The 115,343-nt window shown below is 47.4% G+C and carries 103 protein-coding genes, 3 pseudogenes and 1 other annotated feature (1 of these 107 running past the window's edge); of the genes and pseudogenes, 29 read left to right on the forward strand and 77 right to left on the reverse strand.

The window, feature by feature from the left end:
* Positions 1-475: 475 nt before the first annotated feature.
* The 3 genes and pseudogenes from HDCHBGLK_RS00010 to HDCHBGLK_RS00020 form a co-directional block, all read right to left on the reverse strand.
* Positions 476-793 carry a helix-turn-helix transcriptional regulator gene (locus HDCHBGLK_RS00010; protein ID WP_130574544.1) on the reverse strand — a complete coding sequence of 106 codons (318 nt, stop codon included), beginning with the start codon at positions 791-793 and terminating at the stop codon, positions 476-478.
* Positions 794-1,254: 461 nt separating this feature from the next.
* Positions 1,255-1,527, reverse strand: a pseudogene (locus tag HDCHBGLK_RS00015) (DEAD/DEAH box helicase family protein); the annotation flags it as partial.
* Between the two features lie 241 nt (positions 1,528-1,768).
* Positions 1,769-1,993 carry a hypothetical protein gene (locus tag HDCHBGLK_RS00020; RefSeq protein WP_039909332.1) on the reverse strand — a complete coding sequence of 75 codons (225 nt, stop codon included), beginning with the start codon at positions 1,991-1,993 and terminating at the stop codon, positions 1,769-1,771.
* A gap of 104 nt (positions 1,994-2,097) precedes the next feature.
* Here HDCHBGLK_RS00020 and HDCHBGLK_RS19885 point away from each other — a divergent pair.
* Positions 2,098-2,364, forward strand: a pseudogene (locus HDCHBGLK_RS19885) (helix-turn-helix domain-containing protein); the annotation flags it as partial.
* Between the two features lie 53 nt (positions 2,365-2,417).
* On the opposite strand, the gene HDCHBGLK_RS00030 reads toward HDCHBGLK_RS19885, so the two are convergent.
* The 18 genes from HDCHBGLK_RS00030 to HDCHBGLK_RS00110 all read right to left on the reverse strand — a co-directional run bounded on the left by HDCHBGLK_RS00030 (position 2,418) and on the right by HDCHBGLK_RS00110 (position 20,704).
* Entirely contained in the window at positions 2,418-2,804 is a 387-nt protein-coding gene (locus tag HDCHBGLK_RS00030) for an IS3 family transposase (protein WP_009249193.1), read from the reverse strand.
* A 180-nt stretch (positions 2,805-2,984) separates the two neighbouring features.
* Positions 2,985-3,314, reverse strand: coding sequence for a hypothetical protein (locus HDCHBGLK_RS00035; protein ID WP_004605395.1), 330 nt, complete (start codon positions 3,312-3,314; stop codon positions 2,985-2,987).
* A 3-nt stretch (positions 3,315-3,317) separates the two neighbouring features.
* The gene (locus tag HDCHBGLK_RS00040; protein ID WP_004605394.1) at positions 3,318-3,608 is read right to left on the reverse strand and encodes a hypothetical protein; all 291 of its coding nucleotides are present in this window, start codon (positions 3,606-3,608) and stop codon (positions 3,318-3,320) included.
* Between the two features lie 322 nt (positions 3,609-3,930).
* A complete protein-coding gene (locus HDCHBGLK_RS18705) occupies positions 3,931-4,089 on the reverse strand; it encodes a hypothetical protein (protein WP_009249194.1) in 159 nt (52 codons plus the stop codon).
* Between the two features lie 143 nt (positions 4,090-4,232).
* A complete protein-coding gene (locus HDCHBGLK_RS00045) occupies positions 4,233-5,327 on the reverse strand; it encodes a hypothetical protein (RefSeq protein WP_004605392.1) in 1,095 nt (364 codons plus the stop codon).
* Positions 5,328-5,590: 263 nt separating this feature from the next.
* Positions 5,591-6,340: a cyclase family protein gene (locus HDCHBGLK_RS00050; RefSeq protein WP_004605391.1), complete on the reverse strand. Its 750-nt coding sequence runs from the start codon at positions 6,338-6,340 to the stop codon at positions 5,591-5,593.
* Between the two features lie 72 nt (positions 6,341-6,412).
* Positions 6,413-7,762: an SPFH domain-containing protein gene (locus HDCHBGLK_RS00055; RefSeq protein WP_004605390.1), complete on the reverse strand. Its 1,350-nt coding sequence runs from the start codon at positions 7,760-7,762 to the stop codon at positions 6,413-6,415.
* Positions 7,763-7,779: 17 nt separating this feature from the next.
* Positions 7,780-8,706: a TPM domain-containing protein gene (locus tag HDCHBGLK_RS00060; protein WP_004605389.1), complete on the reverse strand. Its 927-nt coding sequence runs from the start codon at positions 8,704-8,706 to the stop codon at positions 7,780-7,782.
* Positions 8,707-8,725: 19 nt separating this feature from the next.
* Positions 8,726-9,829: a hypothetical protein gene (locus tag HDCHBGLK_RS00065; RefSeq protein ID WP_004605388.1), complete on the reverse strand. Its 1,104-nt coding sequence runs from the start codon at positions 9,827-9,829 to the stop codon at positions 8,726-8,728.
* Positions 9,830-10,115: 286 nt separating this feature from the next.
* Positions 10,116-11,870 (reverse strand): IS1182 family transposase, encoded by a 1,755-nt coding sequence (locus HDCHBGLK_RS00070; RefSeq protein WP_330578474.1) that lies wholly within the window; start codon positions 11,868-11,870, stop codon positions 10,116-10,118.
* Positions 11,871-12,019: 149 nt separating this feature from the next.
* Entirely contained in the window at positions 12,020-13,162 is a 1,143-nt protein-coding gene (gene ytvI, locus HDCHBGLK_RS00075) for a sporulation integral membrane protein YtvI (protein ID WP_004608358.1), read from the reverse strand.
* A 4-nt stretch (positions 13,163-13,166) separates the two neighbouring features.
* Complete coding sequence (yihA, locus tag HDCHBGLK_RS00080; RefSeq protein WP_004608357.1) at positions 13,167-13,769, reverse strand: ribosome biogenesis GTP-binding protein YihA/YsxC; 603 nt, start codon at positions 13,767-13,769, stop codon at positions 13,167-13,169.
* A gap of 14 nt (positions 13,770-13,783) precedes the next feature.
* On the reverse strand, positions 13,784-16,120 hold the full coding sequence (lon, locus tag HDCHBGLK_RS00085) for an endopeptidase La (protein WP_004608356.1): 2,337 nt from the start codon (positions 16,118-16,120) through the stop codon (positions 13,784-13,786).
* 64 nt (positions 16,121-16,184) lie between these two features.
* A complete protein-coding gene (gene clpX / locus HDCHBGLK_RS00090; RefSeq protein ID WP_004608355.1) occupies positions 16,185-17,444 on the reverse strand; it encodes an ATP-dependent Clp protease ATP-binding subunit ClpX in 1,260 nt (419 codons plus the stop codon).
* Between the two features lie 37 nt (positions 17,445-17,481).
* Complete coding sequence (clpP, locus tag HDCHBGLK_RS00095; protein ID WP_004608354.1) at positions 17,482-18,063, reverse strand: ATP-dependent Clp endopeptidase proteolytic subunit ClpP; 582 nt, start codon at positions 18,061-18,063, stop codon at positions 17,482-17,484.
* A gap of 36 nt (positions 18,064-18,099) precedes the next feature.
* A complete protein-coding gene (gene tig / locus HDCHBGLK_RS00100; protein ID WP_004608353.1) occupies positions 18,100-19,386 on the reverse strand; it encodes a trigger factor in 1,287 nt (428 codons plus the stop codon).
* Between the two features lie 102 nt (positions 19,387-19,488).
* A complete protein-coding gene (locus HDCHBGLK_RS00105; protein WP_004608352.1) occupies positions 19,489-20,163 on the reverse strand; it encodes a hypothetical protein in 675 nt (224 codons plus the stop codon).
* Positions 20,150-20,704, reverse strand: a complete 555-nt coding sequence (locus HDCHBGLK_RS00110) for a DJ-1 family glyoxalase III (protein WP_009249201.1) — start codon at positions 20,702-20,704, stop codon at positions 20,150-20,152. Before HDCHBGLK_RS00110 ends, HDCHBGLK_RS00105 begins: the two co-directional genes overlap by 14 nt.
* A 110-nt stretch (positions 20,705-20,814) precedes the next feature.
* On the opposite strand from HDCHBGLK_RS00110, the gene HDCHBGLK_RS00115 reads away from it, so the two are divergent.
* Together HDCHBGLK_RS00115 and HDCHBGLK_RS00120 are read left to right on the forward strand one after the other, a co-directional pair.
* On the forward strand, positions 20,815-21,258 hold the full coding sequence (locus HDCHBGLK_RS00115; protein WP_004608350.1) for a CYTH domain-containing protein: 444 nt from the start codon (positions 20,815-20,817) through the stop codon (positions 21,256-21,258).
* Positions 21,259-21,370: 112 nt separating this feature from the next.
* Positions 21,371-21,775 carry a helix-turn-helix domain-containing protein gene (locus tag HDCHBGLK_RS00120; RefSeq protein ID WP_004608349.1) on the forward strand — a complete coding sequence of 135 codons (405 nt, stop codon included), beginning with the start codon at positions 21,371-21,373 and terminating at the stop codon, positions 21,773-21,775.
* On the opposite strand, the gene HDCHBGLK_RS00125 is transcribed toward HDCHBGLK_RS00120, so the two are convergent.
* The 14 genes from HDCHBGLK_RS00125 to HDCHBGLK_RS00190 form a co-directional block, all read right to left on the reverse strand.
* Positions 21,772-22,980 carry an aspartate kinase gene (locus HDCHBGLK_RS00125; protein ID WP_004608348.1) on the reverse strand — a complete coding sequence of 403 codons (1,209 nt, stop codon included), beginning with the start codon at positions 22,978-22,980 and terminating at the stop codon, positions 21,772-21,774. The two genes, HDCHBGLK_RS00120 and HDCHBGLK_RS00125, sit on opposite strands and share 4 nt — an antisense overlap.
* Positions 22,974-24,185 carry a cofactor-independent phosphoglycerate mutase gene (locus tag HDCHBGLK_RS00130; RefSeq protein ID WP_004608347.1) on the reverse strand — a complete coding sequence of 404 codons (1,212 nt, stop codon included), beginning with the start codon at positions 24,183-24,185 and terminating at the stop codon, positions 22,974-22,976. The genes HDCHBGLK_RS00125 and HDCHBGLK_RS00130 overlap by 7 nt, the downstream gene beginning before the upstream one ends.
* A gap of 10 nt (positions 24,186-24,195) precedes the next feature.
* A complete protein-coding gene (locus HDCHBGLK_RS00135; RefSeq protein WP_004608346.1) occupies positions 24,196-25,428 on the reverse strand; it encodes a homoserine dehydrogenase in 1,233 nt (410 codons plus the stop codon).
* Positions 25,429-25,440: 12 nt separating this feature from the next.
* Positions 25,441-26,548, reverse strand: a protein-coding gene (prfB, locus tag HDCHBGLK_RS00140; protein ID WP_179951451.1) for a peptide chain release factor 2 whose coding sequence is annotated in 2 segments (ribosomal slippage) — positions 25,441-26,484 and positions 26,486-26,548 — 1,107 coding nt in all. Because the reading frame shifts where the segments join, the coding sequence is not laid out codon by codon here.
* Positions 26,549-26,569: 21 nt separating this feature from the next.
* The gene (gene secA / locus HDCHBGLK_RS00145) at positions 26,570-29,134 is read right to left on the reverse strand and encodes a preprotein translocase subunit SecA (RefSeq protein ID WP_004608344.1); all 2,565 of its coding nucleotides are present in this window, start codon (positions 29,132-29,134) and stop codon (positions 26,570-26,572) included.
* 125 nt (positions 29,135-29,259) lie between these two features.
* On the reverse strand, positions 29,260-30,027 hold the full coding sequence (gene hisA, locus HDCHBGLK_RS00150; protein ID WP_004608343.1) for a phosphoribosylformimino-5-aminoimidazole carboxamide ribotide isomerase: 768 nt from the start codon (positions 30,025-30,027) through the stop codon (positions 29,260-29,262).
* A gap of 8 nt (positions 30,028-30,035) precedes the next feature.
* A complete protein-coding gene (locus HDCHBGLK_RS00155; protein WP_004608342.1) occupies positions 30,036-31,268 on the reverse strand; it encodes a phenylacetate--CoA ligase family protein in 1,233 nt (410 codons plus the stop codon).
* Positions 31,269-31,280: 12 nt separating this feature from the next.
* A complete protein-coding gene (locus HDCHBGLK_RS00160) occupies positions 31,281-31,886 on the reverse strand; it encodes an indolepyruvate oxidoreductase subunit beta (RefSeq protein WP_174722022.1) in 606 nt (201 codons plus the stop codon).
* Positions 31,879-33,693: an indolepyruvate ferredoxin oxidoreductase subunit alpha gene (gene iorA, locus HDCHBGLK_RS00165; RefSeq protein WP_004608340.1), complete on the reverse strand. Its 1,815-nt coding sequence runs from the start codon at positions 33,691-33,693 to the stop codon at positions 31,879-31,881. Before iorA ends, HDCHBGLK_RS00160 begins: the two co-directional genes overlap by 8 nt.
* A gap of 161 nt (positions 33,694-33,854) precedes the next feature.
* Entirely contained in the window at positions 33,855-34,187 is a 333-nt protein-coding gene (locus HDCHBGLK_RS00170; protein WP_009249206.1) for a hypothetical protein, read from the reverse strand.
* A 130-nt stretch (positions 34,188-34,317) separates the two neighbouring features.
* The gene (locus HDCHBGLK_RS00175; RefSeq protein ID WP_004608338.1) at positions 34,318-36,270 is read right to left on the reverse strand and encodes a fructose-bisphosphatase class III; all 1,953 of its coding nucleotides are present in this window, start codon (positions 36,268-36,270) and stop codon (positions 34,318-34,320) included.
* Between the two features lie 42 nt (positions 36,271-36,312).
* Positions 36,313-37,071 (reverse strand): 4-hydroxy-tetrahydrodipicolinate reductase, encoded by a 759-nt coding sequence (gene dapB, locus HDCHBGLK_RS00180; protein ID WP_004608337.1) that lies wholly within the window; start codon positions 37,069-37,071, stop codon positions 36,313-36,315.
* A 109-nt stretch (positions 37,072-37,180) separates the two neighbouring features.
* Complete coding sequence (gene dapA / locus HDCHBGLK_RS00185) at positions 37,181-38,071, reverse strand: 4-hydroxy-tetrahydrodipicolinate synthase (RefSeq protein ID WP_009249208.1); 891 nt, start codon at positions 38,069-38,071, stop codon at positions 37,181-37,183.
* A 122-nt stretch (positions 38,072-38,193) separates the two neighbouring features.
* On the reverse strand, positions 38,194-38,823 hold the full coding sequence (locus HDCHBGLK_RS00190) for a single-stranded DNA-binding protein (protein WP_009249209.1): 630 nt from the start codon (positions 38,821-38,823) through the stop codon (positions 38,194-38,196).
* 156 nt (positions 38,824-38,979) lie between these two features.
* Here HDCHBGLK_RS00190 and typA point away from each other — a divergent pair, with 156 nt between their 5' ends.
* From typA to HDCHBGLK_RS00230, 8 genes are all read left to right on the forward strand, one after another.
* Positions 38,980-40,803, forward strand: coding sequence for a translational GTPase TypA (typA, locus tag HDCHBGLK_RS00195; protein WP_004608334.1), 1,824 nt, complete (start codon positions 38,980-38,982; stop codon positions 40,801-40,803).
* Entirely contained in the window at positions 40,803-41,696 is an 894-nt protein-coding gene (locus HDCHBGLK_RS00200; RefSeq protein WP_004608333.1) for a phosphatase PAP2 family protein, read from the forward strand. The genes typA and HDCHBGLK_RS00200 overlap by 1 nt, the downstream gene beginning before the upstream one ends.
* On the forward strand, positions 41,693-42,304 hold the full coding sequence (locus HDCHBGLK_RS00205) for a transporter associated domain-containing protein (protein WP_004608332.1): 612 nt from the start codon (positions 41,693-41,695) through the stop codon (positions 42,302-42,304). Before HDCHBGLK_RS00200 ends, HDCHBGLK_RS00205 begins: the two co-directional genes overlap by 4 nt.
* Positions 42,305-42,406: 102 nt before the next feature.
* A complete protein-coding gene (hpf, locus tag HDCHBGLK_RS00210) occupies positions 42,407-42,946 on the forward strand; it encodes a ribosome hibernation-promoting factor, HPF/YfiA family (protein ID WP_004608331.1) in 540 nt (179 codons plus the stop codon).
* Between the two features lie 246 nt (positions 42,947-43,192).
* Positions 43,193-43,891 (forward strand): DUF5058 family protein, encoded by a 699-nt coding sequence (locus HDCHBGLK_RS00215; protein WP_004608330.1) that lies wholly within the window; start codon positions 43,193-43,195, stop codon positions 43,889-43,891.
* Positions 43,892-43,902: 11 nt separating this feature from the next.
* Positions 43,903-44,610, forward strand: coding sequence for a hypothetical protein (locus tag HDCHBGLK_RS00220; protein WP_004608329.1), 708 nt, complete (start codon positions 43,903-43,905; stop codon positions 44,608-44,610).
* A gap of 12 nt (positions 44,611-44,622) precedes the next feature.
* Positions 44,623-45,990 carry an amidohydrolase gene (locus HDCHBGLK_RS00225; RefSeq protein WP_004608328.1) on the forward strand — a complete coding sequence of 456 codons (1,368 nt, stop codon included), beginning with the start codon at positions 44,623-44,625 and terminating at the stop codon, positions 45,988-45,990.
* Between the two features lie 121 nt (positions 45,991-46,111).
* Positions 46,112-47,743 (forward strand): PucR family transcriptional regulator, encoded by a 1,632-nt coding sequence (locus HDCHBGLK_RS00230; RefSeq protein WP_004608327.1) that lies wholly within the window; start codon positions 46,112-46,114, stop codon positions 47,741-47,743.
* A 51-nt stretch (positions 47,744-47,794) separates the two neighbouring features.
* On the opposite strand, the gene HDCHBGLK_RS00235 is transcribed toward HDCHBGLK_RS00230, so the two are convergent.
* Complete coding sequence (locus tag HDCHBGLK_RS00235; protein ID WP_004608326.1) at positions 47,795-48,454, reverse strand: YigZ family protein; 660 nt, start codon at positions 48,452-48,454, stop codon at positions 47,795-47,797.
* Between the two features lie 153 nt (positions 48,455-48,607).
* Here HDCHBGLK_RS00235 and HDCHBGLK_RS00240 point away from each other — a divergent pair, with 153 nt between their 5' ends.
* Positions 48,608-51,196 carry a transglycosylase domain-containing protein gene (locus tag HDCHBGLK_RS00240; protein WP_004608325.1) on the forward strand — a complete coding sequence of 863 codons (2,589 nt, stop codon included), beginning with the start codon at positions 48,608-48,610 and terminating at the stop codon, positions 51,194-51,196.
* Positions 51,197-51,298: 102 nt separating this feature from the next.
* Here HDCHBGLK_RS00240 and HDCHBGLK_RS00245 read toward each other — a convergent pair whose 3' ends face one another.
* From HDCHBGLK_RS00245 to ftsH, 4 genes are all read right to left on the reverse strand, one after another.
* On the reverse strand, positions 51,299-52,228 hold the full coding sequence (locus tag HDCHBGLK_RS00245) for an ROK family glucokinase (protein WP_004608324.1): 930 nt from the start codon (positions 52,226-52,228) through the stop codon (positions 51,299-51,301).
* 14 nt (positions 52,229-52,242) lie between these two features.
* Complete coding sequence (gene hprK / locus HDCHBGLK_RS00250) at positions 52,243-53,169, reverse strand: HPr(Ser) kinase/phosphatase (RefSeq protein WP_009249110.1); 927 nt, start codon at positions 53,167-53,169, stop codon at positions 52,243-52,245.
* A 57-nt stretch (positions 53,170-53,226) separates the two neighbouring features.
* Entirely contained in the window at positions 53,227-55,065 is a 1,839-nt protein-coding gene (gene uvrC / locus HDCHBGLK_RS00255; protein ID WP_004608322.1) for an excinuclease ABC subunit UvrC, read from the reverse strand.
* A 75-nt stretch (positions 55,066-55,140) separates the two neighbouring features.
* Positions 55,141-57,087, reverse strand: a complete 1,947-nt coding sequence (ftsH, locus tag HDCHBGLK_RS00260) for an ATP-dependent zinc metalloprotease FtsH (protein WP_004608321.1) — start codon at positions 57,085-57,087, stop codon at positions 55,141-55,143.
* A 168-nt stretch (positions 57,088-57,255) separates the two neighbouring features.
* On the opposite strand from ftsH, the gene HDCHBGLK_RS00265 reads away from it, so the two are divergent.
* Together HDCHBGLK_RS00265 and HDCHBGLK_RS00270 are read left to right on the forward strand one after the other, a co-directional pair.
* Positions 57,256-58,749, forward strand: a complete 1,494-nt coding sequence (locus HDCHBGLK_RS00265) for a DUF1846 domain-containing protein (protein WP_009249112.1) — start codon at positions 57,256-57,258, stop codon at positions 58,747-58,749.
* A gap of 55 nt (positions 58,750-58,804) precedes the next feature.
* The gene (locus HDCHBGLK_RS00270) at positions 58,805-60,448 is read left to right on the forward strand and encodes a CTP synthase (RefSeq protein WP_004608318.1); all 1,644 of its coding nucleotides are present in this window, start codon (positions 58,805-58,807) and stop codon (positions 60,446-60,448) included.
* A 96-nt stretch (positions 60,449-60,544) separates the two neighbouring features.
* Here HDCHBGLK_RS00270 and HDCHBGLK_RS00275 read toward each other — a convergent pair whose 3' ends face one another.
* From HDCHBGLK_RS00275 to HDCHBGLK_RS00305, 7 genes are all read right to left on the reverse strand, one after another.
* Positions 60,545-61,216, reverse strand: a complete 672-nt coding sequence (locus HDCHBGLK_RS00275; protein WP_004608316.1) for a YoaK family protein — start codon at positions 61,214-61,216, stop codon at positions 60,545-60,547.
* 1 nt (position 61,217) lies between these two features.
* Entirely contained in the window at positions 61,218-62,354 is a 1,137-nt protein-coding gene (gene glf / locus HDCHBGLK_RS00280; protein ID WP_004608315.1) for a UDP-galactopyranose mutase, read from the reverse strand.
* A 63-nt stretch (positions 62,355-62,417) separates the two neighbouring features.
* Positions 62,418-65,597 (reverse strand): AAA family ATPase, encoded by a 3,180-nt coding sequence (locus HDCHBGLK_RS00285; protein WP_004608314.1) that lies wholly within the window; start codon positions 65,595-65,597, stop codon positions 62,418-62,420.
* Positions 65,594-66,754: an exonuclease SbcCD subunit D gene (locus HDCHBGLK_RS00290; RefSeq protein WP_004608313.1), complete on the reverse strand. Its 1,161-nt coding sequence runs from the start codon at positions 66,752-66,754 to the stop codon at positions 65,594-65,596. The genes HDCHBGLK_RS00285 and HDCHBGLK_RS00290 overlap by 4 nt, the downstream gene beginning before the upstream one ends.
* 84 nt (positions 66,755-66,838) lie before the next feature.
* Positions 66,839-68,266: a phospholipase D family protein gene (locus HDCHBGLK_RS00295; RefSeq protein WP_004608312.1), complete on the reverse strand. Its 1,428-nt coding sequence runs from the start codon at positions 68,264-68,266 to the stop codon at positions 66,839-66,841.
* Entirely contained in the window at positions 68,263-68,841 is a 579-nt protein-coding gene (locus tag HDCHBGLK_RS00300) for a CDP-alcohol phosphatidyltransferase family protein (protein ID WP_004608311.1), read from the reverse strand. The genes HDCHBGLK_RS00295 and HDCHBGLK_RS00300 overlap by 4 nt, the downstream gene beginning before the upstream one ends.
* A 355-nt stretch (positions 68,842-69,196) precedes the next feature.
* Entirely contained in the window at positions 69,197-70,612 is a 1,416-nt protein-coding gene (locus tag HDCHBGLK_RS00305) for a C45 family autoproteolytic acyltransferase/hydolase (protein WP_233440718.1), read from the reverse strand.
* Positions 70,613-70,700: 88 nt separating this feature from the next.
* Here HDCHBGLK_RS00305 and HDCHBGLK_RS19890 point away from each other — a divergent pair.
* The 4 genes and pseudogenes from HDCHBGLK_RS19890 to HDCHBGLK_RS19895 all read left to right on the forward strand — a co-directional run.
* A pseudogene (locus HDCHBGLK_RS19890) lies at positions 70,701-70,802 on the forward strand (WCX domain-containing protein); the annotation flags it as partial.
* Between the two features lie 58 nt (positions 70,803-70,860).
* Positions 70,861-71,184 (forward strand): serine hydrolase domain-containing protein, encoded by a 324-nt coding sequence (locus tag HDCHBGLK_RS19590; protein WP_004608308.1) that lies wholly within the window; start codon positions 70,861-70,863, stop codon positions 71,182-71,184.
* 41 nt (positions 71,185-71,225) lie between these two features.
* Positions 71,226-71,687 (forward strand): serine hydrolase domain-containing protein, encoded by a 462-nt coding sequence (locus HDCHBGLK_RS19595; RefSeq protein WP_004608307.1) that lies wholly within the window; start codon positions 71,226-71,228, stop codon positions 71,685-71,687.
* Positions 71,688-71,730: 43 nt separating this feature from the next.
* Complete coding sequence (locus tag HDCHBGLK_RS19895) at positions 71,731-72,345, forward strand: sugar O-acetyltransferase (RefSeq protein ID WP_004608306.1); 615 nt, start codon at positions 71,731-71,733, stop codon at positions 72,343-72,345.
* A 125-nt stretch (positions 72,346-72,470) separates the two neighbouring features.
* Here the strand turns inward: HDCHBGLK_RS19895 and HDCHBGLK_RS00325 are convergent, their stop codons facing one another.
* The 6 genes from HDCHBGLK_RS00325 to leuS all read right to left on the reverse strand — a co-directional run bounded on the left by HDCHBGLK_RS00325 (position 72,471) and on the right by leuS (position 79,397).
* Positions 72,471-72,764, reverse strand: a complete 294-nt coding sequence (locus HDCHBGLK_RS00325; protein WP_004608305.1) for a hypothetical protein — start codon at positions 72,762-72,764, stop codon at positions 72,471-72,473.
* A 183-nt stretch (positions 72,765-72,947) separates the two neighbouring features.
* Complete coding sequence (locus HDCHBGLK_RS00330) at positions 72,948-73,190, reverse strand: hypothetical protein (RefSeq protein ID WP_004604852.1); 243 nt, start codon at positions 73,188-73,190, stop codon at positions 72,948-72,950.
* Positions 73,183-73,956: an ATP-binding protein gene (locus HDCHBGLK_RS00335; protein ID WP_004605482.1), complete on the reverse strand. Its 774-nt coding sequence runs from the start codon at positions 73,954-73,956 to the stop codon at positions 73,183-73,185. Before HDCHBGLK_RS00335 ends, HDCHBGLK_RS00330 begins: the two co-directional genes overlap by 8 nt.
* Positions 73,949-75,481 carry an IS21 family transposase gene (istA, locus tag HDCHBGLK_RS00340; RefSeq protein WP_004605483.1) on the reverse strand — a complete coding sequence of 511 codons (1,533 nt, stop codon included), beginning with the start codon at positions 75,479-75,481 and terminating at the stop codon, positions 73,949-73,951. The genes HDCHBGLK_RS00335 and istA overlap by 8 nt, the downstream gene beginning before the upstream one ends.
* Before the next feature lie 289 nt (positions 75,482-75,770).
* Complete coding sequence (locus tag HDCHBGLK_RS00345; protein WP_039910032.1) at positions 75,771-76,622, reverse strand: MerR family transcriptional regulator; 852 nt, start codon at positions 76,620-76,622, stop codon at positions 75,771-75,773.
* 345 nt (positions 76,623-76,967) lie between these two features.
* The gene (gene leuS / locus HDCHBGLK_RS00350) at positions 76,968-79,397 is read right to left on the reverse strand and encodes a leucine--tRNA ligase (protein WP_174722013.1); all 2,430 of its coding nucleotides are present in this window, start codon (positions 79,395-79,397) and stop codon (positions 76,968-76,970) included.
* A gap of 86 nt (positions 79,398-79,483) precedes the next feature.
* Positions 79,484-79,719: a binding site (T-box leader), on the reverse strand.
* A gap of 173 nt (positions 79,720-79,892) precedes the next feature.
* Here leuS and HDCHBGLK_RS00355 point away from each other — a divergent pair.
* Complete coding sequence (locus HDCHBGLK_RS00355) at positions 79,893-80,315, forward strand: hypothetical protein (RefSeq protein WP_004608300.1); 423 nt, start codon at positions 79,893-79,895, stop codon at positions 80,313-80,315.
* A 228-nt stretch (positions 80,316-80,543) separates the two neighbouring features.
* Positions 80,544-80,726: a hypothetical protein gene (locus HDCHBGLK_RS00360; RefSeq protein ID WP_004608298.1), complete on the forward strand. Its 183-nt coding sequence runs from the start codon at positions 80,544-80,546 to the stop codon at positions 80,724-80,726.
* On the opposite strand, the gene HDCHBGLK_RS00365 is transcribed toward HDCHBGLK_RS00360, so the two are convergent.
* The 5 genes from HDCHBGLK_RS00365 to HDCHBGLK_RS00385 form a co-directional block, all read right to left on the reverse strand.
* Positions 80,721-81,662, reverse strand: a complete 942-nt coding sequence (locus tag HDCHBGLK_RS00365) for an AEC family transporter (RefSeq protein ID WP_004608297.1) — start codon at positions 81,660-81,662, stop codon at positions 80,721-80,723. The genes HDCHBGLK_RS00360 and HDCHBGLK_RS00365 overlap by 6 nt on opposite strands.
* The gene (locus tag HDCHBGLK_RS00370; protein WP_039910030.1) at positions 81,662-83,290 is read right to left on the reverse strand and encodes a hypothetical protein; all 1,629 of its coding nucleotides are present in this window, start codon (positions 83,288-83,290) and stop codon (positions 81,662-81,664) included. The genes HDCHBGLK_RS00365 and HDCHBGLK_RS00370 overlap by 1 nt, the downstream gene beginning before the upstream one ends.
* Positions 83,291-83,298: 8 nt before the next feature.
* Positions 83,299-84,744: a TrkH family potassium uptake protein gene (locus HDCHBGLK_RS00375; RefSeq protein WP_004608295.1), complete on the reverse strand. Its 1,446-nt coding sequence runs from the start codon at positions 84,742-84,744 to the stop codon at positions 83,299-83,301.
* 18 nt (positions 84,745-84,762) lie between these two features.
* Positions 84,763-86,121 carry a Trk system potassium transporter TrkA gene (gene trkA / locus HDCHBGLK_RS00380; protein WP_004608294.1) on the reverse strand — a complete coding sequence of 453 codons (1,359 nt, stop codon included), beginning with the start codon at positions 86,119-86,121 and terminating at the stop codon, positions 84,763-84,765.
* A gap of 111 nt (positions 86,122-86,232) precedes the next feature.
* Positions 86,233-88,308 carry an elongation factor G gene (locus HDCHBGLK_RS00385; protein WP_009249127.1) on the reverse strand — a complete coding sequence of 692 codons (2,076 nt, stop codon included), beginning with the start codon at positions 88,306-88,308 and terminating at the stop codon, positions 86,233-86,235.
* A 207-nt stretch (positions 88,309-88,515) separates the two neighbouring features.
* Here HDCHBGLK_RS00385 and HDCHBGLK_RS00390 point away from each other — a divergent pair, with 207 nt between their 5' ends.
* Together HDCHBGLK_RS00390 and aroA are read left to right on the forward strand one after the other, a co-directional pair.
* The gene (locus HDCHBGLK_RS00390) at positions 88,516-89,610 is read left to right on the forward strand and encodes a prephenate dehydrogenase (RefSeq protein ID WP_004608292.1); all 1,095 of its coding nucleotides are present in this window, start codon (positions 88,516-88,518) and stop codon (positions 89,608-89,610) included.
* The gene (gene aroA / locus HDCHBGLK_RS00395) at positions 89,600-90,907 is read left to right on the forward strand and encodes a 3-phosphoshikimate 1-carboxyvinyltransferase (protein WP_004608291.1); all 1,308 of its coding nucleotides are present in this window, start codon (positions 89,600-89,602) and stop codon (positions 90,905-90,907) included. Before HDCHBGLK_RS00390 ends, aroA begins: the two co-directional genes overlap by 11 nt.
* A gap of 330 nt (positions 90,908-91,237) precedes the next feature.
* Here aroA and HDCHBGLK_RS00400 read toward each other — a convergent pair whose 3' ends face one another.
* The 9 genes from HDCHBGLK_RS00400 to HDCHBGLK_RS00440 all read right to left on the reverse strand — a co-directional run bounded on the left by HDCHBGLK_RS00400 (position 91,238) and on the right by HDCHBGLK_RS00440 (position 100,488).
* A complete protein-coding gene (locus HDCHBGLK_RS00400) occupies positions 91,238-92,410 on the reverse strand; it encodes a SpoIIE family protein phosphatase (RefSeq protein ID WP_039910027.1) in 1,173 nt (390 codons plus the stop codon).
* A 1-nt stretch (position 92,411) separates the two neighbouring features.
* Positions 92,412-94,124, reverse strand: coding sequence for a [Fe-Fe] hydrogenase large subunit C-terminal domain-containing protein (locus HDCHBGLK_RS00405; protein ID WP_039910025.1), 1,713 nt, complete (start codon positions 94,122-94,124; stop codon positions 92,412-92,414).
* Positions 94,115-94,366 (reverse strand): (2Fe-2S) ferredoxin domain-containing protein, encoded by a 252-nt coding sequence (locus HDCHBGLK_RS00410; protein WP_039910023.1) that lies wholly within the window; start codon positions 94,364-94,366, stop codon positions 94,115-94,117. Before HDCHBGLK_RS00410 ends, HDCHBGLK_RS00405 begins: the two co-directional genes overlap by 10 nt.
* A gap of 170 nt (positions 94,367-94,536) precedes the next feature.
* Positions 94,537-95,241, reverse strand: coding sequence for a helix-turn-helix domain-containing protein (locus HDCHBGLK_RS00415; protein WP_004608287.1), 705 nt, complete (start codon positions 95,239-95,241; stop codon positions 94,537-94,539).
* A gap of 226 nt (positions 95,242-95,467) precedes the next feature.
* Complete coding sequence (locus tag HDCHBGLK_RS00420; RefSeq protein WP_039910021.1) at positions 95,468-97,210, reverse strand: NADH-dependent [FeFe] hydrogenase, group A6; 1,743 nt, start codon at positions 97,208-97,210, stop codon at positions 95,468-95,470.
* Positions 97,211-97,225: 15 nt separating this feature from the next.
* The gene (gene nuoF, locus HDCHBGLK_RS00425) at positions 97,226-99,013 is read right to left on the reverse strand and encodes an NADH-quinone oxidoreductase subunit NuoF (RefSeq protein WP_004608285.1); all 1,788 of its coding nucleotides are present in this window, start codon (positions 99,011-99,013) and stop codon (positions 97,226-97,228) included.
* A 19-nt stretch (positions 99,014-99,032) separates the two neighbouring features.
* The gene (locus HDCHBGLK_RS00430) at positions 99,033-99,407 is read right to left on the reverse strand and encodes a (2Fe-2S) ferredoxin domain-containing protein (protein WP_009249133.1); all 375 of its coding nucleotides are present in this window, start codon (positions 99,405-99,407) and stop codon (positions 99,033-99,035) included.
* A 26-nt stretch (positions 99,408-99,433) separates the two neighbouring features.
* The gene (locus tag HDCHBGLK_RS00435) at positions 99,434-99,991 is read right to left on the reverse strand and encodes an ATP-binding protein (protein WP_004608283.1); all 558 of its coding nucleotides are present in this window, start codon (positions 99,989-99,991) and stop codon (positions 99,434-99,436) included.
* 2 nt (positions 99,992-99,993) lie between these two features.
* Positions 99,994-100,488 (reverse strand): NADH-quinone oxidoreductase subunit NuoE family protein, encoded by a 495-nt coding sequence (locus HDCHBGLK_RS00440; protein ID WP_004608282.1) that lies wholly within the window; start codon positions 100,486-100,488, stop codon positions 99,994-99,996.
* 280 nt (positions 100,489-100,768) lie between these two features.
* Between HDCHBGLK_RS00440 and HDCHBGLK_RS00445 the strand changes: the two genes are divergently transcribed.
* The 5 genes from HDCHBGLK_RS00445 to HDCHBGLK_RS00465 are packed head-to-tail and all read left to right on the forward strand — an operon-like array spanning position 100,769 to position 104,009.
* Positions 100,769-101,119 (forward strand): DRTGG domain-containing protein, encoded by a 351-nt coding sequence (locus HDCHBGLK_RS00445; protein WP_004608281.1) that lies wholly within the window; start codon positions 100,769-100,771, stop codon positions 101,117-101,119.
* Positions 101,119-101,541 carry an ATP-binding protein gene (locus tag HDCHBGLK_RS00450; RefSeq protein WP_004608280.1) on the forward strand — a complete coding sequence of 141 codons (423 nt, stop codon included), beginning with the start codon at positions 101,119-101,121 and terminating at the stop codon, positions 101,539-101,541. Before HDCHBGLK_RS00445 ends, HDCHBGLK_RS00450 begins: the two co-directional genes overlap by 1 nt.
* Positions 101,542-101,560: 19 nt before the next feature.
* The gene (locus HDCHBGLK_RS00455) at positions 101,561-102,934 is read left to right on the forward strand and encodes a [Fe-Fe] hydrogenase large subunit C-terminal domain-containing protein (RefSeq protein ID WP_009249135.1); all 1,374 of its coding nucleotides are present in this window, start codon (positions 101,561-101,563) and stop codon (positions 102,932-102,934) included.
* Positions 102,935-102,936: 2 nt separating this feature from the next.
* Positions 102,937-103,269, forward strand: coding sequence for a hypothetical protein (locus HDCHBGLK_RS00460; RefSeq protein ID WP_009249136.1), 333 nt, complete (start codon positions 102,937-102,939; stop codon positions 103,267-103,269).
* On the forward strand, positions 103,266-104,009 hold the full coding sequence (locus tag HDCHBGLK_RS00465; RefSeq protein ID WP_004608277.1) for a PHP domain-containing protein: 744 nt from the start codon (positions 103,266-103,268) through the stop codon (positions 104,007-104,009). Before HDCHBGLK_RS00460 ends, HDCHBGLK_RS00465 begins: the two co-directional genes overlap by 4 nt.
* On the opposite strand, the gene HDCHBGLK_RS00470 is transcribed toward HDCHBGLK_RS00465, so the two are convergent.
* The 8 genes from HDCHBGLK_RS00470 to HDCHBGLK_RS00505 all read right to left on the reverse strand — a co-directional run bounded on the left by HDCHBGLK_RS00470 (position 103,988) and on the right by HDCHBGLK_RS00505 (position 112,606).
* Positions 103,988-104,683: a response regulator gene (locus HDCHBGLK_RS00470; RefSeq protein WP_004608276.1), complete on the reverse strand. Its 696-nt coding sequence runs from the start codon at positions 104,681-104,683 to the stop codon at positions 103,988-103,990. The two genes, HDCHBGLK_RS00465 and HDCHBGLK_RS00470, sit on opposite strands and share 22 nt — an antisense overlap.
* Before the next feature lie 5 nt (positions 104,684-104,688).
* Complete coding sequence (locus HDCHBGLK_RS00475) at positions 104,689-106,113, reverse strand: sensor histidine kinase (protein WP_004608275.1); 1,425 nt, start codon at positions 106,111-106,113, stop codon at positions 104,689-104,691.
* A 17-nt stretch (positions 106,114-106,130) separates the two neighbouring features.
* A complete protein-coding gene (locus tag HDCHBGLK_RS00480; protein ID WP_004608274.1) occupies positions 106,131-106,784 on the reverse strand; it encodes a potassium channel family protein in 654 nt (217 codons plus the stop codon).
* 25 nt (positions 106,785-106,809) lie between these two features.
* Complete coding sequence (locus HDCHBGLK_RS00485) at positions 106,810-108,150, reverse strand: TrkH family potassium uptake protein (RefSeq protein WP_004608273.1); 1,341 nt, start codon at positions 108,148-108,150, stop codon at positions 106,810-106,812.
* Positions 108,147-108,626: a hypothetical protein gene (locus tag HDCHBGLK_RS00490; RefSeq protein WP_004608272.1), complete on the reverse strand. Its 480-nt coding sequence runs from the start codon at positions 108,624-108,626 to the stop codon at positions 108,147-108,149. Before HDCHBGLK_RS00490 ends, HDCHBGLK_RS00485 begins: the two co-directional genes overlap by 4 nt.
* Positions 108,627-108,742: 116 nt before the next feature.
* Entirely contained in the window at positions 108,743-109,720 is a 978-nt protein-coding gene (hemB, locus tag HDCHBGLK_RS00495) for a porphobilinogen synthase (protein ID WP_004608271.1), read from the reverse strand.
* Complete coding sequence (gene cobA / locus HDCHBGLK_RS19610; protein WP_004608270.1) at positions 109,717-112,128, reverse strand: uroporphyrinogen-III C-methyltransferase; 2,412 nt, start codon at positions 112,126-112,128, stop codon at positions 109,717-109,719. Before cobA ends, hemB begins: the two co-directional genes overlap by 4 nt.
* Positions 112,121-112,606: a precorrin-2 dehydrogenase/sirohydrochlorin ferrochelatase family protein gene (locus HDCHBGLK_RS00505; RefSeq protein WP_009249138.1), complete on the reverse strand. Its 486-nt coding sequence runs from the start codon at positions 112,604-112,606 to the stop codon at positions 112,121-112,123. Before HDCHBGLK_RS00505 ends, cobA begins: the two co-directional genes overlap by 8 nt.
* Before the next feature lie 110 nt (positions 112,607-112,716).
* Here HDCHBGLK_RS00505 and HDCHBGLK_RS00510 point away from each other — a divergent pair, with 110 nt between their 5' ends.
* Both HDCHBGLK_RS00510 and HDCHBGLK_RS00515 read left to right on the forward strand, forming a co-directional pair.
* Positions 112,717-113,184 (forward strand): NADH-quinone oxidoreductase subunit NuoE family protein, encoded by a 468-nt coding sequence (locus HDCHBGLK_RS00510; RefSeq protein WP_004608268.1) that lies wholly within the window; start codon positions 112,717-112,719, stop codon positions 113,182-113,184.
* A 104-nt stretch (positions 113,185-113,288) separates the two neighbouring features.
* Complete coding sequence (locus HDCHBGLK_RS00515) at positions 113,289-114,074, forward strand: sirohydrochlorin cobaltochelatase (RefSeq protein WP_004608267.1); 786 nt, start codon at positions 113,289-113,291, stop codon at positions 114,072-114,074.
* A gap of 9 nt (positions 114,075-114,083) precedes the next feature.
* Here the strand turns inward: HDCHBGLK_RS00515 and HDCHBGLK_RS00520 are convergent, their stop codons facing one another.
* Positions 114,084-114,905 (reverse strand): energy-coupling factor ABC transporter ATP-binding protein, encoded by an 822-nt coding sequence (locus HDCHBGLK_RS00520; RefSeq protein ID WP_004608266.1) that lies wholly within the window; start codon positions 114,903-114,905, stop codon positions 114,084-114,086.
* Between the two features lie 20 nt (positions 114,906-114,925).
* Positions 114,926-115,343, reverse strand: partial view of a cobalt ECF transporter T component CbiQ gene (cbiQ, locus tag HDCHBGLK_RS00525; protein ID WP_004608265.1) — the end only. The gene runs 485 nt beyond the window's last position; the window shows 418 of its 903 coding nt (coding positions 486-903); its start codon lies beyond the right edge, outside the window; it ends in the stop codon at positions 114,926-114,928.

Here is a 115,343-nt window from a genome sequence, read left to right on the forward strand (position 1 = left end):
TGTTTCATATGATGTACCTCCTCCCCTTTCATTATATCCATGAATCCCCAAATACAGATAATTATTTTCAATATTTCTAGGAAACTATCTACATACTTTCTTTGATAACCAACACTTCTTCCTCTGTTACACCTGAAATTTTATAAATCTCAGAAAGCAGATATTTATTCTGTAACATTACACGCACAACTTCTCTTCCTTTTAATTCTAAGCACATACAGCATACCATCAATATTCTCTGAATTAAACGTCACCATCTCAAATCTTATATTCCTGTTCCGATTTATTATCCAATTAAATATATACCGATCCCCATTAGTGCCAGTGCATAATCCACCCTCATTTGCTTTTCTCTCTGCTTGATTTCCTTGATTTGTACTGGTGACAAAGAAGAAGTATTAAAATCATATTCCTCCTGAAAATAGTGTTCAAATGATTCTTTATAATCAATGTTTGAAATAGCTACTCCTTTTTTCTAGGTATTCGTATTTTTCTTAATACGGATACGCTCAGCCATTTCTTCAATTTTAACCTTATCGGCATCTTCAAGACTTCCCTTCAAATACACCAAAGAATCTTCTTCTGTCGTTTCTTTAAAATATTCCTCTGTACTTTTGGGCACTAAATTACACACTTTATTAAAAAGTTCAAGTGCCGGAGTCTGTTTGCCATTTTCCAGCAAAGACAATGTTGATCTGTTAATCCCTAATTTTTCTGCAAATGCAGATTGTGAATCTGTTCCTCTTAATTCAATAAGATCCTTACAAAATTTTTCTCCATTAAATTCTTTCATGTTCTCTCCTAAATTATGTTTATAATTTAACAAACAGCATACCTTTCATCAATAACTCTGTCAAGTAATCTGGATTAGCTACATCTTTTGCTTTTAAAATATTTTTTCTCTTTATCATGAAAATCTATCTTTTTAACTTTGAAAAAAGCTTATTTCAAGAACTATATACTCTAAAAGAATTATATTTTTATACTATCCATGTCAATTTTTCTTTGTATAAATATACTCACTTCTTAAAATCAGCTCTTTTGACTCTAATTTTCAACAACGCATTCATGAAATGCCCCATCATTTATCTCTTATCCCCTCTGGAGAATACAAAAAAAGCAACCTCTATGTACGAATTAGGTCACCTGTCCGTCTATTTTCATCTAGTGATATTCTGTCCGTACAGTCCGCGCAAACAGCATAAAATCGTCCCAAAAAGCGTATAATTCCATTATTTTTCCAACTTGTCATTAGTAGGATACAAAATACTCCACTGCGTTGTTAGGGAACATCTCCTTGAATTCTCCGTACAACTGAGCAGCAAGTGTTTTATTGTGTGCGATAACGAGCGTCGGTTTTTGCAGTTCCTGAATCACGTTCGCCATCGTGAATGTCTTACCGGAACCCGTAACCCCTAGTAAAGTCTGGCATTGGTTGCCTTCCTTGAATCCTTTTACCAGTTCTGCGATAGCCTGCGGCTGATCTCCGGTAGGCTGATATGGGGCTTGTAATTTAAATTCTGGCATATTAAAACCTCCATTTGTGACTTTTGATACGTTCAATATCAGCCACATTTTAAAAACCATTCGTAATGAAATTCGTAACGAAAACTTAAAATCCCCGACTTATAAATCACTTTTACGAATTTTAGAAAGCAAAAGTCACAAAACCGATTTTCGGGGATTAAACATCATTAAATAACACTAAATCAAATATATAGGCAGAGTACCTCGCAAAACCTGCGGTTTTCCTCAGTCGCCTCGCTCGTCAGATGTCTGAAATAATATTTACCCATGCAAGCATGGCAAATATTTTCCAGCCGCCTGACTCTGCCTTAACGCACATTATATCAAACATCTTTCTAAAAGTATATATCCCAAAGCAAAGAAAAGTACAAATGTTCGATTTTTCATTTGTACTTTCCATATTTCCATATTCAACACTTAAATGCATTTTTAAATTCCAGTTGGCAAGAGTAAATTCCAGCGTCATGGAAGTTACTCTTGCACATATATTTGTCCTATTGCCCTTGATATTCATAACTCCGTATAATGTACTCGCAGCTGATTGCCTGCCTGTGCAGATCGGAGATAATTATGAATAATAAAGGCAATCAAAAACATTTAACATTTGAACAGCGTATTGATATCGAGAAAGGACTCACCGAGAATAAGAGTTTCGCAGAAATTGGAAGAATTATCGGAAAGGACCCCTCTACTATATCAAAAGAAATAAGACTTCATGCACATACAAAAGAACGTCCCGATGCAGGATATACAAACCCGCCGTGTATTCATCGTAAAACTTGTAAAATAGTTTGCCTTTGTGATGAACAGTGTGGTATTCTCTGTAAACTCTGCAGGTGGAATTGTCAAGAAAAGTGTAGTCGTATAAACTCACTAAATTCCATTTGCTCCTACGCTGCAAGAAGTGTCTCTTCCTGCAACAATCTATATACGGCCGGAGGATAACCTCCTGGATTAGCCGTATAGATTCTTTTTTGATTGTAATAAGTGAAGACATATCGGAAAATTATTGACTTCACGTTTTCTCTTTTCATCCTATATGTAGGTATTCGATAGAGTAATTCCTTTTTCAATGTGGCAAAGAAACTCTCCATCCGAGAGTTATCATAGCAGTGATCTACTCCACTTAAACTTTGATCAACGCCTGCCTTGGATAATGTTTCGCGGAAAGATTCACTTGTGTACTGGCTGCCTCTGTCAGAATGAAGAATACAGCCATCAAGCTGATATCTCTTCGTTACGGCATTAAAAGTATCTATACATAATTCTTTCTTCATGTTATCTCTCATAACAAGGGAAAGTATTTCACCATTATATCATTTTGGGATAATAACAACAAGAAAGTATTCCTATTTTATACTCTCCCATGAATTGAATTAACATATTGAGATATTAAAATAGCCGACTAGTTTTTTACATTTTCAAACCAATCAGCCATGTTAATTCTTACCACATTTTTACTTCTCTCCAGATAATTGCTGTGCTTCTCTTTCAAATACATGAGAGATGTCATAGAGTTCCGGAACATCAGAAATCGTACAAACACTTACACAATAATTCAACCACGGAATTTCTTTTGTCATTTGATAGATGACCGCCATTGCTTTTGCTTCTGACACTACTTCAATAGAATGGTAGCCTGATCCTTGAATATGTTCAAAACCATTCTTTTCAAAATATGTCCTCACATCATAATAAGCGTTATGCCAATCACCTTTCGGATAGTGTTCTTTCAGTGCCTCTGTATCTAAATCAAAATTGATACCTTTTCTCTGTGTACTATCCATTGATTAGTTCCTCATAAATTCTGTAATCAAATTTTCTTTTTCACTGCCATTATACCAAAAGCATTCCTGTAAATGCATTGAAATTCCTGCTGCACTTTTCAATGCGAATATAGCTGCCCAAAATCTTCCGTAGTCTTGCTTGCGTCCTCTATCAAGGTACACTCTACGTCCCGGCTGTCTATCTGCACAGTTCAAATCCTCTTTTTCAAAAATCTGGTCTGTCTGCTCACAAATTCTATCCATATCACTTTGTGTCAGCTTACTAGAATCAAATTTTATCTCTACTTTATACATTACATTCACCCTTTCAATTCACTGAAACGATAACTCATTTACTTCTTCTCTTATCATTCTAACATTAAACCTTTAAAAAATCATTTCTTTTTTCATATTCAAATTTTATTTACCCTTACACATTTATTATGCTTTATTATTGTGTGAAAGTAAACCTTTATTTCACCACAACAGCGGTGAGGAATAAATTTATTGGTTTCTTCACCAAATCCTTGATTTTTCAATTTCTAAACTTTATCCACATTCATATTGTTCGTATCGCCTGTTATTCACTTCGGATAAGCCCAGTAAACCAATTTTAGAAAAAATGCTTCTCCCGCTATCATATCAGAATATAAAAATAAAGTACAGAGCCAAATCGAATGTTTGTTCTGTACTTTATTTTTGTTGCCATTTGCTGTACTTCTGCTGTTCCAGTTCGTATGACAAATCCTCGTTCTGTTGCCTTTTTTCCAAGTTCAGTTCTGTTGTATTCTGTCATTAGAAACTCCTCCATTTATCAAACCGTACCTATTAGCAGGAATAACTAATTTCCATATACCATCATAGCGTCCACTTGTATCTTCCTTTGTTAAATATCTGTTACTCAACCCTATTTTTTCTTTACATAGTTCAAAAAACGCATCACTTAATCCTAATTTTTTCTGATATGGTAATAGCATAATCCAATTTTCTTTTTCTCTCCAGCGCCGACTGCCATTGCTCTTCTGTCAGAAAATCAGGGCGCCGCATATCTTCCAGCCCGTTCAAATCAAGTCTAAGTTCAGACTGAGCCAGACAGGCAGCCTCGAATAAAGTCATCTCAGTCTCTGTGGTCTGGGATACTACATCTGGATTGCTAGAAAAAGCATGATCATGATCGAAAAGCGGACAGTATCCGATAAGCCTTCCGCTTGCATTCTCCATTAAAAATCCCCAATTCTGCTCATGCCTGTCATTATTATTCAAAATGTAATCTGCAATCTGCATTTTTAAATAAGCCGTTCTGTCTATTTTTATTGCCTCTACATATGGATTCAAACCATAGGCTTCGCAAAATACACGAAATTCTTCAAAGGTCACCATGGCAATATCTTCGGTCGTAAACAGTCTGGAATTAACGATAACTTCTCCTACTCCCTCTATCCATTCCATTCTTTCTTTAGATAAGTAAGAATGAATCTCAGACTCTTCGGATCTTTTATATGGTATATGTTCAATATCTATCACATTTAAAATTTCATCTGCCGGAATCTCATACTTTCCAACTTTATGAAGATACAAGCCATCCGCCTGCCGGATCCAGCCTTTCGCGCTTGCCCCCAGCGTCGTTAATTCTGGAGTATGAATCGCATTTTTTATTTGCGCATCAGCCGTATAGGTAACATTTCTTCCTGATAAAGAAATCTCTGTGATAAATAAAGAAAACGGATTCTCAAACAAATTAACCTCTGCCCACTTCTTATCATCACCCTCTTGCAGGATCCAGTAAGAATCCTCTAGACTCAGTCCCCTGCATGCCTTGCATACAGCATATCGGTTCTTTTGAGACAGCCTTAAGCTGTTTAATATTTCTTTTGCATAACTTCTGCCAATCGAAAGCGTTCTGCCGGATGCCCATTCAACAAAATCCACCAGAGTGATCCTCTGTTTTCTGAGCGCAAACGGAAGACGTTCAAAATCTAAGATTTGGCATGCTCCATTTTCATCGATTTCCAGTAAAGGGCTATCTTTCAACATTAACCGCATCCGTTTTTCTCCATTCTCTCTTAATCCATATCTCCGATAGACAATTTCGGGAACAAATGTTCTTTTTCATTTTATCCTATTATATGGCTGGTGTCAATCACAAGAAAAGTCGCCCACCATAAATTTGATGTTCTCCATTGCGGTCATTTTCCCGCTATGCTAGAATGGATTTTACAAGTTTATTGCACATTCCCAAAACGCAAAACTACCAGTACCAAGGGGCTATTTCCATTCCTTTCCCAGGTTAAGCGATGCTACTTCGCAATTGCCCACATGCGGACCGGGAGCCCTGTGGCTCCTTCAATTGGAAGAAACGCTGCAAATACGATGGCGCCTGCCGGAGGCACCTGATCCAGATTGCACATGACCTCGACCTGCAATTTTCCCTTCCCCAGCAGGTATCTTTCGCATGCCAGATCCCCCGCCTTCTCTGCCAGAGCGGAGGCATCCGTATCCAGCGTCTCATGCCCGTTGGCCGCCGCATTCCTGACTTCATAGATATACTGCAGCGCTTCCATGGACCAGCCCGGGAAATGTTCCCCGCCATTCTCATCCACATTGGAGATCGCATCCATATCCGGCCACCGCTCGCTCCATCCTGTGCGCAGCGCTACAAACGCCCCATCCGGAATATCTCCATACGCTTCTTCATACGCCTTAATATCCTCCACGGTAACTGCATAGTGCACATCTTCCTTCACCTTCTCGGACACATCGATCACCACGAGAGGATATGCCATGTTCCGCACGGTATACTGCTCGCTGAGCGGCTCCCCCTTCACAAAGTGTCCCGGAAAATCAATATGTGTTCCAAACTGCCCCGGAAACTTGAAGGTCTGGATCAGGCATTCCAGTTCATTTCCCCAGTCATAGACCGTTTTCCCAAGTTCTACCGCGCCTTCCGGTATCCCCGCCCAATAGGGGCTGTGATTGTTCAGTGGATGTGATAATTCTATCCAGCGATACTTCTTCAATTCTTCCAACTTTTCCCATAATTCATACATAATCTGGTCCTCCTCTAATAAAATTCACAAAACTACTCTTCGTCTAAAAGACATTATACATTTTCAACTGTCTTAAATTATATCCCCATCATCAAATGGATCTCCACATTCCGGGCAGAACTTAGGCGGATTCTTCATATCTTTCGGTTCCCAGCCGCATTTATCGCAGCGGTATTGGGGAACTCCCGCCGGCTTCTTCGCTCCGCATTCTGTACAGAATTTTCCTTTGTTCACCACCCCGCAGGAACACGTCCAGCCCTCCTCAGGTATTGGCTTGGGCGCGCCGCATTCCTGGCAGAACTTTCCAGTATTTCCTGCCATGCCGCAGGCACAGATCCACCCATCCATCGCGGGGGTTCCGGGCTGATAAGCAGCTGCCTGAGGCCTGACATTCTGCGGTCCTTGCCCCGTCTGCTGCCCCATCTGGTAAAGATTCTGCGCATTCATGCCTCCCAGCGTTCCTGCCATTCCCATGCCCATGAAAGCCATGGCCGGACCTGCATTCTCATTCTTCGCCGCCGCCTGCATGGCCGCTGCCTGCGCCTGCGCCAGGTGGGCCGCTGCCATGGTCGGATCCTTCATCACCGCCGTCCGCTGCAGTTCCTTAATATATGCCTCATCCTCCTCGGATGCGGTCACGCTGTTCACGCCTATGGATACGATCTCAATTCCTCGGATGTCCTCCCATTTATCGGATAGGACTTCCTTCAGGGCATCTGCCAGTTCCATCGTATGGCCCGGCAGTGCGCTGTAGCGGACGCCCATCTCGGATATTTTGGCAAATGCGGGCTGGAGCGCTGTCAAAAGTTCGCTTTTGAGCTGGCTGTCCAGATCCTTTGTTGTAAATTCATCGTCCACATTGCCGCATACATTCTTATAGAATAGGATCGGATTGTTCAGCTGATAGGAATATTGTCCAAAACACCGGATGGCAATATCCATGTCCAGCCCGATATTATAGTCAACGACTCTGAATGGCACCGGATTCGGCGTGCCATACTTATTTCCCATCATTTCCTTTGTGTTAAAGAAATAGACCCTCTGGTCGTTTCCAGTCTCTCCGCCCATCGTAAAACGTTTCTTAAGGGTATTCCAGGAATCCAGAAGCCCTTTTCCGAAACCTCCGTAGAATATGGTAGGCTCTGTAGAACTATCCCAGATGAACTCGCCCGGCTCAGATGAAAATTCTACCACCTTGCCCTGTTCTACGATCATCATGCACTGCCCCTCGTTGACTGCAACGACAGAGCCATTGCTGATAATATTGTCGCTTCCCTTTTTATTGGAGCCCCTTCTAGTCGTACGTTTGACTCCCTTGGTCACGATCACTCCGTCCTCCAGGGAATCGCAATAGAAGTATTCCCTCCACTGGTCTGCCAGCACTCCTCCAACTGATCCTAATGCCGCTTTAATCAATCCCATATCTGTATCCTCCTGCTCTAAAATTTACCGCTGGCGCCGCCATGCATATTCCCATGCTTATCCTTATGCAGCGTTGTCCTGTTATGACTGCCATAATGCTGTCTGTTGTCCTGCTTTTGCTCGATCGGCTTCTTCGTGATGCTGCTGGTAAGAAATATATCCCTCTTGCGTATCTGGGTCGCAGCATCTCCTCTCTGGTAGTCCTGGGCATCTTTCTGCATATTTGCCGTCTTCATCCCGGACTTCAAGGATGCCATATAAAGTATGGTCAGAATCAGTCCGCAGACAAGTGCCGGTATGATATAATCCTCCGGGCCTTTCGGCTCCTTGGGCTTTGCGTCCGTTTCTTCCGCCTTTTCTTCTGCCTTTTCTTCCTCCTTGCTCTCTGCCTCTTTCTGCCCATCGGCAATAGCAGAAGCCAGGGCATTGCCAAGTTCATTTTCTTCTTTTTGTGGATTCAAATTACGCTCCAGCGTCTTGTCCAGTTCCTTCAAATAAGATTGAAACCCCTGATAGTACTGGTCAGAGGAAAAATATCCGGATGCCGCATGATCTCCCAATGCGGACAAGTCGTAATCGGAAAACATGGTCATGGCTGCACCGTTGGTGGAGATTGCCCATTCCCTGCTTCCCATATCCAGCAGAAACAGGATTCCGTCCTTGCCCTCTCCTATCCCATATCCTCTGTTCACATACTGCATGTCAGCCTCTGCCTGGGCTGTGCCTTCCTGCCTCCGATTCTCCGTCATCAGCACAATGTCTATCTGGTATTGCTGGGTCATCTCATCAATCTGGCTTGACAGCCGGGTCTCATCATAATCCGACAGTATCCCTGCATCATCTATGACTTTGGGCAGATCCGTCCCCTCGCTGGCTGCCACCGGAATGACGTTTGCAGCTAGCAGGCATAAGGCCGCCGCAATCAATCGTAATCTCTTCATCATCTTCTACCCTTTCCTACAATTATAAAAATAAACGGACAAGCATGATCAGCATGTAAACCGCAATACTGCTTCCAGCAAAGAAGCCCAAGGCATTCTTCCAGAATAGTCCCGAATCCACCGGCAGCTCGCCTACCAGCTTTCCCGTCTGCCCATTCATGGCAAACCGGTAAATCTTGTCTTTATATTCAACTTTCACCACCCAGACGGGCAGCAGCGCATAATGGACTGATCCATTGGTGCAGCCAATCTGTGAATTCTTCAGCATCAGGATGTCATATTCCTTCTTGTCAACGGACTGCTTTAAAATGTCCTGAAAACTGGTCTTAATCCTCTCCTGCGCCCTGCCGCGGCTCTCATCTTTGGAAACGTCATACTTGATCGCTTCATAGCCGGACAGGTATGCCTCGTCAAACGAAACGGCCTTTGACATGTCATATGGCTCGATAGATTCCATATAGGCGTCATCCATTTCCACAGATCCATCCACCGGCACATAGTCAAAACTTACGCGGCCTTCCCTGGATACCAGATAATAGTCTGTCTGTATGTATTCATACTGCTGGTCCTTCCATTTTTTGATCCTCTGTCCATTATAATTGATGGTTCCCTCTGCCTGACAGCTGAACAGCCAGAATGGGACATAGATTCCCGTGATCTCCTTGATCTTCTGGTCGCTTTGGAAGGATCTTGGAAGCAGGGCCTTCTTTTTGCAGAATCCCTTATATGCTTCTTTTGCGGCTTTCGCATCCAGTTGAAACGGCACGATAAGATCCGGCTTAAATCCCCCTGATACCTGTTTCGGAAGAATGACCGGGCTGTCGCAGTATGGGCACTTGGTTGCAGCCGTCGTCTCCCGGGCTTCAATCTCTCCGCCACAGGACGGGCATTTATATACCCTGCTTCCATCTTCCTTGACCACCCATTCACCTGTTCTTCCAAAGTCGGTGGTTCCCCAGTCGTAGGTGTCTTTTTTCTGCTCCGTGGACTCGACTACCTTTGCATATTCCTGGTAGGTCTCCATATCCATCTCGTTGTCGCAGTTCGGGCAATGAAGCTTCTGGGTGTCGCTGTTGAACACCAGGTTTCCGCCGCAGCAAGGACACTTATACTCTTTTACGCTCATGCTCTCTACCCCTTTACCTTTTGTATGCCTAATTATAGATAGTATATCATAGATTGTTTCTGTTTTGTATAACTGTCAGCATACAAAAAACATTTCCATTATTTTACAAAGGAAGGGGATGTCGGTTAATACCGATTTTTAAACTCTAAATCCTAAAATAAGAATCTCCCATAAAAATCAGTGTTTTTCATACTTGATATTCTTTGGGAGATTCTTATTGTTCTTTTTCTGTATATATTTTAGGGCGCAAAACACCCATAACTGCATTTTTGAACATGCACATTTTTTAAGCCGTCTTTTCCTCGGTTTTTCCTTCGAATTTTTTAATCTCTTCATGAAGAAAACGATGATATTTATTCATGTTCCGACCAATGGCATACAGCATGAATTCTTTATACACCTTCTCTGACGTTCGGTAGTTGAATCTTCGGAAACTATCATTTTCCTTGATATCTCCAAAATGTCCTTCTGTCTGGATGGAACGGATCTGACGATTTAGAATCCCTTTCTCACTTTGGATGTTTGCATGGGATTCCTCTTTCAATGTTTCCCATTGTTCATTGATCTTCATAACTTTGTTTTTCTCAGCATCTTTTTCTGCGTTATATTTATATAAGCATTTCGCTTTGTGTTCACAACCACTACAGTCTGCACATCCGTATACCTCAAAAGTCTGGGTATAACCCGGCTGTTTTTTGGTCTCTGTGCGGATATGATGCAATCCTCTTCCGTCATGACAAACATAATACCGTTCATCCTCAAATATCTGTGTTTTCATGTTGTAATATTTTCCAATATCTTCTCTGTAAGCGCGTGTTTTCCGTTTTTCATGATCCTGCAGCTTGATGTAACTGGATATCTTATTTTTCTTTAAATACAGAAGATTTTTCTCGCTACAATAACCGCTATCTGCGGTTACTTCTTCCAAAATCTCCCCAAATGCATTTTTATGCTTTTCTAAAACCGGAATCAGTGTGTTATAGTCTGTCCGGTCATTGCTTACATAAGCATGGACAATGAAATAATTCTCTACTGCGATCTGAACATTATATGCGGCTTTTAACTGTCCGTTCAGCATGTGATCTTCTTTCATTCTCATAAAGGTGGCTTCTAAATCTGTTTTGGAATAGCTGTTCCTGTCCTTTCCCATGATCTCAAAACATTCTTTGTATCCCATAAGGCGTTCGCCGCAGGTTTCTAATTCCTCATAAAGCTGCTGGAGCTCCGATTTCCTCTTCCCTTTTCCGTAAACAAACGCAATCTGTTCCTTCTCTGCGATCTGAGTCAGATTTTTCTGAAGTTTCAAAATCTCCAATGGGGAACAGTTGTCAATCTCGATGATCGTATTATTGGACAACTTTTTATGTTTTGTCAGTTTTCGCTTCCGGTTCTTTTCAATGACATCTCTTACCTTATCCATTCCTTCGATCACAAACATATGTGCATGGGGAATGTCATATTTTATGCCATACTCATTTTCATCTATCCATGCATTATACTTCTGATACAGTGAATCAATCATATCGAGTAAGCCTGCGAGATGATAATTGATCGTCCCTCTCCACACAAATGTATAGCGGTTTGCATTGGCCTCTATTTTTGTTCCATCAATAAAAAGGGATTTCAATGTGATCAGTCCTTCTTTTTGCAGGCGGCGGAGAAACTGGTAATTCAACTCATCCAATACATCTGCAGTCAGTCTTTTATTCTTGAACTCATAAAAAGCATCCCTTTTTGGTTTCTGACCTTTGGTAAGCCAGATAAATGCAAGGTCTCTTTCGCATAATTCCACAATACGGTCAACAGCTCTAATCCCACGCATGTTTGCGTAAGTAACTACGGCATACATCATAATTGGGTTATACCCGGTTCTTCCCTTATCTGAACAATTGGCCAACAAGCCAGAAAAATCTAATTCCTCCATCACTTTTTTCAGGGTATAGACTGGATCGTCGTCAGGTAAACACAATTCGAAGAAACTGAAGTTAATTTTCTGTTGCCCTAATTCAAAAAATTCGTTATAATACTTATTGTTTAGCATAGTTACATTATAACATGTAACGGAGAAGAGATGGTTGTCGTTAGCCATCTTTTTCTCTTTTATGGAAAAATTTCAGGGGCAGATGTGACCTGGTATGAGTCACATCTGCCCCTATTTGGAACTATCTATTTCCCGATAGCCCCTTCCTTTTATTCCCGCAGGCTTAAGATCCCTTCCATAAGAATCTTCACATCTTCCAAAATATAGTCGAATGCGCCTGCCTTATACAGATTTATTACGATCATCCCGATCGGGACCGCGAAGATCATTCCAAAAATACCGCCTGCCTTGTATCCAATATATAAGAACAGAAGGGTAGGAAGCGGCTGCATTCCCATGCTGTCCCCCACCAGTTTCGGCTGGATCAGCTGCCGTACCAGCTGGGTGACTCCATAGAGGATGATCAGGCCCACCGACATCCTGTAGTCTTTCACCAGAAGTTTATAAAGCGCCCACGGTATCAGCGCGGTTCCTGTCCCGAAAAAAGGGAGAAAATCCAGGAATGCGATGAGCAGCGCCAGTAAAAAATAGAAGTGTACCTTCAGAATTACAAAGCCAATCACCAGAATCAGGCATACGACCCCCATAATCTTAAATTGGGCTTTAAAATATCCGCCTACCGCAAACTTCAGATTGTCGATCACCATGCTCATGCGGCGCACTATCGGTTCCGGCGATACCTTCTTCGCCCACTCTATCACCTCATCCCTCTCCGCAATGAAGAAATAGGCTGAGATGAATGTAACGATAGTTGCTATCAGGACGGATGGAATCCGTTTTGCGACATTTCCGGCAGCCGCCACCGTAGGCTCGCTGATCCTTCCCATCCAGTCGCCCATAGTCTTATCCAGATTGCTGGTCATGGTATGCCATGCATCCTGAAGGCTCGCCGGAAGCACTTTGAACACGCCGTTTAAACTGCTTCCAATCTCTCCAAATCCGGACTCCAGGTCCTGATACATCTTTGGCATGTTCTGGATCAAAGATGCGATCTCTTTCCAGAGCTTACTTCCGATAAAATAGATCAGGATCCCGACTGCCCCTAATACTGCGATGATAATTAATGCGGAGCCCAGTTTCTTAACGATTTTAACACGCTTTTCCAGCCAATTGACGATTGGGCTGGCAATATAGGAGATAAACCATCCGATCACGAATGGCATAAAGAAGCCCAGCAGCCGAAAGCCTACATAGATGAACAGGATCGTCGCTATCAGGCTGAAAGTCAGGCTCACGATCACCTTCCAATAGGGACGGGTATCATGCAACTGTTCCTTAAAGTTCGTCTCCATATGGCTACTCCACCTCTTCTTTGCCCAGCAATTCCGTCTCTACAAACGCCCAGATATCGTCTTTTCCCTGCTTGGTCACAGAGGAAAATGGGAGGACCTTGGTTCCCCGAACAAGATTAAGCCCTTGCCTTACTGCCTTCAGATGCTTGTCAACCTGGCTTCTTTTAATCTTATCCAGCTTCGTAGCTATGATGATCGGATTGTACCCTTGTGCCACGATCCAGTCGTACATCATCTTGTCATTGGCAGAAGGATCATGGCGGATATCAATCAGCAGGAATACCGCTTTTAACTGGGCTGATCCGTGCAGATACCGTTCGATCAACTTCCCCCATTTTGCCTTCTCCTGTTCGGAAACCTTCGCGTATCCATACCCGGGAAGATCCACCAGATACAGTTCTTCATTGATATTGTAAAAATTGATGGTCTGGGTCTTTCCCGGCGTAGCCGATATCCTGGCATAGGACTTGCGGTTCATCAGCGCATTGATCAGTGATGACTTCCCTACATTTGATTTCCCCGCAAAAGCAATTTCCGGCAGCTGATTGTCCGGCAGCTGGCTGGTTAGCCCGCACACGGTTTCCAGATTTATATTTCTGATAATCATTCTATTTCCCTTTCCTATTCTGCCAAAGCGATTTTCAATACAGCATCCATATGGGATACTGGAATAATCTCCAGCCCCCTGGTAATCTCCGAAGAGATCTCCTCCACATCCGGCTCATTCTCCTGCGGAACGATCACCGTGCGGATGCCCGCGTTCTTTGCTGCCAGCAGTTTTTCCTTCAGTCCGCCGATAGGAAGCACGCGGCCTCTTAAGGTGATCTCCCCGGTCATGGCAACATCTGCCCGTACTTTTCTTCCGGTGATCGCCGACATCATGGCCGTAGCCATGGTGATTCCGGCAGATGGGCCGTCTTTCGGAACGGCACCCTCCGGTATATGGATATGTACGTCATGCTCCTTGAAGAAATTTTCCTCTATCTTATGCTCCCTGCTGACAGAGCGGATGTAACTGATGCCGGTCCTTGCGGATTCCTTCATCACATCTCCCAATTGCCCGGTCAGCAGGATCTCTCCCTCGCCTGGCATAACATTCACTTCAATCTGAAGCGTGTCCCCGCCTACGCTGGTCCACGCCAGCCCGCGGACGATCCCTATCTCATCCGCCTTATTGGCCATCTGGTAGATATACAGTTCCTTGCCAAGATAGAGATGGAGGTTGCGCTCGGTCACATGAACCGCCTTCTTCTTTGTCTCCAGGATCTCTCTGGCTGCCTTCCTGCAGATGTCCCCGATCTTACGCTCCAGCTGCCTGACTCCGGCTTCCTTCGTATAGTTGCGGGCCATCTTCCACAGCGCGTTCCGGCTTATGGTCAGCTGATCCGGCGCAAGGCCGTGCCGCTCCAGCTGCTTTGGTATCAGATGCTCGATGGCAATATGCATCTTCTCATTCTCCGTATAGCTGCTGACTTCGATGACTTCCATCCGGTCCAGAAGCGGACGCGGGATGGTCTGAAGCGTGTTAGCCGTGGTGACAAAAAGCACTTCGGAAAGATCCATCGGCACTTCCAGATAATGATCCCGGAACTTGCTGTTCTGCTCACTGTCCAGCACTTCCAAAAGCGCGGAGAAGGTGTCTCCTTTATAATCATTGCTCACCTTGTCAATCTCATCCAGCAGCATCAGAGGATTCTTGACACCCGCTTGCTTCAGCGCGCTGGCAATTCTTCCTGGCATGGCGCCCACATAGGTCTTCCTGTGCCCCCGGATCTCCGCCTCGTCCCGCACGCCTCCCAGGGAAATACGCACATAAGGCTTTTTCAGCGCCCTGGCCAAAGACTTGGCAATGGAAGTCTTACCGGTACCCGGAGGTCCGACCAGGCACAGGATGGGGGAATCTCCCTTTTTCGTCAGCGCCCTGACCGCCAGAAATTCCAGCACCCGTTCCTTGACTTTCTCCAGGCCATAGTGATCCTCGTCCAATACCTTCTTGGCATAGGCGATATCCTTGTGATCCCTGCATACTTTATCCCAGGGCATTTCCAGCATTGTCTCAATGTAAGTGCGGATCACTCCCACCTCCGCAGGACTGTTCATGGAGTTCTTAAACCGCTTGATCTCCTTGCCAAGCTTCTCCTTGACTTCCTTGGGGGCTTTTAAGGCATCTGCTTCCTGCTGGAATTCTTCCGCGTCTGAAAGCGTATTGTCATCTCCCAATTCCTCGCGGATCAGCTTCATCTCTTCTCGGAGAATGTACTCCCGCTGGTTCTTGTCCACTCGCTCCTTGACTTTCTTCTGAAGTTCTTCCTTTACATTGAGGATCTGTATCTCGCTCACCAGCTTATAAGCCAGAAGTTCATAGCGCCGCATCAGATCCGGCTCCTCCAGCAGCTGCTGGGCATCCGTATAGGAAAATGGCATGTTGGCGGCTATGACGTCTACCAGTTTTTTCAGTTCGTTGATATTTTCAATTTGAACCGCCAGTTCCTTGGACAGTTTCGGATCTTTTAAAAGATATTCCTTGAAAATGTCCTTCATCCCCCGGATCATGGCGTCCAGATTCATAGGATTCTTCTCAGCGCCCGTATCTTCAATGGATGTATCCGTATCTGGAATCACCGTTATATTTGCCCTCATATAAGGCTCTTCGAATTCCATCACATTGATGCAGGCCCTTGATTCTCCGGATATCAGCACCCGAAGCATTTTCTTAGGTAATTTGACTACCTGCCTGATGGCAGCGACGCAGCCGGTCTGGTACACATCCGTAACCCCCGGGCTCTCCGTCTCTACATCTTTTTGGGCTGTCAGGAATATCTTCTGGTCTCCCAGCATGGCTTCCTCTATTGCCTGGATAGACTTGGGCCTGCTTACGTCAAAATGACGCACCATCTCCGGCAATATGGACAGTCCTCTTAATGCTACCATAGGAAGGCTTAATGTTTCTCTGTTCATATACTATTCTCCCAGTTATAAAACTGGCGGGCACAAATGTCTTTCTTGCACCCGCCATACTATTTTATGCACTCTCAGATCTGACGGATGCGTGCTCGCATTCCGGTTCTCCGATTCCTTTTACAACATCTTCTGTAATTCGGCATGATTTTAAGGTCTCATCAGATGGAGCCTTGTACATGATATCCATCATGATATTCTCCATGATGGCTCGAAGCCCTCTTGCACCAGTCTTCCGCTTAAGGGAAGTCTCCGCAATCGCTTCCAGCGCTTTTTGATCAAAGATCAGATCCACGCCGTCTAGTTCCAACAGTTTCTGGTACTGCTTTACAATCGCGTTCTTTGGCTCTGACAGAATCTGCATCAGCGCTTTCTTATCCAACATCTCCAATGCGACCGTCACCGGCATACGGCCTACCAACTCAGGGATCAGTCCGAATTTCACCAGATCCTGAGGCAGTACCTGCGCAAGCAGCCTGTCTACATCATTCTCATGCTTCTTTGCAATATCGGCATTAAATCCAATGGATTTCTGGTCAATACGCTTTTCAACAATCTTATCGATACCTTCAAACGCTCCACCGCATATGAACAGGATGTTGGTCGTATCAATCTGGATCAGTTCCTGATGAGGATGCTTCCTTCCTCCCTGCGGAGGAACATTGGCAACCGTGCCCTCCACGATCTTAAGCAGGGCCTGCTGCACGCCTTCGCCGGAAACGTCCCTAGTAATCGAGGGATTCTCGGACTTTCTGGTTATCTTATCAATCTCATCAATATAGATGATGCCGTATTCCGCGCGCTCGATATCGCCGTCCGCAGCCTGGATGATCTTAAGAAGGATATTCTCCACATCTTCTCCTACATACCCTGCCTCCGTCAGCGCAGTCGCGTCTGCAATGGCAAACGGAACATTCAGGATCTTGGCCAGGGACTGGGCAAGCAGCGTCTTCCCGCAGCCAGTAGGCCCCAGCATCAGGATGTTGCTCTTATTCAGTTCTACCCCCATATCCTTCTGGGCCATAATCCGTTTATAATGATTATAGACAGCCACAGAGAGCACTTTCTTTGCCTCTTCCTGGCCGATCACATACTCATCCAGAAATTCTTTGATTTCTTCTGGCTTCAGGAGATTGATGTCAGCGAATGGATTCCAATGCCTTCCATCATCATATTCGAATTCCTCTTCTATAATCTCTGCGCAGACATCGATGCACTCGTCACAGATATAAGCCCCGTTGGGGCCTGCAATCAGTTTTCTCACTTGGTTCTGCGTCTTATTGCAGAACGAGCATCTCACCTGATCGTCGTTCTTTCCTACCATACTCTCACCTCATAATAATAAGGACCGATGCGCAAGACTAACGGCTCTTGATTACTTCGTCAATTAAACCATATGCTTTCGCTTCTTCCGCAGACATGAAATTATCCCTCTCTGTACCGATCCGGATAACGTCAAGCGGCTGTCCTGTATTCTCTGCTAATATCTGATTTAATTTTTGACGGGTCTTTAATATATGTTCAGCGGCAATCTGAATCTCCGTTGCCTGTCCCTGTGCGCCGCCTGATGGCTGATGGATCATGATCTCTGCATTCGGAAGAGCCAACCTCTTGCCTTTGGTTCCCCCTGCCAGCAGGAAAGATCCCATGCTTGCAGCCATTCCGATACAGATTGTCTCAATATCGCACTTGATATACTGCATGGTATCATAAATTGCCAGACCGGCTGTCACAGATCCTCCCGGGCTGTTGATATACAGATGGATATCCTTTTCCGGATCCTCTGCCTCAAGAAACAGCAGCTGTGCTACAATCACGCTTGCAGACACATCCGTCACTTCCTCGCCCAGAAAAATGATTCTGTCTTTTAATAATCTTGAATAGATGTCGTAGGAGCGCTCTCCGCGGCTTGTCTGTTCAATGACATAAGGTACTAAACTCATGTATATGCCTCCTAACTACATGTTACTTGTATAGACTTATTTTTCAACAGCATTCTCTATCAGGAAAGTTATGGCCTCCTGTACTGCCATATCTTCCTTCATCTGCTTCTTTTCATTCTCATCCATGAATTCTTTCAGTTTGTCTACTTCCATCTTATAACTTTCCGCCATCTTAGCCAGTTCTTCATCCAGTTTTTCGTCGCTGATCTCGATATTCTCTGCCTTTGCGATCGCTTCCAGCACAAGGCGGGTCTCAATGCGCTTGATCGCCTGCGGACGCAGTTCATCCATCATCTTGTCGGCAGTCATACCCGTAAACTGGAAGTACTGCTCCAGGGAAATGCCCTGCGACTGGATTCTCTGTGCGAAATCATCGGCCATCTGCATAACCTGAGTCTCGATCATCGGCTGAGGGATCTCATACTGCGCATTCTTGACTACAGCATCTACAGCCTGGTCTTCCTGCTTTCTCTTTCCTTCGGAAGCCTTCTGATCTTTAATCTTTGCCTTAATATCAGCCTTATATTCCTCTAATGTATCAAATTCAGAAACTTCTGCTGCGAATTCATCATCAATTTCCGGAAGTTCCTTTGCCTTAATCTCATGAATCGTGCATTTGAATACTGCTTCTTTGCCTTTCAGATCCTCGGCATGGTAATCTTCCGGGAAGGTAACCTTGACTTCCATCTCCTTCTCGGCCTCTGCGCCTACCAGCTGTTCCTCGAATCCAGGAATGAAAGAGCCTGATCCGATGGTCAGAGGATAGTTCTCCCCTTTCCCGCCTTCGAAGGCTACTCCGTCGACAAAGCCTTCGAAGTCCAGGATCACTTCGTCCCCATCCTGTACCGGACGGTCTGTTACGGTGATTGTCCTTGCATTCTTCTCTGCTTCTTCCTGAATCTTGGCATCCACTTCCTTCTGCGTCACGCGCGTAGATACCTTTTCTATCTCCAGTCCTTTATACTCGCCAAGTGTCACTTCCGGCTTTGTCGCAACATCGGCCGTGAAGATGAATGGCTTTCCTTTTTCGATCTGTACCACATTGATCTGCGGTCTTGATACGATGTCAAGTTCCGCTTCATCATAAGCTTCTGCATATGCCTTTGGAATCAATTCATTTGCAGCGTCATCATAAAAGATCTCTGCGCCATACATCTTCTCGATCATCTGGCGCGGAACCTTTCCTTTGCGGAAGCCTGGCAATGAAATCTTATTCTTTTGCTTCATATATGCACTCTGAAGCGCTTTCTCTAAATCATCGGCAGGAACTTCGATGGTAAGTTTTGCCATGTTTTTCTCTAACTTTTCTACCTGTAAACTCATTTACTATTTCCTCCTGTTTCTATCCCGCCCTTCGGTAGTCGAAAAGATGGGCATACTACATTACATTCACCTCAGAAGTATAACACAAACATCTGTAAATATCTAGCCTTGAATTTCATCTAAGCGAAGTATTTTTAAGACCAGGCTGTTCATATCATCCTCATCAACGGAATATTCATGATTCTTATCTGCCTGCACATGCAGGATGACCGTTTCTTCCTCTCCATATGCAGTGTCCTGATAGGCGGCGTCCAGCAGTTCGTAAGCATGGTTGACAATATCATTCAATACCTGCTGCGTCACCTCTTCCGTGGTTCCCTCATAGCCTCCCTCTTTGATCTTCTGGGTAATCTTGATGGAATCTTGCGAAAGAGACTGCTGGAAGTTAACGAATACATCCGAAGGCTGTATGGATACCGGCACTTCGTACTCCCTTTTTCCGGTTTTTTCCGCCTTTCCTACATCATAACGCATGGTAGCGAATATCTTGGACACCAGATCCGCAAACTGCGCCGTCTTGGTCTCGTTCATCTCAATCTCATTGGTGATATTGGCTGCCACAAAGTTATCGATGGACTGCTGATACTGACGCATCAGAGAATTTTCCGTGGCATCCTCCATGTAAGTCCTGGCCCTTGACGTATCACCCTGAAAAGTCAGATCCAGCAAAGCCTGCGTATATCCGGAGGCATCAAAATCCTTGCCGCAGCCCGTGACAAAGAGCGCCAGCATAAGAACCAGCGCCATAATCCGGAATATCTTTTTATATCTTTTCATACGCAATCATCTCGCCAATCTCTTTTGCCTTGTCGCTTCCCGCCAGTACCTCAATCAGCTTAAGGGCAAAATCGACTGCCGCGCCTGCACCTCGTCCGGTGATAACATTGTTATCCACCGTCACCGGAACCTTTGTAATGACCGCGCCCTGGATATCCTGCTCCACAGTAGGATGGCATGTGATACGCTTGCCCTTCAAAAGGCCAAGGTTCGCCAGCACCGTAGGACCCGCACAGATCGCGCCGATATACTTTCCTTCTTCAAAGAAGTCTTTTACGACCCTGCGCACGCCTGAGTGGGCATCCAGATTCAGCGTTCCCGGCATGCCGCCCGGAAGAACGATCATGTCTGACTCCACAAAATTCACCTCTTCAAACAGGTCTTCTGTCTGAACATTGATTCCATGCGCCCCATGGACCGTGTATTCTTCGGTAATCGAAACAGTATCTACATAGATCTGGGCTCTTCTGAGCAGATCTACCGCTGTCAAGGCTTCAATTTCTTCAAATCCGTCTGCTAAAATCACACTTACTTTTTTCATTGAAATCATCCTCCTTAATTTTACATATTAACACCGTTTACATTTTGTGTAAACTATATTATGATTGCTATAAATATGGTACGATTATCCAGACTGGAGGTTGGAAGCTTATGGAAATAGAACGCAAGTATCTTGTACCAATACTGCCCGACAAACTAGAGGATTACCCCTGCCGCGTCATAGAGCAGGGATATCTGAATACAGAACCCGTCATTCGTATCCGGCGGGATAACGACAAGTATGAAATCACTTACAAATCCAAAGGCTCCATGGCAAGGCAGGAATATAATCTCCCTTTGACCCGGGAAGCCTATTACCACCTTTTGCCCAAAATAGACGGACATCTGATTCAAAAGAAGCGTTACATGATCCCTCTTTCCGGCGGATTGACCGCTGAACTGGATATATTTGGCGGGCGGCTTGCGCATCTGGTCCTTCTGGAAGTTGAATTTCCTACGGAAGAAGATGCCAATACCTTTATCCCTCCCGCCTGGTTCGGGGAAGACGTAACCTTTTCCGGAAAGTTCCACAACAGTTATCTCAGCACGCTGTAAAAGCAACGATTTGTTTCTTTTTCTTAAAAAGAAACGTTTCGGTGCATAGATATCTATTTATTAGGTAAATTGCTATACTAACAAGTGAAATGACTTGTGGGGGTTAACGATTATGCCTAATATACAGCTGGCCAATAACTTAAGATATCTAAGAAAACAACATAATCTGACACAAACGACCTTAAGCAATATGCTGAACATTTCCAGACAGGCTTACTCTAACTATGAGACAAGCAAGCGTACCCCGGATCTGGATTCTCTGCTTCACCTGGCCGGATTTTACCACGTCAGTCTCAACGATCTTGTCCTTGGAAGCCTGAAAGACAAGCATGTCACCACGTCAGGCATATCCGAGGATACGATTCCCTATGCTCTCGCAACAGATAAAAAGACCGGCAATTCCATCTATCTCACGGATGAAGAAGTAGATATGATTCTAAATTTCCGCACCCTTTCCAACGAGAATAAACAGATTATTACCGGCTTTCTACATTCCAATTCCAAACATCCAGATTAATCAGCCAACGCAAATCCATCATGAACAGCTATCATGGCCTGCTCGATGTCATCCTCTGCAACCAGTACGGTAATCCGGATCTCGGAAGTAGAGATCATGTTGATGTTGACCCTTGAGTTGTACAGAGATTCAAACATCTTTGCCGCCACGCCAGGATTGCTCATCATTCCGGCGCCTACGATGGAAAGTTTTGCCACCTTCTCATTCCATGTAATATCCTGGATCGTAAGTCTCTTTTTATTTTCCTCCAGAATCCTGATCGCATTCTCCAGGTCATCGGATGCCACCGTAAAGGAGATGTCTTTCGTCCCTTCTCTTCCCACTGACTGAAGAATAATATCCACATTGATATTGTTGCCAGCAAGGGTATCAAAGATACGGAATGCGATTCCTGGCTTGTCTTCCACTCCTATGACTGAGATTCTGGCAGTATTCTTATCGGCCGCCACGCCTGTCACTAATAGTTTTTCCATTTCGCTTGCCTCCTTGACTACGGTTCCCTCTGAGCGGTTCAGGCTGGACCGTACCACTAATTCTACGTTATATTTCTTCGCCATTTCCACAGATCGGTTGTGAAGCACCTTTGCGCCAAGGCTAGCCAGTTCCAGCATCTCATCATAGGTTATCACGTCTATCTTCTTTGCATCCTTCACAATTCTTGGGTCTGCCGTATATACGCCGTCCACGTCTGTATAGATCTCGCATTTATCCGCGTGCAGCACCGCTGCCAGCGCTACCGCCGTCGTATCGGAGCCGCCCCTTCCAAGCGTCGTGATATCGTCATATTTATTAACGCCCTGGAAGCCCGTTACAATTACAATCTTCCTGGAATCCAGCTCGTGGAGGATCCTCTCCGTATCCACGCGCTTAAAACGCGCATTTCCGTAGCGGGATGTGGAATGCATCATTACCTGGAACGCATTCAGGGATACTGCCGGTACATCCAGAGCATGCATTGCCATTGCCATCAATGATACGGATACCTGCTCGCCTGTTGACAGAAGCATATCCATCTCCCTCTTTTTTGCCTTAGGATTGATGGCATTCGCCATTTCGATCAGATTGTCCGTCGTATCCCCCATGGCAGAAAGCACGACCACAATGTCATGTCCTGCCTTATAGTCCTCAATGCAGCGCTGGGCCACATTGAAGATTCTCTCCTTGTTGGCCACAGAACTGCCGCCAAATTTCTTTACTATTAACATATATCCTCCTGCAGCAAGTGCCCGATTAATTGATATCCGTCCGGCCAGTTCCTGCCGGTCGCGTAAGCCGTCTTCTCATTATACGCCTCTGGGCCTGCTTCTTCTTTCGTACTGTCATACAGAAGATAGGGAACCGGCTCCCCTGTATGGGTGCGTACTTTGATGGGCGTTGGATGATCTGGCAGAAGCAGAAGCCTGAATTCTTCTCCCGCCTTTCTAAGTCCATCCACTACGATGCCCAGTACTTTTTTATCTATATTTTCTATCGCGGTAATCTTATCCTTTACAATTCCCTGATGTCCCATCTCATCGGGCGCCTCCACGTGAATATACGCGAAGTCATAGCCGTCTTTTGTCAGGGCTGCGACTGCCGCCATGGCCTTCCCCTCGTAATTAGTATGCAGGCCTCCGTTGGCGCCTTCTACGATCACGCGGTCCATGCCTGCTCCCACCGCGATTCCTTTTAAAAGGTCAACCGCCGAGATCATCACGCCGCGCTTGCCGGTACGCTCCTCAAAGGATGTCAGCGCCGGCTTCTTTCCCGCGCCCCAGAACCAGGCGGAGTTGGCCGGATGTAGGCCCTCGCTTCTACGCTTTACATTGATCGGATGGTTTTCCAGGATGTCATAGCTTTTCTTCATCATGTCCCGGAGTACCTCGTTTTGCGGAAGGTAATCCCCGATTCTTTTTGCGAGAATATCATGAGGAGGCGTCAGTTCTACCACGTTCCCATTCTTCCAGATCAGAAGATGACGGTAACTGGTTCCGGCATAGAAACGGTAGCCTTCCCTCTCAAGTCCTTCTCTTAGGGCCTCCAGAAGGATCGCCGCATCCTCGGTACTGATCTCATCGGAACTGTGGTCGATGATCGTCCGGTCTTCATAGTCGCAGTCTTCCTCCGACAACGTCACGATGTTGCAGCGGAAAGACACGTCCGTCTCTTCCATATCTACGCCGATGCTCAGCGCTTCTAACGGAGAGCGTCCGGTATAATACACCTTTGGGTCATAGCCCATGACTGCAAGGTTGGCCGTATCGCTTCCCGGAGCCATTCCTTCCGGAACCATGGAGGCCATCCCCAATTCGGATACCTCCGAAAGGCAGTCCATCACAGGCGTCGCCGCTGCTTCCAGCGTCGTCCGCCCGTTCAGTTCCTCAAGAGGCCTTCCTGCCATCCCGTCGCTAAGCAATACCACATATTTCATAATCTCTCTCCTATTCCTTCTGGTCTTCGATACGTATCATATGTAAGATCTGATCCTTGTAGATGTTGGCGCGGGTATCATAATCGCCCTCCATCATGACGGGAGTCGTAAAGCCGAATTCTCCCTCCAGTCCGTCGGCCCTTATGATCTTGATATCCCCGAAGGAGTCCTGAAGCGCCGGAAGCATCTCCTGCGCATCGCCTTTCATTCGGATAAAGAATCTGCGCTTAGAGTCCGCCTTGTCTTCCAGGTGCAGCTTCTCCTGCTTCCACATGGTCATAATATTGCGGTTGAGATGCTTTGCGGCATCTACCACGTCCGCAACGACCGCGCTGGCAGTGGGAAGTTTTCCCGCGCCGCTTCCATAGAACATGGCATCGCCCAGAACATTGCCGTGTACGAATATGGAATTGAACACGCCATTAACATTATAAAGCGGATGCTCGGGATAGAGCATGCAAGGCGCCACGATCGCATGCAGACGGTTGCCTGCATATCTCTTGCTGGAAGCCAGCAGCTTGATGGCGGTACCCATAGCCTTGGCATACTTCATATCTTCCACCGTTATTTCTGTGATTCCTTCACAGTAGATATCTTCAAAGTCGACCTGCTGGCCGGATATCAGGGAGGACAGGATCGCAATCTTCCTGCAGGCATCATATCCTTCCACATCCGCCTCCGGATTGCGCTCTGCATAGCCGTTGGCCTGCGCCTCTTTGAGCACCGTATCGTAGTCAGCGCCTTCGTAGAACATCTTCGTCAGCATATAGTTGGTGGTTCCATTCAAGATGCCTGTAATCTCTTCAATCTCGTCAGCAGTGAGGGAAGAATTCAGCGGGCGGATGATCGGGATTCCGCCTCCCACGCTTGCTTCAAACAGGAAGTTGATATTGTTCTCTTCTGCGATGGAGAGCAGTTCCGCACCGTGCTTTGCAACCAGCGCCTTGTTGGACGTGGCCACGCTTTTTCCTGCCTGCAGGCATCTTTTAACAAATGTATAGGCCGGCTCGATGCCTCCCATTACTTCCACCACGATCTTAATCTCATCGTCATTGATAATCGTCTCAAAATCATGGACAATCTTTTCCTGTACCGGATCCTCAGGAAAATCCCTCAGATCAAGCACATACTTGATATTCAGTTCATCGCCGATCCTCTGGTTGATCCGGGCGCCATTCGTGTTTACGACTTCCACTACTCCGGAACCAACCGTTCCGTATCCCATAACTGCTATATTTACCATACGTTCCTCCCTTTAACTATTCACCGTCTGTTTCAAGTATGCATTTATAAACATGTCGATGCTGCCATCCATGACAGCGCCCACATTGCTGTTCTCCACATTGGTCCTATGGTCTTTTACCATAGTATATGGCTGCATTACATAAGAACGGATCTGGTTGCCGAATCCGATTTCCTTAACTTCGCCGCGGATGTCGGATACCTTCTCTGCCTGCTCCTGCTCCTTCATCAACTGAAGCTTTACTTTCAGCATCTGCATCGCTTTCTCTTTGTTGTGATGCTGCGAGCGCTCATTCTGGCATTGTACCACGATCCCGGTGGGAAGATGGGTGATGCGGATCGCGGAGGAAGTCTTATTCACATGCTGCCCTCCTGCCCCGCTGGCCCTGTAAGTATCAATTTTCAAATCATCATCTGCAATTTCAATGTCAATCTCATCCTCTATATCCGGCACCACATCACAAGATGCAAAAGATGTCTGCCGTTTGCCCGCCGCATTAAACGGCGAGATGCGTACCAGTCTGTGGACTCCCTTTTCCGACTTCAGATATCCATAGGCATTCTCTCCGTTCACCTCAAAGGTTACCGTCTTGATGCCCGCAATATCCCCGTCCAGATAGTCCAGCACCTGGATCGTGAATCCTTTCCGCTCTGCCCAGCGGCTGTACATCCGATACAGCATGCTGGCCCAGTCGCAGGATTCGGTTCCTCCTGCCCCGGCGTGTATCGTAACGATGGCATTGCATGCATCGTACTCGCCGGACAGCAGCGTCTGGATCCTGAGTTCCTCGTATGAGGTCTCAAATCCCCGGATCTCTTCTTCTATCTCGCGCGCCATAGAAGGGTCTTCATCCTCATATCCCATCTCGATCAGGAGATTGATGTCATCGTAGGAAGCATACAGATTCTGGATGGTCTCCACCAGTTCTTTGAGATGCTTCAGCTCCTTCATCAGTTTTTGGGATTCTTCCGGATTATCCCAGAAGCCCGGCTCTTCTACTTTGCGCTCTAATTCTTCAATCCTTCTTATCTTGCCAGATAAGTCAAAGTGAATCCCTCATTTCAGCGAGGGGTTCATCATAAGCATTCATGATGCTCTTAAACTGATCTAATTCAACCACTCAATCACCTCTTTCATCATTCTATTTGCGCCCGCAGCACTGTTTGTATTTCTTTCCGCTTCCGCATGGGCATGGATCATTGGGATAGATCTTTTTCTCTGTTCGCTTCTTAGGCGTATGGGCAGCGCTTTCATCCTTGTTGGTCCCGGTAACCTTGGCTACCTGCTCCCGTTCCACCTTCTGCTCGATCCTTACGTGAGCCAGCGTACGGATCGTGTCTTCCGAAATGCTCTTGGTCATCTGATCAAACATGTCATATCCGATCATCTTATACTCGACCTTCGGATCTCTCTGTCCATATGCCTGAAGGCCGATGCCCTGGCGTAATTGGTCCATATCATCGATATGATCCATCCATTTCGCATCAATGACTTTCAATAGGACTACACGCTCGATCTCACGCATATGCTCCGGCTCCGGAAATTCTGATTCCTTCGCCTCATAAGCCTTCGCCGCGCGTTCTTTCAGCAGATGCTTCAATTCCTTCTGGCTGAATTCCTTTACATCCTCTTCCGTGATTGGCGCCATCGGAATCGTATTATGGATGGTCATATTCAACTCTGACAGATTCCATTCATCATAATCCTGGTCCGGGCTGGTGACCATATCCACCACGTTCTCTACATACTCGTTCAGCATATGGAAGATAGAGTCGCGCATATTCTCTCCATCCAGGACGCGGCGTCTTTCTTCATATATAATCTCCCTCTGCTCATTCATGACCTGGTCATATTCCAGCAGATTCTTACGGATTCCAAAGTTGTTGCTTTCTATCTTCTGCTGCGCCTTCTCAATAGCCGTAGACAGCATCTTATGCTCGATCTGCTCGCCTTCTTCAACGCCCAGCTTCGTAAATACGTCCATCAGCCTCTCGGAGCCGAACAGGCGCATCAGATCGTCTTCCAGGGAAATATAGAATCTGGATTCTCCCGGATCTCCCTGACGTCCGGAACGTCCGCGCAGCTGGTTATCAATACGCCTGGACTCATGTCTCTCCGTACCGATGATCTTAAGCCCGCCTGCTGCCCTTGACTCGTCATCCAGCTTGATATCTGTACCACGGCCGGCCATGTTAGTGGCGATGGTTACTGCGTCATGGACGCCGGCCTGCGCAACGATCTCTGCCTCCATCTCATGGAACTTGGCATTCAGCACGTTATGCCTGATTCCGCGCTTTTTCAGCATGCCGCTTAAGAGTTCCGAATTCTCAATGGTAATGGTGCCCACCAGCACCGGCTGATGCCTGGCATGGGCTTCTTCAATCGCATCGCAGACTGCCCGGAACTTCTCCTTCTGCGTCTTATATACCGCATCCTCAAGGTCTTTCCTGATTACCGGCACATTGGTAGGAATCTCGATAACGTCCATTCCGTAGATCTCGCGGAACTCTTTTTCCTCGGTCAGTGCGGTACCTGTCATACCTGCCTTCTTCTCATATTTATTGAACAGATTCTGGAACGTGATCGTTGCCAGCGTCTTGCTCTCTCTCTTAACCTTCACATGCTCTTTGGCCTCTATCGCCTGGTGAAGTCCGTCAGAATAGCGGCGGCCCGGCATGATACGGCCGGTAAACTCATCGACGATCAGCACTTCGTCATCCTTAACTACATAGTCCTTGTCTTTGAACATCAGATTATGGGCTCTGAGGGCAAGAATGATATTATGCTGGATCTCCAGGTTCTCCGGATCTGCCAGGTTCTCAATATGGAAGAACTTCTCAACCTTTATCACGCCGTCTTCCGTCAGGTTGATATTCTTCTCTTTCTCATTTACGATAAAGTCTCCGGTCTCCGCGATGTCTTCTCCCATGATGGCATTCATCTTGCTGAATTCCCCGCTGGCTTCGCCGCGTTCCAGCTGGCGGGCCAGGATGTCGCAGGCCTCGTAAAGTTTTGTGGACTTTCCGCTCTGGCCGGATATGATCAGAGGAGTTCTGGCCTCATCGATCAGTACGGAGTCGACCTCATCAATGATGGCATATTTCAGGCCTCTTTGTACAAGCTGCTCTTTGTAGATGACCATATTGTCCCTCAGGTAATCGAAGCCCAGCTCATTGTTGGTGACATATGTGATGTCGCAGTTATAAGCCGCACGGCGCTCGTCGTTGTCCATGCTGTTGAGTACGACGCCAACGGTAAGGCCAAGGAACTCATGCACTTGTCCCATCCACTCGGCATCACGCTTAGCCAGATAATCATTGACCGTTACGATATGCACGCCTTCGCCTGCCAGCGCGTTCAGATAGGCCGGAAGGGTGGAAACCAAAGTCTTTCCTTCACCAGTCTTCATCTCGGCGATGCGCCCCTGGTGGAGGATAATGCCGCCGATCAGCTGCACGCGGTAATGCTTCATGCCCAGGGTACGGACCGCTGCTTCCCTAACCACTGCATATGCTTCCGGAAGAATGTCATCCAGCGTCTCGCCTTCCGCCAGACGCTTCTTGAATTCCCTAGTCTTTTCCTTTAATTCACTATCCGTAAGTTTTTGCATCACAGGCTCAAGCGCCTCGATCGCATCCGCGATAGGATAGATTCTTTTCAATTCATTTTCGCTATGTGTACCAAATATTTTTTGTATCAAACTCATATTGACGTATACTCCTTGTCGCTAAATTAGCCAGTCTCTGACCACTCTATTCCTCATTCTAGCACTATCTATATTCCAATTCAACTAATTTATAAAGTGTTCACAAACTGTTAATCTCACTGTCATCAATACTTTGCCACGATTTCATAGGGAATATCCCCCCCAAACAGATCCAGCGCGCTGCCGATTGTAAAGTCCAGGCTTCCTCCCGAAATCTCCCGGAAATGGTTCAGGTCTTCCAGGCTTCCGATGCCGCCGGCATAGGTGATAGGGATGCCTCCCTGTCTTCCAAGGAAGGAGACCAGGTCTTCCTCGATGCCGGAAGCCTTCCCTTCTACATCCACCCCGTGCACCAGGAATTCATCACAGTATCCGGCAATGTCATCCAGCACCTCTTTTGTCAGCCTCACCCGGGTAAACGTCTGCCAGCGGTTGGTGACGATATAGTAATCCCCGCCTTTCTTCCTGCAGCTTAAGTCGATCACCACATGCTCTCTTCCTACTGCACAGCAAAGTTCCTCCATGCAATCCCAACGGATCTGTCCGTCCCTGAACGCATAGGAGGTTACGATAACATGGCTTGCTCCCGCGTCTATATATTCCCAGGCGTTATCCGCGGTAATCCCCCCACCAATCTGCAGTCCTCCCGGATAAGCCGACAGCGCCTTTAGCGCCTGGCTCCTGGTTCGTTCATAATAATCAGAAGAAGGCGGATTCAAAAGAATCACGTGCCCTCCTTTCAACCCATCTTCCTTATATAAACGCGCATAATAGTCGGCATCCCTGGCGGAAGAGAAGTTCTCCACCGTCCTGTCTCCATTGTCCGTAAGGCTTCCTCCTACAATCTGCTTTACCTTTCCATTATGTATATCAATACACGGTCTGAATCTCATATTGCCTCCTAGTATCGGTTGTCAAAAATGCGGGTGGATTTCTTCTCGCTTCTTGGAAGGTCTCCGATTGCAACCGGCTTTACATTGGTCATAATTCCAATCTTTGCTTTAAACTCCTGCTGGATCACCTTTGCCGCCGCTTTTGGCTCCACATCCTTGTTGATTTCCACGAATAAGGTGCATACATCCTTTCCGTTCATATGGTCCAGCATGAACTGATACTCGCTGGATGCCTCTTCCACGCCCTTTAGCATCTCTTCGATCTGGCTTGGAAAGATGTTGACGCCTTTTACTTTTACCATATCATCGGTACGTCCAATCAAGGTATCAATTCTTGGGAACCGGGAGCCGCAAGGGCAGTCGCCCGGAATAAATCTGGTCAAGTCATGGGTCCTGTAACGAATCAGCGGCGCTCCCTGCTTGCGCAGCGTTGTGATGACTAGTTCCCCGATCTCCCCGTCCGGAAGCACTTCCCCGGTCTTGGGGTCAACAATTTCAAAGTATACATAGTCATCCCAGTAATGCATGCCGCACTCATAGTCGCAGCTCATGGCGATTCCCGGGCCATACACCTCAGTCAGCCCATAGATATCATAGAGCTGGACGCCCAGTTCCGCGGCAATCCTTTTGCGCATCTTCTCGCCCCAGCGTTCGGAGCCGATCACGCCTTTCTTCAGGCAGACCTTATCCGTCATGTCCCTCTTGGCAATCTCCTCTGCCAGAAGCAGCGCATAAGATGAGGTAGCACAGAGGACCGTGGCCTTCATATCCTGCATCATGCGCAGCTGCTTATCCGTATTTCCCGGTCCCATAGGAATTGTCATGGCCCCCAGGTGCTCGGCTCCCAGCTGGAATCCGATGCCTGCCGTCCATAATCCATAGCCAGGCGTGATCTGGATACGGTCAAGCGCCGTAATCCCGGCCATCTCATAACATCTTGCAAACATCTTCGCCCAGTCGTCCACGTCTTTCTGGGTATAAGGAATGATGATCGGCGTCCCTGTGGTCCCGGAAGAAGAATGGATCCTTACAATTTCTTCGTCAGGCACTGCCTGCAGCCCCAGCGGATAGGCCTCCCTTAAGTCTCCCTTCCAGGTAAACGGCAGTTTTTCAAAATCTTCCTGGGTCTTAATAGATTCAATATCAATATCCTGCAGCTTCTCTTTATAAAAGCACGGCTTTGATGTCAATAATCTCAAATTTTCCTTAATCAGTCTGAATTGTAACTCTGTCATCCGCATAAGTTGCTCCTCTTATCTTTCTTTATAATCTCTTGACTGTACGGCAGCAGCCCCCAGTTCCAGCGCCAGCACATTCATTTTGGCATACTGGGGCTTCACTCGTCTGGCAAGTTCCGCCTTCATATCCTCCATCTGGATATCCAGCACCTTGCTTCCCAGCGCGACTCCCAAAAGCGCCACGTTAAGCACCTTGGGGGATCCCGCCTTTTGGCAGATGGCCTCCCCGTCAATGACATACAGCTGATGGACATGCTTCTTCAGATATGCGATCATTGCCTCTCCATCATAGCCGCCTCCGCCAAGCGTGGCTGTCACAGGCTGTACGGCCTTCTGGTTTACTACCGCTACGCCGCCTTCCTTTAGATAAGGAAGGCATCTTACCGCCTCCGCGGGCTCAAAAGCCATGATGACATCTGCACATCCTTTCGGTATCATAGGAGAATGAATCTTTGTTCCCATCCTCACGTGGCTGACCACTGATCCGCCTCTCTGGGCCATCCCGATGGTCTCTGATGTACGTACATCCATCCCCTTATCCATCGCCGCATAGGCGATCAGTTTGGAGGCAAGCACTACGCCTTGCCCTCCCACTCCGCATAACAGACAATTTTTATTCATCATGATCCACCTCCTGAATCGCGTTAAACTTGCAGACCTGCGCACAGATACCGCATCCGGAGCACAACGACGGCTCGATTGCGGCCTTGCCATCCTCGATAACGATTGCCGGGCATCCCAGTTCCCGGATGCACTGCCTGCAGAACGTGCAGGAATCCGCCGCCACATGATATCTGGCGGTCGGTCTGGTGACGGCAATACATGGGGACTTGAATATTACGACCCTTACTCCGGCCTCATCCATGACTTCCTTTACTGCCTCCACCGCTTCGTTCAGGTTCAGAGGATCTGCCTTAACGATCCGGCTTACGCCGATCCCTTCCAGTATCTTCTCGATACTCACCTTGGCCACCACTTCTCCCATCATCGTCTTTCCGGTTCCCGGATGCGGCTGGTGCCCGGTCATCGCTGTTGTAGAATTATCCAGCACGACCAGCACGATATCCGTCTGATTATAGACCGCATTGATCACGCCCGTAAGCCCGGAGGCAAAAAATGTAGAATCGCCGATAAACGCAAAGTTCACCGTTTCCGGCTCAATGATATGAAGTCCCTGGGCGATGGTCACGTCCGCGCCCATGCACAGGCAGGTGTCTACCATATCGAGGGGCTTTGAATTGCCGAGGGTATAGCATCCGATGTCTCCGCTGAACACGGCCTTTCTACCTTTGGCAGCCTGCTTTACCGCATAAAAGGAAGCCCGGTGCGGGCATCCGGCGCACAGCACCGGAGGACGGATGGGAAGCGGGGGCATCTCTTCTGCGGCTGCTCCCTCTGCCTGATTCCCTGCCATAAATTCAGGAACAAAGCGCCCCAGGTCTTCCCTGACGCTTTCTGTGCTATTTTCCCCTGCATTCCTGGTATCTCCGGTCAGCTTGCCCTTGATGTTCACGGGAAGATGGTATTTGCCCGCTATCTTCAAAAGTTCCGTCTCAATAACCGGGTCCAGTTCTTCTATGACCAGCACTTCGTCAAGCCCTTCCAGGAATGAGACTGCCAGATCTTCAGGAAACGGATGCGGGGTTCCCACGCGCAGAAGCCTTATCTCTTCCGGGACGGCTTCCCTGGTATATGCATAGCTGATACCGCCCGTGGCTATGCCTTTCCTGGAATCCGCCTTCCCTTCCACCGTATTATACCTGTAAGAAGAAAATACATGGGACAGTTCCACATTTCTCTTCTCGATCTTCATGTGGTTCTGATAGGAAAGCCTTGGGAATATCACCCAGCGGCTGGTATCTTTTAGGAAGCCCTCCGGTTCTTTTCTCGTTGCCTCTTCTTTTAATTCCACCGTCGCGCAGCCGTGGCAGACGCGGGTCGTAGGCCTTAGCAGAACTGGTGTTCCGTATTTTTCAGAATATTCAAATGCATCCTCTACCATTTCGTAGGCTTCCTCCGGAGAAGAGGGGTCAAATACCGGAAGTTTGGAAAATGCTCCAAAATGCCGGGTGTCCTGCTCCGTCTGGGAGGATATCGGACCCGGATCATCCGCCGCCACAATGACCATCCCGCCTTTTACGCCCACATAGGCCAGGCTCATCAGTGGATCAGAAGCCACATTCAGTCCCACCTGCTTCATGGTTACCAGGGTTCTTGCCCCTGCATAGGCGCCGCCCGCAGCCACTTCCAGGGCTGCCTTCTCATTGACGGACCATTCTATATGTATCCTTCCATCATCATTATGCCTGGCAACCGTCTCCAGTATCTCCGTAGACGGCGTCCCGGGGTAGCCCGACACAAGGCTCACTCCCGCATGGATGGCGCCAAGCCCGATTGCTTCATTTCCCATCAGTAGTTCTTTCGCCATATGTATTCTCCTCACATTAAAATATATTCCTATCGGGATATTTTATCATAGTAAAGCAAGAAAGTCCAGAGTTTCATATGTCTGACGCACGGCGAAAAGAAAGCAGCCGGCAGAGATACCCGCCGGCTGCTTTCAACTTGCATAAATGACCGTTTTAAATGCTATCGGTTCGTATTGTTTGTAGCATCATCTGCTTTGTTTCTTGCATTGTCATCTGCGTTATTGCGGTCATTGTCCCCGTCAAGGCTGTCCTTTACATCATTAGCGCCGTCACGGATGTCATCTCCGATCTCGTCGGTAACGCTATTGGTATCGCCTGTGCCGTCGGTAGCATCATTGGTGTTGGTATCATTGGCCTTACCGGTATTGTCGGTTGTCGTAGTGTTATTCGTAGCGCCGTTATCATCGGCATTCTTGTCATTGCCACAGGCAGTAAGGCCCATGATTACTCCGGTGCACATCAGGATAAGCATTAATTTCTTGAACTGTTTCATGTTAAATCTCCCTTTCATGTATAATTATCTTAATCAAGTATCACTTGTTGCTAGTAATATCTGCAAATTACGATAATTTATACCTTCCCCCAAATGGAAGTTTTTAACACGGCCTCCTGTATGCACTTTCTTAAATACGCTCCGCAATCCGTCCGCTTCTGTAAGCCATAAGCAGCGCTTCCAGATCTTCAATCTGCTCTTTTAAGTCCTTTCCAATGTCCGTATCTCCCACCAGTTTGCGGATGGCCACCCGTTTTACGATGGTGCTGTCCGAATGGATATCGCTTTCCTTTTCTATGGCGGCCTCCGTAGATTCAAAAGGCTCATGGGCTGCAAGGATCAATCCGTAGGAATTGTAGATCAGCGTATACCCCGCAATTCCCGTCTCCTTCTGGTATGCCCTGGAAAATCCTCCATCAATGACCAGGACTTTCCCGTTACATTTGATCGGGTTCTCCCCATTCTTGCTTTTTACCGGCACATGGCCATTGATGATGTGGGTTCCCTCTTCCGGCAGTCCGAATTCTTTTAAGATTCCATTGATTACTTTTTCATTTTCCAGGAGACAATAATAAGGATTTTTCTTCTCCTTGTGGGTTTCCTTGTCAGCCAGAAAATAACGCTCGAATGTAGCCATCTTGTCTTTACCGAACAGCGGGGAATTCTCGCTGAGCCAGATGTACCACATCATATCCTTGCCCCGCTCCTTTTCCTTTGGATCCACGGCATAGAAGCCCTTTCTCACATAACTTTCCAGAATCTCGTACAGGCTCTTTCCTTTATAAGAGCGTCCATAGATGCGAACCGTCTTCAGGCTTCCGTCATCTTTGAGCGGCACGCAGCCATGATAGAGAAGATTATTATTGTAGACTTTGTAAAGTCCTCCCTTGCTCAAAAGGAAACGCATATGGCGCTGCAGCTTCTCGCAGTTTAAGAAGGCCCGCTCCAGCCGGTCCATTACGTCTTCCTCTTCCTTGGTAAGGGCATAGGGCTTCTTAGGATCGATGGTAGGGAAATTTTTATCCAGCAGTTCGTAAGTCTGTCCGTCTATCTCTATTGTTCCCTTTTCATAGTCGATATGATGCAGGAGATTTCTGCTTTCCATCTTGAATCCCGGATTCTTTTTGATGATCTGGCCTTCCACCTTAAACTGTATGATGGACATCGCCTTGTGCATCTTGATATCCAGAAGCATCTCCGTCTGGCTGTAATTCGGCTCTCCCTTTAACTGGAAGCATTCGCAGGGATCGTCCCCATATGTAGCCATGGCAAATGTGGCCAGCGGCAGCAGATTGATTCCGTATCCTTCTTCCAGAATATCCAGGTTCCCATACCGCGCGCAGATGCGGATCACATTGGCGATGCATCCCCTCTGGCCTGCGGCAGCACCCATCCACAGCACGTCATGATTGCCCCACTGGATATCCACAGAGTGATGCTCCATCAGTTTTTCCATGATAATATGCGGTCCGGGCCCTCTATCATAGATATCTCCTACGATATGCAGATGATCTACGGTAAGCCTCTGGATCAGCTCGCTTAGAGCCACGATAAACTCTTCCGCCCGGCCGATCCGGATAATCGTGCTTACTATAGCATTGTAGTAAGACTCCTTATCCGTCATCTCCGCCTTTTCCGTAATCAGTTCTTCAATCACATAGGCAAAATCCGGCGGCAGAGCTTTTCTTACTTTGGACCGGGTATATTTGCTTGCAGCGCACTTGCATACTTCAATCAGGCGGTACAGCGTAATCTTATACCAGTCCTCAATGTTCTTCTCTTCCTTCTTGATCCTGTCCATCTTCTCCCTCGGGTAATAAATAAGAGTAGCAAGGCCCTGCTTATCCCTGCTACTCATAGTATTCCCGAAGACATCATCGATTTTACGGCGCACTGAACCAGAGCCATTCTTAAGGACATGAGAAAAAGCCTCATATTCTCCATGAATATCCGTAAGAAAATGCTCTGTGCCTTTCGGCAGATTCAGAATTGCCTGCAAGTTAATAATCTCTGTCGATGCTTTCGCGATGGTCGGATACAATTGAGAAAGCCTTTCCAGGTAACGTACGTCTAACTCTTTCATAACATCCTCCCACTAAATGTTTTATATAATACAGTTCCTCCCTTAGAACTGGATTACATCGGACATATCGTATCTTCCGGCCGGTTTCCCCGCCAGGAACTTGGCGGCCTCCACGGCCCCTTTGCCAAATACGGTCTTAGAATATGCCGTATGCTTGAACTCGATCACCTCATCCGCTCCCGCGTAAATGACTTCGTGATCCCCCACGATGGTGCCGCCGCGTACCGCAGAGATTCCGATCTCCTTGCTGTCACGCTTCTTGCGTACCTGGCTCCTGTCATATACATAGGAATACGCATTGCCCATGGACTCATTGATAGAATCCGCCAGTGCCAGAGCCGTCCCGCTGGGCGCATCCACCTTCTGGTTGTGATGCCTTTCCACCAGTTCGATATCGAATCCGGCAGGTGCCAGCACCTTGGTGGCATCTTGAAGAAGCTTCAGGAGCAGATTGATCCCCAGGGACATATTGGCAGACTTAAGTACCGCTACCTTCTTTGCCGCTTCATCTACCTTCGCCAGCTGCTCCTCTGATAATCCGGTGGTGCAAAGAACAACCGGGATCTGCCTGTCTGCGCAAAAGTCCAGAAGCCGATCCGCTGCCGCAGAGTTGGAGAAATCAATGATCACATCTGCCTTTACATCACATTTTTCTATACTCTCAAATACCGGGTAGTCATTGGTGATTCCCGTATATGTATCAATGCCCGCTACGATTTCTATCGCTTCGTCCGCTTTTATAAGGCCGGTGATTACCTGTCCCATCTTGCCATTACAGCCATGCATAATTGCCTTTACCATATCTTGAGTCCTCCTTTATCCTGTTATAAAAATGTACAAGAAAAGGATATCATATCCGCCGCTTGGACTCAACCTATGATATCCTTTTCACATATTTTCCTACCTATATCTATACCAGCTGAATGCCAAAATCCTTCATGGCCTGCGCCAGTGATTGCTCGTGTTCCGCAGTCAGTTCTGTCAAAGGCATACGAAGCGGTCCGCAGTCCATTCCCATGAACTTCATAGCCCTCTTTACCGGAATCGGATTCACCTCGCAGAAAAGACGGTCAATCAGAGGGACTGCCTTCAACTGCAGTTTTGCGCTTCCTTCTATATCGCCTTCAAAGAACTTTGCACAGATATCGTGGGTTTCCTTTGGGGCAACATTGGCCAGCACGGAGATCACGCCGATTCCGCCTAGTGACAGTAACGGCACGATCTGGTCGTCATTTCCCGAATACAGGTCGATATTGCCGTCCGTCATGGACATAATCTTTGCAATCTGAGAAATATTTCCCGAAGCCTCTTTGACACCCACAATATTATCCACATTCTTTACCAGCGCAGCCACAGTAGCCGGCTCAATATTACATCCCGTACGGCTTGCAACGCTGTACATGATGATCGGCGCCTTTGCCTCCTTTGCCACTGCGGTAAAGTGGGCGATCAAGCCTTCCTGTGTCGCTTTATTATAGTAAGGCGTTACCACCAGAAGTCCATCTGCGCCGTTCTCTGCCGCTTCTTTAGACATGTCGATGGCCGTTCTCGTACAGTTCGAACCGGTTCCCGCAACCACAGGAATTCTTTTCCTGGTGCGCTCAATGGCAAACTTCACGCAATCCATGTGCTCCTCTTCTGTCATCGTGGCTGACTCCCCGGTAGTACCACATATAATAATACTATCTGTTCCATTCTCACAGTGATAGTCAATCAGTTCATCCAGTTTATCGTAATCAATACTTCCATCTTCCTTAAACGGCGTGACGATAGCCACCCCAGATCCCTTGAATATAGCCATAATTTTCCTCCTGACTTTCATAGACATACTAACTTTATCACACTACTCATATATTGAAATATTATCACCAATTAAATATGATGTCAATGAAAGTCTCAGGCAGAATTTCCGCCGCAGAGACTCTATTCCTCCAGGCATTCCAGTTTGCTGACAGACACCTCATAAGCGATTCTCTTCTCCGTCTCTGTCTCTGTCAGTTTCTTTATGTATTCCCTGCTCTGGATCCTTCCCATAATCTGGACATGCTCGCCCACTTCGAATGTCGACGCGAATCTTGCGTTTCTGCCCCAGCAGATGCATGGTATGTAGTCTGATTTGCCATATGGCCTGTTAACTGCCAGCAAAAGGTCCGCGATCTCTCTTCCAAGCGGCGTCTTGCGGTATACCGGCAATTTGCAGATATAGCCGTCCAGGAATATGTTGTTAGTCTTCGCCCCGTCCAGCTCCTCTTCTATAAAAGACACTTCTCTTACGAATACGGATAATACAAGTCTGTTCTTTTGTTCATCGTGTCTGTTATAAGAGCGGAACTGCCCGCTTACCATAATGAACTCTCCGGTGTAGTCCTGAGACACATCGATGAGCCGTTCCGATATCATAAGCGGAATCCTGTCTTCGGAATTGCTGAGGCGCTTTACGTTAACGTCCATCATATAAAAGCCTTCTCCAAACACTTCGTGGCTGAACGTAAACGGCGATGCGACTTCCCCCATAATGGTTACCTGGTTGTTTTCAATGATCTTATCTGACATAATTTTACAATCTCCCTTCCTCTGAATCGTATTTTGAGTCATTACATAGTCTATGAGTCAAGATTCCATTTTAGAACTAAATACTTGTAAATTTTGAAAAATGTGATAAACTAATGAAGTTGTATATTTTAATAGGTAGAGAAAAGGAAGATTTGTATGAAGACAAAACGTGAAGACATTCGTAATATAGCCATTATCGCCCATGTTGACCATGGAAAGACGACGTTGGTAGATGAATTATTAAAACAAAGCGGCGTATTCCGCGAGAATCAGGAAGTAGAAGAACGCGTCATGGACTCCAATGACATCGAGCGAGAGCGCGGCATTACCATCCTGTCGAAAAACACTGCCGTATACTATAAAGATACGAAGATCAACATTATTGACACTCCCGGACACGCCGACTTCGGCGGGGAAGTAGAACGCGTCCTTAAGATGGTAAACGGCGTCATCCTCGTGGTGGATGCTTTCGAGGGCGCCATGCCTCAGACCAAGTTCGTACTGCGCAAGGCACTGGATCTGAATCTCCCGGTCATCGTCTGCATCAATAAGATTGACCGTCCGGAAGCCAGGCCTGATGAAGTCATTGATGAGGTTCTGGAATTATTCATGGACCTGGATGCCTCCGATGACCAGCTGGACTGTCCTTTTATATACGCTTCTGCCAAATCTGGAATTGCAGTCTTAGATCTGACGGATGAAGAAAAGGACATGAAGCCTCTCTTTGAGACGATCCTGGAATATATTCCGGCGCCGGAAGGCGACCCGGACGCTTCCACTCAGGTATTGATCAGCACCATCGACTACAATGAGTATGTAGGCCGTATCGGCGTAGGAAAGGTAGACAACGGCACGATTAAAGTGGGAATGGATGCAATCGTTGTCAATGAGCATAATCCCGATCGTCAGGAAAAAGTCCGCATCAACAAACTCTATGAATTCGACGGCCTGAATAAGATAGATGTAAAGGAAGCTTCCATCGGCTCCATCGTTGCCATCTCCGGAATTGCCGATATCTCCATCGGGGATACCATCTGCTCTCCGGAAGAGCCAAAGGCGATTCCATTCCAGAAGATCTCAGAGCCGACTATCGCGATACAGTTTATCGTAAATGACAGTCCTTTTGCCGGCCAGGAGGGAAAATACGTTACCTCCCGGCATCTGCGCGACCGCCTGTTCCGGGAATTGAACACGGATGTAAGCCTCCGTGTAGAAGAATCCGACAGCACCGACAGTTTCAAAGTGTCCGGCCGTGGCGAGCTGCATCTGTCCGTCCTGATCGAGAACATGCGCCGGGAAGGGTATGAATTCGCGGTCAGCAAGGCGGAAGTCCTGTATAAAAAGGATGAACACGGCAAATTATTAGAACCAATGGAAGCTGCATATATTGATGTGCCGGATGAATTTACCGGAACCGTCATTGACAAGTTAAGCCAGAGAAAGGGAGAACTGCAGGGCATGGGAACCACAGGCGGCGGCTATACCAGATTAGAGTTCAAGATTCCTTCCCGTGGACTCATCGGCTACCGGGGAGAATTTCTCACCGATACCAAGGGGAATGGAATCATGAATACCGCATTTGACGGGTATGCGCCTTATAAAGGGGATATCCAGTACCGCAAGCAAGGCTCCCTCATCGCTTTCGAAACTGGCGAGTCCGTAACCTATGGCTTATACAGCGCCCAGGAACGAGGCGTGCTCTTCATTGGACCAGGCGAAAAGGTATATTCCGGAATGGTAATCGGTGAAAATGCCAAGACGGATGATATTGAAGTGAACGTCTGCAAGACCAAGCATCTGACCAACACGCGTTCATCCAGCGCCGATGAAGCGCTGCGTCTGACTACGCCTAAGGTCTTAAGCCTGGAAGAAGCGCTGGACTTCATCGACACCGACGAGTTATTGGAAGTAACCCCTGAGAATCTAAGGATCCGCAAGAAAATCCTGGATCCGAAAATGAGAAAAAGAGGAAATAAATAATGACATTTTTATGGCTGTTAGAAGGAATCCGGACTCCCTTCTTAGACCAACTGATGCAATTCATCACATATTTTGGCCAGGAAATCATCATCATAGCGGTTATCTGTGCACTGTACTGGTGCGCGGATAAGCGCTTTGCTTATCTGCTTGGCTTTACTTATTTTACGGCCGGACTGTGCGTGCAGTCCTTAAAGATCACCTTCCGTATCCCAAGACCCTGGGTGCTGAATCCTGACTTCCATGCGGTAGAAAGCGCCATCCCCGGCGCCACAGGCTACTCTTTTCCCAGCGGGCATACGCAGGGCGCTACCTGCCTGTTCTTCCCTCTGGCGCTAAAAACAAGGAAGTTCTGGACAAAGTTTCTGTGTATATTGGCATTCCTTTCCATTGGATTTTCCAGGATGTACTTGGGCTGCCATACGCCCAAAGACGTGCTTGCATCCATGGGTATCTCTCTTCTGGTATCTGCCCTTATCTGGCACTTCCAGGTTTTTTTCCTGGATGATGCAAGGCACTTGAAACTGATCGCCGCTATCCTGGCCGGCCTTTCCCTGGCTGTTGCCGCCTATTCCCTGATCCTGATGGGAAATGGCACGATTGAAGTCAAATATGCAGCAGACTGCTGCAAGGCCGCCGGAGCAGGACTTGGGTTTGCCATCGGCTGGTACGTAGAACGTACCCGTCTGAATTTTGACACCCGCACTGGGAATATCTGGTCCCAAATATTGAAACTGGCCGCTGGTTTAGCGGCTGCGCTCATAATCAAAGAAGGCTTTTCGCTTCTCTTCGGAAGTTCTATCTTGGCAAAAATGATGGAATATCTTATACTGGTGTTGTGGGTATTGGTAATCTACCCTTATCTATTCAGTAAACTATTGAGGAGAAATGTATGAGACACTATGTAACGATCTTTTTGAAACGGCTGGCCGTAGTACTGGAATTCGTCATTTCCATCATGCTGGCCATCGGTATCGTCCTGCTGTGCCTTCGCATGGCTACTTCTTTAAGCAGCATCCCTAATCTGGATGTCTGGCCTAATTATGATGACCTGCTGGAAACCTGCTTCAACCTGATTATCGGCGTTGAATTAATACGGATGATGTATTCCCATACGCCAAGCACGGTATTCGAGGTTCTGCTTTTTGCGATCGCCCGCCAGATCATCGTAGACCACTCTTCTATCTGGAGCAGCCTGGTGGGCGTATGCGCCATTGCCGTACTTTTTGCCACCAGAAAATTCCTGTTCTGCGAATTTGACATATCCGATGAAATCATCTTTAGGGCAAGCACCAGAATCAAGACCGTCAATAAAATACTGGGCATTGACATTCCCTACGATGGCGCAAAAACCCTGTACGAGATTATCACGAAAAAGTTCGAAGAATATGAAATCGAGACTGGCGTAGGCGCCTGCGTATACTTTTCTGACTGCGGCCTCAGGGTTGCCAAAATGCATGATGGAAAAATTTCAAGAATTGAGGTGATACGTGCTATACATTAATGTCCAAACATGATATACTACATATATCAGATAGATCATCGGTCTGGATATTAATTGTCAGACTTTATCTTCTGAAATTATGTCGAAAAGGAGTTGGGCATCATGAAGTTTATCATTATCGGAAAGAACATCGATGTAACACCCGGCTTAAAAGAAGCCGTAGAAAACAAGTTAGGAAAGTTAGAGAGGTACTTTACTCCTGATACGGAAATCCACGTAACCTTAAGCGTACAGAGAGAACGCCAGAAAATCGAAGTAACCATCCCCGTAAAGGGCGGCATTATACGTTCCGAGCAGGAAAGCAGCGATATGTATGTATCCATCGATCTGGTTGAAGAGGTAATTGAGCGTCAGCTTCGCAAATATAAGAACAAGTTAATTGCAAGGCACCAGGAAGGAAGTGGCAATTTCAAGCAGGAATTCTTTGACAGTGGCGAGCGTTCCGAAGATGATGGCGAGATTAAGATCGTCCGCACCAAAAAATTCGGATTCAAGCCAATGTATCCGGAAGATGCCTGCGTACAGATGGAACTTCTAGGACATGATTTCTTTGTATTCTGCAATGCAGAGACCGATGAAGTAAATGTTGTATACAGAAGGAAAAATGGAACGTTCGGCCTGATCGAGCCTGAATTTTCCTAAAATTCCAAACATTATATTCTAAATAATAATATTCAGGGGATGTCCCCTCCTATGGTTGACCCGTAGGAGGGGACATCCCTTTTCTTGTCCTCCTGATGAAAAAATCTTCTTTTTCTCAAAATAAAACAGAAAAATTATTCAGTCCCTGTCTAAATCATCAAAAATAAGTAACTTTTTTCATTTTTTTTAGAAGAATTTTTCAATAGAATTACAGAAAAGCAAGCCAATGATAAAGGAGGAAACCACATGAAAGATATTATGAAAATTGCCAACAGCATTCCCATGTGGATTGCGTGCGGCACGGCTGTCATCCTGGTAATCGTCCAGGCTGTTATTTTCGCAAAGTCTTCATATAAGGCAGGCGAAAAAATCGGACTCACCAAAAAGCAGATGCGCGGAGCTATCAGAAGCAGCGCGATTACTTCGATCGGGCCTTCCATCGTTATCCTGAGTGGAATGCTGTCTCTTCTCATTACAGTCGGCGGCCCGATGGCCTGGATGCGCCTGTCCATGATCGGCTCAGTCATGTTTGAATCCATGGCTGCCGGGTTCGGAACCAGTTCCGTCGGCGTTCAGCTAGGCGCAGATGCTATGACCGAACTTGCCTTTGGTATGGCCGTATGGACAATGATTCTTGGTTCCATTGGATGGGTCATCGTCTCTACATTTTCCGCGAGCCGTATGGATAAAGTAGAGAAGAAACTATCCGGAGGGGATCCAAAGATGCTAACAGCCATATCTGGCGCAGCAATCCTGGGTGCTTTCTGCGCCCTCTCCTCTTCTCACCTTACAAAGTTAAATAAGAACTCCATTGCCTGCGTGCTTGGTGCCGGGATTATGGCAGTCCTTTTGATACTGGGTGAAAAAAAGAATATTAAATGGCTTGGAGAATGGGCGCTGACCATCTCGATTCTCGGCAGCATGATTATAACAGCGATTATATAAGGAGGTACCACATGGATAAAAAAGATTTATATTTTGAAAAAGAGTATATGCCTCACATGAACCGGATTGGCAAGATCACTGGATACTTAGGCGTGCTGCTTTCATTCGCGCCGGCCTTCATCCTGGCCGTAGTATATGGAATATTTCCAAAGCCGGCTGCCCTTCTAACTGCTTTCGTATCTATTGCAAGCGCTGTAGGCGTGTTATGGTTTGTTGAGCCCATTTCCTATTTTACGATCCTGGGACCCGTAGGCACTTATATGGCCTTTCTATCAGGAAACATATCCAATATGCGGCTGCCCTGCGCAAGCATGGCTCAAATATCGGCTGATGTGGAGCCCGGCACAAAGGAAGGCTCCATTATATCGACTCTGGGAATGGCGGTCTCCATCGTTGTCAATGTCTCCGTGCTAACAATCGGAGTCATTCTCGGGAGTTCCGTCTTATCCATGCTTCCCTCCAAGGTCACGGAAGCCCTGAATTATTTGCTTCCTGCACTGTTTGGCGCTTTACTGGTACAATTTGGCATGAAGCAAAAAAAACTCGCGCTGACAGTCCTTATCTTTGCGTTGATCATCTGCACGGCGATTGACGCTGGCTTATTTAACTGGCTTCCCGGCTCAAGCAATTATCTTGGGATTCTATCTTGTGTATTCTTAAGCATTGTAGTATCGGTAATCACTTATAAAAAAAGTAAAGCATCCAGAAGCGCCGAATAGGAGGAATTTATTATGACAAAACAGAATCTGTTCCGCACCACCGATGAACTTGCTCCACTATGCAGTTCCATGTGCAAAAAACTCTGGGAAAATCCGGAATGCGGGGGATATGAAAAAGAATCTGCCGATTATCTGAGAGGCATTCTAAGGGATGAGGGCTTCATAATCGTAAATGAAGAAAAACTAAAGCACGCATTCTATGCAGAATATGGAAGCGGCAAGCCTGTCATTGCCATACTTGGCGAATACGACGCTCTGCCAGGCCTTTCCCAAAAAGTTGTCGCCCACAAAGAGCCTGCTGCAAAAGGCAAAGCCGGCCAGGCCTGCGGGCATAATCTGCTTGGCAGTGGTTCTGCCACGGCAGCAATCGCTTTGAAGCGTTATCTGGAAGAAGAAGAAGTCTCCGGTACGATCCGTTTCTATGGCTGTCCCGAAGAGGAATTATTAAGTGGAAAAGTCAAGATGGCCTACTTTCATATGTTTCATGGCTGTGACCTGGCAATCAGCTGGCATCCCATGTGCGCAACTGTCGTTTATGACGAGGGGTATCTTGCCAACGCATCCGTCAAATTCCACTTCAAAGGAAAGACTTCCCATGCTGCCTTTGCTCCGGAACGCGGGCGAAGCGCGCTGGATGCGGTCGAACTGATGAATGTAGCCAGCAACTATCTAAGGGAGCATATCATTGACAAGGCGCGGATCCACTACACTACTGACAGCGGCGGGCTTCCTCCCAATGTGGTTCCGGATCATGCCAGTTCCTGGTATTTTGCAAGAGCTCCTTACATGAGCCAGGTAAGGGATATCCTTCGACGATTGGAACTGAATGCACGGGGCGCAGCCATGATGACAGAAACGGAAGTGACTGTGGAGAAGGGCATTGGCTGCTATGAGATGAGGTGCAATCATGCTTTTGCAGACCTTACCCACAAAAATATGGAAGAAGTTGGCGCATTGGAATATACGGAAGAAGAAAAGGAATTTGCCGGAAAACTGCAGGAAACTGTTGATGAAGCCACCCTAAGTTCAGAGCAGAAGCTATACGGCGAGCGCGAGGAGGCATTAGCCTCCGGGATCTACCCGAGAGACTTCTGGAAGCAGGCCACGCTTAACGGCTCCTCCGACAGCGGCGATATTAGCCAGATAATGCCGATGAATATGTTTACTACTCCTTGCTGGCCCATCGGATGCGCCCCGCATACTTGGCAGGCCGCGGCCAGCACAGGCAGTTCCATAGGAGCAAAGGGCGCTCTACATGCGGCAAAGATCATTGTCGGAATCGTCTATGATCTTCTTAATGATCCGGAAGCCACAGAAAAAATCATGCAGGAATTCAGGCAGTTGGAAGATAATGGCTATCAGCCCATGTTCGAAGAATAATCAAAAAATAACGGCCTCAGCCGCAAATCATACGGTCTCTTGACAGCCATCGGGCCGGATGATACACTTTAACCATGTAAAGTGGAACAGGATATGATGAATGGAATAAGGAGGAAGAACTATGGGAATCGCGATACAGGATCTGCTTGCACTTGAATTTTTTAAAGACTTTTACGTTGTCGCCGGTAAAAGAGGCTTGGGCAAAGAGATTCAAGGCGTTACCGTATTAGATGCTCCTGATTCCTTTTACTGGACAAAAGGCAAGGAACTGATTCTCTCTAATGGATATGTACTTTTGCAGGAACCTGAGTGTCTTCGAAAGGGGTTCCGGGATGGCGTGCTTCAGAAATGTTCTGGCATGATGCTTAAGCGCGAGCGCTATCTGGAAAAGATTCCGGATGATATCTGCCAGTTATTCGATCAATATAATATTCCTCTGATCAGTATGCCCTTTTATGTTCCATACATGGATATTATGAATCAGGTGAATACAGCGGTCATGAATCGTACGATCCGAAGGTTCAGAATCAACAGTAGCAGTTCATTCTCCTTATCCAACTTGACTTATAAAGAGCGGAAAATCAAAAGAATCCTTCAGATGGTAGAAGCAGAGATGCATTTCCCCGCGCTTCTTTATGATATCAATGAAAAAACCAGTTTCTACAGTTCCGCAAATTTTCGCAAGATTTCGGAAGGGTACGGTCTGCAGGATACGGACTACTGGGAGCCGTCCCAGACATTTACCAGGCACACATTGTGTGACTACATCCAGATGGCCCGCTATCGTCTGGTAAGACCATCCGAGGAATCGGATGCACGCGTCAGCTGGATATTGATTCCAATCTCTGTAAATAACATAGACCAGGCATACTTTGTTGTCATGGAATCCCGGGAACTGCTGGATTATTATGATGAATATTCCATTCGTATTGCCTATCTCCTGCTGCAGGCTGTCTATGAACAAATTATCGTAGCACAGAATATAGGAAATATAGGGTTCGAGAATCTGGTTCATTATATTCTGGATTATCATGACCCAGATCCGGAAAAATTGGTCTATCAGGCCAATATCCAGGGAATATCCTTATCATCCAGTTACATTTACGTCGTATTCCGCCAGCATAGCCCAGAGTTTTCCCTTCGCGAGAAAAGGAAACCATTTATGGAACTGTTTTCCAAAACGAAACTGTCCGCGCTCGCGAGAATGGTCTTCCTTGATGAAAATGAAGGGGCTTTCTTAATCCGGCAGCATTCAGATCAAAACTTGAATCTAGTCAAGATCAAAGGCCTGCTCAAAGATTTCCGCCAAAAAGTTATGGAACTGTATCCGGAAGCGGATCTGTACTTCGGCGTAATAATCAAGCCTGGAATCCTCTTGGAATTAAAGGAGAGCATAGCGAAATGCAGAAAACTGATAAATATGGGCCAGTACTTATGCCCAGATGACTTTATATGGGATTATGATAGCCTGGGGCCTCTGACCTGGCTTCAAATACCGGAGAAAGAACTGGAGGACTTGCTAGGCACATATCGCCTGCTTCTAAAAGATGAAAAGAATGCAGAACTACTCAGGACATTAAAGGTATATCTGGAAAACAACATGAATTACAGCCTTACTGCCGAGAAATTATATGTACATATCAATACCATACGTAACAGGATTGATAAAGTAAACCAATTACTGGGCATCGATTGGGATTCCCCTCTCAACAGAATGAAATGTGAGATTTTGCTTCAATATTTAAAGCTTTGATACATGTCCGTATTCCTGGGTACTGATGGGGAGCATAGCCTCCCCTTATTTTTATACTTGATCCAGAATTACAATCTCTCCCTGCACTTCTGCAAAATAGCACTGCTCTCCTTCTTCCATTCCTGCCTGCCCATTGGTTCCCTCGCGTATCTCGGCCTTGACGGCTTCCAGAACATCGAGAGGTACCAGCGCGGCTATTTCCACCTTATCCGTATAGATAGAATCCAGTATCTTTATGCCCCTCTGCCCCAAAATATACTGGATTTTCCCCAATCCCGCATAATCCGTGGCAAGCCGAAGTTTAACTCCGGGATTTTTGGTTATAATCACTGATGAGGCCAAACCTTGTTTGGCTGCAGCTGAATAGGCACGGACCAGCCCGCCGGTACCAAGCAGCGTCCCTCCAAAATATCTCGTTACCACTATGGCAGCATTATGAATCTCCTCTCCAATGAGAACATCCAGCATGGGCTTTCCCGCGGTACCTCCGGGCTCACCGTCATCGCTGTACCTTTGCAGTTCATGATTCTCTCCAATGACATAGGCATAGCAGTTATGCGTGGCATTCCAGTACTTCTTCTTCATTGCCTCGACGAACTTAAGCGCCTCTTCTTCCGAATGGACCGGTACCACAGTAGCGATAAAGCGGGATTTCTTCTCAACGATCTCGCCCTCGCCGCCTTTGTATACCGTCTTATATTGTGATAGCATATGGTCACCCTTTCATACAATACATAGTCGTTATACCTATTACTATACCGAATTTCTTAAGATTTTCCTACTGAAATATGAAGTTTTCATTTTTTTCTTTATTAAAGCCTGTTTATTTGCTATAATGACTTGGTATGAAGGAGGCCTGAACTCATGAATTATGGTAAGAAAAAAGCTTCTCAAAAGCAGAAAAAAATAACGTCGAAATCTGCCATGCAGGGAAAAAGAGTCGGCGTACGGCTTTTCAAGGCATTTCTACTCTGTCTTGTAGTTGTGGCCGTTATCGGAGTAATTGGCGGCGGCATTTTCGTCAAGAAGATCATTGCCGATACTCCAGACGTGTCTCCGTCTGACGTAAAGCCAAAAGGGTTTACTACTTTTGTCTATGCCGATGATGGTTCCACCGAGATTGAACGTTTCGTATCTTCTGGTTCAAACCGTGTATATAAGTCTATTGACGAGATACCTAAGGATTTGCAGCATGCATTTGTAGCAATCGAAGACGAACGTTTCTACGACCACAATGGTATTGATCTTCAAGGTATCGCCCGTGCCGCAGTCGTAGGAATAACTTCCGGAGATTTCTCCGAAGGCGCGAGTACCATTACACAGCAGTTGATTAAGAATAATGTATTTCCGAATTTCACCAAAGAAAAGACTTTCTATGACAGGCTGCAGAGAAAACTTCAGGAGCAGTACCTTGCACTGCAGATTGAAAAACAGATGGACAAGGATGAGATCCTGGAAAGTTATATGAACACCATCAACCTGGGCCAGAATTCCTTGGGCGTACAGGCTGCCGCCAAGAGATACTTCAACAAAGACGTATCTGAACTGACACTGTCAGAGTGTGCGGTTATTGCAGGTATTACCCAGAATCCGACAGAATACAATCCGATTACCAATCCGGAGGACAACCAGAAACGCCGGAACAAGGTTCTGAAAAATATGCTGGAGCAGGGATACATTAAGCAGGCCCAGTATGATGAAGCTATGGCGGACGATGTATACGCCAGGATCCAGACGGTCAACAGCACAGCCGGCGAAGAAAGCCCATACAGTTACTTCGTGGATGCCCTGGCAGAACAGGTCATGAAGGATCTGCGCGAGCAACTGGGATATACGGAGACCCAGGCCTATAATGCCGTATACAGCGGAGGCTTGAGCATCTACTCCACCCAGAATATGGGAATCCAGCAGATCTGTGATGAAGAGATGAATGATGACGCCAACTATCCTGGCCTGAAAGAATACGGCCTGGATTATGCCCTCACCGTTACAAGGGCGGATGGTTCGGTAGAGAACTACAGTTCCGGCCACATTAAGCAATATGTTAAGAATACCTATGGCAAGGAGCAGGGACTTCTGTATTCCAGCGAGGAGGAAGCACGTGCCATGGTGGAAGAATGGAAGACGACGATTGCCCAGGAGGGGGATGCCTATGACGAGGTCATCAATATCACTCCACAGCCTCAGGCCGCGGTCACGATTATCGACCAGTCAACCGGCCAGATCAAAGCCATGGTAGGCGGGCGCGGAGCCAAGTCCACAAGTCTTGGATTGAACCGTGCCTATGGAACCGGCAAGACGGGTTCCAAGAGGCAGCCCGGATCCTGCTTTAAGATACTGGCATCCTACGCGCCGGCACTGGATGCCTGCGGTAAGACGCTGGCAACCGTCATCGAAGATGAGCCTTACACATTGAAAGGTGGACAGGTTCTTAGAAATGCAGATGGCAATTACCGTGGACCCGTTACGATCCGCAATGCCATTGCCAAATCCGTCAACGTGTGCGCAGTAAAGCTCAGCGACGAGATTACCCAGGAATTAGGCTTTGAGTATTGCGAGAAATTTGGCATTTCGACCCTTGTAAAAAGCAAGGAAATTAATGGCGGCATCTACAGCGACCTTAGCCAGACTCTGGCTCTTGGAGGCATCACTGACGGCGTTTACAATTACGAGATGTGCGCTGCCTATGCTACGATCGCCAATGGCGGCGTATACAATACGCCTACTCTGTATACGAAGATTCTGGATCACGATGGCAATGTGCTGCTGGAAGGAACCGGCGAAAAGCGTACGGTTCTTAAGGACAGCACCGCTGCTCTTCTGACCAGCGCGATGCAGACAGTTGTGGAATCCGGTACAGGTACAGCATGCCAGCTGCCGAACATGCCGGTTGCAGGCAAGACTGGTACGACCACTTCCAATAAGGACTTGTGGTTCTGCGGCTTCACCCCATACTACACATGCGCAGTATGGGGCGGCTACGATGATAACAAAGAATGCAACTATGATACGAACTTCCGGTTCCGCCTGTGGAAAGGCATCATGAGCAGGGTACACGAGAACCTGGAGCCGAAAGAGTTCGCAATGCCATCCTCGGTAGAGCAGAAAACCGTATGCTCCATTACCGGAAAACTTGCAGTTGCAGGCAACTGCCCGGCAATCACTGAGTATTTCGCAACCGACACAGCTCCGACAGAAAGCTGTCCGGGCCACGGCAGTACCGGCGGCAATACGGATGATGAAAAGACGGATGATCCGGATAGCGGAACAACTACGCCGACCACGCCAACCGATCCGAACTCCGGCGGCACGACTCCTCCTAACGGCGGTGGTGGTGGCGGTAATACTCCAACACCTACTCCTCCTGACGGCGGTGGTGGTGGCGGTGATACGCCAACACCTACTCCTCCTGACGGCGGCGGTGGTGGCGGCGAGGGTGGCACTACTCAGTAATTACGAATTAGCAATAAAGAAAGAAAAAATCAGCAGAATCCCAAACGATTCTGCTGATTTTATTTTCTTATATGATTCCAATTCTGAACTTTCTGCCACAATCTATAGAATCAATTTAGCCGCTCCACAGATTCCCGCGTCATTTCCCAGCATCGCCAGCACCAGCCTGGTATCTTCATTGGCAAAAAATGCCCGTTCCTTGAACGCTTTCTCCACATACTTAAGCAGGATATCCCCGGCCTTTGATACTCCCCCGCCAATCACGATGACGGAAGGATCTGTAATCGCTGCCAGATTAGCCAGCGCGTGTCCCAGATATGTGCCGAACTCTTCCACGATCTCTTCTGCAATCTTATCTCCCTTTTTCAGTTCATCAAACACGGCCTTGGCACTAAGTTTACGGTCCCTGAGGGAAGAAGGCGCATCATCTGCCTTCAGGCGTTTTCCCGCCAGCCTGGTGATTCCAGTGGCGGAAGCGTATTGTTCGAGGCATCCCCGGTTGCCGCATCCGCAATGATCCTCCTCTTCATAGTTGACGCAGATATGTCCAATCTCTCCGCCCGCTCCGTGGGCGCCCACCACTGGCTGTCCATTCACGATGACTCCGCCGCCCACGCCGGTTCCCAGCGTGACCATGATCAGATTTTTCTCTCCTTTGCCTGCGCCCAGCCACATCTCGCCTAGCGCAGCCATGTTGGCATCGTTGCCCACCGCAACCTTCATCTGCGTCAGGTCTTCCATCTCCTTGCGGACTTCCTTATATCCCCATCCAAGGTTTGCCGTATTCTGGACAATGCCCTCGGCATTTACAGGGGCAGGAATGCCAATCCCGATGCCCGACACCTGCTCCTTTCCCAGTTTCTTTTCCTCCATCTTCTGATTCAAGGAATCAGCTACATCCGGAAGGATCGCCTCGCCTTCCTGCTCGGTTCGGGTCTTAATCTCCCACTTTTCCAATAGTTTTCCTTCAATCATAAAGAGACCCATCTTGACTGTGGTTCCTCCGATATCAACTCCAAAACAATACTCCATTCCTGCATATCCTCCTATTTCTTTGCCAGATTCTGCTGTACGCGCTTATACAGTTCCTGGGCCGCGTTGTACCCCATCTTCTTCTGCCTGTGGTTAATAGCTGCTGTCTCGACAATGATTGCCAGATTACGTCCCGGCCGGATCGGCAGCTGGTGACATACGACCTTGTTGCCAAGGAACTCTGTATACTCTTCTTCCAGTCCCAGACGGTCATATTCCTTCTCCCGGTTCCAATCTTCCAGCGTAATGACCAGATCAATATTCTGGGTCTCTCTTACGCTCTGTACGCCAAACAGGGTCTTTACATCCACGATGCCAATTCCCCTTAATTCAATAAAGTGCCTTGTAATATCCGGAGCAGAGCCCACCAGCGTCTCGTCGCTGACCTTGCGGATTTCTACGACGTCGTCACTGACAAGACGATGTCCTCTCTTAATCAGTTCCAGGGCCGCCTCGCTCTTACCAATTCCGCTCTCTCCCATAATCAGGACGCCTACGCCGTACACGTCCACCAGAACTCCGTGGATGGAAATGCAGGGGGCCAGCGCTACATTCAGCCAGCGGATGATTTCTGCCGTAAATTCCGAAGTCTGCTTCTCCGTTATAAACACCGGCACATTGGCCCTTGTCGCTTTCTCAAGGAGCATTGGCTCCGGCGGAAGATTCCTGCAGAAGATAATGCAAGGAATCTGATAGGACAACAATGTCTCATAAGTCTCTTCCTTCGTCTTCTCGTCCATCTTCTCCAGGAATGTATACTCAACATACCCGATAATCTGAACACGTTCCGAATCAAAATGCTCGAAGAACCCGGTAAGCTGCAGGGCCGGCCTGTTGATATCCGGAACCTCCACCTTCTTCTCCGTCAGATCCACATCCGGCGTAAGATTCTTGAGATTCATCTTCTCTACAACCTTCTTTAATCCAACTTTATTAGCCATAGCACTCTCCTTCATAACACTTAATTTGTACAAAATAACTGTGTTTATTATATCATATCAATGGAAAAAGTTATATACGTCCCTCGCTGATTTTTCATTCATGGACGGTAACTCCTTCAACTGCTCCACCGTAGCATTCTTGATGGCCTCGATATTCTCAAAATGGCGCATCAGATCTTTCCTTCTCGCCGGTCCTACTCCCGGGATGTCATCCAGAATCGAATGCACCTGTCCCTGGCTGCGCAGCTGCCTGTGGAATGTAATCGCAAATCGATGGGCCTCGTCCTGGATTCTGGTAATCAGCTTAAAACTCTCAGAATCCTTGTCAATGCTGATTTCCTCATTCTGGTAATACAGCCCTCTGGTTCTGTGGCTGTCATCTTTTACCATGCCGCAGACGGGGATATTAAGACGAAGTTTATCCAGTACCCGAAGCGCCACATTCACCTGTCCTTTTCCTCCATCCATTAGTATCAGATCCGGAAACAGGGTAAATCCTCCCATCTCCTTTCCTTCTTCCTTTTCTCTGAGTCCATGCTCAAAACGCCTGGTCAGGACTTCTTCCATGCTAGCATAATCATCTGCCCCCTGCACCCCTTTAATCTTAAACTTCCGGTAATCATTGCGTTTGGGCCTTCCTTTTTCATATACCACCATGGAACCTACTGACTCAAAGCCATTGGTATTGGAAATATCGTATGCCTCCATCCTCACGATTCCGGTAAGCCCTAGCAGTTTCTCCAGTTCCTTTACCGCGCCGATGGTTCTTCCTTCCTCCCGCTTCAGTCTTTCTTTATCCGTACTCAGAACCAGCTGCGCATTTTTTTTTGCCAGTTCCACTAATTTTTCCTTGGTTCCTTTCTTGGGCACGATCAGTCGTACCCGGTGTCCCCGTCTCTTTGTAAGCCATTCCTCAATAACTGCCAGATCTTCAATCTCCTCCGGAAGCATCAGGCGGGGCGGGATATATGGCGTCCCTGCGTAGAACTGCTTGATGAAGCTGGAGAGAATCTCGCTCTGCGTCTCTCCCTTTGCAATCTTGAGATAGAAATGATCCCTTCCGATCAGCCTGCCCCCACGAATGAAGAATACCTGCACCACCGCTTCTTCCTCTTCCACCGCCACAGCAAGTATATCCCTATCCTCCCCTGCCGTGTCCGTAATCTTCTGCTTCTGGGCGATCTTCTGGACGCTCGTCAGAAGTTCCCTGTATTCAATCGCCTTCTCGAACTCCAGCGCTTCCGAAGCTTCCTCCATCCTCTCTTCCAGTTCTTTTAAAATAATGTCATAATTCCCATTGAGAAAATGGATCACCTCATTGACAGATTCCCGGTACTCTTCCTGGGATATGTATCCCTGGCAGGGCGCCTTGCACTGGTGAATGTGATAATTCAGGCAAGGACGCTCTTTGCCGATATCCCGGGGAAGTTTCCGATTACAGCTACGGATCTGGTATAATTTGCGGATCAACTCGATGGTATCCTTCACTGCCCCTGCGCTGGTATAAGGGCCAAAATACTTAGACTTATCCTTCACCATCTTTCTTGCCAACATGACTCTTGGAAACGGCTCTTCCACCGTCACCTTGATAAACGGATAGGCCTTGTCGTCCATCAGCATAGTATTATACTTAGGCCTGTACTCCTTAATAAGATTACACTCCAGCACAAGGGCTTCCAGTTCGGAATCGGTCACAATATACTCGAACCTGCGGATATGGGTCACCATCTGCTCAATCTTGGCTCCTTTATTCCTGCTGCTTTGAAAATACTGCCGCACACGATTCTTCAAACTGATCGCCTTTCCCACATAGATGATGTTGTCTTTCTCATCATGCATGATATATACGCCGGGCTTTCCCGGCAATTTCTTTAATTCTTCCTGAATGTCAAACATGTCGTCTCCCTCAGCAAAAAACCAGAAGAAATCCGCCTGCTCCTGGCAGATCTTCCTCTGGTTCCATACGATAATCTATTCTTCCTCCTGTGCCTCGCCGTCAGCCGCAAGAGCAGGACTGCTCTCATCTACCGGATTCATAGCAATACGCTCCTCAGACTTCTTGGCAGACTCCGGATCGATCCCTTCCACTTCGTGGAAGATATTCATGAACTCCTTGCCTGTGATTGTTTCTTTCTCGATCAGGAATGCGGCAATCTTATCCAGAGAGCCTCTATGCTGGCTTAGCAGTCTCTTGGCTTCTTCATAGGCATCCTTCAGCATCTTCATGACTTCCTGGTCAATCTCGGAAGCCGTCTCCTGCCCGCAGTTGCTCACAGGCCTTCCGTCCAGATAACGGTTTTGGATGGATTCCAGGCCGATCAGGCCGAATTTCTCGCTCATGCCATACTGGGTGATCATGGCTCTGGCAACGTTGGTAGCCTTCTCAATATCATTGGCCGCCCCGGTAGTGACGGTGTCAAACACGATTTCTTCCGCCGCGCGTCCTGCCAGCATTCCCACAAGCATCGCCTGCAGTTCCTTCTTCGTATTCAGGAATTTCTCTTCCTCCGGCGTCTGCATGACGTATCCAAGAGCGCCCATGGTTCTTGGGACAATCGTAATCTTCTGTACCGGCTCGGCGTCTTTTTGAAGCGCGCTTACCAGCGCATGTCCAACCTCATGGTAAGATACGATCCTTCTCTCCTCCTGGCTCATAATCCGGTCCTTCTTTTCCTTGCCCACCAGGACTACTTCTACAGCCTCGAACAGATCTGCCTGGGAAACTGCCTTCCTTCCATTCTTAACGGCATTGATTGCCGCCTCATTGATCATATTGGCCAGATCAGAGCCTACCGCGCCGGAAGTTGCCAGCGCAATGGCTTCCAAATCAACCGTCTCGTCCATCCGCACATCTTTGGAATGAACCTTTAATACATCGACTCTTCCCTTAAGATCAGGCTTCTCCACAATGATACGCCTGTCAAAACGTCCCGGACGCAGAAGCGCCGGATCCAGAATCTCAGGGCGGTTGGTGGCTGCCAAAAGCACAAGGCCTTTATTGCTCTCAAAACCATCCATCTCTGCCAGCAGCTGGTTCAGAGTCTGCTCCCTCTCATCGTTGCTTCCCAGCTGGTTGTCACGGCTCTTGCCGATCGCGTCGATCTCATCGATAAATATGATGCATGGCGCCATCTGCTGCGCCTGCTTGAACAAGTCACGCACCCTGGAAGCACCGACGCCCACATACATCTCGACAAAGGCCGATCCGCTCAAGGAGAAGAACGGTACCTTCGCCTCGCCTGCCACTGCCTTTGCAAGCAGCGTCTTTCCGGTTCCGGGAGGTCCTACCAGCAGCGCGCCTTTTGGAAGCTTGGCTCCTACGCTGGTATATTTTCCCGGATTATGAAGGAAATCCACCACTTCCTGGAGGGATTCCTTTGCCTCGTCCTGACCGGCTACATCCTTGAATGTAACGCCGGTCTGCTTCTCTACATACATCTTGGCGTTGCTTTTGCCAACTCCCATCATTCCGCCGCCTTTAGACATCCTCCTGGTCATCCAGACAATCATGCCCACCAATAGCGCGATCGGAAGGAATGTAAAGATAATCTGGGCCACTACGGCAGAAGTAGTATCCGGTATCTCCTGCTCATACTTGACGCCAGCCTCGTACAGTTTGTCGGATAGGGTATCATCCTTTACAACGCCGGTATAATATTGCTTGGCTGGCCTATTATCACCCTTTGCCTTCTTCTGGGTTATCACGATCTTGTCGTTCTGGATTACGACTTTTTCTACTTTGCCTTTTTCCACCATCTTCAGGAACTCATCATAACTGACTTCCTTATCCCCTGTCATCCCCTGAAATTGATAGAGGGCCAGCACCAGGATGGTGGTAATTAACGTTACCAATATAATAAAAGATAAGCCTTGCTTATTATTTTTATTATTTTTATTTTTGTTATTCTGGTTGTCCATTTTATTCCTCCTGTATTACCCTTCCATTATACGGACAGCCTACTTAGAAATCAATAAAAACATTATGAAAAGATTGTAAACTTCCTATATCTTGTAGTATACTTGGTGTTGAAATGCTTATACTTCAAATAAACGATTTCAATAGAAAAGTAAGAGGAAAGTGTACATATGAGAATTGGATTTGACAATGAAAAATACCTTCAGATGCAGTCTTCCCATATCCGGGAGCGTATCGATCAATTTGACAACAAGCTTTATCTTGAATTCGGCGGCAAACTCTTCGATGATTACCATGCTTCCAGGGTTCTTCCGGGATTCCAGCCTGACAGCAAGCTTCGGATGCTCAAGCAGCTTTCCGACCAGGCCGAGATTGTCATTGTAATAAGTGCGGAAGATATTGAAAAGAATAAGGTACGCGGGGATCTTGGAATAACCTATGACTCCGATGTACTTCGGCTGATGGGCGTATACCGCGAGCACGGCCTCTATGTAGGCAGCGTCGTCATTACCAAGTTCAGCGGCCAGGAAAGCGCGGCCCTGTTTAAGAACCGCCTGGAAAAACTGGGCATCAAGGTGTACCGGCATTATGTTATCCCCGGATATCCTTCTAATGTGCCCTACATCGTAAGCGATGAAGGCTACGGGAAGAATGATTATATCGAGACCTCCCGCCCACTGGTAGTGGTAACTGCCCCCGGACCGGGAAGCGGCAAGATGGCCGTCTGCCTCTCCCAGCTTTATCAGGAGCACAAGCGGGGCATCTGCGCAGGATACGCCAAGTTTGAGACCTTCCCGATCTGGAATATCCCATTGAAGCACCCGGTCAACCTGGCATATGAAGCTGCCACTGCCGACTTGAATGATATTAATATGATAGACCCCTTCCATCTGGAAGCCTATGGAAAGACTACCGTCAACTATAACCGGGATGTAGAGATCTTCCCTGTGCTAAGTGCCATGTTCCAGCGCATCTACGGCGAGAGTCCTTATAAGTCTCCTACCGACATGGGCGTAAATATGGCCGGAAACTGCATCTGCGACGACGAGACCTGCAAGGATGCTTCGAGACAGGAGATCATCCGAAGGTACTACGACTCGCTCAGAAGGCTGCTGGAAGGCGCCTGCTCCGATGCGGAAGTCTACAAGATCGAGATGCTGATGAACCAGGCCGGCATCACCGTCCATGACCGCCCGGTAGTGGATGCCGCCCTGCAAAGGGCCAAGGAGACCGGCGCTCCAGCCGCGGCGCTCCAACTCCACGATGGACGCATGATCACGGGAAAAACCTCCAACCTGCTGGGCGCTTCCGCTGCCTTGCTTCTGAATTCCCTTAAGGTACTGGCGGATATTGACCATGAAAGACACGTCATATCTCCGGAGGCCATCGAGCCAATCCAGAAGCTCAAGACGCAGTATCTGGGAAGCAAGAATCCAAGGCTGCACACGGACGAAGTGCTGATCGCCCTGTCCGTCAGCGCCGCAACCGACCCTACAGCCCAGCTGGCCTTAGACCAGCTTCCCAAACTGAAGGGCTGCCAGGCGCATACCTCGGTCATGGTAGGTTCTGTTGACATGAAGCAGTTTAAAAAATTATCCATCCAGGCGACCTTTGAAGCAAAATATGAAAAAAGTTCTGTATTTTTCAATGACAGGGGTGTATAATCTTTAAGTATTTTTTTGACATGCTATGTAAACAGATTCAGCTAAGGAGGAAATTATGGCAGTTAAATACGTATTTGTTACAGGCGGAGTTGTATCTGGACTTGGAAAAGGAATCACGGCTGCATCCCTGGGGCGTCTTCTAAAGGCCCGCGGATATACGGTGACCATGCAAAAGTTCGATCCTTATATCAACATGGATCCCGGTACCATGAATCCTGTGCAGCACGGCGAAGTGTTTGTAACCGATGATGGAGCAGAGACCGATCTTGACCTCGGGCATTATGAACGATTCATAGACGAAAGCCTGGGCAAGAACTCTAACGTGACCACCGGCAAGATCTATTGGTCCGTCCTTCAGAAGGAACGCCGAGGAGACTTTGGCGGCGGTACCGTCCAGGTAATCCCCCACATCACCAATGAGATCAAGGATCGTTTCTACCGGAACCCTGCTGCAAAGAATACGGAGATTGCCATCATTGAAGTAGGAGGAACAGTGGGCGACATTGAAAGTCAGCCTTTTCTGGAATCCATCCGCCAGTTTCAGCATGAAAAAGGTCATGAGAATGTCATCCTGATCCACGTAACATTGATTCCATATCTGCGTGCATCCCAGGAGATGAAGACAAAGCCTACCCAGGCCAGCGTCAAGGATCTTCAAGGCATGGGTATCCAGCCGGATATCCTGGTATGCCGTTCGGAGTATCCTCTGGATGCCGGAATCAAAGATAAGATCGCTTTATTCTGCAATGTTCCATCCAGCCATGTGCTTCAGAACCTGGACGTTAAATATCTGTATGAAGCGCCCCTGGCCATGGAAGAAGAGAATCTGGCAGGCGTCGTATGCGAATGTCTTCATCTGGACTGTCCCAAGCCGGATCTTAAGGAGTGGTCGGAGATGGTAGACTACCTCAGGCATCCGAATACTGAAGTGACGGTAGCCCTGGTAGGAAAATATATCCAGCTCCACGATGCCTACATCAGCGTCGTGGAGGCCTTGAAGCATGGCGGCATCTATAGCCGCGCCACCGTCAATATCAAATGGGTGGATTCCGAGACCGTTACCGCCGACAATGTGGAAGAACTTCTGGGCGGAGTAAGCGGCATTCTGGTACCGGGAGGCTTTGGGCACCGGGGCGTTCCCGGCAAGATCGAGGCGATCAAGTATGCCCGCACCCACCATGTCCCCTTCCTGGGACTGTGCCTGGGCATGCAGCTGGCTATCGTAGAATTTGCCCGCAACGTGCTGGGCCATCGTGACGCGCACAGCGCGGAATTAGATCCCGATACTACGCATCCTGTCATCCACATCATGCCAGAACAGATTGGAATCGAAGATCTGGGCGGCACCCTGAGGCTCGGTGCTTATCCCTGCGTGCTGGATACTGATTCCAGGGCTTATAAGATGTATGGCAGGCAAGAAATCTCTGAACGCCACCGCCATCGCTACGAGGTCAACAATGATTACCGGGATGAACTGTCCGCTAACGGAATGAAGATCTCAGGCCTGTCCCCGGATGGCAGGATCGTGGAGATGATCGAGATTCCAGAGCATCCTTGGTTCCTCGCGACTCAGGCGCATCCCGAATTAAAGTCTCGTCCCAACCGGCCTCATCCGCTGTTTCGCGGCTTCATTGAGGCTGCCCTGGAATACGCAAAGCAAAACCAGGCGGTCACAGGCCAGTTCCTGAATCGAATATAGAAAAACCAGAATATAGAAAGCCTGCAGGGAAGCGGATGCTAATCATGCTGATTAAGCATCCGCTTCCCTGCAGGCTTTCTTGTTTGATGGATTCATTCAGTTCCTCCACATTGCGGTAAAAACGATTGCCAGAAGGCAGCAGCAAAACCAGATGCTTTTGATCCCAAGCATACCTGACATCACCGTGCCCAGCATTGCGCCCAGGATAAAAAGCGCGATAATCCCAAAGTAATGGGCGGCTTCAAGTCCTGTCCCTTGCTCTTTATTGATCAGGCATCGGAAAAGTTTCTCAGTCCCTGAACGCAAGTTTCCGGTACACATGGTGGTCGCATAAGGAAGGTTTTTGATCTTTCTGAAACTGTTGACTTGAAGGGAACATACGAAAGAGATCGTAACATTTACCACGCCATCAGGCATAGACGGCGGAATAAATCCTATGATCAAAAGCAGCAGCACCTCGATTGCTATGATCCAGTGCTCGTACATCGCGAATTCCCGGCTGGAGAAGTATTTTTTAAGGACCTCTGTGATAAACACTCCTATGGAAAACGCTATGATCGGAACCACATAGTACAACGCCTGCCTGTAGTCCCCGTCTGCCATATGGACGCCCAAAAGGACGATGTTTCCAGTCTGGGCATTGGCAAATACGCCTCCCCTCAGAATATAGGTGTATGCGTCCAGAAACCCTCCTACCACTGCAAGCAGGGCAGCGACCCGAAAGGTCTCATGAATCGGAATTGCTGTAATCTCTTGTTCTCGCTCCATCTTATCCGTATAGATTCTCCTTTACACACTTCAATGCTTCTGCAATCACCTGGTGCATATCATAGTACCGGTACAGTCCAAGCCTCCCGCCGAAAATGACATGCTCTTCCTTTTCTGCCAGTTCCCTGTATCTTTCATACAGCGCATTGTTTTTCTCGTCATTCATTGGGTAATATGGCTGGGCGCCCTTCTCCCAGGCGGCCGGATATTCTCTGGTGATCACGGTCTTTTGGATGGCCGGCGTCCCTGTGTTCCCATATCCTCCCTGGCATCCATATTCAAAATGCTTATGCTCGATGATCCTGGTATAAGGAATCTCGTACTCCGTATAATTTACTACGGCATTGCCCTGGTAATTTTCCATATCCAGTGTTTCCGTCTCAAACCGGAGGCTGCGGTATTCCAGTTCCCCATAGCAATAATCGTAGAAGGCGTCAATCATGCCAGTGAATACAATATGATCCGCCTCGCTTTCCAATATCTCCCTATCTTCAAAGAAGTCCACGCCCAGGCGCACCTCCACGCCTTCCAGCATCTTTTCTATAATCTGCGTATAGCCGCCGATGGGAATTCCCTGATATTGATCGTTAAAATAGTTATTGTCATACACATACCTCACCGGAAGGCGGCGGATAATGAAACTTGGCAGTTCGCTTGCCCGCTTTCCCCACTGCTTCTCCGTATATCCCTTAATCAGTTTCTCATAGATATCCCGCCCCACCAGGGATATGGCCTGTTCTTCCAGGTTTGCGGGCTCCTTGATGCCTGCCTCTTTGATCTGGCGGTCTATGATCTCCTTTGCCTCTTCCGGGGTCTTGATTCCCCACATTTTGCTGAATGTGTTCATGTTAAAAGGCAGATTATACATTTCATCCTTGTATCTGGCAACCGGACAGTTCGTATACCGGTTGAATTCCGCAAATTGCTGTATATAATCCCATACTTCTTTGTCCGAAGTATGGAAGATATGCGCTCCATACTTATGAACTTGGATCCCTTCCACTTCTTCCGTGTAAATGTTGCCTCCTACATGAGGCCTGCGATCAATCACCAGGACTTTCTTGCCAGCCTTATTCGCTTCATAGGCAAATATTGCGCCAAACAGTCCCGCCCCTACTACCAAATAGTCGTACTTCATCTTTGCATCTGCACCTTCCCTGATTATTTCTGGTGATTATTATACCCCTTCTGCTTTTATATTTCAACGGATAACCCCATCAGACCATTTGGCCTGGCTTCCCTTCTCCGTCTTTGTCACCTGAAGCTTGCAGTCAATCTGCTCCTTCAGTTCATTCACATGGGAAATGATGCCTACCAGCCTCTTGTCGCCGGCCAGATCATGAAGAACCCGGATGGCCTGTTCCCTGGCTGTATCGTCCAGAGACCCGAAGCCCTCGTCCACGAACATGGTATCCAGGCGGATGGCGCCGGCTGTATTCTGCACGATGTCCGCAAGCCCCAGGGCCATTGCCAGGGACGCCATAAAAGACTCACCGCCAGATAAGGTTTTTACATCCCTTACGGACGCGCTGGCCATATGGTACACATCCAGGTCAAGTCCGGCCTGGCCCTGGCTGCTTAAATTGCCTACTTCCCGGCATTGCAGGATAAATTCATTGGATGTCATACGCACCAGCCTCTGATTGGCCGCATGGATGATCTGCCGGAAGTACTGCCTCTGGACATAGGTTTCAAAATCCATCTTTACCGTCCCGCTCAGACTGCCGTTGGCCGTCCTGCTTAAGTTTTCCAGCATTTCATACTGGCTCCTTAGGATTCCTTTCTTATCCAGATACTGCTTCAGATGCTCCTTTACGCCCTGGTTCTTCCGATTCATGCTGTAGAGGCGCATGGATTCATTCTGTACCGCCTGCGCATCCGTCTCGGCCTTCTGGATCTCTTCTAGTATCTTGTCTGTATCCGCCGGCTCCATCCCTTCCAGCTGCGCTTCTATCGTCTTAATCATGCCCGCGGTCTCATTTACCTTGACGCGGTATTCCTGAATCTTCTGTTCCAAGAGCGCCGTTTCTTCTTCCGGCATTCTTGCGGCCTGGTATGCGGCCTCGTCCGCAAAGCCTTGCACCTTTAGCGCCTGGTTCCATGCCTCGCTTCTTATTCCTGCCTCTCTGTCAAGTTCTTCCACTGCTTCCTGACTACTTTTTTTCTGGCCTTCCAGCCTCCGCACGGTCACCATAGATTCTTTTTCCTCGGCCTTTGCCCGTTCATAGGCCTGCTTCAAAAGTTGAAGTTCATCTTCTAGCTCTGTCAGGCGCTCTTTGGCCTGCTCTTGGGATAGAAACGGCAATCCCTGGCACTTTGCCGCAAGATCCGCCTGGATCTGCTGATACTGCTTTTTAAGTTCTCCTTGTTCTGCCTCCAGTTTGGAGTGCTGTTCTTTCAGCACGGCCAGCTGATCCTCTATCTGCCGTTCCAGAGTTTTTGCCTCTTCATGCAGCTTAGCCTCTTTGTCTGCCTTCTCATATGCCCAAGAGACCTTATGATACGCTTCTTGGCATTGCCTTTCTGCCTCCAGAATCCTATGACAGATTGCCTCCGAAGGCAGCATTCCTTCATCCGGCTCATCCTCCGTCAGTTCCCGGTACCCCCTTAAAAAGGCGTTCTTTCCAGAACCATAACGGATGGCCGCCTCCTGGAAGGCAGCAGCAGAGGCATCCCTTCTCCTCTCTGCCAGATTCCTGCTTTCCCTGGCTTCTTCCACCTCCTGCTGGGCAGGCGCTCCTTCCTTTAACGGCTGGAGGGCGGGATGGCTTGTGGCGCCGCATACAGGACAAGGATCCCCTGCTTCAAGCCCCTGGGCAAGGATGCCCGCCTGTTCATCCAGAAAGGCCTGGTACTTTGCCTCATAGAGCGCTGCCGCGCTCAGATAGGATTTCCGATCCTCTTCTGACCTGCAGCGCTTCCTGCGACATTCTTCCTCCAGCGACAAAAGCGTGTCAAAGGAACCTTTCAGTTCTTTCAACTGTAAAAGCCGGTGGGAGCATTGCTCCTTTTTCATCCCCAGGGCTTCCACATTCATCTTGCTTACTTCGTATAATTCCTGTGCCCTTCGCGCTTCCTCTCTGGAGTGCTTCAAGCCGTCCTCCTTCGTTTCTGCTTCTTGAAGGACCCCCTGCTTTTTCTCCAGTGCTTTTCCAAGCGCTTCTTGCTGCTCTTTCAAGGCTTCTATCTGTTCGTACCGGGGCAGGGCATCTTGGATTCTGATAATCCCCGCTTCGCATTCTGCCTTCCAATCCAGAAATTCCTGCTCCTTCTTACTCTTTACGGCTTTTAATGCTTCCGCCAGGATTTGTGCTTCCTCCAGTTTTTCTTCCGTTATACGCAGGGTCTTCCTTCCCCTGTCAAGATTCATCCTTGCCTGTGCAAGCGCCTCCTCCGCAGAAGATGCCTTTTCCGCCCGTCTCGCCTGCGCAAGTCTTCTTTCTGATTCCTGGTATCTCTCCTTCTCCTTTCCAAGTTCCTGCCAGGATTCTTTCATATTCTCATAGGTTTGGAAGAGTTCATTGCGTGCCTCTGCTTCCAGCTTCTTGCTCTTTAACTGATCCAGCCTTTTTGCCAGCCTGTCAGATATTTTCTGTTTCTCCTTTTCCAAAGCCCGTCCTTCTTGCAGGATTTCTTCCAGCGTCGCTTTTACCTCTTCATAAGGCAGGACGGCAAGGCTTTTTATCTCTTCCCACCGTTCTTTTGAAGGAAGGGCCTTCTCCACTTCCACCCGCTCTATTTCCTGCCTGATCTCGCGCAGATTATCTTCCAGTTGATAGTAGAGCCTGCCCGCGTTTTTCTTTAATTCCTCCTGCACCCTGTAATAGAGCCTGGTCTGGAATATTTTCGTAAATATTTTCTTGCGCTCTTTAGATTCGGCATGCAGAAGTTTCAGGAAATCTCCCTGGGCGATCATGGCAATCTGGGTAAATTGAACCGAATCCAGGCCGATGATCTCCTCGATCTTCTGATCCGTCTCCCGCTTTTTGCCTTGAAAGACGCTCCCATCCGGCAGGATCAGTTCAACCTTGGAAGGTTCCTTCACATATCTGGGAGAGCCGTCCGCATAGCGCCGTTTTCCCAGCCGGATATATTCCGGATTCCTGCGGATCGTATATTCCTTTCCCTGATAGGAGAATGTGTATTCCACATAAGTACCCATATCTTCCGAAGCATACTGGCTGCGCATCATATTCCCGTCCCGCGCTCCGCCGCTGGTCTGGTCATACAGCGCATAAGTAATGGCATCAAATATGGTCGTCTTCCCGGATCCCGTATCCCCGGTTATCAGGAACAGCCCTTGCTGCACTCCCTGAAAATCTATCGTCGTCACTTCTGCATAGGAGCCGAAGGCTGACATCACTAATCTGATCGGCTTCATCGCTCTTCTCCCTCCGCCTCGTCAAACATCTTCTTCATAATTTCCAATTCTTCCTGTGCAAGCTGTCTGCCCTGCATCTCCTGATAGAAATCACAGAATGTCTCCAGGGGGTCTTTAAGCACCAGTTCCTCGTCCATCTCCCGCAGCTTATTTCTGGTTCTGGTATTGTCTGCCTTTACCTCCAGGATCCGGTCAAATACTTCTTCCAGCTGTTCTTTGGGCTTATAGGGATCCACCTCGTCAGTCAGCGTAATGCTGACATAATCATCCCGCTCCTTTTCATTCGCTCCCTCAAGAATCTCCGCTAGATTCCCCCTCTTCTTTTTGACATCCCGGAGAGGATGAAGCGCAAGCCGCTCTGCTTTGGGAGGCGCGCCCTTCTGGGAAAGGGTTACCAGCGTAAGCGCCTTTTCCTGGCCAGACTCGCTGACCGAATATTTCAGCAGCGTGCCGCAGTAGCAGATATGAGGCATGCCCACGCACTGGGCGCCGTGCAGATGCCCCAGAGCCACATAGTCAAACGCCTTTACCGCCCCAATATCCACATTATCGATTCCTCCTACAGAAAATGTCTCCGAATCGCAAGTCTTCGGCAGTTCATTTCCCGTATAGAATTGATGGGAGATCAGCACGTTGCGCCTGCCGCAGTAGTCAATCTCTTCTCGCCTGATCAGTTCTGCGACAGCATCCCCATAAGTCTGAGGCGGTTCTTCCGGAAATACGTTTCTTACATAGGAAGGCTTCAAAAACGGCAGCAGATAAAAATCCACCTCGCCATATTCATCGTTTAGCGTCACCTTGCGTATGTGCTCTCCCTCTGTCCTTGGAGCCGTCCCCGCAAGATAGATCTGGTGGTTTTTCAGAATGTCGGAAGCATAATCAAGCCTCTGGGCCGAATCATGGTTTCCACTGATGATGAGTAACGGAATAGCCGGGGTAATCTCAGAAAGAGAGGTCAGAAATTCGTCGAAGACGGCGACCGCTTCCGCTGAAGGCACAGATTTGTCATAGATGTCTCCTGCAATGATGATGGCATCCGGACGGAGGTCTTTCGCATACGCCACCACTTCCTCCAGTATGGCCTCCTGATCCTCTCTTAAATTATAACGGTGCAGCTGCTTGCCGATATGCAAGTCTGAAAGATGAAAAAATCTCATGGTCACCAGTCCTTCCTATATTTCGCATCGGAGACGATTGCAGATATGATCGGCACGAATGCCTATTCTATAATCCGCCTTGGCCTACATCAGGAACCGGAACCAATTGAACATGCCGACAAGGCGGATTCGCTGTTCCCGCTTTTTAGTCAGTTCCTGCCTCTCGACTCCTTCCGGGATCTCATAATGCTCTTCGTCCAGGACTTTTACAGAATCTGCCTCATATGCATCCATATAGCCCTTTAGCTGACTAGTTACTTCCTTACTGTCAACCACCAGCATCAGTTCCGTATCCAGATATGCGCTTCTCATGTCCATATTAAACGAGCCTACAATCGCAAGTTCATCTCCTATGGTAATACTCTTTCCATGGTAAGACACCCCGCCTTCATACTCCTGGATTTTAAGGCCTGTCTCCAGAAGCCTTCCTTTATTTTTCTGATAATCTGACGCTCCAAAAGGATTCCCATTATTGGCAACCGAATTGGTCATCATGGTTACATTGGGATTTTCCTCGCAGATTTCCGCAAATGACTGGTACATCCAGTCATTGCAGATGACATAGGGCGTATGGATCGCCACTTCCTCATCCGTCTCTTCCATCAGCCGCTTCAGGGAATAGAACAGCGTCGGTTCCTTGGAGTATACATGGGTGGGGTTGTAAAGAAGCGTAATGCGGTTCACTTCAAAAGTACGCTCTGCATAGTCACGCGCTTTCCCCATGTCCGGAAACTCCTTGTTCATCTTCTGGTACCGCTTCTTTAATTCCTCCCTGGCCTGGGCCACTTTCTCTTTGGATGCATTCTTCGAATCGTTATAAAAAGGCTTGCAGACATCAAGATTCCATACAGACTCAAAGTACTCTTCCAACTGGTGGATGGAACTTTCCTGATTTTCAGGTTCTGGCGTATAGACCAGCACATCCCTGTCATAATTCTTATATCCATGATCTCCCAGGAAATAATCATAGGTGTTCCTGCCTCCCAGCAGATAGAGATCGTCGTCTATGATCACATATTTGTCATGAAGTCGTCCCATGCTCTTCCAGGGCATCAGCAGATTAATCCGGTTATAGATCCTGATCTCCACCTTGTCCATGGTGGACAGCGCCTGAAAATATGCATTGCCATCCATCTGCTGCAGCGCCGAGAATCCGTCCACCAGAATCTTTACATCCACGCCCCGGTCTGCCGCCTCGATCAATGCGGCGATCACGTCCTTTCCGCTCTTATCTGCATGAAAGTCAAAGGTGGACAGAATAATCCGGTCCTTCGCCTGTGCAAACATATTCAATCGTTCTTTCAACGCCTCTTCATTATCTTCGATCACGCAGGCCCTGTCGCAGGAAGCCTGATCCGAATAGTATTCCTTGGGGTCGAAGCCCTCCTGATATTCTTTGCTCACCTGGGGATGCCTGATATAGGACAGTATGATTCCCAATAGCACATATAGAATGAATGCCACAATGATAAATACCAAATACCTCAATTTAAACCTCAGTCTCTTCTTCAATGTGATTCCTCTTCTCCTGCTTCTTTTCGCATGCGCCCGTAAAACAGCACATAACTTGCCAATGTAAACAGCATAATCAGGCAGCAGAGGCCTATCATGGCCTTAGTCGCCATAGCCGGCAGCCCTGGTATCAGAAGAAGAAGGAATATCATTACATAGGTGTATGCGGTGCATACCTTTCCATACCACTGGGCACCGTCCATATGCCGTCCTTTTTTCATCATCAGGCCTCCCATAATGAGCATATAGCCTTCTTTGACGATATACAGCAGTACTACCGCACGCATCAATGGATAGCGAAAAGTCAGGCTTAAGATGACTGCCCCAAGGGTCAGTTTGTCCGCTATGGGGTCCAGGATCTTTCCCCATTCTGTAATCAGATCGAACCGCCTTGCAATCTTTCCGTCAAAGCAGTCCGTAAGCCCTGAGATTCCGATCACCGCGGCAGCCTTCACATAATCCGCCGTCCCGCTTGCGTTAAAATAAAGCCATAAGTATACAGGTATCAGTATGATCCTGAAGTATCCCATCAGATTCGGGACTGAAAAATATTCCCGCTTCCAGTCTTGTCTCACCGTACATTCATCCCTTCCAGCATTTGTCTTGCTTCCTGCACATAGTAGAGGCGTCCGCCCTTTTCTGTCTCATCCATATGTAAGCCTCCTGTTTTTAAGTAATTGTATTGCTTGAATTTATTTTTTTCCTTTACTATACTTCTATTTTCATATTTTTGCAAGCTATACGTCTGCAAGAGACCTGCTAACCTGGATCTTCGCTATGACTGCATAGTTCGGATCCCCCAGCACACTGCCATCAGTTGCTGTTCTGCCTCTTTTGGAATATTCAAGCATTAACCAGCCAGCCCGAGTGCGGTTCTTCGCCTCGGACTGGCTTTGCTTTCCTTACAATTGATACTTTCAGGTTCCTTTTCTACCGCATATCGCTCTTTAGTCTTGTCCACGACCGGCTCGGCCTGTCTTTCAGAAATTCTCTCAGATACTCGAACTGCGGATGCTTCTTCAGAAATTCCTCCGCATAAAAAGGCATCCCGCAGGGACTCCCCCATCTGGCCCATAAACTCAGTTCCTTCGCGTCCTCGCTGTCGGCGGTCACCGCATCCACCGCTCCCCTTGGCTGGAAGGGAACCGGCCTCCCCGGCTGGCTCATGTACGCCCTGTCATCCAGTTCATAATGGGCGCATACCGTTCGGGAGCATGGATTCTCCCTATTCAGGTATACATCGAAATGATCCGCCAGAATCTCCTGCGCAGCCAGATTATCTATCCTCCCCTTATATTCTTCCAGGAGCCAGGGAAGGCGAACCTGTCTTGCTCCCTGGTGCCGCCGGATATCCGCGAAACCGCTGTTCTCGCATTCCAAGTTGCGGATTCTAGGATCCAAAGGTGCATTAAAGCCTGCATAATATCCATCAGAGGTCCTGTCTATATGATAAAACTTAAGACCTGCCTCAAACCGCATGATCTCTCCAGTCTCAATGTCCCCTGCCAGCCAGGTATTGGCATACCCGCCGTTATTGTCTTCCCAGAAAAGTTCTACGAATTCATCCAGGCATTCCGCATACTGGACGGCTCGCCGAATCCTCGCGAACTCTGGCGCGCCGTCGCAGTCATAAGCATTGAATCCTCCAATGGTGGTCTCTGTTATCATCAGTCCTCTTCCCTCTCCAACCCGGATCTCATAGAAATCGGAAAGGCTATGGATATAACCCGGGCAGGACTGCATGAGAAAGTGATTCCCTTCTGCCGGAGCCAGATCTACTACTACATTCATATAATTGCTATTCTCATACGGCGTAAATCTATTGTGTGCCATAACAATCCTTCCATCAGTCGTGTATGTCCCCGTTGCTATAAATGCGCTGCAGTGATCCCCAGCTCCAGAAGGAAATCTTTTCAAGGTTCTTCCGCCTGCATGCCGGATACCATGCTGTACGTCCAGGCTATCATAGAGTTCTGGCGCTGCGTTGGGGATCCAGGAACCGGTAAGTTCCTCATACCCATTCCACAGAATCAGATCATCCAGCGTCACTGGACAGTCCGGTATGACTTGCCTGACTCCCTGTACCATGCCCTGCATTTCTTCCATAAATTCTTTGTAAGGCTTCCTGCATAAGTGCTCCTTCCATTTATGCAAAATACTGATCTCGCTTTCTTTCAAAAACTCCCATTCTATGCCCGTCTGGAGCATTACCAGCCGGGACGCCTCCCTTATGGCATTTGTGATTTCTTTTGCCATGAGCCTCCCATAGGAGACACCCCGGTCAAAAGGCGCTCCCTCGATATGGATAAATTCCCATCCATCCCTTGCGAATCTATTTCTTTCCATAATAAATACTTCCCTCATAATTCTACTTCTCTTGTTATAATTTCCAGGTCATCTCGCTCCAATTCGCTTGAAATCTAATTATCCAACCCAGGAAAGTTTCGGGGATAAATGTGAATGTTTGGAGCCGTTACATATCCGTACAGAAATGAAGCGCAGGATCCAAAAACTGGCTGCCCTATACGGAAATTAGGACAATCAAGTTATCCTTTATTTCAAGGACGTCCTTAATCACTTTAAGGAGAAAAAATATGAAGCAGGATAAGATGCAGGAACTTGAAAAAATCATTCTTCGTGACTATGGAAACATCGCGGGAATGATGGTATTAAAGAACGGCAAGACGCTGTATGAAGGCTATTTTAACGGATGTACTGCCGCCAGCCGCTGCCACGTCTATTCCGTAACCAAGAGCATTATTTCCATATTGATTGGAATTGCCATGGATAAAGGATACATCAAAAACGTGGAGCAGAAAGTATTGGATTTTTTCCCGGATTACCCAGTCAAAAAAAGGGAGACGACGATACAGAATATTACGCTTGACCTGCTGGGAGGCCGGGGACAGATTTTATAAAAGCAACCGGACAGTCTGTATTCGATTTCGCAGCAGAAAACTTGTTTCGGCCTCTGGGAATCACGGTTGAGAGAAATCTCCTTTTCCATAATGCAAAGGAACAGCAGGCATTTAACAAAGCGACCGATATCAGCGGTTGGGTCATCGATTCCGCAGGAGTCAATGCGGCAGGCTGGGGACTTACCCTCTCTCCGGCGGATATGGACAGAATCGGGCAATTATATCTGAATGGCGGAACGTGGAATGGAAAACGGATCGTGCCGGAACACTGGGTGCGCGAGAGTACAAAAGAACATAGCCGGTGGAAAAATCGCAATCTGCCTTATGGATATTTGTGGTGGGTTCATGCGGACGGCTATGCGGCAATGGGGGATGGCGGGAATGTCACCTATGTCAATACCAAGAAAAACATGGTGGTCTCCATTTCTTCTCTTTTTAAGCGCAAGGCCAGGGATAGGATAGAGTTGATTCAGAGTTACATAGAACCAATGTTTGAGGTATAATGATAACTAAATATATATTTCCATAGAATAGGAGAACAGCCGTATGAATATTAAAGAAAAAATGCACAGCGGAGAATTATACTACCCCGGAGATGAGACGCTGATGAAGGAACAACTGGCATACCTTGAAAAATTATATGATTTTAATATGACGCGCCCCACGGAGCAGGAAAAAAGAAAAGAAATGTTGAAAGAAATGTTCGCGGAAATTGGGGAGGACTGCTATATCGAGCCGCCTCTGCATACAAACTTCGGTGGCAGGCATGTGCATTTCGGTCATAGCATCTATGCCAATTTCAACCTGACGCTGGTAGATGATACCCACATTTATGTGGGGGACTATACCATGTTCGGCCCTAATGTGACGGTAGCTACTGCAGGTCATCCTATCTGTCCTGAGTCCAGGCAGGAAGGATATCAATATAATTTCCCCGTACGCATTGGGAGAAACTGCTGGATTGGCGCCGGCGCCATTATCGTGCCCGGCATCACCATCGGCGACAACGTCGTGATCGGCGCTGGCAGCGTGGTTACAAAGGATATTCCTTCTAATGTTGTTGCAGTGGGCAACCCCTGCCGGATCCTGCGGGAAATCGGCGAGTATGACCGGGAGTACTACTTCAAGAACCGGAAGTTCCCGCCTGTAGATCGGCCTTAATATTGAAGCGGCGAGAAATTTAAGGGGGGACAGTTTGTTAGAACAAGAGGACTTGCAAGGTTTCCGACCTTTCAAGTCCGCTTCGCCTTGTTCCTTGACCTCACTACATACTAATCAAATACGCTTTATTGCCTAATTTCATTCTTCCATTTCTTGTAATTATAAAAAGCCTGCATAAGAATTACACTAAAAATCACAATTTCAATTATCCCTGTGAAGATATTTATATCAAATTCTTTATAAAACCCAACAATTATAATAATACCTATAAGAATCAACCACAATGTTCTAATAAATTTCCGTCTATAGCTTAATTTCCAATAACAAATTTCTATTCCTCTGTCTACTTTTTCACTCATTTCATATCTTTTCGAAATAAAAAACCAATAATTTCCACAATTACCAAATAATTTTAACATTTTCTATGCCTTTTACCAGTTAAATGTATGTAAAAGACTTTGAATGTTTTTTGCAAGCACTTTTTGGAGAAAAATGCAAAATATTTTTGGAGAATGTTGCATCTCCAAATTGGAGAAAGTTGCAAGGCCTCGGCTGGCAGCTATTCTGCCAGCTACATAGCCATTGCAGACCATATTTAGTTGTTATAGCGTGAGATATGGAAACGGAAGTTCCGAGTTTTCATCTTCATGTGCATGTTCCCTGAAATAGCGGAACTCCTCATCCAGCTCTTTATAATGGATAAAATCATTTAGATATCTCAGATCTTCTTCTGCGCATCGGTGATCTTCTATGAGATCAAGAAGATAATCATTCATCTCCTCATAGCGTTCCTGAAGGTTTTGATATTTTTTCTGTTCTTTGATAACTTTTTTATTTTTAGCCATTGTTACCTGCCTCCTGACTGCTGATTCTTGAAAGAGTTGCATTGATGCTTGATTCACGTAACCGATTATTGATCCCCGGGAACAGAATCAGTTCCACATGGTGGGTGAGCCTGCCAATCAGTGCTGTTGTCATCCGTTGGTCATAAAGAACGTTCACCCACTGTGAGAATTCAAGATTCGTGTTTAAAATCACCGATTTCTGCTCGTGTATCTCAGAAAGATAATCAAACAGAAGCTGTGAACCGGTGCGGTCATACGGAACATATCCGAATTCATCCAGAATCAGTATCCGGGCACTGTTAAGCTTCTTTTTCAGTGCAGTAAGCTTTCCGCTGCTCTGACTCTCGGAAAAGAGATTGATAAGTCCGGCAGTGCGGTAGAATCTTACCGGAATTTCCTGATTACATGCAGACATTCCAATCAGAATGGAAAGCATTGTTTTACCGGTTCCTGTTCCTCCATACATGATGACATTTTTTCCTGTATGATAAAACTCCAGGTCTAACAGGCTTTGGAAGCTGACGTCTTCCGGGAAATCTATCTCATCTGCCCTGAATTCCTCCACGCGGTATCTACGTGGGAAGCCGGCGGTATTGAGGAACTTGCTCTTCCTTTTTGCTGTACGGTATTCAATTTCGTTTGTCAGGAGGTTTAAAAGGTATTCCTGCGGTGTGTCTCCTTTCTGCTCGAAAGCCTGTCCTGCAAAGTTCGTGGACAGCTTGAGCTGTTTGCAGCATGCTGCAATGGATTTTTCTATATCAGCCATTTGAGACACCTCCCTTCTTAAGGGCGGCATCCAGCATTTTCAGATCATTTCTGAACGGAATGACCTTCTGCTGTGGCAGTAAAACTTTGTTTTCAAGCGGAGGCAGAAGCGGTACATCTGCATAGGTTCGCCTGTAAAGGCTCTGCAGACTGTCCGGATCTGTGGCATTCAGCCGGACTGCTTCGTCAACTGTTCTGACAGCACTAGCAAACCCGGTTCTTTCCGTAAGTTCTGCAAGCACCTTCAGGACACGTCCGCGTTCCTTGCTTTCGCAGTTATCCATGTATATCTGCATGGTTTGTGGCATCATGTCATATATGCCGCTGTTTCGAAGAGAACGGGGTTTCCTGGCGATATATGTAAGGTATGGCAGCCAGTCCATTCTTTCATGTTCATTGCCGTAAAGGCGCTTATGACGCACCACTTCGTGCATATCTTTGTCCATGACAATCACATCAGAGGATGTAATCTTGAGATTTACAATGGACTCACAGAAAGCCGGTGAAGCAGAATAACGGTGCTTTCCTGCGTCAAGAGTAAACTTTCCATATTTATCCGTTGTTGCCGTTGTGTAAAGTGCCGTATCAAACGGAACGGAAGGAAGCGGCAGTAAACGAGCCTTATCTTCTTCAAACAGTTTACTGATAAAGCGGTCATCATCGTCATCATAGTGCTCACGCTGCATATCGATTTCACAACGATCCAGAAGATGCTTGTTTTCTTTCACAAGATCATCAAAGCGGGGTACCGGTACAAGTTCGTTGCGGCGCAGGTAGCCAACCTTGTTTTCCACGTTTCCTTTTTCCCATCCGGATTCAGGATTCATAAAAACCGGCTTAATGCGGTAGTGTTCACAAAAGCGTTGAAACCGCTCTGTTACATTACGCCCGCCACCTTTGATGATTTCGGTAACAATGGTTCTGGTATTGTCAAACCAGATTTCCGTGGGAACACCACCGATGTGCTCAAATATGGCAACCAGTCCTTCCAGAAGACATTCCATGTTTTCGCCATAATTAAGCTGGAGGAAACCTCCGTTACTGTAGGGAAAACTGAGCACAAGGTACTTAGCCTCGTGATGAAGCCTGTCATTTTCATAAAAATCGGCTGTTCCAAAGTCTGACTGGGCTTCGCCGGGATGATGATTAAGAGGGATATAGCCATCGGTTCTTTTTAGCCGTAGTTCCTCTTTCTTCTGTTTGACGTATAAGGCAACAAGCCGATAACTGCAGCCGAAACCATCTGCTTCATCCTTGAGGCGTTTAAATACTCTTTTGGCTGTATGCCGTTGCTTTCTTGGTGCAAGCTTGTCTGCCTGCAGCCATTCATCAATCAAAGGTTTGAATGGGTCAAGCTTGGATTCGTGAACCTCTGATGATGCAGGTTTGGGAGATGGATTGTTAAAGTCCTCCATATCCACATATTTTTTGACCGTTTTCCAGTTAAGGCCGGTCTCAGATGCGATTTCAGAAATGTTCTTATCTTGCCGGTAGAACATATCTCTGATATGATGTATCTGATCCATTGTAGTTGACATTCTCCTTTCCTCCTTGTCTTTATTGTTTGGACTACAATAAAGATAAGGTTAATGGTTTTTGGATATACCTGCAATGGATCTTTTCATGGGAATGCTCATACTTGGTGGCTGCCACTCAAGCGCTACACCGTTCCTGAGCGCTTCTAGCGAATGCCTTGCAACTTTCTCCAATTTGGAGATGCAACATTCTCCAATTCCCGTTTGCAACTTTCGGTAATTCTATTTTACAATAAACACTTTGAATAAACAACACTTCTTTCTGTTATAGTATTTTGCTTCATAAATTATTTACACCATAATACCGATATATTGCTGAACCAATGTATTTTGTAACTCCTTTTCCGTACTGTTTATCTGTAGGTTCTTCCATCTGAGAATGATTCAGATAATCTTTGGCGACTTCCAATAACAAAGTTCTTGGATTCTCCACTCTAAACATATTTTTGTAACTTTCTCCCAGTGCTTTTACTGACTCTATTGCCAGTTCTTCATCAAATTGAGCCATTGCAATGGCAAACTGCTTATAAACCGAATCGATTGCAATTCTTTGTTCTTCCATTTCCTCTCGGCTTTGCCCTGTTGACTTCAGACTTGCTTCTACTGCTTTTTCTTTGCTTCCATAAATCTTAATCAAATGTTCACACGCCTTTTCATCTTTGAAGCTTTCTGAAACAGATTCTTTAAACTTATCAACATTTCCATAACGCTCAATAATTACTTTTTTATCCTCTTCACTCATAATTTCTAAAGAATGTTGGATTATTTTTTGAATGTCATCATCATTGAATGCTTCAAAACTCATCTTGTCCTCTCCTTTCAACACATCAGAAATCAATTCGATAATACCGTTCAGACGATTCCGTTTCATTTCCAACATCATCTTCTGTGTTTCAAGAATCTTACGATTATCACTTTCAGAATCTTTCATAATTGCTTTTATTTCCGACAATGGAACTTCTAGTTCCCGAAAAAACATAATCTGACGTAGTTTTTTCAATGACCTTTCATCATACAAGCGGTATCCTGCTTCTGTTACTTTAGCAGGTTTTAACAAATCAATTTCATCATAGTATCGTAATGTTCTTATACTGATTCCAGTCAATTCTGATACTTCTTTAACTGTTTTCATATGTCCTCCTTTCCCTTTCATCGTAAACCGTTACGTTACTGGAGAGTCAAGATATTTTTTCCATTTTATCACATCTTCAATAATACTGCCTTTACTTTTACAAATGAGAAATGACGCAGATAATGTTTTCACTACCTACGTCATTTCCCATTACATTTTTGAAATATTTACTCCATTTTCTTTCAGCTTTTACTCCAAATTTACTCCATTTTAAAAATCTGTTACGATATTTTACGATATTCTACGATACCTTTTCTTTGAAGAAAAATGTCTGTAAGCCTTGATATTCAGCGAACTTTTCAATATTTCCAAGCACTTTATTCTGTTGTGAGCTTTTCTCTCAAATTATTTCATCACGATATTAATGATTTTCTTCGGCACATAGATTTCTTTTACAATCGTGCCTGTCAATTTATCTGCCACTGCTTCTTTTCCTTCGGCAATCGCATCTTCCTTGGAAATGTCCGCTGCCACGGAAATGACTGCTCTTGTCTTGCCATTAATCTGTACTGGCACTTCGATCTCGTCATCTTTCATGGCTTCCATGTCATAAGTCGGCCATCCGGCTGTGAACACGCTACCCTCATGTCCCAGCTGCTCCCAGATTTCCTCTGCGATATGAGGGGCGAATGGGGAAAGCAGCACTGCCATTGTGGACAATGTCTCCTTATCGATCGCGCCTTCCTTCTTGGCAATCTCAATCAATTTATTGTTATGCTCCATAAATCCTGAGATCGCTGTATTCAGGCTGAAACTTTCCAGACGGGTTGTAATGTCATACACCAGTCTGTGGCGCTCTTTGATCATATCCTTGGTAGCCTTAACATCCGCATCCTTGCTGTCCATCACAAGATTCCAGAGACGCTTCAAGAAACGGTTTACTCCGTCGATTCCTCTGTCATCCCACTCTGCATCCAGTTCCGGAGGACCTACGAACAGTTCATACATCCGGAGGGAATCGCATCCGTAGTCTCTTACCAGATCATCCGGGGAAACCACGTTTCCTTTGGACTTGCTCATCTTGATGCCATTCTTGCCGGTGATCATTCCCTGATTGAACAGTTTATGGAACGGCTCGTCAAAGTCGATCGCTCCGATGTCATATAAAAACTTGGTATAGAAGCGGGAGTACAGAAGGTGAAGTACCGCGTGCTCTACGCCGCCGATATACATATCTACCGGAAGCATCTCGTCTGCCTTTTCTCTGGAAACCAGTTCCTTGTCATTGTGATTATCCACATAGCGCAGGAAATACCAGGAAGACCCTGCCCACTGAGGCATGGTGTTGGTCTCTCGCTTGGCAGGCTTTCCACATACCGGGCACTTACAGTTCACCCACTCGTCAATTCCAGCCAGTGGAGATTCTCCGGTTCCGGTAGGCTCATAGGATTCTACCTCAGGCAGGCGAAGCGGAAGTTCTTCTTCCGGTACCGGAACGGCTCCGCAGTCCGGGCAATGCACGATCGGAATCGGCTCGCCCCAGTATCTCTGGCGGGAGAATACCCAGTCACGCAGCTTGTAGTTCACGGTTGCCCGGCCAAGTCCGCGCTTCTCGATGATGTGTGGCGCCTCTTTCTTAAGTACCGCGGATTCCATGCCATTCCATTCTCCTGAATTGATCATGGTTCCTGCCGCTTCTGTATAGGCTTCTGTCATATTTTCGATTTCCTTGCCGTCCTTGGCGATAACCTGGACGATCGGAATTCCAAACTTGGTGGCAAATTCAAAGTCACGGTCGTCATGGGCAGGAACGCACATGATGGCTCCTGTACCATAATCCGCCAGAACGTAGTCGGACAGCCAGATTGGCGTCTTCTCCCCGTTCAGCGGGTTGATCGCGTAACTTCCGGTAAATACGCCGGTCTTTTCCTTATCCTGCATACGGTCTACGTTAGACTTCATGGACGCATCGTAGATATACTTTTCTACCGCCTCTCTTGTCTCATCCGTAGCCAGGCTCTTGGAAAGTTCATGCTCAGGCGCAAGTACCATGAAGGTAGCGCCATAGAGGGTGTCCGGCCTGGTGGTGTAGACCGTGATTTTTTCTTCTCTTCCTTCAATTGGGAAATCTACTTCCGCTCCATAGGACTTTCCAATCCAGTCTGCCTGCATCTTCTTAACCTTCTCCGGCCAGTCCAGCTTGTCTAAGTCGCTGAGCAGACGCTCCGCATACTTGGTGATCCGCAGCATCCACTGGCGCAGATTCTTCTTGGTCACTTCCGTGCCGCAGCGCTCGCACTTGCCATTGACAACTTCCTCGTTCGCAAGGCCGGTCTTGCAGGATGGGCACCAGTTGATCGGAAATTCCTTCTCATAAGCAAGGCCTTCCTTGAACATTTTTACGAAGATCCACTGGGTCCATTTATAGAATTCGGGATCTGTAGTGTTCACTTCCATATCCCAGTCATACAGGGCAGCGATCTCGTTAATCTGGCGCTTGATGTTCTTTACATTCTCTGCTGTGGAGATTGCAGGATGCACGCCCATCTTGATGGCATAGTTCTCAGCTGGAAGTCCGAACGCATCCCATCCCATCGGATGCACGATATAGTATCCCTGCTGCAGCTTATATCTGCTCCATACGTCAGAGATTACATATCCTCTCCAATGTCCTACATGAAGGCCATTTCCCGACGGATATGGGAACATGTCCAGACAGTAGTACTTTTCCCGCTTATTCCCCTTTTCGTCAGCCTTAAGGTTGACTGGATTCTGCTCCCATCTTTCACGCCATTTTTTCTCGATTGCCTTATGATTATAAGGTACGTTTGACATTATTCTTTCCTCCTGCTCTTTTGATATATTAAGGCCCATCGGCCTTGTCAGCATAACTGCTTTCTTAGAAAAAGCCTTCTCATCTCGCAAGAGACGAAAAGGCCTGAACTTCCGTGGTACCACTCTTTTTCACCCGTACTGATAAAATACAGATGCACTCATTATCTTCTGTAACGGGAAGGCCCGCTTCTGCCTATGCGATCATACAGGGTTCAGCAGAAGAACTCCAAGGCGAGTTGGGAGATTACGCTTGCTGCCTTGCACCATCCGGCAGTTCTCTGTAAAACGGTAGGCTCTTACTACTCCTCTTCTTCGTTTCTACAATATTCTTACTTATTATATGAAGAATGTTAAAATAAGTCAAGTCCTGATTTTAGGGTTCCTGAAAAACTTATTTTTTGTAGTTGTTCACGCCTTGGCTTTAGTGTATAATAAACATAAGTAAATGGTACTGAAAACTTCAGTATAATATGATACATAAAGGAGAGGTTTGCCATGGTAAATTTATTAACAGGCCCAAAAGGCACCGGAAAGACACAACAAATGATTGAGCAGGCTAATCAGCAGGCGAAAAGCTGTAACGGAAACGTAGTTTTTATCAAAAAGACACATCGCGACACCGCAAGTGTTGCATTTGATATCCGTACGATCTGTATGGATGATTTTCCAGCAATTGAAAATATTGACGAGTATATCGGCTTTTTATATGGCATGTACAGTTCCAACCATGATATTGAATGTGTATTCATCGATGGAATACTGAAGCATGCCGATATTTCTTTAAGCAACATGCCAGAATTCATTGAGCGCCTTAAGAAGATTTCAAAAGAATGCGACATTGAATTCTATGTAAGCATCAGCGCCAACAAAGAAGATTTATCTGGTATTGACCAGACAGGCTGCCAGTATCTAAACTAGAACAACCGGAAAATACACGAAGCGAATGGAATTGCAGGGCGGTCCAGTGATGGGCTGCCCTTTTACGGTATGAGAAAATGAGTGGAATCAAAGAACAAAAAAGAAACAGGCTTCGGCTGATGCTGTGCGCTCTTTTTTCTGTATGAGAAGTATAAAGACAAATATATCGCCTACAGTCTTGGAAAGTTCTGCTTTGGAGGCAATTCCAACCCGGAAGATAAGGATACGATGATCTTCCAGCAGACATCTACGTTTAAAAAGGGAGTGGTTCAAAAGAACGATGACATCCATATGATTCCCTGTTCCCTGTCCTCTGCCAGCGGATATAATGACTATTGTCCGACTCCGCTGGAAGGCGACTCCAAACAGAGAGTCCTTGATAAGATCGAAGAATACAACAAAGACTTATAGATGGCGGTATAAAAACTCATAGAACATAATCATCAGAGGCATGGTCGCAATACAGAAGATTACGGACATGACGTTGATCACGCTGGCATAACGGGCATCTTTGTCATAGATCTGCGCCATCTGCGTAATCATAGTGGCTACAGGCGCCGATGTGCACAGCAGGACTACCATCAATATATATTCGGCATCTTTATGAAGCCATATTTGGCCTATGAACACGAATGCAATAGTAGCCAGCGCCGGAATTGCGATCAAACGAATAAAACTGATAAGATAGGGTCTCTTCTGCCTGAATACCCAGCGAAGATCCACGTTGCCGATCACCATGCCGATAACCAGCATGCTGGCCGGGCTGATCATATTTCCGAAACTGCTGACGCAGCTGCCAATTACCACCGGGAATTTTATCTGCGTGGCAAACAGGAATCCTCCTATCAGCATTGCGATTATATTCGGATTCAGTATGATCTTCTTATAATCTCTTTGTGCCTCCTGGCTTACCAGACCCCGGCCGTGGGTCCACAGAAGGACGGTCTGCACCACGATGAATGCTGTGGTGTAGAACACCCACTCCTGTCCCAGGACGGATGCTACCAGGGGAATCACCAGAAATCCCGAATTGGAATATATGATCGAGGCCTTTTCAATGCTGTTGAAGTGCAGCGGCCTCTCCAGGACTTTTGTTAAAATAATCATGGCGGCATGAACACCAGCCGCCACAACGATCGCTATCAACAGTCCCTGTACCTTATCCTTGGTCAATTCGATCTGAAATGAATTTACAATAATACAAGGCGAGCAGATGTAGACGACCATATTCGACAGGACCTTGCTGTCTTCCGTCCGAAACAGGCCAATCTTGACGACGGCGTAACCTACCGCCATCGTCAGGAACATCGCCATAATCTGTTCTGCTAATAACATACTTATTTCCATTACTCTTTTTCTTCCTTGTCTACTATTCCGTCAAATTCCAGAGACATAACAAGGTTTGCCTTTTTATCCTCTTTGTACTCTATCGTTACTTCCTGCCCTGGCTCGCATCTAACTACATCGATAAAATCTACTACGGATGCATCAAAGATGTCTTCTGAATTCTCCAGCATGAGGTAATAATGAGAGGTTCCCTCTATGACTCCCTGGGCAATCTTGGTAATCTTTCCGGTAATCGTCTTGACTTCCCTGGTGTCCTTTTCCACTTCTTTCACGCCATTGCTGAACAACAGTTCCAGATAATTTTCCTCGCATTGGCTTACGCTGTCGCCGATTGCGACAATCTGGTATTTCTGTACATTCACCATCGCGTATTTCTTTACGAGGCCCGAATCATCCTTGAGTGCGATAAAATATGTCGGCTCATCCGATATATTGAGCAGCAGCGGGAAGGTGGCCGTGTACTTCAGGTTCTGCACCTGGCCTTCTGCAGAGGACATGGCGGAAGCCTCCGTTGCTCCTTCTACCTTATAGTACTTCGTCTCCATGGTCCTTTGATTGGCTAAGACAAATCCTACATTTGACTGGTCGCCATTAACGGAAGTTACGCCCGTGTACATCCATACGTCATCATCCTGGGCAAGATAGTTGTATCCGTCCGTGGTCTTAAGACAGTCCTTCTGGCTCAAAATACTGTTGAAAAAGCCATGCTTCAAGGTTCCATAATAATCAAACAACTGTACCAGCAGGTCTGCGGAATACGCCCGGTCCACCCACTGGGGAACGTCTTTGATGTCATAAGTCTTCGTCTCTCCGGTAATGGCATTGCAAAGCACTACTTTGCCCACCGTCTCTCCTCCGAAAAGGCCGATATTGTATTTTTTCACAGGAGCGATCCAGTATGGAACGCCCTTTTCATCAATCTCAAAACTCAGTTCTCCATAAATATACGTAGGATGCGCAAAACGGAGATGACGGTAGATATTCCGGTTCAGATGCTCGCTGGTGGTATATTTTATGCCTTCATCCAGTTTTACTAGTTCTGTAGACTGGGTGGCCATGTTAATCCTGATATAAGCGGGGATTCCATTGGAACGGTTGGTAAACCATTTGATCAGGTTTGCGTACTTTAATGGAGATACCCGAACCGGATTGCCCTGATAGTTAATCTGGCTGTAGATGTCGTCCGCCTCAAACTGGGACACCATATCCACCATGCTGCCCATCTTGCGGTCACCAAGAATTTCCGCGGTATCTTTATCAAGAAGCGGAATCTTATCAAAAGAAAGTTCTTCTATATCTTCCGTAAATTCTCCTTCTTCTACTTTCATCAGCTTCTGGTATTTCTTGGCATTGACGATTGGGGAAGACAATAAGGATCCAGCCAGATAGATGATTCCTAATCCCAGGATTGCAAAGCCAAAAAACTTCATTGTCTTGCTTGTACGCAGTTCGGCCTTTCCAATTTTCTTGCGGACCGCGTAAATGACTGCCACCATCACCAGCAAAAATATAATAAAAAACCAGGTGTCGGAAGAGTGGATGTTGAATGCGGGCAAAGCAATATAGTAGTATAGTCCTGCTGCCAATATGACCACGATTGCAATTAGTAACTTTCTTTTTCCTTTCATAATACCTCCTAAAATTTCCTGTTCCATGCGGAAGCCGTAAACAACATCAGGAATGGGAAGATCTCCAGACGTCCTGCCAACATGTCAAAGCAGAACACGATCTTAGACAGCGGTGAAAACTCTGCAAAACTTCCCACCGGGCCGACATCCGCGATTCCAGGGCCAATATTGTTTAATGTTGCCAATACAGAACTGAATGTGGTGCCAAAGTCCAGATTGTCAATCGAGACGATAAGCACCGATCCAACGACAATGCCAGCATATGCCATCAGATAGACATACAGGCTTCTGAGGACATCCGCTCCCATCTTCTTGTCATTTACCCTGATAATGCTGATAGACTTTGGATGCACCATCTGCTTAATCTCACGCTTGATGCATTTCAATACCATCAGGAATCTGGATACCTTGATGCCGCCTCCCGTAGAAGACGCACAGGCGCCTATCACCATTAGCATCAGCAAGATGCACTGGGACAGCATCGGCCAGGCGTTATAGTCTGCCGTCGCATATCCCGTCGTGGTGATGATGGATGCCACCTGGAATAAGGCGTAGCGGAACGCCTTCAGCGGGTTTGGATACTGGCCGCTGATATTCAGGGTGATCACCGCCACCGCTGCAAGGATGATTCCTAAGTATGCCCGGAGTTCTTCATTCTTCCATACCGGCTTAAAATCCCTGATCAGCAGGAAGAAATACAGGTTAAAGTTGACTCCGAACAAAATCATAAAGATAGAGATCACGCCATCTATATAAGCGCTGTCAAAATGGCCTACGCTGGCCGCATAATTGGAGAAGCCCCCTGTTCCGGCTGTTCCAAATGCATGGATCAGGCTGTCGAACATATTCATTCCGCCAAGCAGAAGCAGGATGACTTCAATCAGCGTCAGGCCCAGGTACATGCCATATAGTATTCTGGCAGTAGACATGGTCCTTGGCACCAGCTTATCCTTTTCCGGTCCCGGAACCTCCGCCCGCATCAGATACATGGAATTCTTTTTATCCAGGGTTGTCAGCACCATGACAAACACAAGCACGCCCATACCGCCGATCCAATGGGTAAAACTTCTCCAGAACAGCATACCCTGCGGCAGGGCTTCTACATCCGTAAGAATGGAGGACCCTGTCGTTGTGAAGCCGGATACCGTTTCAAAGAATGCATCCAGATAACTCGGAATGCTTCCTGAAATAGTAAATGGCAGGGCTCCAAATAATGACCATAAGATCCAGGCGCTGGCGACGATCACCATCCCCTCTTTTCCATATATGGTTCTCTTCTCAGGCTTCTTCATTCCTACCAGCAGATAGATCACTATCAGTATGCCGGAAGGTATTAGAAAGTATACCCCGCTGAATTCTCCATAAATCAAAGAAACAAGAGCAGGGAGCAGCAGCAGGATTGCCTCTACCCCCAGCATTTTGGCCAGTATGTATCGTATCATTTTCGTATTCATAATCTACATTCCGTCTCCCTATGCGAGTATATCGCTGAATTCATTGATGATATGATCTTTGGTAATCACGATTACGCTGTCTCCGACTTCCAGATGATCCTCGCCATTTGGAATAATAACCTTTCGTTTCCGTCCGATACAGGCAATCAGATAATTCGCCTTGGTAGGCAGATCCTTAAGCGGAACATTGGTAAATTTGCATTCCTTTTTAATAATAAACTCTACTGCTTCCACCTTTCCGCCCAACAGCCGGTACATGGTTTCCACATTTGCGCTGCTGTAGGAATTATTCCTGGCTCTTACATAACTCATGATCGCATCTGCCGTTGCACTCTTTGCCGACACGATGCTGTCGATCCCAAGTCCCTCCACCATCTGAGCTCTGGAATCTTCGTTTACCTTGGCAACGATCTTATTTACCCCTTGCGTCTTTGCAAAGAGAGACATGATGATATTCTCTTCATCCATTCCAGTCAATGCGATCACCGCATCGGCCTCTCCGATCCCTTCTTCCATCAAAAGGTCATGGTCCGCAGCGTCTCCGTGGATGATCGTGGCCTTTGGAAGTACCTCGCAAAGCTGCTCGCAGCGTTCCTGCCTGGATTCGATGATCTTCACCTGCATGCCAACCTGAAGCAGCTGGGCCGCAAGATAGAAGCACACATGACCGCCTCCGCAAATCAGCACCTTCTTCACTCTGGCATTCCTGCGTCCCAAAGACCGGAAGAATGTCTCCAAATCCTGATGGGCCGCGGCAATATGCATCTTGTCACCTTTCTGGAGGACAAAGTCTCCATCCGGAATATACACTTGTCCGCCTCTTTTTACAGCGCATACCAGGATCTTAATCTGGAATTTCTGGTATACTTCGGCCAGGGACAGGCCTGTAAGAGGACTTTCGTCTCTAAGGTTGAATTCTACCAGTTCCACTCTTCCCTTCATAAATGTCTCTACCTTGCTTGTCTCTGGGAAAAGCAGCACTCTTAAAATCTCATTGGCAGCCGCCAGTTCCGGGTTAACCGCCATACTCAGGTGCAAATCCTCTTTTAATATATCTATCTGACGATAATAGACGGGGTTGCGCACCCTGGCTATGGTATGCTTTGCTCCAAGCCTCTTTGCCAGAAGGCAGCTGAGCATATTCAGCTCATCGGTAGAAGCGCATGCGATCACAAGATCCGCATGCGGGACATCTGCCTGCTTTTGGACGTTTACATCCGCGCCATTGCCGGTAATGCAGAAAATATCCAGCTGGTTTAATGCCTCCTTTAACTTTCCTTCATTCTGGTCAATCAATACAATGTCATAATCTTCTTCCGACAATTGCGTCGTCAGTTTATGGCCGACTTTGCCGTCGCCAATAATCACTATTTTCATTTCCTGTTCCTCATACTATCCTCATCTGTTTTTTGCATAGCAAAGAGATTATAGCACTTTTGCTTTAAGAAAAAAAGCCCTTCCGGGCTTTTCTTCTAAATAATATGTTCCTTATTCTTCTGCTGCTCTTTTTGCGATTTCCGCTTCCTGGACATCAGAAGGAGCCTGCTCATAACGGGCGAATTCATAAGAATATGTTCCTCTTCCTCCTGTCATGGAGCGAAGGATGGTGCAATAGCCGAACAATCCGGTCATTGGAATGTCTGCGACAATCTCCTGGTATCCGCCTGCAATCGGATTCATTCCAAGCACGCGTCCGCGGCGCTTGTTCAGATCGCCCATGACGTCTCCGGTATAGTCTTCCGGCACTACGACTTTGATGGATGCGATTGGCTCCAGAAGTACAGGCCCTGCTTCCATAAATCCCTTCTTAAATGCCTGGATCGTAGCCGTCTTAAATGCCATTTCTGAAGAGTCAACCGGATGGTAAGATCCGTCATAAAGGATTGCCTTGACTCCGACTACCGGATATCCTGCAAGAGGTCCCTTCTGGACAGAGTCCTGAAGGCCTTTCTCAACTGCCGGGAAGTAGTTCTTCGGAACGGCTCCGCCTACAACGACTTCTTCAAATACATAAGGGCTCTCCAGATCTCCGGATGGCTCGAATTTCATCTTTACATGACCGTACTGTCCATGTCCGCCGGACTGTTTCTTATACTTGGTATCCACATCGGATTTCTTCTTGATCGTCTCACGGAAGGCTACTCTTGGAGTGTCCAGCGTGATCTCGCATTTGAATCTGGCAGCCAGCTTGCTCGCTACAATCTCCAGATGCTGGTCTCCCATGCCATAGAGCAGGGTCTGGCGGTTCTCGCTGTCATTTACCGCCCTTAACGTAACGTCTTCTGCCATCATCTTCTGAAGCGCCTGGGATACCTTGTCCTCATCCCCTTTGTTCTTTACAATGTACTTCATATATGTATATGGCTTTGAATACTCCGTCCTTCCATATAAGACTGGCGTGCCTTTTGCGGAGAGCGTATCGCCCGTCTTAGTATTGGAGAGTTTTGCTATGGCTCCGATGTCTCCTGCAAATAATTCGCTTACTTCTACCGGCTTATTTCCAATCATCGTATAGATCTTGCCAAGCTTCTCTTCCGTATCAGTATCCGGATTGTAAAGCGTATCCTCGCCTTTTAAAACGCCTGAACACACTTTAATGAAGGAATACTTTCCAATAAATGGGTCAACCATCGTCTTGAATACGTATGCGGATTTTGCCTTTGCAAAGTCATAATTCGCCTCGAAGATCTCGTTTGTCTTCCGGTTGATGCCTGCACACTCTCTGTATTCCGGACTTGGAAAGAATCGAACGATATCAGACAGGAGATTGGCAACTCCCTGCGCCTGGATATTGGATCCCATTGCCACCGGAACGATGCTTCCATCCATGACTTCCGTACGCATTGCAGAGCGGATCTCTTCTACGGAGAATTCTTCTCCAGCAAAATATCTTTCCATAAAGTCATCGCTGGTCTCTGCCACTGCCTCCAGCAGCTTCTCGCGGTAAATCTCCAGATTTGGCTTGCAGTAATCCGGAATTTCGCATTCCTCTCTCTGCCCGATGCCCGTGTAGCGTCTGCCGGCATTCTTGATAACATTGACGTATCCAACCAGTTTTTCATTCTCGCGGATCGGCTGGAAGTGAGGCGCGATCACCTTGCCATATCTGTCTGTAAGATCCTGCACTACCTGACGGAAGCTTGCGTCGTCCACATCCATCTCTGTTACGTATATCATGCGCGGCAGGTTATATTTGTCGCATAACTCCCACGCTTTTTCCGTTCCTACTTCCACGCCTGCCTTGCCGGATACAACGATCACCGCCGCGTCCGCCGCGCTGACTGCCTCTTCTACCTCTCCTACAAAGTCAAAATATCCCGGCGTATCCAGCACGTTAATCTTTGCCTTCTCCCATTCGATCGGGACTAAGGCCGTGCTGATAGAGAATTCACGTTTCTGTTCCTCTTTATCGAAATCACTAATCGTATTGCCATCTGTGATTTTGCCCATACGATTGGTCGCTCCTGATACATAAGCCATAGCCTCTACAAGACTTGTCTTCCCGCATCCCCCATGTCCTAAAAGGACAACGTTTCTAATCTCATCCGTTCTGTAAACCTTCATATCTGCTGCCTCCTTATATTGGTAAAATCTCATGTATATATTGTACTAAAAAAAACTCTTTATTACAACTCTTTTATACATTATTTACAATACATTGTTTGATTTACCGCGCAACTCTAAATACTTTTTCGCTTTAAAGCGTTATAGCATTGACAAACCCGGCTCAGACAGAGTAAAATAAGTTGGACACAGCAAAGGAGGACTAACATGAAACTTAAAATCGGCTTTATCGGCCTGGGCCTGATCGGCGGCTCAATAGCAAAGGCAATCCGCCAGTATTATCCCGATTACGAGATCGTAGCCTTTGACAAGAATAAAGAAACTCTGGCTTTAGCGACTCAGGAATCCATCATAGACGTAGCCGCAACAACCATTGACGATAACTTCCACCATTGCAGTTACATATTCCTGTGCGCGCCTGTTTCCTATAATACGGCTTACCTAAAGCAGATCAAAGGATATCTGCACGATGGCTGCATTCTTACCGATGTAGGAAGCGTTAAGACAAATATCCACCGGGAGGTGGAAGCACTTGGAATCGAGCCATATTTCATCGGCGGCCATCCCATGGCTGGTTCCGAGAAAAGCGGCTATAGCAACGCAAAGGCCATGCTGATTGAAAATGCCTACTATGTGCTTACTCCTACCAGCAAAGTACCCCGGGAAAAGATAGATAACTATGTAAATTTTGTCCGTGATCTGCGGGCTATCCCTATTATATTAGACTATCAGGAACATGACCAGGTTACCGGAACCATCAGCCACCTCCCCCATATCATCGCGTCCAGTCTGGTGAATTTTGTCAGAGACACGGATACAAAGGACGAACTGATGAAGAACCTGGCTGCCGGAGGATTTAAGGATATCACACGGATCGCTTCATCTTCGCCTACCATGTGGCAGCATATCTGCCTCAAGAATAAGGAGAATATCTCCCGGATCCTGGATGCATATATACAGGCTCTTGGCAAAGCAAAGGAATTGATCGATCAGGAGGATGAGCAGGGACTCTATTCCCTGTTCGACAGTTCCAGGAATTACCGCAATTCTATCCCCGGCTCTTCAGCCGGACCGATCAAGAAGGCCTTCGCCGTATACTGCGACATTATAGACGAGGCCGGCGGAATTGCCGCCATCGCGACAATACTTGCGTCCAACAATCTGAATATCAAGAATATCGGGATTGTACATAACAGAGAATTTGAAGAAGGGGTTCTGCGTATTGAATTCTATGATGAAGGCTCTTCAAAACGGGCCGCAGAATTACTGCAGAAATTCAGGTATATCGTTTATGAGCGTTAGAACTATAGCCAAGGCAAAGAAATTAAAAGGAGAAATCACGGTTCCCGGCGATAAGTCTATCTCCCACCGCAGCATCATGCTGGGGGCAATTGCCCAGGGAACCACGGAGATCACCAATTTCCTAACCGGGGCAGACTGTCTTGCTACCATCAAATGCTTTCGCAAAATGGGCATCGACATTGATTGCCGCCCCTCCAGCATCCTGGTACACGGGAAAGGCCTGTATGGCCTGACTGCGCCTGATGGGATACTGGATGTTGGAAACAGCGGCACCACAACGCGGCTGATGTCCGGCATCCTGGCCGGGCAGGACTTCTCCTGCGTCCTGAATGGGGATGATTCCTTAAACCAGCGCCCAATGGCGCGCATCATGAAGCCCTTGAACAGTATGGGGGCCCATATTACCAGTATCAAAGACAACGGCTGCGCTCCGCTTAAGATTGAGCCGGGCCATCTTCACAGCATTGTCTATCAGTCTCCGGTAGCCTCTGCTCAGGTCAAGTCTGCCATCCTTCTCGCGGGGCTCTACGGAGATGGAGAGACTTCCGTGACTGAGCCGGCGCTGTCCAGGAACCATACGGAACTCATGCTACAAAGTTTTGGCGCCAGCGTATCCGCCGCTATGCATCCGGACGGCAGCGCCACCGCTTACGTTCACGCCTGCGACGAATTATACGGGCAGCAAATTTTTGTTCCCGGCGACATCTCATCTGCAGCATACTTTATCGCTGCAGGCCTTCTGGTCCCGGGCTCCGAGCTGCTGGTCAAGAACGTAGGCACCAATTTCACAAGAGCCGGATTCCTTGACGTATGCAAGGCAATGGGGGCAGATATTACCCGTGTAAACGAGACCTTCCTGGGGGGCGAAGGACGCGCGGACATCCTGGTCCGCTCCAGCGATCTGAAAGGCGCAACGATAGAAGGGGACATCATCCCTGCCTTGATCGATGAGATCCCCATCCTCGCAGTTATGGCTGCCCATGCAGAAGGCACAACCGTCATCAAGGATGCTGCCGAACTGAAGGTAAAGGAAACCAACCGGATCGCTACAGTCACCGAAAACCTTAAGGCTATGGGCTGTAACATAACCCCTACCGCCGACGGCATGATCATCGAAGGAGGTTCCCCACTCTCTGGCGCCCGGATTCAAAGCCATATGGATCACCGTATCGCCATGGCATTCGCCATCGCCGGCCTGACCGCCAAAGGGGAAACCGTTATCGAGGATAGTCAGTACGTAGATGTGTCCTATCCAGAATTTTTCGAGGCGGTAGAAAGAATAAGAAGTGACACGTAACAGTTTTAACTTTGACACGTAACACTTTTAAAAAGTGTTACGTGCCAAACCTTCATAACTGGTGTGTATAATTAAAAAAAGCCCTGCGTAAAAGTGAAAAAACTGGTGCGCAGAATGCATATAGAATACGAAAAGGTAAATAATCCAAGCATATTTATTTTTCTTTTGGATTAGTTGCCTTTTCGTTTAATTTATTGAATTCATAAAGTTTAACGCAGGACATTTTACATTTTTACACAGGGGTTATATCAATTTTACACACCAGTTTAACAAAGTGAACACGTAACATTTTTGAAAAATGTTACGTGTCAAAGTGAAAAGTGTTACGTGTCAATAATACGTTACTCTTACGGTTTTTCCCAGGTGTTCTACGCATTCCCGCAATTGTTCCACCAGATTCATCCTGACGCTCAGGTCGAATGGCAGGTTGGAGTTCTGATGGGCCGTGTTCATAGCCTTTCCCACGAACAGATTTAGTTCCGTGCATTCCTCGATTATCAGTTTGGCCAGTTTGGATGCACCATTATCGGCATCCAGTTCATCAAAGAATGCCTCGTCAAAATCATCATTCTCGTAACGTCTAAGCAGCCCCATCGCTTTTCCAATAGTCAGCACGCCTTCTGTCACCAAATCCAGGCCTTCGATGCTTGCCGTAGGAGGAACGCTTGGATCCGCATAATTCAGGGACGTGATGATCTCTTTTTTCAGCACCCTGGCAGTGATGTTCGCACTGGTCCCTCCGCAGACGACCTTCTTGCCCTCTTGATTCATGAAGTCCCGGACCACCCGCTCGTCGTCCTCCTTGTGAGTAGGAGGTCCCGTAAATATGTTGAGAATGCGCCGTTCTATGACTCTCGCGACAGCAACCGTGGTATCGTCCCCGGGCTTCTGCCCGTACAGGTCATCACAGGCTTGGCTCAGCATGGCGGCCAGCCGGGATGCTGACAGAGTCTCCTTCGTACACTTCAAGGTGTATTCTGCCATACTTTCCCAGGTCCAGCCAAAATTCAGAAGTTCTCCGACCCCCGCATAGATGACGCCGTCGCTCATAAGTACGAAACAGTCCTTAAGTTTTACCTGAAAACGATACTCCCGGATGGTCTTGTCCTCAATCACCCTCTCCTCATAAGGATAATCCACGATCTCGCCATCCCGCACAAACACACATTTTGGATTGTCAAATTCTGCCAGATACGCCTCCCCGTTGTGAAAAATCTGAAGAATGCTGAAGGTGGCATAGGCTACTTCCCGTACCTTGCACACTGGAAGCGTCTTGGCGATTGTCTCTACGCAGGCTTCTATGGATGCCCCCTCCAAAAACATGGTTCCCAGGATCTTGGATGTCAAGGTGGCCAGAATATTGGCCTTTACGCCGCTTCCCATTCCATCCGCCAGTATAATAATCTCAGAATCGTCCTTCTTAAGGACCTCTACCTTGTCTCCACAGAGTTCTTCATGATGCTTGTTCAGGCTTTTCCAGGATATATCTACACTTACACTCATATCAATCTTCCTCTTCAAACAGAATTGAATCCCTCAGTTTTGACAGGGTCACTTTGGTCTCTGCAGTCGTCTCTCCCAGAAGGCCGGCGATTTCCTGCGCCACCATCATCTGCTTGTCAATGACCTTCTGCGCCATCTCTACCGTCTCCATCTTCAGGTTATAGTGCTGTTCTTTGGCCTTCTCTTCCCTGGTGATATCCTGGTACGTCACCAGTACGGATTCCAGGCTTTCTATATAAATGATGCTCTCTACCACCGTCAGTTTCATGGTCTCCAGGTTCAGTTTCTTGTGAACGATCTGCTGTCTGGTATTCAGGACTTCCGCAATATCCTTGTCGTCCAAAAATTCGAAAATATACCGCTCCAGTGCTTCTTCCCTGGACACTCCAAGCATCTCCCGGGCTTTTTTGTTGCATTCCCGTATTCGCATATCCTTGTCAACGATCATGATCATGCTGGGCGTCACATCCATAACGATGTTGGACATTGATTCCGCCTGCGCCACCGCATAAGGCAGGCACATGCCAATCTCGGCTTTCTTCTGGTACACTGCTGTCGCTTTGTCCCGGCAAGTCGGATATCCGCAGGCGCCGCAGTTCAGTTCGTCCTCTTTTGTATATTTGCCCATCGCATGAAGAATCTGCTCCATCTCCGTGTCTGAAGGCGTGCGGTCATGGACGCGTCGATCCTTAAATGTCTTCTGAAGTTCGATATCTCGTCCCTCAATGCCTTGCGCCTCTTCCTGATATGCGACCTGGTCTTCCAGATCCATCTTGGCCCGTACCAGGGACTGCTGCCATTTATCAGAGGCTGGTCCCTTGATGCATCCGCCCTCGCAGACATTGACCTCGAAGAAGCAGTTCTGGATCCCGCCTTTTTCCAGTTCTTCAAAAAGTTCCATACAGGCTTTCAGCCCATCAATATGTATTTTATAGTAATTGTCCTCCACTGAACTTGCACGCACAGACTTAATAATCCCCCCGCTGATTGGGTAGAGCTGATTAACCTTAGGGCTTGGATTCCCCATAGGAAGGTTCTGGCACTGGTGGACATCTATGCCTTTTGCCTTCCACCATTTCACGATCTCTTCAAACGTCAGGATAGCATCGATTGCCCCCTGTACTCTTTCATCCCCGATTGCCTCTTCTTTCTTGGCAATACAAGGCCCTAGGAATACCACCTTCACATCCGGTCCGTAAATATCCTTGATGAGCCGGCCATGGGCAATCATAGGAGATACCACCGGCGCCATCATAGGTACCAGGGATGGATAATACTTCTCAATCAGATCATTGACGCTGGGACAGCAGGTCGTGATGATGTTGTCCATCTGGCCATCTTTTAGAAGTTTCCAATACTCTCTGGTCACCAGCGCGGCGCCCTCGGCCGTCTCCCGCACCTCATAGAAGCCCAGCTGCTTCAGGGCATCCACGATCTGGCCCGGCTTGTCGTATTCCAGCACGCCAAGATAGGAAGGGGCGATGGATATAATCGTCTTCACTCCCTGCTTCAGATACCGCTTCACCCGATCCATGTCGCTGGCAAATGTCTTTGCATTCTGAGGACATACTTCCAGGCAATGGCCGCAGTTGATGCAGTGGTCCTTCATAATATGAGCCTGCTCGTTTTGGACGGAAATGGCTTTCACTTCACAGTTTCGCACGCATTTATAGCAATGCCTGCAGCTCGCATCCTTAAAATCTATTACTCGCACTTTCCCGCCTCCTTCAATATGACCTCATGGAAGAAATCTTCCGCATCCCCCGGCTTTACATGGTAAATATTCTCCCTGATCTTCACACTGACGCCTTTGGAGCAGGCGCCCATGCAGAATGAGCCGCTAAGCTCGATATCCGCTACATCTCTGTGTTCCTTCGTAAGCCTGGTAAATGTCTCAATAACATCCTTGGAGCCCCTCACATGGCAGGAACTTCCAATGCATATCAGAACCTTCATAATGTCCTCCTTAATCCGCACATAGTTACTTCTTCCATTATAACATCACACAGATTAAGGCGCAATCTCGGGAAATGTTTATTTCTGCTTATGATTTCTACTCAGGTTTTTGATTTATAATTTTCACTTATACTTTCACTTACAGATTCCACTTTACCTTCAGGCATATCCTATTCCTTTGCCAGAATAATGCTGACAATACCGCATAGGAGCCCTCCCACAGGAAATGCGATCCAACTGATGTTCCAATAATTTCCTACAAAACCCAGCAGAAAGAAGAAAATGTCTTCCTCAAACCGGGCAGGCAGCTGCATTTCCTCCACAAATCCTTCATAGATCACACCGCACAGTATCAGTCCAATCGCCACAGCAACAACATTAATATATTTTTTATGAAACTTATCAATTTCTTCTGTCGTATATACATTTTCTATCACCGGATATCTTCTCCGAAATTCCTCATCTTTCAACCCGTGAACCACGAATAGCAGGACGGATACCACGCACATGATAAGAAACAGCATATTTGCATAACTTTCGCTGACTCGGATCCCCATCAGGAATTCGTATATCGTCACGCCAAGCAGTATAAAACCTACGCCAAAGGCTACCGCCTTGCTGAACTCATTCTTATGCTGGTCATATTGTGCATTATCTTCTGCAAAAGACTCCGTCGCATCGCCTCTGATCAGCGTATCCATATCGCATCGGAACATCTCGCACAGCTGCAATATCTTCTCCATCTCCGGATAGGTTGCTCCTGATTCCCATTTTGAAATCGTCTGCCTGGATACTTCCATCCGCTCAGCCAGTTCCTCCTGGGTCATATCCGCTTTCTTCCTGTAAAACTGTAAATTCTCTGAAAATGCTGCCATATTTTTCTCTCCGTTTCATTTATATTCCAATCGATTGTAATAAAAAGATAGCATATCATCAGCGCAACCTCTATAAAGTCCTTGTTGCTTTTGCGGAAAATAACTTAAACTTTCGGTTGACATCCCTAATTTTATCATATTTTAGGAGTCTCTGCCACAAAGGGAGGCGGCCTACAACCGAAATCGTAGGCCGCCTCATTTTATATGAGATTATGTCATCACCAAATCAATTGATCGTCCGCTTCACATAACTCGTATGCAGGGTCTCATGCGCCTTATGGCTTCCTGGCTCGCCAAGATACTCTTCATATAGTTTCTTGATTGCCGGATTCTCATGGGACTTGCGGATCGGCTTAGCCGAATCATTCTGATACAGCACGCTTGCACGGATTCCTCTTACATCCGTAAAGTTCCTTACATCGCCGGATACCTGCGGCTGTCCGCCTCCGTTGACGCATCCGCCCGGGCATCCCATGATCTCGATGAACTTGTAGTCTGCCTCGCCGGATTTTACTTTGTTAAGCAGCGTTCTTGCATTGCCAAGCCCGGATGCCACTGCCACCTTTACATCCATGCCCGCAACATTGTATGTAGCCTCTTTTACGCCCTGGGTGCCACGGACATCCGTGAAATCCAGGTTCGCCAGTTCTTCGCCCGTCAGCACTTCCACTGCGGTACGAAGGGCTGCTTCCATAACTCCGCCAGTAGCGCCAAAGATTACGGCCGCTCCTGTGGACTCGCCCATCGGATCATCGAACTTCTCATCCGGAAGGACGGTAAAGTCGATGCCACAGCGCCTGATCAGTCTTGCCAGTTCTCTGGTCGTAATGGCTATGTCAACATCCGGCACTCCCGCGGCATCCTGGTCATCCCTGCCAATCTCGAACTTCTTGGCAGTACATGGCATGACGCTGACCGATACGATCTTCTTAGGATCGATGCCTTCCTTCTCAGCAAAATAAGTCTTCAGCATCGCGCCGAACATCTGCTGCGGAGACTTGCAGGTAGACAGATTCTCTGTCATATCCGGGAAATAATGCTCGCAATACTTAATCCATCCCGGAGAACAGGACGTGATCATCGGAAGCACGCCGCCATTCTTAATTCTGTCTAAGAGTTCCGTAGCCTCTTCCATGATAGTAAGGTCGGCTGCCCAGTCTGTATCGAATATCTTATCGAAACCAACTCTTCGCAGCGCGGCTGCCATCTTGCCTTCCACATCCGTACCCATCGGATATCCGAATTCCTCTCCAAGTCCTGCGCGGACGGAAGGAGCGGTCTGAACCACTACATATTTATCCGGATCTGCAATGGCATCCAGAATCTTCTGGGTGTAGTCCTTCTCATATAGTGCGCCTGTAGGACAGACTGCGATGCACTGTCCGCAGGATACGCAGCTGGTCTCGCCCAGCCCCATCTCGAATGCGGAGCCGATCATTGTGCTGAATCCGCGGTTGTTGGTGCCGATAACGCCGATTCCCTGTACCTTTTCACAGACCGCGACACAGCGGCGGCATAAGATACACTTGTTGTTATCACGAACCATATGTGCCGCAGAAGTATCCAGTTCATAATGATTTACTTTGCCTTCAAAGAAGTTCTCATCATCAACTCCGTACTCCCGGCAAAGCTGCTGCAGCTCGCAGTTCCCGCTTCTTACGCAGGAAAGGCATTTCTTATCATGATTAGAAAGAAGCAGCTGCAAGGTCTTCTTTCTGGCTTTGATCAGTTGCGGTGTATTGGTGTATACCTCCATCCCTTCATTGATCGGATGTACGCAAGCGGCTACCAGATTCCTGGCTCCTTTCACTTCAACCACGCACATACGGCAAGCGCCGATTTCATTGATTTCTTTTAAAAAACATAAGGTTGGTATCTTGATTCCTGCCAGGTGTGCCGCTTCAAGGATAGTAGAACCTGCAGGAGCTGATACATCAAGTCCATTAATTTTAAGATTAATATTTTCCATAGTCTCCATCCTCCATTACTCTTTGTAAATAGCACCAAAACGACATTTTTCCATACAAGCCCCGCACTTAACGCACTTATCCTGATTGATGACATGAGGCTCTTTGACAGCGCCTGTGATTGCATCATTCGGACAGGTTCTTGCACACAATGTACATCCTTTACATTTATCTGCGTCAATCTTGTAGGAAAGAAGTGCCTTGCAGACGCCTGCCGGACATTTCTTGTCGACAATATGAGCTATGTACTCGTCTTTAAAGTAACGCAAGGTTGAAAGTACCGGGTTTGGAGCTGTCTGTCCAAGGGCGCACAGGGAATTAGACTTCAGATGCGCGGCCAGATCTTCCAGCTTATCTAAATCTTCCATCGTGCCCTGCCCGTTGGTGATCTTCTCTAAGATCTCCAGCATGCGCCTTGTACCGATACGGCATGGAGCGCACTTGCCGCAAGACTCGTCAACCGTAAACTCCAGGAAGAACTTGGCAATATCAACCATACAGGTATCTTCATCCATTACGATCAATCCGCCGGAGCCCATCATAGAGCCTATGGCGATCAGGTTGTCATAGTCGATCGGCACATCAAAATGCTCTGCCGGGATACATCCGCCGGATGGTCCGCCGGTCTGCGCCGCCTTGAATTTCTTGCCATTGGGGATCCCTCCGCCAATCTCTTCTACGATCTCCCGAAGAGTTGTTCCCATTGGAATCTCTACGAGTCCTGTATTCTTAACCTTGCCGCCCAGGGCAAATACTTTTGTTCCCTTGGACTTCTCTGTTCCCATGGAAGAGAACCACTCCGGCCCATTCAGGATGATCTGAGGAATATTTGCCAGCGTCTCTACGTTATTCAGGATCGTAGGCTTCTGGAACAGTCCCTTAAGCGCCGGGAATGGAGGACGCGGTCTTGGTTCTCCTCTGTTTCCTTCGATAGAAGTCATAAGCGCGGTCTCCTCGCCGCATACGAATGCGCCTGCTCCAAGACGGATATCAATATCAAAATCAAATCCGGATTCAAAAATATTCTTTCCCAGCAGTCCATACTCTCTGGCCTGACCGATCGCGATCTTCAGACGTTCCACCGCGATTGGATACTCTGCACGAACATAGATATATCCCTGGGACGCGCCGATCGCATATCCTGCGATCGCCATTGCTTCCAGTACGACATGAGGATCGCCTTCCAGTACGGAACGGTCCATGAACGCTCCCGGGTCGCCCTCGTCAGCGTTGCAGCAGACATACTTCTGATCTGCCTCGTTTGCCGCCGCAAATTTCCACTTCAGGCCAGTAGGGAATCCTGCCCCGCCACGACCGCGAAGTCCGCTGTCCAGAATCACTTGGATAACCTCTTCCGGCTTCATCGTGGTAAGAACCGTGCCAAGCGCTTCATATCCGCGCGTACCGATATATTCCTCGATATTCTCCGGATTGATCACGCCGCAGTTGCGAAGCGCGACTCTGTGCTGCTTCTTATAAAACTGGGTCTCCTGAAGAGGAAGCACCTTTTCATTCTTAACCGTATCCTCATACAGGAGCCGGGTTACAACCCTGCCCTTTAACAGATGCTCTTCTACGATTTCCGGAATATCCTCTTCCTTTACCATTGCATAAAAGGATCCTTCCGGATACACGATCATAATCGGGCCTAAGGCGCACAATCCAAAACATCCGGTCTTGACAACGCCGACCTCATTCTCCAGCCCATTTTTTTTAATCTCTGCTTCTAATTTCTCTCTAATCTTCTGGCTGCCTGAGGAAGTACATCCTGTTCCACCGCAAACCAAAACGTGCGAACGATACATAGTCTTATACCTCCTTTGCTTATTTCTGCTCAGCGCTTAATGTATACTTGGTAACGACCTGTCCCTGTTTCAGGTGGAGGTTAAATACTTCCATTGCTTTTTCAGGCGTCATCTTCACATAAGTTACTTTATCTTTTCCCGGCTCCAATACTTCTACGATCGGCTCATATTGGCAAAGGCCGATGCATCCGGTAGGCGTAACGCTGATCTTGTCTGTCAGGAATTCATTCTGTACCGCTTCTGAAAGAGCGGCAAGAACAGGCCTTGCGCCGCTTGCGATTCCGCAGGTAGCCATGCCGACAACGACTCTGGTCTGTGTCTCGCTCTCAGAACGAACTCCAACCTTGCTTTGGTTCTTTTCTCTTATTGCTTTTAATTCTTCCAGAGATTTCATATACATCCTCCCTTTTAGTCTGATAATTATAATGTTCTTCCGTCATCTACTTCTGCCTTGTTATCTTCCAGATATTCCCGGATAAACCGGGATACCTCGGCTTCTTTAAATGACATCCCGCCCAACAGTTCCTTCATCTGCTTCGTGTCAAGCGTAAATTCCTTCTCGTCATATGCATATCTATAATGGAAATCAATCTGTTCATTGAATACGATCAGCGTAAACATCGTAGAATTAATATCCCCGAGCGGCATCCTGTCAATATGGGACAATCCAAAAACCGCCTTCACGCAGGTTCCTTCGTTTACACGGGACGCAATCTGGAAACTCCCTCCCGTGCTCTCCGCTGCCTGCTTAAAAAAGGGAATTCCAAGTCCTACCCTTCTGGTGGTTCTGGTCGTATAAAACGGATCGGTCACTCTTCTAACCTGCTCCTCATCCATCCCGCATCCGTCATCCCTGATCATAATCTCCAAGGTGTCCTTTTGGCTGTCGGCAATCACGTCAATCTCTATGTAACCGGCTCCCGCCCGTATGGAATTCTCCGCCACATCCAATATATTCAATGAGATTTCTGGCATCATATCTATTCATATTTGGCCAGAATATCATCGATATCATCCACGGTAAGCCGGCCATACACTTCATCATTAACCATCATAACAGGAGCAAGTCCACAGGCGCCTACGCAGCGGCAGGCATCCAGCGAGAACTTGCCGTCCGGCGTACATTCCCCTCCCACGATTCCTAATTTTTCCATCAGCTTGTTATAGATATCTCCCGAGCCCTTTACATAACAAGCCGTGCCAAGACAGACAGATATACGGTAGCGTCCCTTTGGATTTAGGTTAAACTGGGAATAAAAGGTGACAACTCCATAGATCTTTTCCAGTGGAATTCCGGTTTCATTAGAAATGATTTTCTGAACTTCAATCGGCAGATAGCCATAGATGTCCTGGGCCCTTTGCAGAATAGGCATCAGGGAACCTTTCTCATCTTTCAGTTCATGGATTACTTCTAACAGTTCTTTTTCTTGCTCTTTCGTCCCATTGAACTGAACTGTAGATTTTTTAGAAAGCATTGTTTTTACCTCCCTTTACTATCTTTTTTGGTGACAATTTGGTACATTCGCGTTGAATTACTTATTCATTCTATCATACAAAAATACAAAAATCTATAGTTTTTTCTTGTCAATTTTGTTAACTTTCAGACAGTTGCGTTTGATATTTCACTATCATTATGTTAAAAAATGTACAATATTTTTCTCGGTTTTTTAGTAATATTATACAACCGCAGTTGATTTTCACTTATCTGAATGATATACTTATAAAAATAAGTCTATTAATACGCAGGAGGTATTTATGACAATCGGAAGAATAAAAGCCTTATTAGAGGCAGATGTGCTGTATGGCGAAGACACCTTGGATGATGAAGTGAATTACGCGTTTTCTTCAGACATGATGAGTGACGTTCTGGCCTATGCTGACGAGCATTCTGCCTTGATTACCGGCCTTTGCAATCCCCAGGTGGTGAGGACGGCGGAGATGCTTGATATTGTCTGTATCATATTTGTAAGAAATAAGATTCCGAATCAGAGTATCCTGGCGCTTGCGGAAGAAAAAGGAATTGTCATCTTATGCACGGCGCGAGGCATGTTTACGACTTGCGGCATACTATACAGCAATGGACTACTTGGAGGTGCAAATATTTAATGGGTGAAAACCTAATCTTACATTACGACATATCAGGCGACGATTTTACACGTGCCGGCGAAGCCAGCAGCGATGTAAAGAACAAACTAAAAGTCATGGGTGTAGATAACAATGTGATACGAAAAATGGCCATTGCCATGTATGAAGGCGAGATCAATATGGTAATCCATGCCAACGGCGGAACCATTACCGTCGAGATATCCCACGACAGCATACGGATGATTCTTGCTGATACCGGCCCAGGTATCGCAGATATTGACAAGGCAATGGAGAAAGGCTATTCCACTGCCCCTGAAGAAGTGCGCGCATTAGGCTTTGGCGCAGGGATGGGATTGCCGAACATGAAAAAATATTCCGACTATATGAACATTGAAACCACCATTGGCGTCGGCACTACCGTGACCATGGATGTTCATTTATAGACAGCAGGGAGGGAGAAGCTTGGACAAATTCATTCATTCAGTAAAACTAGACGAAGATGCCTGCATCGGCTGTATAAACTGCATTAAATACTGTCCGACCCAGGCCATACGGGTACATAACGGGAAGGCTAAGATCACGCCGGAATTCTGCGTTGACTGCGGCCGCTGCCTGCGCTATTGCCCGCATCACGCGAAGATTGCCATCTATGATTCCATTGAAGAGATCCGCAATTACAAGTATACGGTTGCCCTGCCCGCCCCTTCTCTCTATACGCAGTTCAACAATCTGACCAACGTGGACATCGTCTTAAACGCACTGCTGTCCATGGGGTTTGACGATGTGTTTGAAGTCAGCGCGGCTGCCGAACTGGTATCGGAGGCGTCCCGCGCCTACATCAGCGAGCATCGGGACGAAGCGCCTTTTATCAGCACGGCCTGTCCTACCATCGTAAGAATTATCCGCGTCAAGTATCCTACGCTGATACCGCGGCTGCTTCCCCTGAAGCCCCCGGTAGAAGTGGCGGCTGAAATAGCCCGGAAAAGGGCGATTGAAAAGACGGGTCTAAAGTCCGAAGATATCGGCATATTCTTTATATCTCCATGCCCGTCAAAGGTGACCTACGTCAAATCCCCTCTGGGAATTGAAAAAAGCCAGATTGACAAAGTGCTTGCCATAAAAGAGGTTTATCCCATTCTTCTGGAGCATATGACTCACGATGAGAGCAAGCTTAAGCCTCTGGCCGCGTCTGGTCGCATCGGAATCGGCTGGAGCAATGCCGGCGGAGAATCCGCAGGACTGATCACCGATAATTACCTGGCCTGCGACGGCATCATGAGCGCGCTTCGCGTTCTTGGGGATCTGGAGGATGAAAAGTTCCATGGCTTAAAATTCGTAGAGTTGAATGCCTGCAACGGCGGATGCGTGGGAGGTCCTCTCACTGTAGAGAATCCCTATGTTGCCACCGCCAAATCCAAGAAACTGCACAGATATCTTCCAGTGGCCCAGACTCATGCCAGCAATTTTGATGATATTGATTACCACTGGAACAACTTCGTAGAATATGAGCCTGTATTCCGCCTCGGCCATTCCTTCCGGGAAAGCCTGGAGATGATGGGTCTTATCGAGGAACTGACGGAGCAGCTGCCCGGACTTGACTGCGGCTCCTGCGGAGCCCCTACCTGCCGCGCTCTGGCAGAGGACATCGTACGCGGAGAGGCTACAAGAACCGACTGCATCTATGCCTTCCATGAGTATATCAACACGCTCTCCAAGGAGATCTCATTCCTCACCCGCTCGCTGAACCTAAGCTGTGGCAACAATGACGAGTCGGTAAGGATTCTGGAGGATTATACAGAGAGGCTTACAACAGAACTGGATAAAAAGGAGCGATGATTATGACGACTGTACAGACATTGATCGATGCCGGATTATTTGCCTTAAAGGAGCCTGGCAATGCATCCCGTAAGATCGCGAAGGTATTCTGCTGCGACCTCCTCAGCATAGCCATGAGCAAAGCGCCGGAAAACGGCGCCTGGGTCACTGTCATGGGAAACAAGAACACGCTGGCCGTGGCTTCCCTTTCGGATGTCTCCTGCATTATCCTGGCAGAGGGAATCACCTTTTCAGACGAGGATCTCGCCTGTGCCAAAAAGGAAGGAATTGCCGTTTTTGAGACGGAACTACCGGTCTTTGATGCTGCGCTTAAGATTCAGGAGCTGCTGTCATGATTCCCCTGTATTATGATCTTCATATGCATTCCTGCCTGTCTCCTTGCGGCGACGATGACATGACCCCTGCTAATCTCGTGGGCATGGCCGCCGTCAAGGGACTGGATGTGATTGCGCTGACAGATCACAATTCCTGCAGGAACTGTCCGGCTGCTATGAAGCATGGAGAAGAATATGGCGTTATCGTAATTCCAGGAATGGAACTGACCACATCAGAAGAAGTCCACGTGGTCTGCCTTTTTCCGACTCTTGACGATGCGCTTTCTTTTGATGCCTATGTCTACGACCATATCCTTCCCATAAAGAACAAGGAACATATCTTTGGCCGGCAGCAGATCATGGACAAGGAGGATCATGTCACCGGAAATGTCGAGCGCCTGCTGATCAGCGCCACAGATATCTCCTTTGACCGCATATTCGCCCTGGTCTCTTCCTACCACGGCATCGCATATCCGGCCCACATTGACAAAACTACAACAAGTTTGCTGTCCAATCTTGGCTTCGTTCCCCCTGACAGCACCTTTCTTTGTGCTGAAATTCACAATATGGGCAACCTTCACCGCATACAAAAAGAGCACCCTTACTTTCTGCAATGCAACATTGTCAGCAGTTCAGATGCTCACTATCTTGAAGATATAAATGAACCCTATTATCAGCTATATTCCGAGTCCCGATCCATCCCCGATATTCTGGCCGCACTCTTACGACGTACCTGGCGCTATTTCTCCCGGAAGCGGTAGCCCACTCCGATCTCCGTCAGCACATATTCAGGGCTTGCCGGATCCTTTTCAATCTTTCTTCTTAACGTTGCCATGAATACACGCAGGTTTCCGGCATCGATATCCTCCGCATACCCCCATATCTCCCGGATAATATAATTATGGGTCAGAACCTTCCCTCTGTTGGCGATCAGCAGCAGAAGTATCTTATACTCGATCGGAGTCAGATGCACCTCTTCTCCTTCCACCAGCACTTTCCGCTTCTCATAATCCACCGTCAGGCTACCGGTAGAGAACACGGTCATGATCTCTTCCTGCCGGGCCGTACCGGTTTTCCTTAGGCCGGCGCGTATTCTTGCCATCAGTTCTCCCATATAGAAAGGCTTCGTCACATAATCATCCGCCCCCGCATCCAGGGCCTGAATCTTCTCCCCTTCCTCCTGCCTGGCAGACACTACGATGATGGGAATATCCGAAACCTCCCGTACGCTTTTGATTACTTCCATGCCATCTCCATCCGGAAGCCCCAGATCCAGGATGATCAGATCCGGCTGATTGGCATAAAACAGGCTGACTGCCTCTTCCACAGACTTGGCAACAAAGAACGCATATTCTTCCTTTTTCAATGTCATGCTGATAAAATTTATAATATACTTGTCATCTTCTACGATCAATAACGTCTTCTTGTCTTCCATATCTTTTATTCCACTTGCTTGGCCGGAATCCAGAATATAAATCTGGCTCCCCTCACATTCCTGTTCTCCTCCCAAATATCACCGCCGTGGGCATGTACCACTTCTTTGCAAATGGTAAGTCCCAGCCCGATTCCGCGCTTCTGGTCCGTGCTTTTATCACCGCCGGAGACAAATTCATCAAATATCCGCTCCCTCAGTTCTTCCAAAACGCCATCCCCGTCATCCTCTATTACAAAATATGCCTTATTGTCCCGGTAGGACACGCTAAGAGATATGCTTCCGCCTTCTTTTGTATGCTTCATGGCATTGTCAAGCAGGTTGATGATCACCTGGGCAATCATCCTGGCATCCATATCCGCCACGATAACCTCCTTTGGCAACGATACCTGGAAATTCCGCCTGTCCCTCAGGCCGATCACGTGAAGGGATGCTTCATTAATCACATCATCAACGACTTCCGGACTCTTATTGATAAACTGCTGCCCGCTCTCGATCTTCGTCATGCTCAGGATATTCTCCATCATCTTCATCAGCCACATAGACTGCTCCATAATATCCTGTACCAGCTGGGCGCGCTCAGGCGAATCCATATCCTCGGATTCCAGGATCAGCCCGCAGTCGCCCATGATCCCGGTTAATGGCGTACGAAAGTCATGGGATATGCTTCTGAGCATGCTGCTCTTCATATGCTCCCGCTCCACCTCTACCTTGATCCGCTCCTGCTCCGCATAGATCATCTCCCGGTCAAGCGCGATCCCGATCTGGTTTGCTGCGGTCTTGACGATCAGCTCCTGCTCCACGCTGAGTCCCTGATTGTGGTTTAATACCTTCAGTATCCCTATCTGCTTCACCATGCCTATGATGGGAAACATCATGTAATCCCTGGAGGTATACTCCTTGCCCGCTCCGGATACCACCGTCTCATCCAGCAGTTCCACGATGCACTCATATCCCGTATGCTCATAGATGTGCCGTATGCCCAGTTCGATGATCTTTTCCTTGCCGGTAGCATTGATGAACTGTTCCGACATCTCGTACAGGCGGGTGGCAGTCTCCTCATTCTTCTTCGATATGATCAGCTGCTTCTGAAACCTGACGGTAAGGCTGGACGATATAAATGCGGCAATCAAAAAGAACGCCATGAGTGCCACATCGTTGGGATTCATGATGGCAAAGGTATGTACCGGCACCGTAAAAAAGTAATTGAATATCAGCACGCTGGAGATTGCGCCAAAGATTCCATATTCATACCCCCAGGTACAGGTGCTGACCAGAAGGACGCCCACCATGAATACCATAAGGACGTTCTCCTTGGCCACTCCAAATCGATTCAGGATCAGTCCCAGTATGCTGGCTGTTATCACGATCGCCGCCGTCTCTGCCATATATGCTATTTTTTTATTTTTTAACAGCGCTCTTATCTTCTCCATTTACCCATCATAGCATCTTACTTGATATTTGCCAATATCTTGTCTACGTCTTTCTTAAGACCGATCACCATAAGATGAATGCTGTCATTCATCTTGTAGTCAGCCCTTGGAAGCAGCTGCAGATGCCCGTTCTCCTTGATTCCCAGCACGCTTACGTGATATTTGGAGCGGATATCCACCTCCCGGATGCTTTTCCCTATCCAACTGTGCATTGGCGGAATCTCAAAGATGGAGTATCCTTCTGCCAGTTCGATATAGTCAAACACATGGTTGGCGCTGTGCTTGACTGCCAGCCGTTCCGCAATATCTCTGTCAGGATATATCACCTCGTCTGCCCCATTCCTTAACAGGAATTTGGCATGAATGTCACGGTTTGCCTTGCTTACCACATATTTCCCTCCCAGTTCCTTAACCAGACTGGTAATCTCCAGGCTGCTCTGAAAATTGGAGCCGATGCACACAAAACAGATGTCAAAGTTCCCCACCCCCAGATTCCTAAGTACTTCCTCATTGGTACAGTCCCCAATCTTTGCTGTCGTCGCTATGGGCAGCAAATCCTCCACATTCGCCTCCACCTTGTCTACAACCATCACTTCATTTCCAAGGCGGATCATATTCTTGCAAAGATGATGCCCAAACCTTCCTAAGCCAATAATTAATACAGATTTCATCTTTCTCTCCCCAATCTATTTTATTCTAGCCTATGGTAATCGGTTCTACCGGCACTTTCACCGGCACTTCGGCTTTATGCCCCCGAAGCGAAAGTGCGAACGTCAGGCTTCCAACCCTTCCACAGTACATCAAAAATACTAATACCAGCTTTGAAACCTCCGTCAGATCCCGCGTGATTCCGGTAGACATTCCTACCGTTCCGATTGCCGACGCTACTTCAAATACGATATCCATCACCGGCTGCGGCTGGATCGCTGCCAGAATCATCACTGCCATGAAAACCAGAAACAGATTCGTGCACAGAACCGTGCTGGCCTTGCGGATTGCGCCGTCATCCAGCCTTCGGCCAAATATATTGCAATAGGTCTTATTCCTTAGATTGGCGCTGACGTAGACAAGCAATACCACGAATGTGGTGGTTTTAATTCCGCCTGCCGTTGACCCGGGGCTGCCCCCGATAAACATGAGGAATATGGTAAGCATCTTGCTGTTATCGGTCAGCGCCGCCGTATCCACCGTATTGAATCCTGCCGTTCTTGCCGTCACAGAACCAAATAAGGAACTTAGCACCTTCCCTTGGGTGGACATTCCTTCCAGCGTGTTCTGGCTTTCAAACAGATATAGAAGCGCCGCCCCTCCGATTACCAGGATTGCCGTTGTCACCAGCACGATCTTGGTATGGAGACGGTATCGGCTGATATGATAGCGGTGGGCGGATACGTCATTCCAGACGAAAAATCCAATGCCGCCTATGATAATCAAGGCCATGATCACGATATTTACAAGCGGGTCATCATAATACCCGGTAAACGAAGCATAGGGGGCGTCTTTTCCCATCAGATCGAATCCGGCATTGCAGAATGCGGAAATGGAGTGGAAGATTCCATAATAGACAGCCTTTCCCCATCCCATCTGTTCCTGGAAGCGAAACGCCAGAAGCGCGGCTCCGACTCCTTCAAACAGGAGGGTTCCCAGCATGATCTTTTTTGCCAGTCGGACAATTCCTCCAATCTGCAGAATGTTGACGCTCTCTTGCAGCGTCCCCCGCATCCATAGTCCAATCTTCCTTCGGAGGATGATGGCAAAGAATACGCCAATGGTCATAAATCCCAGGCCGCCAATCTGAATCAGCGCCAGAATGATACACTGTCCGAACATCGTCCATTTGTTAAACGTGTCTGCGATTACCAGGCCCGTCACGCAGGATGCCGACGTGGCTGTAAAAAGGGCATCCGGGAATGAAGTTGCAAGTCCGTCCCTGCTGGCCGCCGGAAGCATCAGAAACAGCGACCCTATTAGGATGATCAGCGCATAGCCGATAACAATCATCTGTGTCTGCGTCAGTTTACGAATCATAACTTTCATGCTATCACGACCTCGTTTCCCGACATAGCATTTTCCAGCTGCTCTGTGATCTTGATATCCCGGTTCAGCACCTGGATATGAAAACGCTTGTATACGATATAATTTACTTGGTCGTTGCAGATACCATACAGTTGTTCCGTATGGTATATCTTTCGCAGCAGGTTACAGACGGAAAGATTGTCTTCATCCGAGGAAGATATGGCAATTACAAGACTGACATTCTTCCAGTCTTTTTTCAGGCATGCTTCTTCAATGAATACCGGACGCAACCCTCTGCTCTTAAGCCATCCTCCAATCTCTTCCGTCCACTCGTCCTCTCCAAACACAACCGCGCAGGATTCCTGCGACTCGTTTTGCTCCTCATCTGCCTGTAGTTTCTTTTCTTCTCCTACCCAGCGATCCAGCCGGAAGGTCAGGTAGTATCCATATCCGGCGGCTGCTGCAGTAATTAAAATTAATAGAATATTCGTCAACATATCATCACCCTCTTCTTCTACCTATAGCATAATCTACTTTGCATTAAGACGGTAATAATATTGAGGAATCCGTATTAAGATTCCATTTAGACCGATATTTTTGTTTCTCTCTTTTCCTAGCCGATGCGCCCCTCTTCCATATAGCCGGCCAGTTCTTTGGCAAAATAAGTAAGATAACTCTGGGCGCCTGCACGGTACGCGGCAACTGCCGTCTCGCAGACAATCTGCGCCTCATCAATCCAGCCTTTTTGTGCCGCTGCCTTGATCATGGCATATTCTCCGCTGACACTGTAGGCGGCAATCGGAAGATTTGTGGCCTCTTTCGCGCGGGCGATTATATCCAGATACGCAAGCGCCGGCTTCACCATAATAATATCTGCGCCTTCTTCTTCATCTAAAAGCACTTCCTTAATGCCTTCCCTGCTATTGTGATAATCCATCTGATAACTTTTCCGGTCTCCGAAAGCCGGAGCAGAATCAGCCGCATCCCTGAATGGGGCATAGAATCCGGACGCATATTTGACGGCATAGGACATAATCGGCGTATTTACATAATTATTTTCATCCAGCGTCTTTCTTATGGCCTTTACCCTCCCATCCATCATATCGGAAGGCGCTACCATGTCAGCACCGGCCTGCACATGCGACAACGCCGTCTTGGCAAGCACCTTCAGCGTGGAGTCATTCTCTACGCTGCTGCCGCATAGCATTCCGCAATGGCCGTGGGAGGTGTATTCGCACAGGCATACATCCGTAATATAGTACAAGTCCGGAAAGCGTCTCTTCGCCTCCTTCAGCGCCCTCTGGATGATTCCATCCTCCGCGTATGCCTGGCTCGCCTTCTCATCCTTATGTGCGGGAATCCCGAACAGCATAACCGCATTGACGCCGGCATCGCTTACCTGTTCCAGTTCATAGAACATCTGGTCAACGCTGTATCTGTACTGGCCGATCATGGAAGGAATCTCTTCTCGGATTCCCTCTCCTTCTCTTACAAACATTGGATAGATCAGCGAGGATTTGTCTATCCTCGTCTCTCTCACCATTTTCCTTAGTACTTCATTCTGCCTTAATCTTCTAGGTCTCTTTATCATCTTTCTGTCCTAATCCTTTCTATCAGTGTTATCAAGTCGTCAATCGTGGCCTTGCTGGCCACATAACAATCCAAGCCGTATTTTTGGGCCGTACAGGCTGTCTGCTTCCCGATGCATGCAGCCTTGATCTTCGAATAGTCGGCGCCCTTACTGACGTCGGCAAATCCTTCGACCGTGGAACTGCTGGTAAACGCAACGCAGTCAATCTTTCCCTTTTCAATCTCTTCCTTCAGGTCGAACCCTTTGCATTGCTGGTATATAGTGGTATAAATCGGAATATCATCCACCATGGCTTTTGCCTCCTGCAAAATCGGCACCAGCTGCGGATTCGCTATGGCCGCTCTTGGCACAAGTATCTTCTTTTCCTCTATATCCTGCCCGGCCAGCAGCCTTGCAAGGGACACTCCGTCATAGACCTTAGGCATCAGATCTGCATGAATGCCTTTCTGCCTTAAGGCCCGTGCCGTCCCTTCGCCGATCACGGCAAATTTTGCCGCATGCAGGCGGCGGACATCCACCTTCGCCTTCTCCATCTCCTCAAAGAATATACGCACGCCAATCTGGCTGGTAAAAACAATCCAGTCATATTCTTCGATCTTCTCAAAACTCTGCCTCAGCCGGTGGTTCTCCTTCACCGGAATCGTATCGATTGCCGGGACTTCCAGCACATCCGCACCCAGCAGCCGTAACTTCTCTGCCATAGATGACGCCAGTTCCCTTGGCCTTGTCACCAGAACCCGCATTCCCATCAGGGGAAGTTCTTCATACCAGGAAAGCGTCTCTGACAGCGCGCATACCTTTCCTACCACAATAATCGCGGGCGGACGTATGTCTGCCTCTGTTGCAGCATCCGGCAGACGCGCTACTGTGGACACCACCTTCTTCTGGCCGGCAGTGGTTCCATCCTGGAGTACCGCCGCAGGCATCTCGGGATCTATCCCTGCTTCCAGAAGGCTGGCCATGATCTGCGGAAGCGCTGTTACCCCCATCAAAAATACCAGCGTTCCTTCCGATTCCACCAGTGCCCGGTAATTGACCGGCTGTTCCTGTCCTTCCTTCTGATGCCCAGTCACGATATGCAGGGAAGATGCATAATCCCTGTGGGTAACCGGAATTCCATTGTATGCCGGGACTGCCAGGGAAGAGGTCACTCCCGGCACTACCTCAAATGGAATTTTATGGCGCGCCAGTTCCTCCAATTCTTCTCCGCCTCTTCCGAACAGAAACGGATCCCCCCCCTTAAGCCGCGCTACCTTGCAGCCTTTTTTCGCCTCCCTGACCAGAATCTGGTTGATCTCCTCCTGTGGTATGGGATGATGACCCGCCACTTTTCCAACGTCGATAAAGGTCTTCTCCTTTCGGATTGACGCCAGGATATCCTTGCCAACCAGATGGTCATATACGACTACATCCGCATCCTCCAGCACTGCCTGCCCTTTCACCGTCATAAGTCCGATATCTCCCGGGCCTGCTCCTACCAGCCATACTTTTCCCTGGCATTTCTGTCTTTGTTCTAAATCAGGATTCCCATATTCTGCTTCCATGCTGATAGCCAGCTCCCTTCCGATCTTCTCTGCTTCTTCTACCGGGCCGCTTTTCGAACCGATGGCATAATTCCCTGTCTCTTCCATATAGTAAAGGCCTTTCATCAAGAGCTGGCCATCTATCACTTCCCCATAGGCTGCAACTGGCGAGGAACAGCCACCGTCCAGATACCGGACAAAAGCCCTTTCCCCCTTGGCAATATATGCATCTTCTTTTTTGCCGTATCCTTCCAGAAAATCATAATTCATGTCTATCCTCCCCTGCACCGCCATCGTTCCCTGTCCTGCAGCAGGAAGGATCTCATCCGTGGAAAAGTACCGGCTGATCCGGTACTCAAGCCCCAGCCTTTTCAGGCCTGCCGCTGCCAGAATCAGCGCGTCATATTCTCCCCGGTCGAGTTTTTCAAGCCTGGTGATCACGTTCCCTCTGACGCTTCTGAACTCAGCCTCTTTAAACAGCCTCTTTGCCTGGATCCTTCTCCTGAAGGAGGAGCAGCCGATGATCCCGCGTCCATCCCATTCTTCCACGCCTTTTGGAAGCACCAGCACATCACGCACATCTTCTCTGGGGGAATATCGCACGATTGGAATCACCTTTGATTCATCCATCGGCATATCTTTCAAGCTATGTACTGCCAGATCTATCCGTCCGTCAAGCAGCGCCTTATCCAGTTCCTTCACAAACAGGCCCTTTCCTCCGATCTGATCCAAGGTCACATCCAGACGCTTGTCGCCGGTTGTCTCCATCGTCATCATTTCCAGTTCTATCTTGGGATGGCTGCGCCTGATATGCTCCATAACCTTTTCCGTCTGGATAATTGCCAGCCGGCTCTCTCTGCTTCCTACTACGATCTTTCTACTCATTTGTACTTATATCCTCTTTTTCTAAATCTTTTAACGCCAGCCTGATCTGCCCGGCCGCCTTTCTAGCTTTGGCATGATCCTGGCCGCTGGCTGTAATCCCGGCCACAACATTGCCTTGGATGGCGACTGCGGGAAAGTAAAAATCGCACAGTTCCTTCTTGTGCGACGTATTAACCAGAATCCCTCTTTTCCTGCAGCATCTGGCAACCTCCTCATTAAGGGCCGCATCATCGGTAGCCGCCAGTACGATATCCGCCTTATCCAGCAGGCTTTCATGATAGGTACCTCTGTACCACTTCAACACTTTGTCCCGCTCAAGCTGATGGATCTCCTCCTCTGCTTCCGGGGAGGCGACCAATATATCCGATGCAAACGCAGCCAGCGTGCACGCTCTCCTTGCGGCGACCTTTCCTCCGCCTACAATAACGATTCTTTTCTCTGACAAATCCACAAACATGGGAAAAAATGGTTTTTTCATATGCATCCCTTTCTTTCAATCACTTTTACTATCATAGCATAGGTTATGCAAAAAATCAGCATACTAATTGCATCACAAATATCACAGACTAAACGGAGACGATACCTATTATGGACAATGCTATATTACAGGAACTCTACGATTATTATAAAGAAGACCATTCTCTTTCCCAGTCGGAACTGATCATCGCCATGCTGACGCGGATACAGGAAACTGTCGGATACGTATCCAAAGACGTTCAGGAAGAGGTGGCCCGGCTCACAGGAGTAAACCGCGGCTATGTGGCTGCCATCATCAAGAATCTGCCCCATCTGCATGCGCAGGCATTCCGCCATGAGATCCGTGTCTGCATCTCCGACAGATGCAAGGCCAGAGGTGGTTCCGACCTTTTGAAAAAACTGCAAAAACTCCTCAAGATCAAGCCAGGCCAAGTGACAAAAGACGGCGTTTTTCTTCTAAATACCGAATACTGCATGCACAACTGCATGCATGGCCCTAACATAAAAATAGATGGACGAATCTATGAGAATGTGCAGATATCCCAATTGCCGCAATTATTGGAAAAACTCCGGCATTAACCGTTTGACAGTCCCTCTCCTTTATTGTAAGATAAAAATTATCAAGGGCGGATTCCAGCTTATTCCGCCGATGTTATTGTAGTTTTTTAAAGGAGAGAACATACATGGACCAAAAAAAGGGAATTCTCGTGGTCAGTTTTGGAACCAGTCATCCTGTGACCAGGGCAGCCACAATTGAAGCGATCGAAGACAGCATAAGCAAAGCCTTTGCTGACATCAAAGTATACCGAGCCTGGACCAGTAAGATGATTATATCTAAAATCCAAAAAAATACAATGGAAAAAATACCCACGGTAAACGAAGCGCTAAGCCAGATGGCCGCGGATGGAATAACAGATGTCTTTATCCAGCCAACCCATGTGATCAATGGAATTGAAAATGACATAATGAAAGCGGATGCCTTAAAGTTCCGGGATTCCTTTGATTCTATTTCTTTCGGAGTACCGCTATTATCCTCTACACAAGATATGGAAGAACTGGTTCATATTATTATAGAGGCATTTCCGTCTCTGGGAAATGATGAAGTTCTGATCCTGATGGGCCATGGAAGCGAACACTATGCGAATATGGCTTATGCAGCGCTTGACTATATGTTTAAGCAGAAGGGATACTCCCAGATCTACGTTGGAACGGTAGAAGCTTACCCTTCCCTGGAACACATTCTTTGTGGACTGCCGGGCAAGGGCATAAGGAGAATCCATCTGGCGCCCCTTATGATCGTGGCCGGGGATCATGCCACCAATGATATGGCCGGGGATTCCAAAGACTCCTGGGCCAGCATATGTAAAGATGCCGGCTATGATGTAGCCTGCCATCTAACCGGACTTGGAGAATATGTTGCCATACGCCGCCTTTTTATCCAGCATCTTTCCAGCGCCTTGAATATATAAAAGAGCCATCTAATCGACTCTTTCTTTTTCCATACCGCTCTTTAGTTCTTCAATTGTTCTGGGAATCGGCTTCACGCCATAGATTTGTCCCACTTGGAATAATAGCGGCTTTTTCAGCCTGCATCTCTCCAGCAATTCTTTACGCGCAAAAATCTCTTCTGGCTGGCCGTCTGCTTCAATGACGCCATCATGAAAAATCAGAATCCTTTCTGCCCATTCCCAGGCAAAATCGATGTCATGGGTAGCGATCACAAGTCCCATTCCTTGCCCGCTTAATTTATCAAGATTCTCTTTAAGCATTCCGCAATTAAAAGGGTCAAGACTAGATGCTGGTTCGTCCATCAGAAGCATCCGAGGACGCATCGCCAGCACATCTGCAATGCTAACCCGTTTCTTCTCTCCACCGGACAAATAATGAGGCGCCCTTTTGCGCAGCGTCTTAAGCCCCATATTGCCAAGGGCATCTTCTACCCTTTCTCTTACATCATCTTCCGATATCTTCAGATTCATCGGTCCAAAACTGACCTCTGACTCAACTGTACCTGCGATCAACTGGCTGTCCGCCTCCTGGAACACCAATCCGATTTTCTGGCGTAGTTCTGTAATTTCCTGCTTATCCCAATGGATTTCTTTTCCTTCAAGATAGACCTTGCCTTTCTGAGGCTTCAGAATCCCGTTGGCGCATAAGAAAAAGGTGCTTTTTCCTGCTCCGTTATTCCCCAGCAGGGCAACCTTCTCTCCCTGATGAATTGTTACATCCACCTGTTTTAAGGCTTCCCTTTCCCCGTCATAACTATATCCAACCTGTTCAAACCGTAATATCTCTACCATCTTACTCTCCCATCACAGACTTATCTGACCATCACGCACAATAACCATTCCAAGACCGCAAGAAATATAGCGCCTGCGACATATGCCGGCTGCCATTTTCTCTCCGGATCCAAAAATCGGATGCTTCCATCAAAGCAACGGCTTTCCATAGCGTCAAAATTACGGCTGGCCTGGCGATAGCTGTATGCCAGCAAGTTTGAATAAATTCGCCCTGTAGTCCGGATGCCGGTAGGATAATCAATATACCCTAGCCTGCTCATTGCGGAGTTCTTCATGGAATCATGTATATTGAATAGCACAAAGATATATCGGTAGATCAGATACATCAATTCCGTCATCACGTCCGGACATCGCATTTTTCTAAGCACACCTATAATCTCTGGCATCGGCGTGCTCAGACTCAGCAGATATAATGCGCTGACCGCTCCCAATGCCCTG

It is taken from the genome of [Clostridium] scindens ATCC 35704 (assembly GCF_004295125.1).
Classification (GTDB): Bacteria; Bacillota; Clostridia; order Lachnospirales; family Lachnospiraceae; genus Clostridium_AP; species Clostridium_AP scindens.

Bases quoted from the DNA above. Each gene is read 5' to 3' on its own strand.
- HDCHBGLK_RS00010 (WP_130574544.1), bottom strand. From the start codon at position 793: ATGAAAGAATTTAATGGAGAAAAATTTTGTAAGGATCTTATTGAATTA.
- HDCHBGLK_RS00020 (WP_039909332.1), bottom strand. From the start codon at position 1,993: ATGACGCTGGAATTTACTCTTGCCAACTGGAATTTAAAAATGCATTTA.
- HDCHBGLK_RS00030 (WP_009249193.1), bottom strand. From the start codon at position 2,804: ATGAAGAAAGAATTATGTATAGATACTTTTAATGCCGTAACGAAGAGA.
- HDCHBGLK_RS00035 (WP_004605395.1), bottom strand. From the start codon at position 3,314: ATGGATAGTACACAGAGAAAAGGTATCAATTTTGATTTAGATACAGAG.
- HDCHBGLK_RS00040 (WP_004605394.1), bottom strand. From the start codon at position 3,608: ATGTATAAAGTAGAGATAAAATTTGATTCTAGTAAGCTGACACAAAGT.
- HDCHBGLK_RS18705 (WP_009249194.1), bottom strand. From the start codon at position 4,089: ATGACAGAATACAACAGAACTGAACTTGGAAAAAAGGCAACAGAACGA.
- HDCHBGLK_RS00045 (WP_004605392.1), bottom strand. From the start codon at position 5,327: ATGTTGAAAGATAGCCCTTTACTGGAAATCGATGAAAATGGAGCATGC.
- HDCHBGLK_RS00050 (WP_004605391.1), bottom strand. From the start codon at position 6,340: ATGTATGAATTATGGGAAAAGTTGGAAGAATTGAAGAAGTATCGCTGG.
- HDCHBGLK_RS00055 (WP_004605390.1), bottom strand. From the start codon at position 7,762: ATGGGATTGATTAAAGCGGCATTAGGATCAGTTGGAGGAGTGCTGGCA.
- HDCHBGLK_RS00060 (WP_004605389.1), bottom strand. From the start codon at position 8,706: ATGATGAAGAGATTACGATTGATTGCGGCGGCCTTATGCCTGCTAGCT.
- HDCHBGLK_RS00065 (WP_004605388.1), bottom strand. From the start codon at position 9,829: ATGAGCGTAAAAGAGTATAAGTGTCCTTGCTGCGGCGGAAACCTGGTG.
- HDCHBGLK_RS00070 (WP_330578474.1), bottom strand. From the start codon at position 11,870: ATGCTAAACAATAAGTATTATAACGAATTTTTTGAATTAGGGCAACAG.
- ytvI (WP_004608358.1), bottom strand. From the start codon at position 13,162: ATGGAGACGAACTTTAAGGAACAGTTGCATGATACCCGTCCCTATTGG.
- yihA (WP_004608357.1), bottom strand. From the start codon at position 13,769: ATGATTATCAGAAATATAAATCTGGAAACCGTGTGCGGGCTAACCAGC.
- lon (WP_004608356.1), bottom strand. From the start codon at position 16,120: ATGAACAGAGAAACATTAAGCCTTCCTATGGTAGCATTAAGAGGACTG.
- clpX (WP_004608355.1), bottom strand. From the start codon at position 17,444: ATGGTAGGAAAGAACGACGATCAGGTGAGATGCTCGTTCTGCAATAAG.
- clpP (WP_004608354.1), bottom strand. From the start codon at position 18,063: ATGAGTTTAGTACCTTATGTCATTGAACAGACAAGCCGCGGAGAGCGC.
- tig (WP_004608353.1), bottom strand. From the start codon at position 19,386: ATGAGTTTACAGGTAGAAAAGTTAGAGAAAAACATGGCAAAACTTACC.
- HDCHBGLK_RS00105 (WP_004608352.1), bottom strand. From the start codon at position 20,163: ATGAAAAGATATAAAAAGATATTCCGGATTATGGCGCTGGTTCTTATG.
- HDCHBGLK_RS00110 (WP_009249201.1), bottom strand. From the start codon at position 20,704: ATGAAAAAAGTAAGTGTGATTTTAGCAGACGGATTTGAAGAAATTGAA.
- HDCHBGLK_RS00115 (WP_004608350.1), top strand. From the start codon at position 20,815: ATGGAAATAGAACGCAAGTATCTTGTACCAATACTGCCCGACAAACTA.
- HDCHBGLK_RS00120 (WP_004608349.1), top strand. From the start codon at position 21,371: ATGCCTAATATACAGCTGGCCAATAACTTAAGATATCTAAGAAAACAA.
- HDCHBGLK_RS00125 (WP_004608348.1), bottom strand. From the start codon at position 22,980: ATGTTAATAGTAAAGAAATTTGGCGGCAGTTCTGTGGCCAACAAGGAG.
- HDCHBGLK_RS00130 (WP_004608347.1), bottom strand. From the start codon at position 24,185: ATGAAATATGTGGTATTGCTTAGCGACGGGATGGCAGGAAGGCCTCTT.
- HDCHBGLK_RS00135 (WP_004608346.1), bottom strand. From the start codon at position 25,428: ATGGTAAATATAGCAGTTATGGGATACGGAACGGTTGGTTCCGGAGTA.
- secA (WP_004608344.1), bottom strand. From the start codon at position 29,134: ATGAGTTTGATACAAAAAATATTTGGTACACATAGCGAAAATGAATTG.
- hisA (WP_004608343.1), bottom strand. From the start codon at position 30,027: ATGAGATTCAGACCGTGTATTGATATACATAATGGAAAGGTAAAGCAG.
- HDCHBGLK_RS00155 (WP_004608342.1), bottom strand. From the start codon at position 31,268: ATGCGGATGACAGAGTTACAATTCAGACTGATTAAGGAAAATTTGAGA.
- HDCHBGLK_RS00160 (WP_174722022.1), bottom strand. From the start codon at position 31,886: ATGAATAAAAATTGTCTGTTATGCGGAGTGGGAGGGCAAGGCGTAGTG.
- iorA (WP_004608340.1), bottom strand. From the start codon at position 33,693: ATGGCGAAAGAACTACTGATGGGAAATGAAGCAATCGGGCTTGGCGCC.
- HDCHBGLK_RS00170 (WP_009249206.1), bottom strand. From the start codon at position 34,187: ATGAAACAGTTCAAGAAATTAATGCTTATCCTGATGTGCACCGGAGTA.
- HDCHBGLK_RS00175 (WP_004608338.1), bottom strand. From the start codon at position 36,270: ATGAAAGAGTTAGACGTACGTTACCTGGAAAGGCTTTCTCAATTGTAT.
- dapB (WP_004608337.1), bottom strand. From the start codon at position 37,071: ATGGTAAAGGCAATTATGCATGGCTGTAATGGCAAGATGGGACAGGTA.
- dapA (WP_009249208.1), bottom strand. From the start codon at position 38,071: ATGGCTATATTCAAGGGATCTGGGGTGGCTATCGTCACGCCGTTTAAG.
- HDCHBGLK_RS00190 (WP_009249209.1), bottom strand. From the start codon at position 38,823: ATGTCAGATAAGATCATTGAAAACAACCAGGTAACCATTATGGGGGAA.
- typA (WP_004608334.1), top strand. From the start codon at position 38,980: ATGAAGACAAAACGTGAAGACATTCGTAATATAGCCATTATCGCCCAT.
- HDCHBGLK_RS00200 (WP_004608333.1), top strand. From the start codon at position 40,803: ATGACATTTTTATGGCTGTTAGAAGGAATCCGGACTCCCTTCTTAGAC.
- HDCHBGLK_RS00205 (WP_004608332.1), top strand. From the start codon at position 41,693: ATGAGACACTATGTAACGATCTTTTTGAAACGGCTGGCCGTAGTACTG.
- hpf (WP_004608331.1), top strand. From the start codon at position 42,407: ATGAAGTTTATCATTATCGGAAAGAACATCGATGTAACACCCGGCTTA.
- HDCHBGLK_RS00215 (WP_004608330.1), top strand. From the start codon at position 43,193: ATGAAAGATATTATGAAAATTGCCAACAGCATTCCCATGTGGATTGCG.
- HDCHBGLK_RS00220 (WP_004608329.1), top strand. From the start codon at position 43,903: ATGGATAAAAAAGATTTATATTTTGAAAAAGAGTATATGCCTCACATG.
- HDCHBGLK_RS00225 (WP_004608328.1), top strand. From the start codon at position 44,623: ATGACAAAACAGAATCTGTTCCGCACCACCGATGAACTTGCTCCACTA.
- HDCHBGLK_RS00230 (WP_004608327.1), top strand. From the start codon at position 46,112: ATGGGAATCGCGATACAGGATCTGCTTGCACTTGAATTTTTTAAAGAC.
- HDCHBGLK_RS00235 (WP_004608326.1), bottom strand. From the start codon at position 48,454: ATGCTATCACAATATAAGACGGTATACAAAGGCGGCGAGGGCGAGATC.
- HDCHBGLK_RS00240 (WP_004608325.1), top strand. From the start codon at position 48,608: ATGAATTATGGTAAGAAAAAAGCTTCTCAAAAGCAGAAAAAAATAACG.
- HDCHBGLK_RS00245 (WP_004608324.1), bottom strand. From the start codon at position 52,228: ATGGAGTATTGTTTTGGAGTTGATATCGGAGGAACCACAGTCAAGATG.
- hprK (WP_009249110.1), bottom strand. From the start codon at position 53,169: ATGGCTAATAAAGTTGGATTAAAGAAGGTTGTAGAGAAGATGAATCTC.
- uvrC (WP_004608322.1), bottom strand. From the start codon at position 55,065: ATGTTTGACATTCAGGAAGAATTAAAGAAATTGCCGGGAAAGCCCGGC.
- ftsH (WP_004608321.1), bottom strand. From the start codon at position 57,087: ATGGACAACCAGAATAACAAAAATAAAAATAATAAAAATAATAAGCAA.
- HDCHBGLK_RS00265 (WP_009249112.1), top strand. From the start codon at position 57,256: ATGAGAATTGGATTTGACAATGAAAAATACCTTCAGATGCAGTCTTCC.
- HDCHBGLK_RS00270 (WP_004608318.1), top strand. From the start codon at position 58,805: ATGGCAGTTAAATACGTATTTGTTACAGGCGGAGTTGTATCTGGACTT.
- HDCHBGLK_RS00275 (WP_004608316.1), bottom strand. From the start codon at position 61,216: ATGGAGCGAGAACAAGAGATTACAGCAATTCCGATTCATGAGACCTTT.
- glf (WP_004608315.1), bottom strand. From the start codon at position 62,354: ATGAAGTACGACTATTTGGTAGTAGGGGCGGGACTGTTTGGCGCAATA.
- HDCHBGLK_RS00285 (WP_004608314.1), bottom strand. From the start codon at position 65,597: ATGAAGCCGATCAGATTAGTGATGTCAGCCTTCGGCTCCTATGCAGAA.
- HDCHBGLK_RS00290 (WP_004608313.1), bottom strand. From the start codon at position 66,754: ATGAGATTTTTTCATCTTTCAGACTTGCATATCGGCAAGCAGCTGCAC.
- HDCHBGLK_RS00305 (WP_233440718.1), bottom strand. From the start codon at position 70,612: ATGGAAAGAAATAGATTCGCAAGGGATGGATGGGAATTTATCCATATC.
- HDCHBGLK_RS19590 (WP_004608308.1), top strand. From the start codon at position 70,861: ATGAAGCAGGATAAGATGCAGGAACTTGAAAAAATCATTCTTCGTGAC.
- HDCHBGLK_RS19895 (WP_004608306.1), top strand. From the start codon at position 71,731: ATGAATATTAAAGAAAAAATGCACAGCGGAGAATTATACTACCCCGGA.
- HDCHBGLK_RS00325 (WP_004608305.1), bottom strand. From the start codon at position 72,764: ATGTTAAAATTATTTGGTAATTGTGGAAATTATTGGTTTTTTATTTCG.
- HDCHBGLK_RS00330 (WP_004604852.1), bottom strand. From the start codon at position 73,190: ATGGCTAAAAATAAAAAAGTTATCAAAGAACAGAAAAAATATCAAAAC.
- HDCHBGLK_RS00335 (WP_004605482.1), bottom strand. From the start codon at position 73,956: ATGGCTGATATAGAAAAATCCATTGCAGCATGCTGCAAACAGCTCAAG.
- istA (WP_004605483.1), bottom strand. From the start codon at position 75,481: ATGGATCAGATACATCATATCAGAGATATGTTCTACCGGCAAGATAAG.
- HDCHBGLK_RS00345 (WP_039910032.1), bottom strand. From the start codon at position 76,622: ATGAAAACAGTTAAAGAAGTATCAGAATTGACTGGAATCAGTATAAGA.
- leuS (WP_174722013.1), bottom strand. From the start codon at position 79,397: ATGTCAAACGTACCTTATAATCATAAGGCAATCGAGAAAAAATGGCGT.
- HDCHBGLK_RS00355 (WP_004608300.1), top strand. From the start codon at position 79,893: ATGGTAAATTTATTAACAGGCCCAAAAGGCACCGGAAAGACACAACAA.
- HDCHBGLK_RS00360 (WP_004608298.1), top strand. From the start codon at position 80,544: ATGATCTTCCAGCAGACATCTACGTTTAAAAAGGGAGTGGTTCAAAAG.
- HDCHBGLK_RS00365 (WP_004608297.1), bottom strand. From the start codon at position 81,662: ATGGAAATAAGTATGTTATTAGCAGAACAGATTATGGCGATGTTCCTG.
- HDCHBGLK_RS00370 (WP_039910030.1), bottom strand. From the start codon at position 83,290: ATGAAAGGAAAAAGAAAGTTACTAATTGCAATCGTGGTCATATTGGCA.
- HDCHBGLK_RS00375 (WP_004608295.1), bottom strand. From the start codon at position 84,744: ATGAATACGAAAATGATACGATACATACTGGCCAAAATGCTGGGGGTA.
- trkA (WP_004608294.1), bottom strand. From the start codon at position 86,121: ATGAAAATAGTGATTATTGGCGACGGCAAAGTCGGCCATAAACTGACG.
- HDCHBGLK_RS00385 (WP_009249127.1), bottom strand. From the start codon at position 88,308: ATGAAGGTTTACAGAACGGATGAGATTAGAAACGTTGTCCTTTTAGGA.
- HDCHBGLK_RS00390 (WP_004608292.1), top strand. From the start codon at position 88,516: ATGAAACTTAAAATCGGCTTTATCGGCCTGGGCCTGATCGGCGGCTCA.
- aroA (WP_004608291.1), top strand. From the start codon at position 89,600: ATGAGCGTTAGAACTATAGCCAAGGCAAAGAAATTAAAAGGAGAAATC.
- HDCHBGLK_RS00400 (WP_039910027.1), bottom strand. From the start codon at position 92,410: ATGAGTGTAAGTGTAGATATATCCTGGAAAAGCCTGAACAAGCATCAT.
- HDCHBGLK_RS00410 (WP_039910023.1), bottom strand. From the start codon at position 94,366: ATGAAGGTTCTGATATGCATTGGAAGTTCCTGCCATGTGAGGGGCTCC.
- HDCHBGLK_RS00415 (WP_004608287.1), bottom strand. From the start codon at position 95,241: ATGGCAGCATTTTCAGAGAATTTACAGTTTTACAGGAAGAAAGCGGAT.
- HDCHBGLK_RS00420 (WP_039910021.1), bottom strand. From the start codon at position 97,210: ATGGAAAATATTAATCTTAAAATTAATGGACTTGATGTATCAGCTCCT.
- nuoF (WP_004608285.1), bottom strand. From the start codon at position 99,013: ATGTATCGTTCGCACGTTTTGGTTTGCGGTGGAACAGGATGTACTTCC.
- HDCHBGLK_RS00430 (WP_009249133.1), bottom strand. From the start codon at position 99,407: ATGAAATCTCTGGAAGAATTAAAAGCAATAAGAGAAAAGAACCAAAGC.
- HDCHBGLK_RS00435 (WP_004608283.1), bottom strand. From the start codon at position 99,991: ATGATGCCAGAAATCTCATTGAATATATTGGATGTGGCGGAGAATTCC.
- HDCHBGLK_RS00440 (WP_004608282.1), bottom strand. From the start codon at position 100,488: ATGCTTTCTAAAAAATCTACAGTTCAGTTCAATGGGACGAAAGAGCAA.
- HDCHBGLK_RS00445 (WP_004608281.1), top strand. From the start codon at position 100,769: ATGACAATCGGAAGAATAAAAGCCTTATTAGAGGCAGATGTGCTGTAT.
- HDCHBGLK_RS00450 (WP_004608280.1), top strand. From the start codon at position 101,119: ATGGGTGAAAACCTAATCTTACATTACGACATATCAGGCGACGATTTT.
- HDCHBGLK_RS00460 (WP_009249136.1), top strand. From the start codon at position 102,937: ATGACGACTGTACAGACATTGATCGATGCCGGATTATTTGCCTTAAAG.
- HDCHBGLK_RS00465 (WP_004608277.1), top strand. From the start codon at position 103,266: ATGATTCCCCTGTATTATGATCTTCATATGCATTCCTGCCTGTCTCCT.
- HDCHBGLK_RS00470 (WP_004608276.1), bottom strand. From the start codon at position 104,683: ATGGAAGACAAGAAGACGTTATTGATCGTAGAAGATGACAAGTATATT.
- HDCHBGLK_RS00475 (WP_004608275.1), bottom strand. From the start codon at position 106,113: ATGGAGAAGATAAGAGCGCTGTTAAAAAATAAAAAAATAGCATATATG.
- HDCHBGLK_RS00480 (WP_004608274.1), bottom strand. From the start codon at position 106,784: ATGAAATCTGTATTAATTATTGGCTTAGGAAGGTTTGGGCATCATCTT.
- HDCHBGLK_RS00485 (WP_004608273.1), bottom strand. From the start codon at position 108,150: ATGAAAGTTATGATTCGTAAACTGACGCAGACACAGATGATTGTTATC.
- HDCHBGLK_RS00490 (WP_004608272.1), bottom strand. From the start codon at position 108,626: ATGTTGACGAATATTCTATTAATTTTAATTACTGCAGCAGCCGCCGGA.
- hemB (WP_004608271.1), bottom strand. From the start codon at position 109,720: ATGATAAAGAGACCTAGAAGATTAAGGCAGAATGAAGTACTAAGGAAA.
- cobA (WP_004608270.1), bottom strand. From the start codon at position 112,128: ATGAGTAGAAAGATCGTAGTAGGAAGCAGAGAGAGCCGGCTGGCAATT.
- HDCHBGLK_RS00505 (WP_009249138.1), bottom strand. From the start codon at position 112,606: ATGAAAAAACCATTTTTTCCCATGTTTGTGGATTTGTCAGAGAAAAGA.
- HDCHBGLK_RS00510 (WP_004608268.1), top strand. From the start codon at position 112,717: ATGGACAATGCTATATTACAGGAACTCTACGATTATTATAAAGAAGAC.
- HDCHBGLK_RS00515 (WP_004608267.1), top strand. From the start codon at position 113,289: ATGGACCAAAAAAAGGGAATTCTCGTGGTCAGTTTTGGAACCAGTCAT.
- HDCHBGLK_RS00520 (WP_004608266.1), bottom strand. From the start codon at position 114,905: ATGGTAGAGATATTACGGTTTGAACAGGTTGGATATAGTTATGACGGG.